Below are 110199 nucleotides of genomic sequence, written 5' to 3'. Positions count from 1 at the left end.
GCCATCCTGCATCGCGAGAAGCTGCTTGGCCATGCCGGCGCGCGAGACCGGCCAGAGCCGCGTCCCGGTTCCGCCGCAGAGCACGACCGGGATGATCGTCTCGCGCCGGGCGGCGAACCCCTCGAACCCGCCGTCCATCATCGCGCCGCACCGCCGCCGATGCCGCGATCCGCCTGTCCGCACGTTCCTCTCGTGGCCATTTCCCGCGTCCTCCCCGCAACCGCAGGCACCAAGCGCCTTTCCCTAGAGTTGCGGCGAATTTCTTAATTTTTCCTTTACCTTGACGTGAGATCGCTTTCGGAGGACGCTAGGGTAGATGGCGAGGTGGGAAGGCTATGACCATCGGTTTTGGCACCAGCGGGCTCCGCGGGCCGGTGGCGGACCTGACAGACGCGATCTGTGCCGCCAATGCGCGCGCCTTTCTCCAGGCGGTGCCGCATAGCGGCCTTCTGATGCTCGCGCGCGACCTGCGCCCCTCCTCGCCGCGCATCTCCGCGGCAGTCGCGGCCGGCGCGGCGAGCCTCGGTGTCGCGGTCCGCGACTGCGGCACGCTGCCGACACCGGCGCTGGCACTCGCCGCGATGGCCGCGGGCGTGCCGGCGATCATGGTCACCGGCAGCCATATCCCCGCCGACCGCAACGGGCTCAAGTTCTTCACCGCGCGGGGAGAGATCACCAAGGCCGACGAGACCGCGATCCGCGCCGCCCTGCGCCCGCCGCCGCCGATGCGGCCCGTCTGTCCCGAGACCGACGCCGCCGCCGGCGCCGGCTATCTCGCCCGCTACGGATCCGCCTTCGCGCGCGACACGCTCGCCGGGATGCGCCTCGGCCTCTATGAGCACAGCTCGGTTGCCCGCGACCTCCTCGCCGGACTTCTCGCCGCGCTCGGCGCCGAGGTCGTGCCGCTCGGCCGCAGCACGACCTTCGTGCCGCTCGACACCGAGGCGATCGACACTTGCACCGCGGCGCGCCTCGCCGGCTGGGCCGCCACGCTCGGACTCGACGCGATCGTCTCCACCGACGGCGACGGCGACCGCCCGCTCGTCGCCGACGCGGCCGGGCACGTCATAGCCGGCGACATTCTCGGCACGCTCACCGCCGCGGCGCTCGGCGCCGACATCGTCGTGACGCCGGTCACCTCGAACTCGCTGATCGAGACCTCGGGCCGCTTCGCGCGCACCCGCCGCACCCGCATCGGCTCGCCCCATGTCATCGCCGCGATGGCCGAGGCGATGGCGCGGCCCGGCCCCCGGGTCGCGGGCTTCGAGGCCAACGGCGGCTTCCTCCTCGGCTACACCGCCGAAACCCCGGCGGGGCGGATCGCGCCGCTGATGACCCGCGACGCGGTGCTGCCGATCCTCGTGCCGCTGGCCGAGGCGGCGCGGCGCCGGCTCCCGCTCTCCGCCCTCGTCGCCGAACTGCCCGGCCGCCGCACCGCGAGCGACCGGCTCGCCGGCATCGCCCCGGCGCAGGGAGAGGCGCTCATCCAGCGCCTCGTGGACGACCCCGCAGCCCGCGCCCGGTTCTTCGCCGCCGCCGGACCGGAGGCCGCGATCGACCTCACCGACGGGCTGCGCCTGCGCTTCACGAGCGGCGCCGTCGCGCATCTGCGCCCCTCCGGCAACGCCCCGGAGTTCCGCTGCTACGCCGAGGCCGAGGACCAGGAGGCCGCCGACCACCTGCTCGGCACCACCCTCGACGCCACGCGCCGCGCCCTTGGTTGAGCGCGAATGAACGCCCCCCGGCGCGATCCCCGCGCCGCCGCCCCCATCCGCGACCAGATCAAGGCGGGCACCTTCCCGGTGCGCCTCAAGCCCGGGGACTGGCAGCCGGGCGGCGTCAACCGGCTTCTCGACATCATCGCGCGGAACCGCGAAACGACGGGCCGGGTCATCGCCAATGCCAAGCAGATGGCGAAGAAGGGGAACCTGAGGCTCCATCCGAACGTGACGCGCCTCGTGGACGCCGAGGTGCTGAAGAAGATGGGGTCCGAGAAGGCGGGCGGGCCGGAGCAATGATATGACCGGGCTGATGACCCGCAGGGCGGTGGCGGTCGGGGCGACGGCCGCGATGTTGGGCGGCGGCGTCCAGGCAGAGGGCGCGGAAGAGCGAAAGGTTGAAGGAATGGTCTATCACATCTCGGGCGGCAAATACGTCACCGACTATCTCGGCTCGCAGACCTACTACGATGCGCTGGACGGGGACTTCGACAAGGTCGAGATCGTCGATCCGACGCCGGATGGGGGGGGCTGATCACCCGGCGTGGCCTGAAAAGCGGCCGCCCGATGAAGCCCGACCACAGGCCGACCAAACTGCAGCGGATCGGCCGCGGCCTCGATATCTCCCCGCTGCTCGATGTGGACAGCTATACGAGCTGCCTGCTCGTCAACCAGACCTTCAAGGACATCCTCGAGGAGCTGGAGCCCGGCGTGCATCAGTTCTTTCCGATGGAGATCTTCATCAAGGACGAGAAGGTCGGCGACCGCTACTGGCTGAACATCTGCAACCGGCTGGATACCTATCACCCCACGCTGACCTACCCGCGCAACGAGCGAGGGTTCTTCGAACCAGTGAAAGGTGAGCCGTTCTCCGTCGTTTTCTCCGTTGATGCGATCGGGAACCATCACGCCTGGCACGACAAGTTTGGGCAGGGCACGTACATCTCCGACACCTTCGCCGAGAGACTGCAGGCGGCCGTGTTAAGTGGGCTGCATTTCAGCGAACCGAAGCCGCAGCAGTAGCGCGCACATGCCGCAGTAACGATTTCACAAAGGGTATTGGATCAGATGGCATTTGACAGCGGTGACAACCGGATCGTGCGCCCCGACATGGGGGCTCTGCCCGGTTTCGTGGGCCAGAAGGGATTTCAGGGCGCGCATGTGCTGGGCGAAGTCACGCTCGGCGGGCGGTCGGTTCCCCAGAAGATGGGGGCGACCAGCGGAGGAGTTGCCACACAATGACCTGCTATTTGGGAGACCAAGCGCTCGGGCACACGAACCTCTGTTTCGACGTTCTCGATGGCGGCATGAAGAAGGTCGAGAACGAGGACCGCAGCATCAAAGGAGAGTTGAAATGGCCTGGTGTGTGATCGATCCGCTCAGGGATGGCCTGTGCTGCCCGACCGCGTCCTTCTGGGGCTTCGAGGAGAGCCTGACCAAGTACACCGCGAGGAAATGACCGAGGAGGAGCGCGCGCGCATCTTCCCCCAGCACGCTGGTGCGTACATTTCGACCGTATCGCGAAAGTTCCGTCATGAAATCGGCACCACATTCGACCACCGGGTGATCGAACCGCTGGCGCCGCACGAATTCCCGACCGAGTTGAGGCTGGAAAGAACCTACGGCGGTCTCGGCGACTGGCTGCTTCTGGATTACGGGGTGATGGCGGTCGAGGAGGGCCTGAAGGCGCTGATCGAGGAACTGGATCCCGGCGCGCACCGGTTCTGGCCCCTGCGGATCACGACGCGCAAGGGGCAGGACGTCCCCGGCCGCTATCACGGCATGGTCATCGACCGGTTCCTGGAGGCGTTCCGGCCGGAGGAAACGAGCACGAAGGCATTTGAAGGCGAAGACTACTACTCCATTCGCGGCGTCTGGAGCAAAGCCAAATACACCTCTCTGGTCATGTCGAAAGCCGCGATCGGCGATGCGCATGTCTGGCGCGAGCGCAAGCTGACCGATCCCAACATCTTCATCTCGGACGCGCTCATGGCCGCGATCGACGCGGCGGGGATGAAGATCCTGCCCCATTACCAGACGAAAACCGTCTGATGCCTAGATCACCCGGTAGCCGTGATCCGGCGTGTAGATCGCGCGCGCGTCCTCGACGAAATCGTTTATGTCGAAGGCCCATGACGCCTGCGGCCAGCGCAGCTCCATCTGGCCGAGCCGCGGCCGGTAGACCGCCGTGTAGAGCGTGCCGAAGCCGAGCGAATAGGCGGTCGAGTAGAGCGGCGGGCGCAGGAATGCCGAGATGAACTTCTCCTGCGGCTCGACATGGAGCGTGAGCCGCTGCAGGAGGAACCGCTCGCGCTGCACGGTCGCGGTCATCCGCGCGTGGCTCATCCATTCCACCGTCTTCTGGTGGTTGGTGGCCACCGCCGCATGGGTGAGCTGCGCCGGCCGGTCGGGCGCCATCAGCGCGGTGAGGAAGCGGCGCTTGGCGTCGAGCACGGTGACGTTGTAGCTCATGTGCGTCGGCACGCGGGCGAGCACCCTACCCGCCTCCTCGGCGGTTTCGCAGGTCTGCAGCACATAGCGCAGGATCAGCGGCACGCCGAAGCCTTCGCCGACGATCCGCCGTCCGCCGAAGGTGAGCGAGACCGCGAGCCCGGCATCGTTCATGCCGTCGACGAGCCCCCAGAGCCCGTCGCTGGTGCCGAGCACCGTACGGCCAAGCCAACCGGTCCGAAGCATGAGCCGGTCGAAGGCACGCGGGCTGTAGTCGTAATTCCGGACCAGGACCGGTTCACGTCCCGGCCAGATCGCCTGCGAACAGCCCGAAAGGTAGGGCGGCGGCCTCCAGAACGACAGGAATCGCGCCGCTTGGTCGCCGCCGCCGGCAAGCTCGCAGAGCCGCTCGTAGAGCGGCACCAGCTCGGGCATGTGGTCCTTCAGCGCCCTCTTGCTCTCCCAGTAGGGCGGGCGCGGCTCCTCGCCCTCCCGCAGCCACCAGCGGTGGTAGTCGGGCCAATACTCGTGAAAGAGCGCGGCCCATTTCGGGCCGGGCTCGGTCTCGTCGATGGCGCGCCAGAGAAAGTCCATACCGGGAGGACCGGCCCATCCGGGCCGGCGCTACATGATCTTGAAGGCCGGGTCGGCGAAGGCCGGCCCTGCCTGCACCGCCTCGAACGGCTTGGCGGCGAAGCCCTGCTTGATGCCGTGGATCCACTTCTTCGCCCGTTCGTTGAGCTTGAACCCATTGGTCATCGAGCGGCCGCGCGTGACGAGGATGCCAAGGTCCGCGCCCTCGTAGCGGAAATCGCCGGGGCGCAGGATCCTGAGGAAGAAAGCCTCGTTCTCGCTCTCGACCGCGCGGCGGTGATAGTCGAAGCGGTCATAGACGACGCGGCCGTCCTCCAGCATCCGGTAGATCCCGGTCTGCGGCGCATGAGTGACGATGTCGACGCTGTCGTCGGTATGCTTGATCACCATCTGGCTCCACGAGTCGATCATCTCGGCATCGGCCCAACGAGCATTCAGCGCCTCGACGTCGAGGTGGAACTTCTTCTTCGAGAACTCCAGCAGGTGGAACAGGAACAAGGGCGCGTCGGCATGGGCGAAGGCCGCGTGGTTGGTCATCGACGAGGCGCCGGTGATGCGCGGGTTGAGTTCGCCGAGCCAGATCTCGCCGGTCTTCTTGTCGATGAGGAAATCGAGCTCGAAATAGCCGCGATAGCCCTCCTTCCGAAGCTGCTCGCCGAACTGGAAGGTCAGCTCCCGCGCCCGCTGCCGGGTCTTCGGCGGGAAGGCGGTGGAGAAGATCTCGTTGCCGCACCAGCCGCCGCGATAGGGGGTCAGCTCCTTGAAGCCGACAAGCTCGGTCATCAGGGGTCCGACGATCGTGCCCTCCTTCGTCGCACAGGCCTCGATCGCCGAGCCGCGGCAGTCGATCCGCTTCATGATCTTGATCTCGCCCTCGCCGACGATCTCGTGCTCGTGGCGGCGGAAATCGGCCTCGGACTTGATGAAGAAGGTGGTGTGGCCGCTATCGCCGAAGGCCGATTGCAGCACAAGGTCATGGCCGAGCCCGGCCTTGTCGCAGATCTTCTTCAGATGCTCGTAGCTTTTCACCTCGGAAAGCGTGTTCGGCACCGAGGGCACCCCGGCCTTGTTGCCGATCCTCACCGTCTCGATCTTGTTGTCGCACTTCGTGCGCAGCTTCGCCTTCGGGAACCAGACCTCGGCGCCAAGCTCCTTCGATAACCGCTCGGTCTCCTCGTCGAACATCAGGAAGACGAACTTCGGCTTGCCGCCGCGCCGCTTGATGAGGTCGATCACCTCCTTGTGCTGCAGAAGGTAGTTGTTGATCTCCTCGATCGACTGGAACTCGGCATGCGGCTGCTCGGAGGGGCAGAAGACGTTCGGGTGGCGGCCATCATAGCAGTCGATATAACATATGTATTTGAAATTCTTGCACCATTCGTCGATGCCCAGCAGGTTGAAATTGGTTGCCGAGATGAAATAGACCGGATCCTCGTTGCGGTGAAAATGCCGGCGGATCTCGGAAATGTTCTGCAGTTCTCTGGTCGCCATCTGTCTCTCCCCTGTTTATTCCGCCGCTTTCGGCAGCTTGTTTTTCACCAGATTGTCGAGCGCCTCTTCGGTGAAGACGCGAAGCCCGAGGTCGGGCCGGTAGCCGTGGATCTCGTTGACGTCGAGCGCACGCATGAAGGCGAGGATCTCCTCGCTGACCACCTGCCCCGGCACCAGGATCGGAAAGCCCGGCGGATAGGGGATGATAAACGAGGCCGAAACCACCTCGCGCCCCGATTTCATCGCCTGCCGGATCGAGCCGTCGAGCGCGAGGTAGTCGCAGTTGTTCTCGTCGTAACTGAGGAAGAAGGCGGTGCGGATGTCGCCCTCGGTGGTGCTCTGGTCGCTGCGGAAGGCGTCGTGGAAACGCGAGAAGTCCGGCAGGGGCGGCAGGTCAACCATCAGCGCCTTGACCCGGTGCTCGAAGGCCAGCCGCTCCATCTTCGAGGCATCGTCGAGCCGCTCGTCAAGCTCGTTGGCGATCTCGACCAGCACCTCGATGAGATAGGCGACCGAGGACCGCGTCGTGCCGATATTGGTCATGAAGAGGACCGTGTTGCGCGAGGTCTTGTTGATCTGGATCCCGTACTTGTCCATCAGGATCTTGGTCTTGAACGTGTCGCCGTCCCAGCCGGTCCCGCCGACCGCGAGCGTCACCCGCGTCGCGTCGAGAACGAACTCGTCGCGCTCCCAGCATTCCCAGATATCGGTCCATCCCTGATGGGGATCGTAGTAGCTCTCGACGCCGCTCTCGCGATACTCGGCCGGGATCATGTCGCCCGCAGCCAGCACCTTGAAGTACTTCTGCAACAGTGGATGGGTCGCGATCGCCTTGCGCATCGACATCGCCGCCTCGACCTGGCGCTGGACGAACTCGAACCCTTCAAGCTCGACCTGCCGCCGCCCGACATCGAGCGAGGCAATGATCTGGTAGTTCGGGCTCGTGGAGGTATGGGTCATGTAGGCTTCGCGGAAGCTCTGCTCGACCTCGCCCTTGAAGTCCTGGTCGTTGACATGGATCATTGAGCCCTGCCGGAGCGAGGTCAGCGTCTTGTGGGTCGACTGGGTCGCATAGACACGCACCCGCGCCTCCGGCGGCGCCACGAGCCGGGTCTTGAGGAGCGTCGCCTCGTCGGCGTCCTTCAGCTTCTCCTGTTGCTTTTCCCAGGCCTTGGCCTGTTCGGGGCTCCTGAGCTTCTCGCGCAGGTTGTTCGCGGCGTTCATCGCGGTGCGCTGGCGGTAGGTCGGGCCGAAACGGGCGAAGGCGAACCACGCCTCGTCCCAGAGGAAGATCAGGTCGGGCTTGATGGCGAGGCATTCCTCCATCACCCGCTCGACATTGTAGACGATGCCGTCGAAGGTGCAGTTCGTGAGCAGGAGCATCCGAACCTGGTCGAGCTTGCCCGCGGCCTTCAGCTTCAGGAGCTGGTGCTTGACCTCCTTCAGCGGCACCGCGCCGTACATCGAGTAGTCGTTCAAGGGATAGCTGTCGAGGTAGACGACCTGCGCGCCCGCGAGCACCATGCCGTAATGGTGCGACTTGTGGCAGTCGCGGTCGATCAGCACGATGTCGCCCGGCCGCATCAGCGCCTGCACCACGATCTTGTTGCAGGTCGAGGTGCCGTTCGTGGCAAAGAAGGTCTGCTTCGCGCCGAATGCCCGCGCCGCGAGTTCCTGCGCCTTCTTGATCGGCCCGTGCGGCTCAAGAAGGCTGTCGAGCCCCCCGCTCGTCGCCGATGTCTCGGCGAGGAAGATGTTCGGCCCGTAGAACGCCCCCATGTCCTGGATCCAGTGCGAGCGCGAGATCGACTTGCCGCGGCTGATCGGCATGGCGTGGAAGACGCCCGTCGGCTGCTTGGAATACTCCACCAGCGCGGTGAAGAACGGCGTCTTGTAGCGCGACTGCACGCCCCGGAGGATGTTGAGATGCAGTTCGAGGAAGTCCTCCTGATTGTAGAACACCCGCCGGCAGATACCGAGATCGAGCCCGGCGATCTCCTCGACCGAGCGCTCTGTGACGAGATACGCGTCGAGCTCGGGCCGCACTTTCGCGATGAGCCGACAGAGCTCGGGCCCGTAATCCTCTGCCTTCAGCGACTCGATCCCCTCCGCGCCGCCGGCGCGGTTCAGGTAGCGTTTCAGGATCGGCAGATCGGTCTTCGACTTCAGGGTCAGCCCCGGCCGCACCACGACCGCCTGGACGTTGTGGTTGAAGAGGATGCCGATCAGCGCGTCCTCCAGGCTCGGCACGACCACGGTCTCGTAGACGAACGGGTCCTCCGGCCGCCGCATCCGCTGGACGTTGTTCCTAAGCCAGCGTTCCTGATGCTCGTTCAGGTCGTCGACGATCATCACCTCGAAATAGTGCCGCGCCAGAGCCCGCGCCTCGGGCGAGAGCATCGCCTCGTCCTCGTGATCCTCGGCATCGGCACTGTCGCGGTCGAGTGGGATGTGGCGGCGGCGATAGGCGCCGGTGGCCAGCGCCCGCGCCGCTCGGTGGGTGCCGAAGGCAAGATCGTCGAGATTGCCGTGCTCGAACTGCCGCCGGAGATGGTCGAAGGCCTGTACGCCCGGAAAGGCCCAGTAGGTCTCGACCAGCGCCAGCGCGTCGAAGAGCCGTTCGATCTCCTTGCGCAGGGCGTCCGCCTTGCGGCCCGAGGGGTCGCGCGCCAGCGCGGCGGTGGCCGCGCGCAACGCGCTCCACCGGTCCGAGCGGAGCTGGATCGCCGAATAGTAGTCGTTGACCGATTGCATGGCCTCGTCCCCGTTTTATACGGCGACCGAGGATTTGCGGGTCAGCGCGCGCTCGGCAGACCCGAGCGCTCAGCCGCTCGCTGATTTGTCCGCCAGTGGTGGCGGAAGGTCCTCCGCATCCGATCTCGCCGAATGGAAGGCCAGATTGTGAACAGCATGCGACATTGTGTGAGCGCTCACAACCGGTATTTCCAGCCCGAGCCGCGAGCCCTGACGCGGCATCTCCAGAGGCCCGAGGGTCTTGAGATAGGCATCCGCTCCGCTCGTCCGGTCGTAGACGCTGAACTCCGCCGAGCGGTCGCGGAAGCTCTTCAGCACCTGGCCCAGGCCCTTGATCCCGGTCTCGCGCTGACGCCGGACCTGATCGAGATCGACCTCGATCGGGAACATGTCCTCCTGTCCGCCCGACTGGTGCAGCACCGTCGCCGCCGGATCGACGACGAGCGAACGCCCGACGCCGCCGGCGCTCAAGCCGTTCACGTCGATGACGTAGCACTGGAACTGCGCCGCCGTCGCCCGCGCGATCGCCAGTTCCGCGTCGCGGTCGGTGGTGCCGGTCAGCACCGGGTGCAACAGCACCTCGACCCCGGCCGAGGTGAGCTGGCGCGTCGTCTCCGGGAACCAGATGTCGTAGCAGATCGAGAGCCCGAAGCGGCCGACCTCGGGCACGTCGAAGACGCAGAACTCGGTTCCGGCCTCGACTTCCGATTCATAAGGTCTGAACGGGAACATCTTGCGGTAGCGGCTGACCACATGGCCCGTCGGGTCGATGACAGCGGAAGTGTTGTAGATCCGCCCGTCTTCGGCCTTCTCGAACATCGAGCCGGGGATCAGCCAGACCTTGTAGCGCCGTGCCGCGGCGCGGAACTGGTCGAGCGCCTCGTTCTCGAAGGGCTGCGCGAAGCGCGGCAGCGGGCCGTAGGGCGCCAGCTCCGAGAAGAGCACCATCTGGGTCCAGGGGAAGCGCGCCATCAGGATATCGAGGCGATGGATCATGCCTTCAACGTTGGAGTTGAGCGCGCTGACATGCATCTGCACGCCGGCAATGGCGAAAGGGGTCATATCCGTATCTCCGTCGGCCGTCCGCCCCGCGAGGCAGGACAGGCCTTAGTCCGTTCGTCGCTCTCCATAGCGGCAAATCGACGGCACGGAAACCAGATCGCGCAAAAGTGTGGCGCGGCCGCCGCACCGGCCGGGCGGGACCGCGCGGCGGCGGCCGTTTCCACAGCGTCAATTATCGGTGGCAAAATGTCGCTTTCGACGCTCCACCTCTGTCGTTTTCGGCTCATAAGCGCCCGGCATTCCACCCACGGCCGCCGGCCGCCTCAAGGACCCCGCCCATGCTTCGCGATTCCGACATCCTCTCGCAGCTACTCTCGCGCCGCTCGAAGACCTCGCTTGGCCGTGACTTCTACACCGCCCCCGAGGTCTACGACGCCGACATGCGGCTGATCTGGACCCGCGACTGGGTCTACGTCGCCTCCGCGCCCGAGATTGCCAAGCCAGGCAACTTCGTCACCGTCCAGATCGGCGACTATTCGGTGATCGTGGTGCGCGGCAACGACAATGTCGTCCGCGCCTTCCACAATTCCTGCCGCCACCGTGGCAGCCGGATCTGCCAGACCGCCAAGGGCTCGAACCCGAAGCTCGTCTGCCCCTACCACCAGTGGACCTACGAGCTTGACGGCCGCCTCCTCTGGGCGCGCGACATGGGCAAGGACTTCGACGCGTCCAAGCACGGGCTGAAGCCGGTCCATTGCGACATGGCCGCCGGCATGATCTTCATCTGCCTCGCCGAGACCGCGCCCGACTTCGCGCCCGTGAAGGCCGAAGCCGACCGCTACACCGCCAAGCACACGCTCGCGGACCTGAAAGTGGCGCACCAGTCGACGATCATCGAGAAGGGCAACTGGAAGCTCGTGCTGGAGAACAACCGCGAGTGCTACCATTGCTCGGGCTCGCATCCGTCGCTCTGCCGCACCTTCAACGACGACCCGAACCTCGTCGGCGCCGACGACAGCGTCTCCTCGCCCGCCGGCGCGGCCCATGTCGCGCGCTGCGAGGCCGCGGGCCTGCCCTCGAAATACATCATCGACCCCAACGAACAGTGGCGCCTCGTCCGCATCCCCTTCGTAGGCGACGCGGTCAGCTACACGATGGACGGCAAGGCGGCGGTGAAGAAGATGCTGCCCGAGATGCCCTTCGCCAACGCGGGCTCGCTTCTCTTCTTCCACTACCCCAACACCTGGAACCACTTCCTGTCGGATCACGTCCTGAACTTCCGCGTCCTCCCGGTCAGCCCGACCGAGACGCAGGTGACCACCACCTGGCTCGTCCACAAGGACGCGGTCGAGGGCGAGGATTACGACATCCAGCGCCTGACCGAGGTCTGGGAAGCGACCAACGACGAGGACCGCCACGTCGTCGAGCAGAACCAGCTCGGCATCAACTCGCCCGCCTACGAACCCGGCCCCTATTCGGACCTGCAGGAAAGCGGCGTGATCCAGTTCATCGACTGGTATGTCGCGACGCTGCAGAACCGGATGGTCGGCCGCAAAGTCATCGCTGCGGAGTAACGCCCATGATCCCGATGCCGCGCGAAAACACGCCGCTCTGGAATGACAGCGAACCCCTGGAATGCGTGATGGTCATTCCCGAGGCGCCGAACGTGAAGACATTCTCGTTCCGGCCGCCCTCGGGGGGCACGTTCCTGTTCCGGGCCGGCCAGTTCCTTACGCTGGAACTGCCGGCGCCGGGCGGCACGGTGTGGCGGACCTTCACCATCTCTTCGAGCCCGACCTCGAACGCCTATGTGACGATCACCGCCAAAATGCAGCCCGACAGCGTCGGCGTGCGCTGGATGTTCGAACACCTTCAGCCGGGCATGCGGATCAACGTCAAGGGGCCGGGCGGCGTCTTCCACCTGCCGCGCCAGCCGGACGGCAAGTACCTCTTCATCTCGGCCGGTACCGGCGTGACGCCGATGATGTCGATGGCCTCGTTCCTCTTCGAACGCGGCGAGGATCCCGACATCAGCTTCGTCACCTGCGCCAAGCGCCCGTCGGACATCGTGTTCCGCAAGCGGCTGGAATACATGGCGAGCCGGGTGCAGGGCCTCAGGCTCAACTTCGTCGTGGAGCACGAGGAACCCTACGAGGTCTGGACCGGCTATCGCGGCTACTTCAACCAGCTCATGCTCGGCCTTATGGCGCCCGATTACCTCGAGCGCGACGTCTATTGCTGCGGCCCCGAGGGCTTCATGCAGTCGGTGCGCGACATGCTCCACGCGCTCGGCTACGACATGTCGCGCTACCACCAGGAGACGTTCCAGGCCCCGGTGCTCCGGGTCGAGGACATCGAGATCCCCGACGACGTGGTGCCGCAGGAAACCGCGAAGGCCGAGATCGCCTTCGTCAATTCCGAGGTCGTCTCCACCTGCGCCGAAACCGACACGATCCTCGCGGTCGCGAAATCCTCGGGGCTCAACATCCCCTCGGGCTGCAATATCGGCGTCTGCGGCACCTGCAAGGTCAAGACCCGCTCGGGCCAGGTCCACATGGTCCACAACGGCGGCATCAGCGAGGAGGACGTCGAGGCGGGCTATGTGCTGGCCTGCTGCTCGCACGCGATCGGCCGCGTCGAGGTCGAGATCTGACCCCCGGCCCCGGGCGCGGCTTGACCGCGCCCGGCGGCTTTGCGACGGTGCGTCCTGCCCCCCGCATGAAGGACCGCCATGACCCGCCTCGCCACCACCCTCGCCGCCATCGACGCCGCCAATAGTGCGGACCCCGACCGTCACGAGGGCGCGCCGGCCGCGCGGCTCTACGGCGAGCGCATGACGGCGGAACTGGAGCGACTCTTTCCCGAGGCCTCGGATGCGCTCCGCATCGCCGCACGCGGCCAGCACATCGAACGCTGGACCTCGCCGCGTTCCGACTATCCCGAGGGCCGCGAGGGCTATCTCACCTGGCGCCGCGACCTCGCTGCCTTCCATGCCCGCCGCGTCGGCGAGATCATGGCCGAAGCGGGCTATGACGACGCCACGATCGCCCATGTCGGCACGATGCTGCGCAAGGAGGGCATCAAGCGCGATGCCGATGTGCAGGCGCTCGAGGACGTGATCTGCTTCACCTTCCTGCGCTGGTACTTCTCCCCCTTCGCCGAGGGCCGCGATGCGGGCGAGCTTGAACGCATCGTCGCCAAGACCGCGCGCAAGATGTCCGCAGAGGCCCGCGCCCGGGCGCTCGCGGAGTTCGACCTGCCGGAGCCCTTCGCCGCCGCCTTCCGAGCGTAACCGCCTGACTTCCCTGACGAGTCCGGGCCGCCGATCCGCCCGATCCCGGACGAGACTCACCCCGCAATCGACGGTTGCGGCCTCCCCCCGATACCCGCCTGAAGCCGTTTCCGTATCGGCAATCGTGACCTATCGCGCACAGCGACTGTTGCCGAATTGACCCGCATTCCGGCGGCTTTCCGCGCTGCGGCTAGGCGTGGAAGCCGAAGAGGCGCAGAATCGACTTGACGGTGCCGGATCACGACCATATCTGCGCCGCGCCAAAGCCACCGTCACGTGTTGGCATGGCATGAGGACAGGCTACCGAATGCGGCCCGTGGGCCGCGCTGCAAGGAACGAAGAGATGGAATACCCAAGGCAGATGGACGCGGGCCAGGAACGGTCCGAACAGACTTCCGTCGGCACCCCCCGGCCCCGCCAGCAGAGCGCGGAACAGCCGGTCTCGCGGCAGCAGCAGTCGGAAGGCGAGCGCGTCTCCGGCCAGATGGGCGCGACGATCTTCACCGACTGGGCCTCGATCTGAGCCCTTGCGGGCGGCGCGCCCGCGCCGCTAGTCTCGGGGCTCCGACCGAGGAGTCCCGATGCCCCGCTCCGTATCCGCGATCCCCAATCTGGGCCCCGCCTCCGAGGCCGCCTTCGCCCGCGCCGGCATCGGCTCGGCCGAGGAGATCGAGGCGATGGGCGCCGACGCCGCCTATCTGAGGCTGCTGCAATCGGGAACGCGCCCCCATTTCATCGGATATTACGTTCTGGTCATGGGCCTTCAGGGAAGGCCCTGGAACGATTGCGCGGGGGCCGAGAAACAGGCGCTCCGTGCCCGCTTCGACGCGCTCAAGGCCGAGGCGATGCCCTCCAAGGGAAAGGACCGCTCCCGGCTGGAAGCGGTCCTCGATGAGATCGGGCTTCTCCGCCCGCGCTGAGACGATTTTTAAGGAAAAATCGTCCGAAAATTCTTAAAGAATTTTCGTCAGCCGACGAGTTCGAGACCCGAGAAGAAGAAGGCGATTTCCTGCGCCGCGGTTTCGGCCGCATCCGAGCCGTGGACCGAGTTCTCGCCCACGGAGAGCGCGAATTCCTTGCGGATCGTACCGGCGTCGGCATTGGCGGGGTTGGTGGCGCCCATCACTTCGCGGTTCTTCGCGATCGCGTTCTCGCCCTCGAGCACCTGCACCACGACCGGGGCAGAAGCCATGAACTCGCACAGTTCGCCGTAGAAGGGGCGTTCCTTGTGGACTTCGTAGAACTTGCCGGCCTGCTCCATCGAGAGCTTGATGCGCTTCTGCGCGACGATGCGGAGGCCCGCGTCCTCGAACTTTGCGTTGATCTTGCCGGTCAGGTTGCGGTTGGTCGCGTCGGGTTTGATGATGGACAGCGTGCGTTCGATCGCCATGTGATGTGCCTTCTGATTGGGGGACGCCGGGCGTCGTGCCGCGCGTCGGATGATCCGCGCGCCTGCTAGCATGGGTCTTCACGAATGAAAAGGTGGCGCGGGCGTCGGGTGCGGATGCCTCCGGCGGGGATATTTGCAGCAAGATGAAGGCAGGGCGCTTCCAGCGGCAGGGCGGCTCTGCTATGGCGGCGCCCATGCTCAGGATCGCCGACATCACCTATTCCGTCGAAGGCCGCCCCCTGTTCGAGGGCGCCTCGGCGACGATTCCGGCCGGCCACAAGGTCGGTCTCGTGGGCGCCAACGGCGCCGGCAAGACCACGCTCTTCCGGCTGATCCGCGGCGAGCTCGCGCTCGAGGGCGGCGAGATCGCGCTGCCGACCCGCGCCAGGATCGGCGGCGTGGCGCAGGAGGTGCCCTCGTCGGCGACCTCGCTCCTCGACACCGTGCTCGGGGCCGATACCGAGCGTGCCGAGCTGATGGCCGAGGCCGAGACCGCGACCGACGCGCACCGCATCGCCGAGATCCAGCACCGGCTCGCCGATATCGACGCCTGGTCGGCCGAGGCGCGGGCAAGCGCGATCCTCAAGGGGCTCGGCTTCGACAATGACGACCAGCGCCGGCCCTGTTCGGACTTCTCCGGCGGCTGGCGGATGCGGGTGGCGCTCGCGGGCGTGCTCTTCGCCCAGCCCGACCTTCTGCTGCTCGACGAGCCCACCAACTACCTCGACCTCGAAGGTGCCCTCTGGCTCGAGAGCTATCTCGCCAGGTACCCCCATACCGTCATCATCATCAGCCACGACCGCGGGCTTCTGAACCGCGCGGTGGGCGCGATCCTGCACCTGGAGAACCGCAAGCTCACGCTCTGGTCCGGCCCCTACGACCAGTTCGCCCGCCAGCGCGCGGTCCTGCGCGCGGTGCAGGCGGCCGAGGCGAAGAAGCAGGACGCGCGCCGCGCGCATCTGCAAAGCTTCGTCGACCGCTTCAAGGCCAAGGCCTCGAAGGCGGTGCAGGCCCAGAGCCGGGTCAAGATGCTGGAGAAGATGACGCCGATCCTCGCCCCCGAGGAGGCGAAGAAGGTGGTCTTCACCTTCCCCGAGCCCGAACAGCTCTCGCCGCCGATCGTCACCATGGAGGGCACCTCCGTCGGTTATGACGGCCCGCCGGTGCTGCGCCGCCTGTCCCTGCGCATCGACCAGGACGACCGGATCGCGCTTCTGGGCCGCAACGGCGAGGGAAAATCCACGCTTTCCAAGCTTTTGGCGGGCAAGCTTCAACCGTGTGACGGCAAGGTCGTACGCTCATCGAAGCTCCGAATCGGCTATTTCGCCCAGCACCAGGTCGACGAGCTGCATCTCGACGAGACGCCCCTGCAGCACATCCAGCGGCTCCGCCCCGAGGAGGGCCAGCCGCGCCTGCGCGCGCGGCTCGCGGGTTTCGGCCTCGGCGCCGACCAGGCCGAGACCGTGGTCGGCCGGCTCTCTGGTGGCCAGAAGGCGCGGCTCTCGCTCCTTCTGGCGACGCTCGACGCGCCGCATCTCCTGATCCTCGACGAGCCCACCAACCACCTCGACATCGAGAGCCGCGAGGCGCTCGTCGAGGCGCTGACCGAATATTCCGGCGCGGTGATCCTCGTCTCCCACGACATGCATCTGCTCGGCCTCGTCGCCGACCGGCTCTGGCTCGTGAAGGGCGGCGCGGTCGCGTCCTATGACGGCGATCTCGACAGCTACCGGCGCGAGCTCCTGGCCGGCGACGAGGCGGCGAAGCCCGCCGAGAAGGCGAAGCCGAAACCGGCGCGCGCGGTGTCGCGCGACGCGGTCCTGGCGCTCAAGGCCGAGGTCCGCAAATGCGAGGAGCGGCTCGAAAAGCTCGCCGAGATGCGCGAGCGGCTGTCGGCCAAGCTCGCCGATCCCGCGCTTTACGAGGACGCCCGCATCCAGGAGCTCGAGGGCTGGAACCGCAAGTTCGCCGAGATCGAGGAGGCAACTGCCCGCGCCGAGGCGCTGTGGATGGCCGCGGCCGAGCGGCTGGACGCCGTGGAGGCGGTCTGAGCGCTCTTGCCGAAACCGGCCCCCGGCCCTAAGGCTTGTGCATGGATACCGCGTTCCTGATCACGGCCTTCGCCACGCTCTTCGTCGTCATCGACCCGCCGGGGCTGGTGCCGATGTTCATCGCGCTCACGCAGGGCATGGATGCCGACCATCGCCGCCGGCTCGGGCTCCGCGCCTGCCTGATCGCGGGCGGCCTCCTGACGCTCTTCGGCCTCTTCGGCGAGTCGATCCTCGGCTTCATCGGCATCTCGATGTCGGCCTTCCGCATCGCCGGGGGAATCCTGCTCTTTCTCACCGCGCTCGACATGCTGTTCGAACGCCGCACCCAGCGGCGCGAGGGCCAGCACCCCGACCCGCATCACGACCCCTCGGTCTTCCCGCTCGCGACGCCGCTGATCGCCGGGCCCGGCGCGATCGCCACGATGATCCTCCTGATGGGGCAGTCGGGCGGCGGCTGGCAGGGCACGCTGACGGTGCTCGGCCTGATGTTCGCGATGCTCACGGTCACCTTCCTCTTCTTCCTCGCCTCGCCGCCGCTCGAGCGGCTGCTCGGGCGCACCGGGACCGTGGTGATCACCCGGCTCCTCGGCATGCTCCTCGCCGCGCTTTCGGTCCAGTTCGTCATCGACGGCGTGCGGGAAACCGGGATGGTTTGACCCGTGGAGAGCGGCGACTTTCCGCGGCTCGTCTACCTCGGGCTCCTGCTCGCCGTGATCGCCGGCTATTTCCTGTTGGCCAACCGCCGGCACCTCGGCAAGGTCGCGCAGCAGGCCGCGATCTGGGGGCTGATCTTCCTCGGCGCGATCGCCGTCGCCGGGCTCTGGGACGACATCCGCCGCTCGGCCCGCCCAGCCGAGGCGGTGATCCGCGGCGACAGTATCGAGGTTCCGGCGTCTGCGGACGGGCATTTCTACCTCATGGCGGAGGTGAACGGCGTGACGGTCCGCTTCGTCGTCGACACCGGCGCCACCGACATCGTGCTCACCCAGCGCGACGCCGCGCGGGCGGGGCTCGATCCCGAAGGCCTGAACTACTTCGGCACCGCGATGACCGCGAACGGCCGCGTCGCGACCGCGCCGGTGCGGCTCGACACGCTGGCGCTCGGCGGCGTGAGCGATGCCAACGTGCCCGCCGTCGTCAATGGCGGCGAACTTGACACATCACTACTCGGAATGAGCTATCTCGGCCGCCACGAGGTAACATTCTCGCGCGACAGGATGATCCTGAGGCGCTGACCGGATCGCGGCGCGCCAGGCTTGAATGCCGCTGCCGCGGATCCTGCAGCGCCCCCCAAACAGGAGGCGCCGCCCATGACCGTCGAGGCGCTCGTCATCAGCCTTCGGTCCGCCGCGGCCCGGCGGGCGATGCAGGAGGCGCAGCTTGGCCGGCTCGGGCTTCCGCACCGGCTCCTCGATGCCGTGAACGCTGCCGGGATTCAGGCCGCCGATCTCGCGCGGTGGCAAAGAGCGTGGTGCCGGCCGCTCAGGGCCAGCGAGATCGCCTGCGCCCTGAGCCACCGGCAGGCCTGGTCCGAGGTGGCCGCCGGTACCCAACCGCGGCTCATCCTCGAGGACGACGCGGTGCTTGGCCCCGCCACTGCCGCCGTGCTTGACGTGCTGCAGCACAGATCCGGTCTCGACTGCGTGACGCTCGAGACCTTCACCCTCCCCAAGCTCCTCGGCCGGCGCATTGCCATCGGCGCGACGGGTCACATGCTGGCGGAGGTGTTCCGCGACAGCGCCGGGGCCGCGGCGTACCTGCTCTGGCCCGACGGCGCGCGGCGGCTGCTCGCGAGTCTGCCCGGTCTCCTGCCGCCGGCGGATGCCGCCATCAATCTGACCGTCGGACTGCGCATGTACCAGGTCGAGCCGGCCTGCGCGATGCAGGCGATATTCCTGCCGCGGGGCGAAGGTATCACGCCCGAGGTTGCCGAGACCACGATTTCGAACGCGCCGCGGCCGAAGGTGGACTCGGCCGGCGACTGGCTCCGCTACAAGCTCCGCCGCCTTCGCGTCTCGGCCATCCTGCTCAGAAAACGCCTGCGAGGGCTTGGTCGGTCGCAAAAACGGATCGTCGAGTTTCGCATCGCGTAACCGCCGGCTTCAGCCGCTCTCCGCCTTCTTCTGCCAGCGGCCGCTCTCCTCGCTCCAGTACTGCGCCGGTACGCCGGCGCCGGTCAGCGCCTTCCACTGGCCGCGCGCGCGTTCGACCGCCGCCGGGTCGTTGCCGTCGAAGATCACGCAGACCCGCTCCAGCGCGCGGCATTCCTCCGGAGCGATCTCGGCGCCATCGACCGCCATCAGGCACTGCGCGCCGTTCGGCGCCTCCGCCCCGAGGGTCAGCAGAACCGGCTGCAGCGCGTCATGCGGCCCCCCGGCGATGCCGTGCGGCAGGAAGCTCTCCTCGCCCCCGAGCCAGAGCTTCTGGTCGAGCCAGTCGAGACGCTCCGCCCCGCGCCCCCGCACCACCACATGCCAGCCCGCCTGCAGCGACTTCGCCAAGAGCATCGGCAAGGTCGCCTCCAAGGGCGACCGCGTCAGGTGGTAGAAGAGCGCGTTGCCCATCAGCCCTCCAGCATGTCGCGTACCAGCCGGTCGAGCGCCATCACCCCCCAGCCCGACGCCCCCTTGGGCGCGAGCACGGTCTCCTTCGGCGGTAGCGCCACCCCGGCGATGTCGAGATGGCACCACGGCGTCTCGTCCTTGACGAAGCGGCGCAGGAACTGCGCCGCGGTGATCGAGCCCGCGGGCCGCCCGCCGGTGTTCTTGATATCGGCGAGCCGCGACTTGATCAGCTCGTCATAGGCCGGCCCCATCGGCATCCGCCAGGCGCCCTCGCCCTCGGCCTCCGCCGCCTTCAGGAACGCCGCGCAGAGCTTGTCGTCGTTCGAGAACACGCCCGCGTTCTCGTGGCCGAGCCCGATGATGATCGCGCCCGTGAGCGTCGCGAGGTTGATCATGCCGGTCGGCTTGAACCGCTCCTGCGCGTACCAGAGCACGTCGGCCAGCACCAGCCGCCCCTCGGCATCGGTGTTGATCACCTCGATTGTGTCGCCCTTCATCGATTTGACGATGTCACCCGGCCGCTGCGCCTTGCCGTCCGGCATGTTCTCGACGAGCCCGACGAGGCCGACGACATTGGCCTTGGCCTTCCTCAGCGCGAGCGTCCGCATCACCCCGGCGACGACGCCGGCGCCGCCCATGTCCATCGTCATCTCCTCCATGCCCAGGGCGGGCTTGATCGAGATGCCACCGGTGTCGAACACCACGCCCTTGCCGACGAGCGCGAAGGGCGCCTCGCCCTTCCTGCCGCCGTTCCACTGCATGACGACGACCTTGGAGGGGCTTTCCGACCCCTGCCCCACGCCCAGAAGCGCCCGCATCCCAAGCTTTTCGAGTTCCTTCTCCTCCAGCACCTCGACCGCGAGGCCGAGCTTGTTCATCGCCGCCAGCCGGTCGGCGAAGTCGCTGGTGGTCAGCACGTTGGCGGGCTCATTGACGAGATCGCGGGTGAAGCAGACGCCCTCGGCCACCGACGCCATCGGCGCGAAGGCCGCCCCGGCATCCTCGGGCTTGTCGACCATGACCACCGCCGCGCCCTTCGCGGGCTTCTCGGCGGTGCGGTACTCGGCGAACTCGTAGCCCCGAAGCGCGAGGCCGAGCGCGATCTCGGCGGCGCGCGGATGGTTCGCGGCAAGGACCGTTACGCCACCCTCGCCCAAAGCCTTGCCGATCGCGGCACCGGCCTTGCGCGCCTCCGCGACCGAAGCGCGGCGGGCGAGCTTCACGAGCTGCACCGCCTCGGCCTGAAGCCCCGCCGGGTAACCCAGGTCCATCGCCTCGCCGGGCTTGAGCTTGCCCCAGGCCTTGCCTTCCATCGCGCGGGTGATCGCCCCCTTCATCTGCCGGTCGAGCCGGCGCGCGACCGTTCCGGGCCGCGTATCGGGCGCGAGGATCACGGCGATCCGGCCTGTGGCAGCGGTCAGGGCATCGAAATCGGTGGCGGTGAAGGTCACGGCGACGGGTGCGCTCATCTGGGATCTCCGGCGTGGTTTTGCCGGACCCTACAGGCGGCTCCGGTGCTTGGCCAGATAGGAGTTTTCCCGCCCGGAGCTTTCGGCTAGGGATGGGCGCGCAGGAAACAGGAGAAGACGAAGTGTCCAGATTCGACAGGTATATGCTGTCGCAGCTGATGATGCTTTTCGGCTTCTTCGCGCTCGTCCTCGTGGCGGTCTACTGGGTCAACCGGGCGGTTCTGCTCTTCGACCAGCTGATCGCCGACGGTCAGTCGGCCTGGGTCTTCCTCGAATTCACCGCGCTCACGCTGCCCAACGTGATCCGCCTCGTCCTGCCGGTCGCGGCCTTCATCGCCTCGGTCTACGTCACCAACAGGCTCTCCTCGGAGAGCGAGCTCGTGGTGATGCAGGCGACCGGCTTCTCGCCCTTCCGGCTGGCGCGGCCGGTGCTCTATTTCGGCCTCGTCGTCGGCCTGATGATGGCAATCCTCGTCCATGCGCTGGTCCCGGCGAGCCGGGCCAAGCTCTCCGAACGGCGCGCCGAGATCGCCGAGAATGTCGCCGCGCGGTTCCTCGGCGACGGCGACTTCCTGCATCCGGCGCCGCAGATCACCTCCTATATCCGCGAGATCACCCCGAGTGGCGAGCTGCTTGACCTTTACCTCTCCGACATGCGTTCCCCGGGCGAGCGCACCGCCTATACCGCCGAACGGGCGCTCCTGGTCCGGACCGAGTCGGGGCCGAAACTGGTGATGTTCGACGGGATGATCCAGACGCTCGACACCAAGACCAAGACGCTCGCACTGACGCGGTTCGAGAACTATTCCTACGACATCGGCGCGCTGATCGGCCGGCCGGGCGAAGGCAAGCCCACGGTGGACGAGGCTTCGACCGCGACCCTGCTCTGGCCCGATCCCGCGATGGCCGCGCAGATCGGCGCGAGCCGGAACGAAATGCTCTTCGCCGGCCACGAGCGGCTCTCGCAGCCGTTCCTCGCCGTCGTCGCCGCGCTGATCGGGTTTTCGACGCTCCTGACCGGTGGCTACAGCCGCTTCGGGCTCTGGCGCCAGATCGTGGTCGCGGTCTTCCTGCTGATCGGCGTGCAGTTCCTCGTCAACGGCGCCACCAACATGGCCACCCGCGACCCCGAGCTCTGGCCGGTCGTCTACCTGCCGATCCTTGCCGGTCTTGCGGCCGCCGTCGCGCTCCTGTCGATCTCGGGGCGGAGCCGGCGGGTGCGGCACGACCTCGTCGGGGCGGTGGCGTCATGATCCTGTCGCTCTACATCGCCCGGCGCTTCTTCACCATGTTCCTCATGGTCTTCGCCGGCTTCTTCGCGGTGCTCTACCTGATCGACATGGTCGAGGAGATCCGCCGCTTCGCGGACCAGGGCCTCAGCCTCGCCGCCACCGCCGAGCTGGCGCTCCTCAACACGCCGCAATCGGCCTACCGGATCCTGCCGATGACGGTGATCCTCGCCGCGATCGCTCTCTTCCTCGCGCTCGCGCGCTCCTCCGAACTGGTGGTGATCCGCGCCGCCGGCCGCTCGGCGTTGAGCATGCTCATGGCGCCGCTCGCCGCCGCCCTCGTCATCGGCGCGATCGCGATCACGATCCTCAACCCGATCGTCGCGGGCACCGCCAAGCGGTACGAGGAACTGTCGAGCCGCTACAAGCTCGGCGACGGCAACGTGCTGTCGGTGTCCCGCGAAGGCCTCTGGCTCCGCCAGGGCGGCCCCGACGGCCAGACCGTGATCCGCGCCGCGCGCGCCAATTCCGACGGCACCACGCTCTACGGCGTCTCGTTCACCACCTTCGCGCCGGAAAGTGGCCCGGTTTCGCGGGTCGACGCGGCGGAGGCGACGCTGGGCGAAGGTGCCTGGATCCTGAGGGATGCCAAGCGCTGGCCTTTCGTGCTCGGCGCCAATCCCGAACGCGACGCGACCCGCTTCGATGTCTTTCGCCTCGCCTCCGACCTCACCGCTGACCAGATCCGCGAGAGCTTCGGCGCGCCCTCGACGATCCCGATCTGGGAACTGCCGGCCTTCATCGACAGCCTCGAACGCGCCGGTTTCTCGGCGCGCAAACACAATGTCTGGCTACAGATGGAGCTCGCGCTGCCGCTCTTGCTCGTCGCGATGGTGCTGGTCGGCGCCGGCTTCACGATGCGCCACGCCCGCTCGGGCCGCACCGGGATGATGGTGCTCCTGGCGATCGTCTCGGGCTTCGCGATCTTTCTCCTGCGCAACTTCGCCCAGGTCCTCGGCGAGAATGGCCAGATCCCGGTCGCGCTCGCCGCCTGGAGCCCGCCGCTCGCGGCGGCCCTCCTGTCGCTGAGCCTCGTGCTGCATCTGGAGGACGGCTGATGCGCCTGATTGCCGCCGTGATCGCGGCCCTTCTGCTCGCAAGCCCCGCCGTCGCGCAGGATGATGCCGCGCAGGCCACGGCAACGCTCGTCGCCGACCGGGTCTACCTCACGGGCGACGACACGCTCACCGCCGAGGGCGCGGTCGAGGTGCTCTACAAGGGCGCCCGGCTCACCGCCGAGAAGATCGTCTACGACAGCACCGGCGACCGGATCCTCATCACCGGCCCGATCAAGCTGATCGACGGCCAGGGCGCGGTCGCGCTCGCCGATTCCGGCGAAATGTCACGCGACCTGACCGAGGGGGTGCTCCGAAGCGCGCGGATGATGCTCGACCAGCAGCTCCAGCTCGCCGCCGTCGAACTGCGGCGCACGGGCGGCGGCCGCTACACCGCCTTCGACAAGGTCGTCGCCTCCTCCTGCCAGGTCTGCCCGAGCAACCCCGTTCCGCTCTGGGAGATCCGCGCCCGCCGGGTGATCCACGATCGCGAGAAGCGCATGCTCTACTACCAGCACGCGCAGTTCCGCGTCTCCGGCGTGCCGATCTTCTACACGCCGCGCCTCCGGATGCCCGACCCGACGCTCGACCGCGCGCCGGGCTTCCTGATTCCGCGCTTCCGCACGACCTCGGCGCTCGGCTTCGGCGTCAAGCTGCCCTATTTCCTGCCGCTCGGCGACAGCCGCGACGTCACGTTCACGCCTTATCTCTCGTTAAGCCGGACCCAAACGCTGGAGTTCCGCTACCGCGAGGCGTTCCGCACCGGGACGGTCGAGTTCAACGGCGCCCTGAGCGACGACGACATCGTTCCCGGCAAGACCCGCGGCTATCTCTTCGCCGAAGGCAGCTTCCGACTGCCGCGCGACTTCCGGCTCGACTTCACGCTGCAAGGCGTGACCGATGACGCCTACCTGCTCGACTACGACATCAGCGAGACGGACCGGCTCAGGAGCGGCGTCTCGGTGACCCGGACGCGGCGCAACGAACATATCGACGCGCGGCTCTTCCGCTACTGGTCGATCCGCTCCGGCGACGACAATTCGGTACTGCCGACCTGGGTCGGCGATGTGACGTTCAAGCGCCGCTTCGCGCCCAGCCAGCTCGGCGGCGAGGGCCAGATCACGGTGCAGTCCCATTCCCTGCGCCGCAGTTCCGAGATCGACACCGACGCCAACGGCGACGGCATCACCGACGGCCGCGACGTCGCGCGCGCGACGCTCCGGGGCGACTGGCGCCGCAACTGGGTTCTCGCCAATGGCATGGTCGTCTCGACCGAGCTCCAGGCCACCGCCGATGTCTACGCGATCAGCCAGGACGCGAGCTATCCCGGCACCGTGACCCGGTTCACACCGGCCGGCGCGGTCGAGCTCCGCTGGCCCTGGGTCCGCTACGAGGATCGCGGCGCAAGCCAGGTGCTCGAACCGGTGGTCCAGCTGGTCTGGAGCCCCGACACGGCCGACGACGTACCCAACGAGGACAGTCAGGTGGTCGCCTTCGACGAGGGCAACCTCTTCGGCTTCAATCGCTTCCCGGGCGCCGACCGGCACGAACTCGGCACGCGGCTCAACGTCGGGTTCGGCTGGACCCGCCACGCGCCCGGCGGCTGGTCGATGGGCGTGACGGCCGGCCGGATCTTCCGGGCCGAGGACCTCGGCCAGTTCACGCCGGGCAGCGGGCTCGACGGGACGGCGTCGGACTGGCTCGTCTCGGCGCGGGTAGATTCCGGCCAGGGCCTGACCGTGGTCAACCGCGCGCTCTTCGACGACGGGTTGGATTTCAGCCTCGACGAGCTCGGCATCGCCTATGCGCGCGACCGCTACGCCGTCGCGGCGAGCTATCTCTGGCTCGTCGAGGACCCGATCGAGGGCCGGCCGTCGCCAAGCTCGGAACTGCTGATGAACGCCCGCTGGGACGTCAGCCGCAACTGGCGCGGCCGGATCTCGGGGCGCTACGACTTCGAGGCCGCGAGCGCGGTCCGCGCCGGGCTCGGCCTGACCTATCTCAGCGAATGCGCGACGATCGATCTTTCGCTCTCGCGTCGGTTCACGTCCTCGACTAGTGTGAACCCCAGCACGGATTTCAACGTCTCGGTGGTCATGAACGGGTTCGGGACCGGCAACGACGGGCGACGCTACCGCCGCAGTTGCTCTTACTGACGACGACGGGACGGAAATCGAAACGAAGAACAGAGCAGACGGACGACAGACGATGCGCTTCCCCTTCCTCCTCTCTCTCGCCCTCGCGGCGGCCACGACCACCGCGCTGCCGGCAATGGCGCAGGGCAGCCGGTTCTCGACGGCGGTGATCGTCAACGACTCCGCGGTCACCCAGTACGAGCTCGAGCAGCGAATCCGCTTCCTGCAGCTCCTGCGCGCGCCCGGCGATCCGGCGGTCGAGGCCGAGAAGGGCCTGATCGACGACCGGCTGCGCAGCCAGGCCGCCGAGGCCGCCGAAATCACCCTGACTGAGGAACAGATCGCCGCCGGCATGACCGAATTCGCCGCCCGCGCCAATCTCAGCGCCGAGGAGTTCGTCACGGCGATCGGCCAGGGCGGGGTCGCGCCCGAGACGTTCCGCGACTTCGTCAGCTCCGGCCTCGCGTGGCGCGAGGCGGTGCGCGCACGCTACGCAAAGCAGATCGTCATCTCCGACGCCGAGATCGACCGCGCGCTCTCGGTCGAAGCCGGCCGCGGCGCGGGCCCGCGCGTGCTCCTCTCCGAGATCCTGCTGCCGGTCCGCCCCGACACCTCCTTCGAGATCCGCCGCCTCGCGACCGAGCTCTCCGAGACGATCCGCTCCGAGGGTGATTTCGCCCGCGCCGCCCGCGCCCATTCCGCCGCGCCCTCGCGCGACCGCGGCGGCCAGATCGGCTGGATCCCCCTGACCAACCTGCCCGCGCAGATCCGCCCGGCCGTGGCGGGCCTCGCCCAGGGCCAGGTGAGCCCGCCGATCCCGCTCGGCGACGCCATGGCGATCTTCCGCATGCGCGGCACGAGCGAAGGGGGCGAGATCAAGCCGGCCAACATCACGGTCGATTACGCGCAGTACCTGATCCCCGGCGCCGGCACCGCCGATGCCCAGGCCGAGGCCGCGCGGATACGCGCCAAGGCCGACACCTGCGACGACCTCTACCGCGTGCTCCGCGGCGCCCCTGCCACCCAGCTGATCCGCGAGACGCGGCCCCTCGGCCAGGTGCCCGCCGACATCGCCTCCGTCCTCGCCGGGCTCGACGAGAACGAGGTCTCAACCGCCCTCACCCGCGGCAACGCGCAGGTCTTCCTGATGCTCTGCGACCGCGACGCGACCCTCGCCGAAGGCGGCGCCCCGGTCGTCGACCCGGCCGCGATCGCCCCCGAGGGCGCCCCGGCCATCGATCCCGAGCTCGGCTTCGGCGCCGGCCCGAGCCGCGCCCAGATCCGCGAGGAGCTGACCAACCAGCGGCTCGGCAACCTCGCCGACGGCTATCTCGCCGAACTGCGCTCGGCCGCGATCATCCACCGGCCGTGACGCGGACCCGATGCAGGATCTGCCCATCGCGCTGAGCTGCGGCGAGCCTTCCGGCATCGGCCCCGAGATCGCCGTCAAGGCGCGGGCCGCGCTCGGCGCCTCGCTGCCCTTCTTCTGGATCGGTGACCCGGCGCACCTGCCGCCGGGCACCGGGCTTCAGGAGATCGCACATCCCGCCGAGGCACTCGCGGTGCCCGCCGGCCGGCTGCCGGTCCTCACCCACGCCTTCCCCGAGGCGGCGCCGCCGGGCGCGCCCCGTCCCGCCAATGCCCGCGCCGTGATCGAGGTGATCGCGCGCGCGGTAAGGCTGGTCACGCGCGGCGAGGCGGCGGCGCTCTGCACCGCGCCGATCCACAAGAAGTCGCTGAAGGACGGCGCGGGCTTCGCCTTTCCAGGCCATACCGAATATCTCGCCGACCTGGCCGGCGGCGCGCGCGTCGTGATGATGCTCGCCTGCCCCGACCTGCGGGTCGTGCCCACGACGATCCACATCCCGCTCTCCGAGGTTCCCGCCCGGCTCACGCCGGCGCTTCTCGAGGAGACGATCCGCATCACCCATGCCGGCCTGATCCGCGATTTCGGCCTCGCCGCGCCGCGCCTCGCGGTGGCCGGCCTCAACCCCCATGCGGGCGAGGGCGGCGCGATGGGCGACGAGGAGACGCGCGTGATCGCGCCGGTGCTCGAGCGCCTCCGCGCCGAGGGCATCGCGGTTGCCGGTCCACTTCCCGCCGACACGATGTTCCACCCCGCCGCGCGGGCACGCTATGACGCGGCGATCTGCATGTATCACGACCAGGCGCTGATCCCGATCAAGACGCTCGATTTCGCCGGCGGCGTCAACGTGACGCTCGGCCTGCCCTTCATCCGCACCTCGCCCGATCACGGCACCGCCTTCGACATCGCCGGCCAGGGCGTCGCCGACCCGGCAAGCCTGATCGCCGCGCTGAAACTTGCGCGGGAGATGACCTGCGCCCGTCAGGCAGACCGCGCATGAGACCGTTCCAGCAGCCCCCGAATTTTCCGCGGAAGTTCGCCGATTTTTCGCAGAAAAATCGCATCCCGAAAGCCGGAGGGAACGACACATGGCGGCACTAGACGGCCTGCCGCCGCTGCGCGAGGTGATCGCCACGCACGGGATCGCGGCCAAGAAGAACCTCGGCCAGAACTTCCTTCTGGACCTCAACCTGACTGCCAAGATCGCCCGCTGTGCCGGCGACCTGACGAAGTGCGACGTGCTCGAGGTCGGGCCCGGTCCCGGCGGTCTTACCCGGGGGCTCCTCGCCGAGGGCGCACGCCGCGTGCTTGCCGTCGAGAAGGATGCCCGCTGCCTGCCCGCGCTGGCCGAGATCGCCACCGCCTATCCCGGCCGGCTCGAGGTCATCAATGCCGACGCGCTCGAGATCGATCCGCTCACCCATCTCACACCGCCGATCCGCATCGTCGCCAACCTGCCTTACAACGTCGGCACCGAGCTTCTGACCCGCTGGCTCACGCCGCCCGCCTGGCCGCCGGTCTGGGACAGCCTGACGCTGATGTTCCAGAAGGAGGTGGCCGAACGGATCGTCGCCCAGCCCGGCTCCAAGGCCTATGGCCGGCTCGCGCTCCTCGCCCAGTGGCTCACCGACGCCCGCATCGTGATGACCCTGCCGCCCGAGGCCTTCACCCCGCCGCCGAAGATCCACTCCGCCGTCGTCCACCTCACCGCGCTGCCCGCGCCGCGCTTTCCGGCCGACCCGAAGATCCTCAACCGGATCGTCGCGGCCGGCTTCAACCAGCGCCGAAAGATGCTCCGGGCCAGCCTGAAATCGGTGGCGCCGGGAATCGAGGCAAAGCTCGAGGCCGCCGGGATCGCGCCCACGGCGCGGGCCGAAGAGATATCGCTCGAAGCCTTCTGCCGCCTCGCGCGGCTGCTCGCGGAAGGCTGAACGCAAACGGCCCGAACCTTGAGGTCGGGCCGTTCGGGGTATTCCTTGAAAACCGAGGTTATTCGGCCACGTCGACCGGGTTCCCGTCGCCCGGCGTGTCGTCCTTCGCCTTGGGCTCGGCGGCGCGCTTCTCGCGCGGCTTGCGGGGCCCGCGTGACCCGCGGCCGGTCTTCTTCTCGGCCGCCGGAGCGGGTTCCTCGGTCGGCTGCGGCAGTTCGGGCATCATCGTCGCCGACGGCATGGCACGCGGGCTCGATTCCGGCGTCTCGACCAGACCCGGACCGTCATCCTCAGCCTCGTCGCGCGCCGTGGGCATCGGCCCCGAGCGGAACTCGCCCGCGTCGCGGCCGTTACGCTCCTCGTAGCGGGGCCGTTGGTTCTGGCGCTCGCCGCCATTGCCGCCCTGCCCCTGCCCGGGCTGGGCCGGACCGTTGCCGCCCTCGCCCTGCTGCTGGCGCTGCTCCTGCTCGCGGCTCATCTCGCGCTGCGCCTCGCCCAGCATGCGCGTGTAGTGCTCGGCATGCTGGAGGAAGTTCTGCTCGGCCACCCGGTCGTTCGAGAGCTGAGCGTCGCGCGCCAGCGTCAGGTACTTGTCGATGATCTGCTGCGGGGTGCCGCGGACCTTGCCCTCCGGGCCGGAGGAATCGAAGACCCGGTTGACGATGTTACCGAGCGAGCGTTGACGGTTCGATTTCGAACGCGAACGGGATTTGGATGATCTCATGTGCTTTCGTCTGTCCGAGCCAAAGGGCTTGTGAGCGGGCTTGCCCGGTTCCGCGTCCTGTGCCGGGACTGTCCGGCGTCGGCCTGCGGTTCCTGATCGTGCTGGGCGAAGCGGTCCGGGCGGCGCCAAACGCTCCACCCGTCACGGCTCCCTTAATGCATGATGTGCGGGCCTCGGCAAGCGGAATCTCGCGGCGCCGGCGGATTTCCACTATCGCTGCGGTAATCTTAGCGCAAAAAGCACCCCGATGTCACCTTTCGGCCACCACGACCCGGTCGCGGCCGTCGAGATCGGGCCGGACCGTCACCCGTGCGAACCCCGCCGCGCGGAACAGTTCCGCGACCGCCGGGCCCTGGCTCGCGCCGATCTCGACGATGACCGTCCCCCCGGGCACAAGATGCGCCGCCGCGCCGCCCGCGATCGCGCGGTAAGCGTCGATCCCGTCTCCGCCGGGCGTGAGTGCGAGGTGCGGCTCCCAGTCACGCACCTCGGGCGCAAGCCCGGCCATCTCGTCTGCGGCGATATAGGGCGGGTTCGAGACGATGAGGTCGAAGCGCCCCGTGACGCTCGCGAACCAGTCCGAGCGCAGGAACCGGGCGCGCTCCGCGAGCCCGAGCGCCGCGGCATTGCCGCGCGCGACATCGAGCGCGGCCGGGCTCAGATCGGCGCCGAGCCCCTCGGCCTCCGGCCTTTCCGCCAGAAGCGTCAGGAGGATGCAGCCGGTTCCGGTGCCGAGGTCGAGGACAGTGCCGAAGCGCCGCTCCAGCGCCGCGGCGATCAGCGCCTCGGTTTCGGGGCGCGGATCGAGCGTGTCGCACGTCACCCGGAAGCGCCGTCCGTAGAAATCGCGCCCGCCGGTGATCTGGCTCACCGGCTCGCGGGCGATCCGCCGCGCGACGGCCGCCTCGAACGCGGTGAGCGCGGCCGGGCCGACAGGGTCTGGCAGGATGAGGCTCACCCGCTCCGGTGCGATGCCGAGCGCATGGGCGAGGAGCCGGCGGGCATCGCGCGGCGCGCCCTCGATCCCCGCCGCGCCGAGCCGCCGCACGGCGGCGGCGAGCAGTTCCGACCCGGTCACCGGCGCGCCCTGCCGCCGATGGTCAGGGCCGCAGGCCCGAGAACGAGGCGTCTCACGCCTCCATCTCCGCAAGCTTCGCCGCCTGGTCCTCGGCGGTGAGCGCGTCGATGATCTCGGTCAGGTCGCCCTGCATCACCTGGTCGAGCCGGTAGAGCGTGAGGTTTATGCGGTGATCGGTCAACCGGCCTTGCGGGAAGTTGTAGGTGCGGATCCGCTCGGAGCGGTCGCCGGAGCCGACTTGCGCCTTGCGCTCGGCGGCGCGGGCATCGTCCGCGCGGCTCCGTTCGAGGTCGTAGAGCCGGGCGCGCAGCACCGCCATCGCGTTGGCGCGGTTCTGGTGCTGGGACTTTTCCGATGAGGTGACGACGATGCCGGTCGGAAGGTGGGTGATCCTGACCGCGGAATCGGTGGTGTTGACGTGCTGGCCGCCCGCGCCGGAGGAGCGCATCGTGTCGATGCGGATGTCGGAGGCCGGGATCTCGATATCGACCTCCTCGGCCTCGGGCAGGACCGCGACGGTCGCGGCCGAGGTATGGATGCGGCCGCCCGATTCCGTTTCCGGCACGCGCTGGACCCGGTGGACGCCGGATTCGTACTTGAGCCGGGCGAAGACCCCCTCGCCCTCGATCCGCGCCATCGCCTCCTTGACGCCGCCGAGCTCGGTCTCGCTGAGTTCGAGCAGTTCGAAGCGCCAGCCCTGTGCCTCGGCGTGTTTCTGATACATCCGGAGGAGATCGCTGGCGAAGAGAGCGGCCTCCTCGCCGCCCGTCCCGGGCCGGATCTCGAGGATCGCGGGGCGGGCATCGGCGGCATCCTTGGGCAGGAGCGCGATCCGGAGCCTTGCCTCCATCTCGGGGATCCGCGCCTTGAGGGCCGGGATCTCGTCCTCGGCGAGCGCGCGCATCTCGGGGTCGGCGAGCATCACCTCGGCCTCGTCGAGATCGTCGAGCGCCTGGCGGTAGGCGGCGATCTCGGCCGCGACCGGCTTCAGCTCGGAATATTCGCGGCTGAGCTGGGCGATCTCGGCGGGCGCGGTGCCGGCCGAGAGCTTGGCCTCGAGGAACTCGAAGCGGCGGGTGATCTGGGCGAGCTTGTCCAAGGGTACCATCGGTGCGGTTTCGCTCTTGTCCGGGCGTCGGTCAAGGGGGGAGCGGCCGGGGGTTTCACACCCCCGGGCCCCCGTGGGGTATTTCGGCAATGAAGAAGGCAGGCGGAAGGTGCCGGTCATGCCGTCGCTCCGCTGTGTACGCATGTCGCATGGGATGGGTACGCGGGGCCGACGGGGCGTCGGGTAATGGAATGCGGGGGGCCGGAAGATCTGATCACGACCCTAAGGCGTCGTTAACGCGGCGGTCCAGTCCCGGAGCCGGGCGGCATTGACGCCGAAGTCGTCGCGGCCGAAGCGTTGACGGGCGTGCAGCGTGAGCTCGACTTCAGATCCGTTTTGAACCGCCTGCGCCGTTGTGTAGTCGGGGAAGCCAAAGGCGGCGGACCGGGTGAGCCAGGTGATGCGGCCCTCCTCCGGGCTGCCGGCAAGGCGTGTCGTGCGCCTCGTGGCGCGCGCGATGGCATCGAGCCGGGCGAGGACCTCGGCGGGGCTCCGGCCAGGCAAGGTCAGGGCTCCGCGCGCGCCGCCCGGCTCTCCGGTCAGGGTGTCGGCGCCGGGCACGGCAGGATCGACATGCCAGCGCGCCGGGTCGGAGGGGGCGAGGCGAATCCACGCCAGGCCCGCTCCGACGAGAAGCGCAAGGAGGAGGAGCGCCAGCCTCACCCTTTGCGCTTCTGCCAGCAGTAGAGGCAGATCAGCTCATGCGCGACATGGGCGCCGGCGATCGCGGTGGCGCCCGTGGTGTCGTAGGCCGGCGAGACCTCGACGACATCGCCGCCGACGAGATTGATGCCGGCAAGGTCGCGCAGGATCGCCGCGACCTGCCACGAGGCGAGCCCGCCCCAGACCGGGGTGCCGGTGCCGGGCGCGAAGGCGGGGTCGAGGCAATCGATGTCGAAGGTGAGGTAGGTTGGGCGGTCGCCGATCACCGCCTTGATTTTCCTTGCGACTTCAGCCGCACCGGTCTCGTGCACCTCACGCGCGTCGATCACGTTCACGCCCATGAAGTCGTCGTTATGGGTGCGGATGCCGACCTGCACGCTGGTTCTGGGGTCGACGATGCCGGACTTGATCGCCTTGTAGAACATCGTGCCGTGGTCGATCCGCTCGAAATCCTCGTCGACCCAGGTGTCGGAATGGGCGTCGAAATGGAGAAGCGAGATCGGCCCGTACTTCTCGGCATAGGCCTTCAGGATCGGGAAGGTGATGTAGTGGTCGCCGCCGAGCGTTACACTGCCCGCACCGGCCGCGAGGATGCCGCGGATGTGCTCGGTGAGCGTGTCGGGGAAGGCCGAGACCTTGGCATAATCGAAGGCGAGGTCGCCGTAATCGACGATGTCGAACTCGTCGAGCGGCGAGTAGCCCCAGCCATAGGGCGGATCGCAGGGCTGAAGCGCGGAGGCCTCGCGGACCGCGCGCGGCCCGAACCTCGTGCCGGTGCGGTTGGTCACCGCCTGATCGAACGGCACCCCGGTGATCGCGAGGTCGACGCCGGTCAGGTCCTTGCTGTAGCGCCGCCTGAGGAAGCTCGTCGCGCCGCCGAACACGTTCTCGTAGGCGAGCCCGCGCCGCGTCTCGCTGGTGAAGGCCAGATCGACCTGGGTCTTTGCATCTGCCAATGCCATGGAACCATCTCCGTGAAGTTTCGGACATCGTTCGGGGCCGGAGATGTCGCCGATCCGGGTGCCCCATAACGCGCCGCGACCGGTCGATTTGTCAAGATAATTTGATCAAATCACGGACATGTCGAAACCCGAAGGTGCGGCGCCGCTGTCTTGGTGTCAGGTATTTCATATAATTTTCATATCGTTACGGCGCGATATGAAAGCCGGAAGATCTACCCGAGCGGCTGGGCGCGCTCCACCAGCCGGGCGAAGAAGCTCGCGCCATAGGGGGCGGCTTCGTCGTTGAACTCGTAGGCCGGGTGGTGCAGCCCCGCCCCCTTGCCCTGGCCGAGGAAGAGGTAGCAGCCGGGGCGCTTTTCGAGGAGGTAGGAGAAATCCTCCGCCCCCATCTCGCGTCCGCCCTCGGCCTCGACCGCCGCGGCGCCCGACACGTCGCGGGCGGTCTCGACCGCGAAGGCGGTCTGGTCGGGGGCGTTCACGGTCGCGGGGTAGCCGAGTTCGTAGTCGATCTCGGCCTGCACGCCATAGGCGGCGGCATGGCCGGCGACGATCTCCTCGAACCGCGTCTGGATCCGGGCCCGCACCTCGGGGCGGAAGCTGCGGATCGTCGCGCCGAACCAGGCGGTCTCGGGGATGATGTTCGAGGCGGTGCCGGCGTGGATCTCGGTCACCGAGACCACGACCTCGTCCAGGGGATCGATGTTGCGGCTGGCGATCGTCTGCAGCGCGCCGACCATGCCGACCAGCGCCGGGATCGGGTCGACGCATTCGTGCGGATAGGCGCCGTGGCCGCCCCTTCCGGTCAGTGTCACGCGGGCGGTATCGACCGAGGCCATGATCGGGCCCGGCGTGGTCACGAAATGGCCGAGTGGAACGGTCGGCGAGTTGTGGAGCGCATAGACCTCGCCGATGCCGAAGCGTTCGAGGATGCCCTCCTTCACCATGACCTCGCCGCCGCCGCCATCCTCCTCGGCGGGCTGGAAGATCAGCGCGACGCGGCCGCGGAAGCGGCGGGTCTCGGCAAGGTACTTGGCCGCGCCGAGGAGCATCGCGGTATGGCCGTCATGGCCGCAGGCATGCATGACGCCGGGCACTTCCGAGGCGTGTTCGACGCCAGTCGCCTCGGTGATCGGCAGCGCGTCCATGTCGGCCCTGAGACCGATCACCGGCCCCTCGCCCTCGCCGTCGATCAGCGCGACGATCCCGGTCTCGGCGATCCCCTCGTGGATCTCGTCGACGCCGAACTCGCGCAGCTTCGCGGCGACGAAGGCCGCGGTCTTGTGGCAGGCGAAGCGCAGCTCCGGGTGGCGGTGCAGTTGGCGGCGCCATTCCGCCATCTCGGGGGCGTAGGCGGCGATGCGGTTGAGGACGGCCATGTGGACTCTCGGGCGCTATTGCGAATACTGCGCCCCAGATGACCGCAAAATCCCGGAGCACGCAATGACCCTCGACCGCCACGCCTCGGACCGCCTGATCCACGATCCCGAGGGCGGGCTGCCGCGGCTTCTGGAGATCATGGCGCGGCTCAGGGATCCCGCGACCGGCTGTCCCTGGGACATCGAGCAGGATTTTACGACCATCGCGCCCTACACGATCGAGGAGGCCTACGAGGTCGCCGACGCGATCGAGCGCGAGGCCTGGGGCGAGTTGCGAGGCGAGCTGGGCGACCTGCTGCTGCAGACGGTCTATCACGCGCAGATGGCCTCCGAGGCCGGTCATTTCGGGTTCGCCGAGGTAATCCGCGCGATCTCCGACAAGATGGTCGCGCGCCACCCCCATGTCTTCGGCGACGAAAGCCGCGACAAGAGTGCCGAGGACCAGACCCGCGACTGGGAGCGGATGAAGGCGGCCGAACGCGCGGGCGCGGCGGCGCGCGGCACGCTGGATGGTATCGCGATGGGGCTGCCGGCGCTGACGCGGGCGGTGAAGCTGCAGAACCGCGCCGCGCGCGTCGGCTTCGACTGGCCCTCGACCGCCGAGGTCGTCGACAAGATTACCGAGGAGGCGCGCGAGCTGCAGGAGGCCCGCGCCACGATGACGGAGACCGAGATATTCGAGGAGTTCGGCGATCTTCTCTTCGTGATCGCCAATCTCGCGCGGCATCTCAGGATCGACCCGGAGGCGGCGCTCCGGGCCGCCAACGCCAAGTTCACCCGGCGCTTTGCCTCGATCGAATCCGCGCTCGCCCACCGGGGCAAGCGCCCTGAAGAGTCCGACCTCGCCGAGATGGACGCGCTCTGGGACGAGGCGAAACGGCTGGAGAAGGCGGCGAAATAGCCGGCTGCCCGACGGCTCTCGGTCTCCGCACCCAGCCGGCCTCGGCAATCGCTTGCGGCACGCAGGGCTGAGCCGGTATCGTTGATCCCGGCACGGGGCGGTGCCGGCGCTTCCGGTCCCCGAGCCAGCGCTCGCTAAACGGGGATCGCACATGCCAACCGCCAAGACCACGATCTGCCTCTGGTACGACAGGGACGCGGAGGAAGCGGCCCGCTTCTATGCGGCGACGTTCCCCGAGAGTTCGGTCGGCGCGGTCTTCCGCGCGCCCTCCGACTATCCGTCGGGCAAGGCGGGCGACGTGCTGACGGTCGAATTCACGGTCCTCGGCCTCCCCTGCTTCGGCCTCAACGGCGGTCCGGCCTTCTGCCACTCCGAAGCCTTCTCGTTCCAGATCACCACCGACGACCAGGCGGAAACCGACCGCTATTGGAACGCGATCATCGGCAACGGCGGGCAGGAAAGCGCCTGCGGCTGGTGCAAGGACCGCTGGGGGATCTCGTGGCAGATCACGCCGCGCGTCCTGACCGGAGCGCTGGCGGCCGGCGGCGAGGCCGCGAAACGCGCCTTCGACGCGATGATGACGATGACCCGGATCGACGTCGCCGCGATCGAGGCCGCCGTTCGCGGCTGAAATTGCCGGGGATGACGCCTGCGGCCAAATAGGCGACCAGTTTAATCAGGTATTGACGCGCCCCTGCAGGTCGGGAATAAGGACGCCAGAATATCTGACCAAAGGAGTCGACTATGTCCCTGCGGACACCGCTTTTCGCCCTTTCGCTCGCCGCTCTCGCCGGACCTGCGCTCGCCGAAGAAGTCAACGTCTACTCGTCGCGCCAGCCGGAACTGGTGCAACCGCTCTTCGACGCCTTCACCGCCGAGACCGGCATCGCCGTCAATGTCGCCCATGTCGACAAGGGCCTGGTCGAGCGGCTATCGAGCGAGGGCGACCGCAGCCCGGCCGACCTCGTGATGACCGTCGACATCGCCAAGCTCTCGCAGGTGGTCGAGGCGGGCGTGACCCAGCCGGTCTCCTCCGAAGTGCTCGCCGCCAACATCCCGGCGGAGTTCCGCGACCCCGGCAACCAGTGGTTCGGGCTCACGACCCGCGCCCGCATCGTCTATGCCTCGAAGGAGCGCGTGGCCGATGGCGAGGTGACGACCTACGAGGATCTCGCGGACCCGAAATGGCAGGGCCGGATCTGCACCCGTCCGGGGACGCATGACTACAACCTCGCGCTGATGGCGGCGATGATCGAGCATCACGGCGCCGAATATGCGAAGGAATGGGCCACCGGCCTGCGCGCCAACCTCGCCCGCAAGCCCGAGGGCAACGATCGGGCGCAGGTGAAGTCGATCTGGGCCGGCGAATGCGACATCTCGCTTGGCAATACCTATTACATGGGCGCGATGCTGAGCGATCCCGAGCAGGTCGAATGGGCCAACTCGGTGCGCATCGTCTACCCGGTGTTCGAAGGCGACGGCACCCATATGAACGTCTCGGGCGTGGCGATGACCAAGTCGGCGCCGAACCATGACGCGGCGCTGAAACTGATGGAGTTCCTGTCGTCCGACGAGGCGCAGAAGATCTATGCCGGGCTCAACCACGAATTCCCGGTCAAGCCGGGCGTGGCGCGGTCGGAAGTGGTCGCAAGCTGGGGCGAGTTCACCCCGGACAGCCTCAACCTCATGGATGTCGCGAAGTCGCGGCCCGAGGCGCTGAAGTTGATGGAAGAAGTGAACTTCGACGGCTAATCCGCTGTTCAAGAAACGAAATGCGCCGGGCCCTTCCCGGCGCATTTTGCATTTTTGGCTGCCGTCAATCGAGCCGAACCGACGGCCCGCTCGTCACCTCGCGCGCGGAAAAGCCCGCGCGGTCGAGCGCAAAGTCAGCCAGGACCGCGATTGCGGCGGCCGACAGGAACGCGAGCAGCATTACCTTCATCGCCTCTCCTTCCCGCTCACTCGGCCGGGGCGCCCGGCGGGTGGTCCGGCGCGGCGCCGGTCACCTCCTCGTACCACAGCGAATGGTGCTCCTTGGCCCATTGCACGTCGACCTCGCCCGATCCGACCGCGTCGAAGGCGCCTTCCATGCCGATCGAGCCGAGGTAGATATGGGCGATGATGATGGCGATGAAGGCGAAGGCGACGATGCCGTGCCAGGCCTGCGCCAGTTGCATTTCCTGATGCGGCCCAAGCACCTCGGGCAATGGCCCGAGGCCGACAAGCTGCGGAAGGCCGGTCGCGTTCAGCACCTCGAAGGTCTTGGCGAACATCGGCAATTCGAACGGAAAAAGGAGCGAGAGCCCCGAGAGCGAGATCGACAGGCCGAGCACCACAACCGCCCAGAAGACGATCTTCTGACCCGCGTTGAACTTGCGCGCCGGCGGGTGCACACCCTTGCTGAAGAGGCCGCCCCCCTTGGCGAGCCACACCAGATCGTGCCGGTTCGGGAGGTTGTGGCCGATCCAGACCACGATGACCAGCGCGAGCCCGGCCATGAAGGCCCAGGAGAAGTTGTTGTGCGCCCATTTCCCGGCCGCGGCGAGGGGCGCATAGGCCTCCTTGCCGAGGAGCGGGATCAGCGCGATCCGGCCGAAGAGAATCATCAGCCCGGTCAGCGCCAGCACGATGAACGAACCCGCCATCAGCCAGTGGCCGAAGCGTTCGACCGCGCCGAAGCGGCGCACGGTTTGCCCGGTGCGCCCGCCCTCGATGCGGATCCGGCCCCGGAGAAGGAAGAAGGGCAGGATCACCGCGATCATGGCGATGAGCCCGTAGCCGCCGTAGATCAGCAGCGGCCCCTCGCGGAACTTCAGCCAGCGCATGCCGCCGTCCTGGATCACCACGCCCGCCGCGGGCGCCGAGGTCGAGACCGTCACCGAAGCCTCGCCATAGCGTAAGGCGCGCCAAAGCTCGGGGTCGGAGACGCCGCCGAGCGTGCCAAGCTGCTCGGAGGGGTCGGCGGCCGACGCGGGATCACCGGTTTCCCCGCGCCGGAAGCTGTCGTCGATCTTTTCGCCCCGCTGCCGCGCGAGGATGTCCTCGAGCGTCTGCGCCCCACCGGTGGCAGCGCGCGGATCCTCCGCGCCGCCCTCCACGGTCTGGGCCAGCGGCGCGGTGGCCGCGAGGCCCAGCGCCAGGATCGCCGCCGAGAGGATGCGAATGCCGCGAACGCTCATGCTCTCCCCCGATCGCAGGTGCCGGTCAGTTGCCCGCCTTCTGTTCATAGGCCGTGCCCCAGCCCCAGGCGCCCGAGCCGAAGCCGCGCGCCACGACCCGCTCGCGGTAGATCGCCGAGACCACGTCGCCGTCGCCGGCGAGAAGCGCCTTGGTCGAGCACATCTCGGCGCAGATCGGCAGCTTGCCTTCCGCGATGCGGTTGCGGCCGTACTTGGCGAACTCGGCGGTGGAATTGTCCGCCTCCGGGCCGCCGGCACAGAAGGTGCATTTGTCCATCTTGCCGCGCGAACCGAAATTGCCGGCCTGCGGATACTGCGGCGCCCCGAAGGGGCAGGCGTAGAAGCAATAGCCGCAGCCGATGCAGAGGTCCTTGGAATGCAGGACGATGCCGTCCTCGGTCTGGTAGAAGCAGTCGACGGGGCAGACCGCCATGCAGGGCGCGTCCGAACAGTGCATGCAGGCGACCGAGATCGACCTTTCGCCGGGCTTGCCGTCGTTGATGGTCACGACCCGGCGGCGGTTGATGCCCCAAGGCACCTCATGTTCGTTCTTGCAGGCGGTGACGCAGGCGTTGCACTCGATGCAGCGTTCGGCGTCACAGAGGAATTTCACGCGTGCCATATCCGTTCCTCCCTATGCTGCGCTGATCTTGCAAAGCGTGCACTTGGTCTCCTGCATCAGGGTGACCGAGTCGTAGCCGTAGGTCTGCGCGGTGTTGGAACTTTCGCCGAGGACGTATGGGTCGGCGCCCGGTGGATACTTGTCGCGCAGGTCGTTGCCCTGGAAATGCCCGCCGAAATGGAAGGGCATGAAGGCGACGCCCTCACCCACCCTTTCGGTCACCATCGCCATGACCTTGACGGCCGATCCCTCGGCGCCCTCGACCCAGACCTGTTGCCGGTCGCGGATGCCGAGGTTGTTGGCGTCGCGCGGGTTGATCTCCACGAACATGTCCTGCTGAAGCTCCGCGAGCCACGGGTTAGACCGGCTCTCGTCGCCGCCGCCCTCGTATTCGACGAGCCGCCCGGAGGTCAGGATCATCGGATAGTCCGCCGTGAAGTCCTTCTCCTGGATCGAGGCATACATCGTCGGCAGTCGGTAGAGCTTGCGGTCGTCATAGGTCGGGTAATCGGCCACGAGGTCGCGCCGCGGCGTGTAGAGCGGTTCGCGGTGCAGTGGCACCGGGTCGGGGAAGGTCCAGACCACGGCGCGGGCCTTGGCATTGCCGAAGGGCGCGCATTCGTGCTTGATCGCGACCCGCTGGATACCGCCCGAAAGATCGAGCTTCCAGTTGGCCGTGGGCCCGCCCACCGCCTCGATCGCGGCACGCTCCTCGTCGGTGAGATCCCCGTCCCAGCCGAGGTCCATCAGCATCTGCATGGTGAACTCGGGGTAGCCGTCCTGGATCTCGGACCCCGCCGAATAGACGCCCTCGGCCAGAAGGTTCTCTCCGTCGCGCTCCACCCCGAAGCGGGCGCGGAAGGTGAGGCCGCCCTGGCTGACCGGCATCGACATGTCGTAGAGGTTCGCGGTGCCGGGGTGACCCATCTCTGGCGTGCCCCAGCAGGGCCAGGGAAGCCCGTAAAACTCGCCGTCCGCCGGTCCGCCCACTGCTCGCAGCGTCGTCTTGTCGAAGGTGTGCTGGTTGGCCATGTGCAGCTTCAGCCGCTCGGGGCTCTGGCCGGTGTAGCCGATGGTCCACATGCCGCGGTTGAACTCGCGGGTGATGTCCTCGATCACCGGCTCGCCGTCCTTGACCTCGATATTGCGGAAGAGCCGGTCTGAGAAGCCGAACTTGTCGGCGAACATGCGGATGATCGTGTGGTCCGGGAGCGATTCAAAGACCGGCTCCACCACCTTCTCGCGCCATTGCAACGAGCGGTTCGAGGCGGTCACCGATCCGCTCGTCTCGAACTGGGTCGAGGCCGGCAGGAGCCAGACGCCGTCGGTGCGGTCATGCAGCACCGCCGAGACGGTCGGATAGGGGTCGATCACGACGAGCATGTCGAGCTTTTCCATCGCCGTCTTCATCTCGGCGCCGCGGGTCTGCGAGTTCGGCGCATGCCCCCAGAGCACCATGGCCCGGACATTGTCGTTCTGGTCCATGTTGGCCTTGTCTTCCAGGACCCCGTCGATCCAGCGCGAGACCGGGATGCCGCTCGTGTTCATCAGGCTGATGTCGTTGCCGTCGCCGTCCTTGGCGACATTGCCGTCGGCATCCTTGAGCATGTCGAACCGGCCCTTGAGCCAGTCGAGATCCTCGCCCCAGACCCGGCTCCAGTGCGCCCAGGCGCCGCCCGAAAGGCCGTAATAGCCCGGCAGGTCGTGGGAAAGGACACCGAGGTCGGTGGCGCCTTGAACGTTGTCATGGCCGCGGAAGATGTTGGTGCCGCCGCCGGCAGTGCCCATGTTGCCGAGCGCGAGCTGCAGCACGCAGTAGGCGCGGGTGTTGTTGTTGCCGTTGGTGTGCTGGGTGCCGCCCATGCACCAGATCACGGTGCCGGGCCGGTTGTTGGCGAGCGTCATCGCCACCCGGCGAAGCTGCGAGCCCGGCACGCCGGTCACCCGCTCGGTCTCCTCGGGCGTCCACTTCTTCACCTCGTCGCGGATCTGGTCCATGCCCCAGACACGGGTGCGGATGAACTCCTTGTCCTCCCAGCCGTTCTCGAAGATGTGCCAGAGGAGGCCCCAGATCAGCCCAACGTCTGTGCCGGGCCGCAGCCGCACATATTCGTCGGCATGGGCAGCGGTGCGGGTGAAGCGCGGATCGCAGACGATCAGGGCCGCGTTGTTCTCCTCCTTGGCCTTCAGGAGATGCATGAGCGAGACAGGGTGCGCCTCGGCCGGGTTGCCGCCGATGAGGAAGATCGCCCTCGAGTTATGGATGTCGTTGTAGCTGTTGGTCATGGCGCCGTAGCCCCATGTGTTGGCCACTCCGGCGACCGTCGTCGAATGGCAGATCCGCGCCTGGTGGTCGACGTTGTTCGATCCCCAATAGGCCGCGAACTTGCGGAAGAGATAGGCGCCCTCGTTGGAATGCTTGGCCGAACCCAGCCAGTAGACGCTGTCAGGCCCGCTTTCCTCGCGGATCTTGAGCATGCCGTCGCCGATCTCGTTGATCGCGTCCTCCCAGCTCATCCGCTTCCACTCGCCGCCTTCCTTCTTCATCGGGTACTTGAGGCGGCGCTCGCCATGCGCATGCTCGCGGACGCTGGCGCCCTTGGCGCAATGGGCGCCGAGGTTGAACGGGCTGTCCCAGCCCGGTTCCTGGCCGATCCAGACGCCGTTCTCGACCTCGGCGATGACGGTGCAGCCGACCGAGCAATGGGTGCAGACCGTCTTGACCGTCTTGACCGCCGTCGCGGCGGCCTCCTGTGCCTTTGCGCGGCGCACCGTGCCGCCAGTGGCGCCGATCGCGGCAAGCCCGCCGATGGCGAGCCCCGATCCGCGCAGGAAGGCGCGGCGGTCGACCGTGGTTTCACCTGTAGCGGACAGGGCCGTCATTCGCTGCGTTCCGGTCGCAGCCCTGCTCGTCTTTTTCCTGAGCATCCTCATCTCCCTTGCTGGTCCGGCCGCGAAGGCCGGTGGCTGGGTCAGTCCCCTCGCGCCGGGGCCAATCTTCCGCCGGCCCGGGGGGGCGCGTCCCGGTCTCAGAACCGGGCGCTGGCGTAGTAGGCGCGGGTATGGGCGGTGTCCTGCAGCCCCTTGGTCTTCGGCTGCTCCTCGGCCGCCGCCTCGTCGGGGCCGAGTGCGGCCGCCGCCGCCGCCGCCGGCGCGGCGGTCGATGCCAGTTTCAGGAAATCGCGGCGAGTGGTCCGGTCCGCATCCCTGGTCTTGCCCATCGGTCAATCCTCCCTTGCAACCTTGCGGCGGGTCCTTCCCGCCTTCCTTGTTCACTCCCCCAGAAGGCGGAACGCCTCCTTCTCGATCACCATGAACTCGCGCCCGATCGTGCCGACCGGGGCATAGAGAACCGATCCTTTCGCGGTTTCGAGATCGGCAAAGAAATGCCCCGCCCAGGGCGCGACATGGCGGTTGAAGAACTCTTTCTGGCGGTCGAGCGGGCGGACCATGCCGAAACGGCCGTCGATCAGCCCCGCCATCATCTCCATCAGACTCGCGATGTTGTCCTCGGGCTCGTAGACGCTCTCGGACCGCGCCAGCCCGAGCGTCGCCATGTCGCGGCGCAGGAGCATGAGCGGCTTTTCGTTGAGGAACCCGGTCAGGTAGTAGCTCGCATAGGGCAGCAATTCGCCCCGCCCGAGGCCGATGAAGAGCCGGGTGAACTCGCGCTTGGCCGAGACCGGCGTCGCGGCGGCGGCGAGCTTTGCCAGCGCCGCGATCGCCCGGCCGAGCGGGCTCGCGTCGCCGGTCAGCGCCGCGGTCTTGTCCAGAAGCGCCCGGTCGGGCGGCGCGGCGAATAGCGCCGAGAGGAAGCCGTAGAGATCGGCGCGGAGCCGGTCCTCCTCGGTGATCGCGGCGTGAGGCATGGCGGTGCCGGTCATGTCCGCAGCTCCGTGCATGCGTCATCGAACGTGAAGCGCATGTGGCGGCGCGTCGGCGCCCTTTCTTCCTCCACTACCTGCGGCGCCGTCTCGATCGGATCGACCGAAGCGACCATGTCTTCCGGGGCAGGCTCCGGGATCTCGTCCGGCACGGCGGCCTCGACCACGGTCTGTTCCGGCGCCGCCAGCGCCGTCAGATGGCGCAGCATGCCGCGCCCGACCTGGTAGGCGGTGCGCAGGTCCGGCCTGACCGTGGCGGCGTCGGTATAATCCTCGCCGTGATCGACGAGCCCGTCGAGATTGGAGAGCACCGGATTGCTCCGCCACAGCCGCCTGAGCGCGCGGCGGCGCAGATGCTCCGGCACGGCCTCCTTCAGGAAGGCCGCGAAATCGTCGCCGCGCTCCAGCGTGTCGGGATCGGCGAGGCCCAGCGCGTCGAGGATTTCCGCGTCGCTCTTGCCCGCCAGTGCCGCCTCGCGCGCGGCGCGCTCCGCCGTGGCTTCTGCGGCGCGGGCGTCTTCGGCCTCCGCCTCGGCTTCGGCGACCACCGCGGCGCGGCGTCGGCTCCAGAAATCGCTGTCGGGGCGCGCGGGGCTCATCCCGTCCCCTCCCGCGTCGAAAGGCCCGGCGCCCGGTAGACGTCAGCCTCCTGCCGGATCCGCGGATCGCCCCGCCCCTCTTCGGCCGTGTCGACCCGCGCGCGGTCGCGGCGGCGCTTCACGAAGGGCGTCTCGACGTGGTGGGCCGCGACGAAATCGCCGATCCAGGCGATCAGCCCTGCGGGCATCGGAACGCATTCGATGAGCCCGTCGCCGCTGTCCATGTAGTCCTGGCCCTCATAGGCCGAGGCGGTGACGAGGACCGGCGTCCAGGGCATCGGTGCGGCGGGATCCTCGGCGCTGCGCAGCACGACGACGAGGCCCGGCTCGCGCGCCGAGAGCGTCGCCCTGTAGCCTTCGGTATCGCTGGACCAGAGGTCCAGCGGCAGCGTCGCAGCGTGGTACTCGACCGTCTCGCCCTCGCGGCGGATCACGCGCCAGCGTGCAGGCCCCGCCCCCGGCAGAAGCGCCGTCACCTTCCACGCCCAGGCGGCCCAGCGGGTCACACCCGGCGATTTCCGGACGACGATGCCAACAGGCAAAGATGCACGCGCAAGCGCCATCGCGCTCTACGATCCTCCCCCCTTTTCTGCCCGCATTCTCACGGTCGGTGCTGAACCCAAGCCTGCACCACACCGCCCGCATCACAAAGAGGAATCACGCCGAATCGCGAAAACGTGCACAGTCAAGGGATTGAACCGGTGGTATTTTCACACGACGCAACGGAATGTTCGCACAGCCAGCCCCGATTTTCGGGAATATTTTCCCAAAGTTTCGCAGAAACCGCGAACGAATCGATTTCGACTCGCGATCACGGCCTTTACGCGGCGGGCTCTTTCATGCTCGCATTCACGCCAGACGGTCGGCGCCGCCGCACACCGGGGAAACACATGCCCAAGCGCCTCTTGCTCTGCGATTGCCTCGGAAGCCAGAAGATCGACGCCAAGGCACTCGCCAATGCGACCGAACTTGACGCGTCACGCGTCCATTCGGCGCTCTGCACGCGCGAGATCGCCGTGGCCGCCAAGGCGATCGGCGAGGAGGAGGTGGTGATCGCCTGCGCCCAGGAGGCCGCGCGCTTTGCCGAGCTTGCCGCGGACCTCGACCGCCCTGCCCCCGCCTGCATCGACATCCGCGACCGCGCCGGCTGGTCAGACGGCAGCGACACCGCGCCGAAGATGGCCGCCCTTCTCGCCCAGGCGCTGCTGCCCGTGCCGCCGACGAAGACGGTCGATGTCGTCTCGGAGGGGACGTGCCTCGTCATCGGCCGCGCCGAAGTCGCCCTGCCGGCGGCAGAGCGGCTGGCCGAGGCGCTCGCCGTCACGGTCCTTCTCGATGCGGGCGGAGAGCTGCCGGTGACGCGCGGCTTCGAGGTGGTCACCGGCCGGATCGTGAGCGTGACCGGGACACTCGGCCGCTTCACGCTTAGGCTCGACACGCTCCGGCAGTTGGAGCCCGGCGGGCGCGGCGCCTTCGCGCTGGGTCCCGCGCGCGATGGGGCCGAGACGCGCTGCGACGTGATCCTCGATCTTTCGGGCGGAGCACCGCTCTTTCCCGCGCCCGAGAAGCGCGACGGCTACCTGCGTGCGGACCCCGGCGATCCGAACCGGGTGGCGGCGGCGGTGTTCGAAGCCGCCCAACATGTCGGCACGTTCGAAAAGCCGCTCCATGTCGCACTTGCCCCCGAACTTTGCGCCCATTCTCGGGCCGGTCAGACCGGCTGCACCCGCTGTCTCGACGCCTGCCCGACCGGCGCCATAACGCCGGACGGCGACCATGTCGCGGTGGATCCGATGGTCTGCGCCGGTTGCGGCGCCTGTTCCGCGCTCTGCCCCTCGGCCGCGATCGCCTATGACGTGCCTCCGGTGGCGTATCTCTTGCGCCGCATCGCGGTTCTGGCAGACACCTATCGCGCTGCAGGTGGCCGCGCGGCCCGGCTACTGGTCCACGACGCCCCGCATGGCCGCGAGATGATCGCGCTTGCCGCCCGCTTCGGCCGCGGTCTGCCGGCAGAGGTGATTCCGCTCGAGGTCGCGGCGCTGGCGGGCTTCGGCCATGCCGAGATGCTGGCCGCACTCGCGGTCGGGTTCGATGGCGTCGACGTGCTGACGGCGCCGCGCACCGACCGCGACACGCTTGCACGCGAAGCGTCGCTCGCGGCGGCGATGGGCGCAGGCGGGCGGGTCCGGCTCCTCGATCTTGCCGATCCCGAGGCGCTGTCCGACGCGCTCTATGGCACGGCGCCGGAGCCTCTGGACATCGCGCCGGTCTTGCCGCTCGGCAGCCGCCGGCAGGTGGCGCGGCTGGCCGCAAAGGCGCTGGTGGGCGACGCGGGGCCGCTGCCGCTGCCAGCGGGCGCGCCCTATGGCGCGGTCCGCGTCGATACGGATGCCTGCACGCTTTGCCTCTCCTGCGCCTCGCTTTGCCCCTCGGGAGCGCTTCTCGCCAATCCGGACAAGCCGCAGCTTCGCTTCCAGGAGGATGCCTGCCTGCAATGCGGGCTCTGCGCGACGGTCTGCCCCGAGGACGCGATCACGCTCGAACCGCGCTTCGATCCCACCGACGCGGCCCTTGGCCAGAGCGTCCTCAAGGAGGAGGAGCCCTTCGCCTGCATCGAATGCGGCAAGCCCTTCGGCGTGCGCTCCACGGTCGAGCGGATCGTTGAGAAGCTCGCCGGCAAGCACCCGATGTTCGCCGACAGCGCCGCCGGGCGGCTGATCCAGATGTGCGACGACTGCCGCATCCGCGCCCAGTATCACGGCGAGGCCAATCCGCTGGCCGCGGGCGAGCGCCCGGCGGTGCGGACGACCGACGACTACCTTTCCAAGCGGCGGGATCACTGAGGATGGCGTTAACGGCTCTGGATATCCGCCCCGAGATCGGCCGCCGGGATGCCGGCGACATAGGCGCGGAGTGCGGCGGCCTCGGCCGCGGTGATCTCGACCGGCACGATCGGCGGCGGGCGCGCGGGGTCGAAGGGCGGGCTGATGCCCTCGACCCGAAGGAAGGCGGGATGGGGGTTGAGCGCGTAGAAGGCCGCGAAGCGGTCGGCCCAGTCCGAGAGCGTCTTCAGGGCCGCGAAGGAGGGCGTCGAGCCGAGCGTCATCGCGGTCAGGCCCGGCGCCACGCGGTGGCAGCGGGCGCAATGCTCATGGGCCACCTCGCGGCCGAGTGCCGCGTCGCCCTCGACGGGCGCGGGCGCCTCCTGCACCACCTCGGGCGGCGCGGAGAACGGCGACCCATCGGTCGGCGCGAAGGAAGCGAGCGTGTTCCGCCCGACCTCGGAGCCGAGCCAGTCGGCGAAGCGATGCGCCGCGTCGTTGTCTCCGGCAAGGTCGAGCGCGTAGAGCGCCTGCCCCCGCGCCATCACCGGTGCCGCGCCGGGTCCGGCCGGGCCGAGCCTCGCATCGGCCGCGCCCTCGACCAGCCGCGCGCGACGGCCGGTTTTCAACGCGAAGCGCGGCAGGATATAGTCGAGCAAACCGCTGGCCACGATCTCCGGCGGAGCCGAGAGCGTGAACTCGCGCGCCTCCTCCGTCCGCGCCGGCAGCGCGGTGAGGGCGAGGAACAGGATGGCAAGCCGGATCCGCATGGCGCGGCCCTCCCGGCACCAAGGCTAGGGGCGCGCCGGCGGCCCGGTCAACCGTTGCGGAAAGGACGGGATCATGGATGACGATTTCAACATGTCGATGCGCAAGTTCCTCAAACAGGTCGGCGTGACCTCGCAGCAGGCGATCGAGAAGGCCGTGCGCGAGGCCGGGCCGGCCGCGGCGGGCAGGACCCTCTCGGCCAAGGTGGTGCTGACGATCGAGGGGCTCGACGTCGAGCATGTGGTGACCGGCAAGATCACCGGACCGTCTGCATGAGCATCACGCGGGACGCCGTTCTTGACGTCCTGAAGTCGGTTGCCGACCCGGTCGGCGGCAAAGACATCGTTTCGGCCGGCATCGTCCGGGCGCTGACGGTCGAGGGCGGCACGGTGCGCTTCGTCCTCGAGATCGACCCGGCGCGGGCGCAGCGGATGGAGCCCGCGCGTGCCGAAGCCGAGGCGCGGCTCCGCGCCCTGCCGGGCGTCGACACCGTCTCGGTGGTGATGACCGCGCACAGCGCCGCACCTCAGCCGCCCGACCTCAAGGGCGGCGCGCGGCCGAAGCCGCAGGGGCCGGAGAAGGTGCCGGGCGTCGAGCGCATCGTCGCCATCGCCTCCGGAAAGGGCGGTGTCGGCAAGTCGACCGTGGCCGCCAACCTCGCCGTGGCGCTGGCCGCCGAGGGGCGCCGGGTGGGCCTCCTCGATGCCGATGTCTACGGGCCGTCGCAGCCCCGAATGCTCGGCGTTTCCGGCCGTCCCGCCTCGCCCGACGGCAAGACGATCCTGCCGCTGAGGAATCACGGCGTCACGCTGATGTCGCTCGGCCTGCTCACGCAGGAGGACGAGGCGGTGGTCTGGCGCGGGCCGATGCTGATGGGCGCGCTGCAGCAGATGCTGTTTCAGGTCCAGTGGGGCGCTCTCGACATTCTCCTCGTCGACCTGCCGCCCGGCACCGGCGACGTGCAGATGACGCTCGCGCAGAAGGCCGAGGTCACGGGCGCGATCATCGTCTCGACGCCGCAGGACATAGCCCTTCTCGACGCCCGCAAGGGCATCGACATGTTCCGCAAGATGGGCACACCGATCCTCGGCATGATCGAGAACATGGCGGTTCACATCTGTTCGAACTGCGGCCACGAGGAGCATATCTTCGGCCACGGCGGCGTGCGCGCCGAAGCCGCGCGGCTCGGCGTGCCGCTCCTGGCCGAGATCCCACTCCATCTCGACATCCGCACCGCCTCGGACGGCGGCGCGCCGGTTGTGGCGTCGAAAGCAGCCTCGCCCCAGGCCCGCGCCTTCCGCGAGCTGGCTCGGCGGCTCGTCGCCGAGGGGCTGGCATGAGCGCGGCGCCGGTCTTCCCGCCCCTGATGACGGGGCGCGCGGCCGAAGCCGAGGATCCCTTCCTGCTGGCCTGCAAAGAGGCCGAGTCCGATGGCGATCCCGGCCTGCTCGTCTGGCGCGTCACCTCCGAAACCCTGAGCGCGGCGCTGGTGCTGGTCCCGGAATCCCTGCTCGAACCGGCGATGGCGGGCTTCATCGCCTGCGCGGTCGGATTGCAGAACGCGCTCGGCGCGCTGGCGCCTCCGGAAACGGCGGTGCATCTCGACTGGTCCGGCGGGATCATCCTCAACGGCGCGGAGGCGGGACGGCTGCGGGTCGCCGCACCAAGTCGCGATCCGGCGGAGGAGCCCGACTGGCTCGTCGTCGGCTTCGACCTCGCCCTATCACTGCCGCCCGGCGCCGAACCTGGAGAGAACCCCGGGCGCACCGCGCTCGATCAGGAGGGCTGCGGCGGGCTCGATCCGCTGCGGCTCCTCGAAGCCTGGTCGCGCCACACGCTCCTGTGGCTCAACGCGCTTGACGATGCCGAGGGGCGCGCAGACCTGCACCGCGAATGGCAGGGGCTCGCCTGGAAGCTCGGGGAAACCGTCGCGGTGACCGTGGCGGGCCTGCAGGAGGCGGGCCGCTTCCTCGGCGCCGACGAGAATTTCGGCATGCTGATCGAGACCGGCGGCACCACCCGGTTGATCCGGCTGTCGGCCCTGATCGAGGAGGTCTGACGTGCAGCTCGCCCGCGCGATCCATTTCGACGAAAGCGACAGGAACGTCTTTGCCAGCCCGGCACGGACCGGGGAATGGGCGATTTCCGGCGGCTTCGAGTTTTCGAACTGGGGCGAGGCGGACCTCGTCGGCAAGCAGCGCCAGGCCTTCACCAACGGCTGGCTCGGGATCGAGACCTTCGGGCGCGTGACCTTCGTCGCCGTGACCCGGATCGAGGCGGCCGAACTGGCGGCGCTCACCGAGCGGCTGGCGCGGCATTTCGTCGAGGTCTACGGCGCGCCCTCCATCGAGGCGGCGCGCCCCGTGGCGGCGGAGGAGCTTGCGCAGATGGCCGATCTCTGCGCCGAGCATGCGCCGAACACGGTTCTGACCGTCTGGCGCGACCTGACCGATGCCGGTGTGCGCGAGCAGTACCGCTTCATCGAGGCGACCGAGGCCGGGATCGACCAGTTCGCGATCCACGGGCAGCTCGAGGATTAGCGGCCGGCACGATTCCGACGCACGAACCGACATATTTCCGTTGCCCCGAATCGCTATTGCCGCCTTCGTCAGGGACAACTGCCAAGGGGGGCCGGAATGGCTGCGACCGACAACATCCTGTTCGTGGTGATCGACCAGCTCCGGGCCGACTGCCTGTCCGGCGCCCTGGCCGGGCATGCCCGCCTGCCGAACCTCCGCGCGCTGATGGCGGATGCCGCGAGCTTCACGCGGCACTTCTCGGTGGCCAATCCCTGCGGCCCGTCGCGCGCCTCGCTGCTCACCGGCCAGTACGCGATGAACCACCGCTCGGTCCGGAACGGCACGCCCCTGCCGCATGACACGCCAAACCTCGCCACCGAGATGCGCAAGGCCGGCTGGCTGCCGCTTCTCTTCGGCTATACCGACGCGACGCCGGATCCGCGCGTCCACACGCCGGGCGATCCCGTGCTCAAGAGCTACGAGCAGGTGTTGCCGGGGTTTCAGGAGGCGGTCGAGATGCGGCTGGAGGAAAGCCTGCCCTGGCGCGCCGACCTGATGGCGAAGGGCTATGACGTGCCGCCCTACCCCGAGATCTTCCGCCCGACCGGTCCCAACCCCGACGATCCTGCGCTCTACCGTGCCGAGGACAGCGACACCGCCTTTCTCACCGACGAGACAATCCGCGCGCTCCGGGCCCGCGCGCCCGGCTGGTTCGCGCATCTGACCTATATCCGCCCGCACAATCCGCTGGTCGCGCCCGAGCCCTACAACCGGATGTACGATCCCGCGACGATCCCGCTGCCCGAGCGGATCGGCACGATCGAGGAGGAACAGGCGGTCCACCCGTTCATCGCCCCCTGCCACGCGAAGAACCCGATCTCAGGCATGGTCGAGGGCTTCCCGGACATGGAGCCGAGCGACGCCAACATCCGCAAGCTGCGCGCGATCTACCTCGGGCTGGCGACCGAGGTCGACTACCATCTCGGACGCATCATCGACTTCCTGAAGGCGACCGGCCAGTACGACCGGACGCTGATCGTCGTCACCGCCGATCACGGCGAGATGCTGGGCGACCGCTACATCTGGGCGAAATCGACCTATCACGACGCGGCCTATCACACGCCGCTGATCATCCGCGACCCGGCCCTGCCCGGCTCGTTCGGCACGAGCCACGACCACCCGACGGAATCCGTCGACGTTGCGCCGACGATCCTCGACCGGTTCGGCCTCGACGTGCCGCAGACGATGAACGGCCGGAGCCTGATGCCGTTCCTGCGCGGCGAGGAACCGGCCGGCTGGCGGCGCTTCACCTGGTCGGAACTCGATTTCGGCAACCCGGTCGAGCCGACGCCCGCGCAGACCACGCTCGGCCTAGACCCGGAGACGACGAACCTCGCCGTCTTGCGCGGCAAGGACCACACGCTGGTGCATTTCAACGGCGGCCTGCCGCCCCTGCTCTTCGATCATCGGGCGGACGGCGAGCGGCGCGACCTTGCTGGTGATCCGGCGATGCGCGAGACGCTCCTGAGCCTCTACCGGGAGATGACGGACCATCGGATGCGCCACGCGGCGAGCCGCTTCACGCGCACCATGATCACCGCCGACGGCGCAGTCACGGTGCCGCGTGAATGAAAGCCCTGAGATAGAATCGCCCGGCAGAAATGCAAACGGTGCAATTACTTGACGGCGTCTCTGTGGCGCGGACATACTCGTTCCGAGACGGAAGAACGACTGGATCGCGCACCCCGGGACCGTCCGCCGGTCACCGCGCGGTTTGAACATCAGAGGGAGGGAACTGGAGACACGCACCACTGCCGGCCGATCTCGGCATTCGGACTGAGGGCCGGATTCCAGGAAGAATAATAATTCATAAATAAGCCAAGCAACGGGAGAAATCATGAAACGACTACTTTTCGGCAGCGTCGCGCTGCTGGCATTTCCGATGGCCGCGGCGGCGAGCTGCCCCGGCATCACGGTCGCCGACATGGGCGGCATCGCCCCCGGCGCCTTCCCCCAGCAATACGACCTCGCGGACTTCCAGACGGCCGCCGGCTGCACGATGGAATTCACCGAGAACCCCGCGATCGCCGAGCTGAACGGCAAGATCCGCGGCAACCCCGAGATGCCGGCGCTCGCCGATCGCCTGCCCGAGGAACCGCTGGTCGTCGTGCCCTATGACGCGGTGGGCAAGTATGGCGGCACGCTCGATGCCCTGTCGAATGCCACCGAGGCCGGCACGTCGGACTTCCTCTCGGTTCGCCACGTCAACCTCGTGCGCTATTCCGACGACCTCGAGACCATTGTCCCGAACGTCGCCAAAAGCTGGGAATGGAACGAGGACTACACCCAGCTCACCTTCCATCTCCGCAAGGGCCACAAGTGGTCGGACGGCCAGCCCTTCACCTCGGCCGACGTGAAGTTCTGGTACGACAACCTCGCACTCGATCCGAATGTCAACGAGAAGCCGAAGGACTATGTCACCGTTGCGGGCGAACGGATGGAGGTCGAGACGCCCGACGATCTGACCGTCATCTTCAAGTTGCCGGCGCCGAAGCCGGGGCTTCTGGCCCATTTCGCCACGCATTTCGCGCAAGGGTTCCAGCCGAAACACTTCCTCGGTCAATTCCACCCCGACATCAACCCGGACGCCGACAAGCTGGCGCAGGAGATGGGCTTCGAGAACGGCTATGCCGTGATCATGGCCTATTTCGGCAATTCGGACTGGACCGACACGCCGACGCCGCAGCTGAACTCGCCCGACAAGATCGCGAAGATGCCGGCCGACACGATGCCCACGCTCGAAAGCCACATCGTCATCCGCGACACGACCGAGGGGCGGCACTTCGTGGCTAACCCCTATTTCTTCCAGGTCGACACGATGGGCCAGCAGCTGCCCTATATCAACGAACTGGACGAGGTCTATGCCAACGACCAGGAGGTCCGTCTGCTGAAACTCGTCAACGGCGAGGCCGACTACAAGACACAGTCGCTGCAACTCGCCGACGCGCCGATCCTCCTGGAAAACCAGGAGAAGGGCGGCTATTCGGTGCAGCTGAAGCCGAAGATCACCATACATGCGGTGTCCTTCAACGTCACATCGGCGGATGAAGAGAAGCGGAAGGTCTTCGGCGACCTGCGCTTCCGTCAGGCGATGTCGATCGCGATCAACCGCGAAGAGATCAACGAGACCGCCTATTTCGGCGAGGGCGTGATCCAGCAATATACCGGCTTCTCGCCGCTGCCGGATTACGTCGACCCGAAATGGAAGACCTTCGCGACCGAGTATGACCCAGACGGCGCCAAGGCGCTTCTCGACGAGGTCGGCGTCGTCGACAAGGACGGCGACGGGTTCCGCGACCTGCCGAACGGCGCGCCGCTGGTCTTGAACCTGCAGTTCGCGACGCAAGGTATCGCCGGCCAGGTCGTCGAACTGATCGGCCAGCACTGGGCCAATGTCGGCATCAAGACCACGGTGAAGGAGATCACGCCGGACGAGTACCGCTCGGCCCAATCCTCCAACCAGCTTGACGTGGGGCTTTGGGAAAAGGGCCAGCCGGTGGGCATCGTCCTTGGCAACAACGAGCTCTGGGTGCCGCCCTTCAACAACTACTTCGACCACCGAACCGGCATGCTCTGGGCCGAATGGGTCGACACCAACGGCGCGAGCGGCGTCGAGCCGCCCGATTACGTCAAGCAGATGATGGACGACATCAACACGCTGCAATCGGCGCCGTCGGGCACCGACGAGTTCAAGGCGACCGCGAACCGGCTGGTGGAGAACATGGTCTCGAACCTCCTCTTCATCGGCACGGCGCTGACACCGGACCCCATCTACCACCGCAACGCGCTGAAGAACTTCCCGGAGTTCAAGACGGCGTCCTACGAATACTACCGGACGTATCCGTATCGGCCGAGCCAGTGGTACTTCGACGAGTGATGTCGTGACTACCTGAAACCCGGCCGGGGCGGACCTGACTGTCCGCCCCGGCCGCAGAGGCCCGCTCTCGGACTGACAGGACGCGCATCCACATGGCCCAATTCGCCCAATTCGCGCTGACCCGCGCCTTTCTGGCGCTGATCACGCTTCTGACCGTCTCGCTGATCGTCTTCACGCTGATGGAACTTGTACCCGGCACCTGCGCGGAGCGTTACCTCGCCTTCAAGAACACCCAAGGCTCGCAGATCACCATCGCCGACATCGAGGCGGAGGAGAAACGCCTCGGCCTCGACCGGCCGTTCCCGGAGCGCTGGGGGAAATGGGTCTACAACGTCTTCGTCCACGGCGAGTTCGGCGACAGCTGCATCCTCAGGCTCAACATCAACCAGCTTCTGGCGGACAAGTTCTGGATCTCGCTCGGCATCTGCATGGCGGCGCTGATCCTGTCCTATGCGATCGCGGTGCCCATCGGCATCATATCCGCAAGCTCGACGAACCCCGTCACCAACAACTCTTTGAGGTTCGTGAGCTATCTCGGCCTCGCGCTGCCGAATTTCCTTCTGGCGCTCATCATCATGCTGATCTCGACGGTCCTCTTCGGCGACAGCCTGACCGGGCTCTTCTCCAAGGCATACCGCGACGCGGCCTGGAGCTGGGCGAAGTTCGGCGACTTCCTCTCGCGCGCCTGGCTGCCGGTCTTCATCCTCGGCTGGTCGGCCACTGCCTTCGCGCTGCAGACCGTTCGGGCGCTGATGCTCGACGAGATCGGTAAGCTCTATGTTACCGCCGCCTCGGCGCGCGGCGTCTCGGGCGCGAAGCTCCTCTGGCGCTACCCGGCCAAGCATTCGCTCGGGCCGGTGATCAACTCGCTCGGTTTCGACCTCAACCGGATCTTCAACGAACTGCCGATCGTGGCGCTGATCCTGACGCTGACCGAATCCGGCGCCCTTCTCTTTGAAAGCCTCGCGCGCTCCAACGACCAGCAGTTGGCCGGCGCGATCATCTTCCTTCTCACGGCGAGCATCGTGGCGCTGAACTTCGTCACCGACATCCTGCTCGCCCTGATCGACCCGCGCGTCCGCCGCGGCATGATGGGGTAAGCGCATGTTTGGACGCAGGAAAACCGCCGCCGGAATCGACCAGAGGGCCAAGGAGGCCTATTTCACCGCCTCGCAGGGGCAGCTCATCTGGGCACGCCTCAGGGGCAACCGCACCGCGATGATCGCCGCCTGGGCGCTTGTGATCATGATCCTGATGGGGCTCTTCGCGCCGTTCCTCTCGCCCTACGACCCGACCATCGCGGGCCGGGACGAGAACTACGAGAACGGCGCACCGCAGTTCCCGAAATTCTGGGACGAGAACGGCTTTTCCGCCCGCCCCTTCGTCTACGCGACCGAGCGAGAACGCTCGATCAAGACGAACTTTCGCTGGGTGGTGACGGAAAACCGCGACCACCGGCTCTACATGCGGTTCTTCGTTCGCGGATGGGACTACAAGCTCCTCGGCGTCATCCCCTCGAACATCCATCTCTTCGGTCTCGACGAGGGCGGCAAGATCCACCTCTTCGGCACCGATGCGAGCGGCAAGGACATCTTCGGGCGAACCCTGCACGCGATCTGGACCTCGCTCGCGGTGGGGACCCTCGGCGTCCTCATCTCCTTCGTGCTCGCTCTGGTGATTGGAGGGGTGGCCGGCTATTTCGGCGGCTGGATCGACTCGGTCCTGCAGATGATCACCGACGCGATCCGGACGGTGCCGTCGATCCCCCTCTTCATGGCGCTCGCGGCCTTCATGCCTGACCACTGGTCATCCGAGACGCGGTTCTTCTTCATCTCAATCATCCTCGGCCTCATCGGATGGCCGACGCTGGCGCGACGGATACGAACGCATCTTTTGACCGAGCGGACGCAGGAATATGTGCTGGCGGCCGAACTGTGCGGCGCCCCGCCGGGCCATATCATCCGCCGCCACCTGCTGCCCTCGTTCACAAGCTACATCATCGTCGACCTGATGATCTCGTTTCCCTACATGGTCCGGTCCGAGACCGCGCTCTCGTTCATCGGGCTCGGGCTCAAGGACCCGGTGAACTCGCTCGGCGCGCTGATGCAGAACGTCTCCAAGGCCGACGTGCTCCTGAACTACCAGTGGTATTTCATCCCCGTCATCTTCTTCGTGGCGCTGGTTCTCGCCTTCGTCTTCGTCGGCGACGGATTGCGCGACGCGGCTGACCCCTATTCGGATACCAAGAAATGACGGCACTGATCGAAGTCAAGAACCTGACCATCCAGTTCCGGACCGATGAGGGCCTGGTGACGGCGGTCGACGATGTGAGCTTTTCCATCGACAAGGGACAGGTGATGGGGCTCGTCGGCGAAAGCGGATCGGGCAAGTCGGTGACGGCCAAGGCGCTGATGAATCTGAACGCAAGGAACGCCGTTTACGGCCCCGAAAGCCGGATCACGCTGCACACCGAGGCCGGCCCGGTCGAGGTCCTGAAGCTGAAGACCGCGCGGGATCTGAAGATCGTGCGGGGCGGCGCGATCTCGATGATCTTCCAGGAGCCGATGGCGAGTTTCGCGCCCGCCATCACCATCGGCGACCAGATGGTCGAGCAGCTCCGGCTCCATGCGGAAATGTCGAAGGCCAAGGCGAAGGAAGTATCGGTCGAGATGCTCGACCGCGTCGGCATCTCCGACCCGTCCCGCCGCTTCGGGCAGTACGCGTTCGAACTGTCGGGCGGCATGCGCCAGCGGGCGATGATCGCGATGGCCTTGTCGACCAAGCCGAAGCTTCTGATCGCGGACGAGCCGACGACCGCCTTGGACGTGACGATCCAGGCGCAGGTGATCGACCTGATGAAAGACCTCGTGAACGAGTTCCACATGGGCATCATCTTCATCACCCACGACCTCGGCGTCATTGCCCAGACCGCCGACAAGGTCGCGGTCAAGTATCTCGGCCGGATCGTCGAGGAAGGCCCGGTGCGCGAGGTGATCCGCAACCCCAAGCACCCCTATACCCAAGGCCTGCTGGCCGCGTTGCCGAAGCTCGACGATCTCGACGCGCCGCTGACGCCGGTCGCGGGGGATATCCCCTCGCCGCTGGAGCGGCCGACGGGATGCGTCTTTCACACACGCTGCCCGAAGATCGTCGGCGATGTCTGCAAGACCGCCCTGCCCCATGACAGCCGCGTCGACGCCTCGCACCGGGTCGCCTGCCACATCCATGCGGAGGTCCCGGCATGAGCGAGACCCTGATCAAGGCCCGCGACCTCTCGGTCGGCTTCAAGATCGGCTCGGGATTCTTCGGCCGCTCGATCCTGAAGGCGGTGGACCATGTCGATCTCGACATCGAGAAGGGCTCGTTTTTCGGCCTCGTGGGCGAAAGTGGTTCGGGAAAGACGACGTTGGGCCGGGCGCTCCTGAAGGCGGTGCCGATCACCGGCGGGTCCGCGAGCTACGCCGACGGCGAGGTCGACTACGACCTCACGATACTCGCCGGGCCGGAGTTGAAGGATTACCGCAAGCGCGCGCAACTGATCTTCCAGGACCCCTACGCCGCGCTCTCGCCACGCATGACGGTCCGAGACATCATCGCGGAACCGCTGGAGGTCATGGGGCTGACCAAGACCCGCGAGGAGACCGACGCGAGGGTACGCCAGATCGCGGCCAAGTGCCGGCTGAACCTCGAGCATCTCCGGCGCTTCCCGCATGCCTTCTCGGGTGGCCAGCGCCAGCGCATCTCAATCGCCCGGGCGCTCGTCTCGGGACCAAAATTCGTGGTTGCCGACGAAAGCGTCGCTGCCCTCGACGTGTCGATCCAAGCCGATGTTCTCAATCTTCTGAAAGAGTTGCAGCGCGATCTTAAGATTACGTTCCTGTTCATCAGCCACGATCTCTCGGTCGTCGCCCATACCTGTGACCATGTCGCGGTGATGTATCTCGGACGGCTCGTCGAATCCGCGCCGACCCGCGAGCTCTTCAAGGCGCCGCGCCACCCCTACACCAAGGCGCTCTTCTCGGCGATCCCCTCGCTCGATCCCGACGACCGGGGCCGCGCCCAGAAACTGATCGGCGAGATCCCCTCGCCCACCAACCAGCCCTCGGGCTGCAAGTTCCACACCCGCTGCCCCCATGCGGTCGACCGCTGCAAGAAGGACGAGCCGATGCTGGAGCATCCCGGCGACGGGCACGAGGTCGCCTGCCACCGCTGGCGCGAGCTTCTGGAGAGCGCGGCGGCCTAGCCGACGGCGATAAAGACCTCGCCGTTCTCGATCCGCACCGGATAGGTCGCGAGATCGGTGCAGACCGGGGCCGACAGGGCCTTGCCGGAGGGGATGTCGAAGCGTCCGCCATGCAGCGGGCATTCGATGACGCAGCCGATCACCAGCCCCTCATCGAGGCTCTGATGCTCGTGCGTGCAGATGCCGTCGGTGGCGAAGAAGCCCTTCTCGGTGTTATAGATCGCGTAGCTGTGGCCGCCGTGATCCCAGCGGATCAGGTCCTCTTCGTCGATCTCGTCCGCCGCGCAGGCGCGAATCCATTGGGTCATGACGCTCGCCTCACATCGTCCGCTGTGCGACCCGCTCGACGCGGCCGCCCTCTGTGATCATGTGCGGCGCCTGCCGGATCGACGGCGCCCTGGTCGAAAGCCCCAGAGACCGCCTCAGCACGACCCCGAACACCTCGGCATTGGTGCGCCAGAAGCCGGGGTCGGGTTCGGGCACCTGCGCCTCGATCGCCTTGGCGAGTGTCGGCAGCGCATGGAACGGCACTTGAGGATAAAGGTGGTGCTCCACATGGTTGTTCATGTTCATGTAGAGGAACCGGCCGAGCCAGGAGGTGCGGAACGACCGCGTGCTGTCGAGGATCGAGGGCGAGTTTTCCTGCAGCTCGACATGCTGGGTGAGCGTGAAGAGCAGCATCACCGGCGCGCCGAGCATGCGCGGCAGGACGAGGAACCACAGGGGCCAGAGCTGGCCCGCCGCGATCAGGACGGCGATGGCGGCGTAGATCAAGAGAAATATCCGCGCGTTCCGCGTCATCTTCGGGAACTCGCCCGCCGGCGTCACGTCGCGCATCACGTCGGAGTAGCGTCCGAAGGCGAGCCGCACCATCACCGCCATGTGGAACCGCAGGAGCCCGAACCCGGTCACCTCGGCCAGCCAGCCCGAGAACCCCATCGGCGTGTCGAAGGGCATCTGGCTGTCCATGCCGACATGCCAGGTGAAGGTGTGGTGGTTGGTATGGGTGTAGCGGCGGTGGAGAGGCTCCTCCATGTAGATCAGCGAGGTGAGCCACAGCACCGCCTCGTTGAGCCAGCGGCTGCGGAAGGCGGTGCCATGCGCGGTTTCGTGGCTGAACGCATAGGCCGGTACGGTCAGGACCGTGCCGTAGACGAACATCGCCGGCCAGAGCCATGAAGTGCCGAGCGTCACCCAGACCAGCGCGCCGGTGGCGATCAGCGCGGCCGCCCACCGGGCGAGGTAGACGAGCCCCGGCCGGTCGCTCCGCGCCGCGATCTGCTTCAATAGCTTCTTGTCGAGCGTCACGCCGGACGAGGCGGCGTTGGTCGGCACGTAATCCGGCATGGCGCGCTCCTCAGCTCGCGTAGTCGTCGCCTTCGGTATCGAGGATGCGCCGGAGCTCGGCGAGGTGCTGGGTCGCGTAGCCCGGATAATCGTCGAGCTGGGCCGCGGTCGTCGAGGCGATCTCGTGGCTCAGCACCCTAAGCGGCCGGCCGGTCTGCAGCGCGCGGATATAGGTCTCGGCCGCGCGTTCGAAATAGTAGAGCCGGTTGAAGGCCTCGGCCGGCGTGGCACCGATCACCAGGACGCCGTGGTTGCCCATGATCATCACGGTGGTCTTCGGATCCTTGAGCAGCCCGGCGCAGCGTTCACCCTCGTCCCCGAGCGCGAGGCCGCCGAAATCCCCGTCGATGACGTGGCGCTCGTAGAACATCGCGGTGTTCTGGTCGATCGGCGGCAGCGTGCTGTCGGCAAGGCAGGCGAGCACGGTCGCGTGGATCGAATGGACATGCATGACACAGCGCGCATGCGGGACCAGCCGGTGAATCCCGCCATGCAGCCCCCAGGCGGTCGGATCGGGCGCGTCGGGCCGGTCCAGCGTCTTCGGGTCGTTGGCATCCAGAAGCAAGAGATCCGAGGCGCGGATCCGGCTGAAATGCATCTGGTTCGGGTTCATCAGGAACTGCGTGCCGTCCTCGTTGACGGCGAGGCTGAAGTGGTTCGCCACCGCCTCGTGCAGGTTCATGCGATAGGTCCAGCGGAAGGCCGCCGCCATGTCGCAGCGTTCCTGCCAGTGCGCGATATTCGCCCGCGCGGTTCCCGTCATCTCGTTCATTCCGTCCTCCCACGGCTGATGTGCAAGTCCTAGGCCAATCGGATCCGTTTACCAGCGATGAATTCGAGGCTATGCCATTAGAAAAGTTAATGCACGGGTTGCGCGCCCCCGATGTCCGGCCTGAACCTGCCCCCGTTGACCTGGCTGCGTGCCTTCGAGGCGGCCGCGCGGCACCTCTCGTTCACCCTCGCCGCGCAGGAATTGAACCTGACGCAATCGGCGATCAGCCAGCATGTCCGCAGCCTCGAATCCTGGCTCGGGCAGGATCTCTTCCACCGCCAGAGCCGGACACTTGCACTCACGGAGGCGGGGTCGAACTACCTGCCGATGGTGCGCGAGGCCTTCGCGACGCTCGCCCGCGGCACCCGCGCCTTCACCGGCGGCGAGCGCGGGCGGACGCTCCGGATCCTGTGCAACATGACCTTCGCCACCTGGTGGCTCGCGCCCCGGCTCGGCCAGCTTGCCGAGGCGCTGCCCTGGCTTACCCTGAACATCCAGACCGCCGTCTGGGGGGCCGAGAACGCGCCTGGAAACAGCGACATCGAGATCCGTTTCGGCCGGCGCGAGGACATGTCGGCAAGCGCCCGGCTGATCCTTGAGGAGACCATCACCCCGGTCTGCGCGCCCGGCTTCGCGGACGGCGCCCCGGACTGGCGGCGCGATCCCCTGTTCGACTGCGCAGGCGTCATGTCGAACTGGGAGACATGGCTGCAGGCCCAGGGTCACGACCTGCCGGCGGGGCGCAAGATCCACCTCGCCTCGACCTATGTCATCAGCCTTACCGCCGCGATCACCGGCCAGGGCCTCGCCCTTGCGCAGGGCTTCATGATCGACGGCATCCGCCGCACGACACCGCTCGCCGAGCCCTGGCCGCACCGACTGAAGCTCGTCGAGGCCTATTACCTGCTGCCGCCCGCTGGCCATGCCGAGACCCCGGCGACCCGTGCCTTCGCCGACTGGATCGAGGCGGAGATGCAGCGCGGCGTCTGACAGGGCGGCTCAGAGATCGAAGCCGTCGGCCTCGATCAGCTCGGGCCCGTCATCGGCGATACCGAAGGGCCGGACCCTGCGAGTCACGTAGCGCCCCGACCAGCCGGTCCCGAGCGTCGCCACCGCGTCTTCATCCGGTGTCGCGGCGTCGAGCCACGGCAGCAGTTCCTCCGAACTCAGGACCACCGGCATCCGCGGATGCAGGTGCCGGATCGACGGGTCGGCAGCGCGGGTGAGGATCGCGCAGGTCAGGCTGCCATCGGGACGCGCCGCCTTCAGGCCCGCGAAGAAAAAGACCGGCAGGTTCTGCTCGACCGTGATGAGCCAGGGCTGCTTGCGCCCCTTCTCGCCGGTCCACTCGTAATAGCCCGAGGCGGGCAGGATGCAGCGCCCCGCCGCCCAGGCGGCCCGGAACACCGGCTTTTCATGCGCGCTCTCGATCCGCGCGTTGAAGGTCGTGGCCTTCCACTCCTTCACCTCGCCCCTGTGCCAGTGCGGCACGAACCACCAGCGCGCCGCACCGGCCTCGAGCCCGCCCGCGCCGTTGAAGGCGAGGCTGACGGTCTCGGTCGGCTTGATGTTGTAGCTCACCCGGCCGGCCGCGCCGCGAATGACCGAGAGCGCGTCGTGATATTCGGCCCAGCTGCCGTCACCGAGGATGAATCGTCCGCACATGGCGACAGGGTAGCACCGGTGGCGGCCGGATCCATCCGTCGCAAGGGACGCCGCGCCGGATGGTGATAAGCACCTCTGCGCGCACGGTTCGGCCCGGTTTTCGCAAGAATACGCCGGCTTTCGCCTCCCCGGCGGTGGATTTCTCTTGCCTCACGCCGGAACGGTCCTACCTTCTTTTGCATGTCGCGCGTCAAGCTCTCGGGATTTCTGGTCTGCCGGTCTCTGGAAGAGGCCGACCGCATCTCAGGCCTCCTGGCTGATCACATCCGGCTCACTCGGGCCGAGCCCGGCTGCCTGCGCTTCGAGGTGCTGCGCTCCCACGCCGATCCCTGCCGCTTCGCGGTGGCCGAGACGTTCCGCGACCGGGCCGCGTTCGATGCTCACCAGAGCCGTGCCGCGGCGACGATCTGGGCGCGCGCGACGAAGGGGATCCCGCGCGACTACGTCATCGAGGAAGAGCCGGCCGCCACTGAGCGCCGCTGACGCCGGCCGCGGCACCGACGGGTCGGTTCAGATGCCGAGGATCGCCCGGACGTAACCCTTGGTCTCGGCATAGGGCGGCACGCCGCCATACTTGGCGACCGCCTCAGGCCCCGCATTGTAGGCCGCGAGCGCGAGTTTCCAGTTGCCGAAGCGGTCATACATCATGCGCAGGTAGCGCGCGCCGCCGTCGAGATTGTCGTGCGGATCGGTGGCGTTCACGCCAAGCCGCCGGGCCGTCGCCGGCATCAGCTGGGCAAGCCCCGTCGCCCCCTTGTTGGACACCGCCTTCGGGTTCCAGCCCGATTCCTGTTGCACGAGTCTCAGGAACAGGTCCTCCGGCACGCCATGCCTGCGCGCTGCCGTCTTGGCCGCGTCGAGGTAGAGCCCGCGATAGCGCCCGGAATAGGACGGGATTGACATTGACGACACCGGGCTCTTGCCGTTCGGCGTCAAGCGCGTCGAGGCGGCGTACTGGGTCGACGCGCGGCTGTCGAGCACCGCGGTCTGCTTGTGAAACTGCGCCAGCCGCGATCCCGGCAGGCTGCCTGACCTTGACAAGACCAGACCTTCGGCCTGCGCCGCCCCAACCGACGACACCACGGTCGCGGCCACGAATGCTGCCTTGGAAATACGCATCGGTCCCTCGTCCGGCACTTTTACCGCGCCGGACTATACCGAAATTTTCGCCGCCGAACAGGACTTTGCGCGGATCGCCACCTCAGGTTGCTCGTTTGCCATCTTAACTCTCCCTTTGCGCGATCCGGCCGCCGAGCAGCTCCTCGATCAGCAGGTTGACGAGCTGGGCGCGGCCACGGAGCCCGGCCTTGCGGTAGATCGCGTTCAGGTGGGTCTTGACCGTCGCCTCGGCGGAGCCTCGCAACTCGGCGATCTCGGCGATCGAGCAGCCCTTGATGGTGAACTGCGCGACGTCCGCCTCGGCCGGGGTCAGCTGCCACTGTTCGAAATAGCTCTCCATCACGTCATGCAGCGCGCCCGAGGCGACCGAGAGCGCGCGCTCGACATGGGCCTGCCGCCGCAGGAGCCGCACGAGATAAGCGCCCTCGAAGGCGATCCCGGCGATCAGGCCGAGCGTGGCGACAAGCTCGAGCACCATGTGCGGCCCCTGAAACAGCGAGTCGGGGTTGGTAAGGAGATCGGTGGTGGCGTCGAAGAGAAAGAAGGCGGCGCAGAAGCCCTGCACTGCCATGAGCACAAGGATCGCCGCCTGCCTGTCTTTGCCTGGGGCCGTGCCGTCGGTCATTCCTGCGTCCCGGTTGCCGGTAGGGTCTTGTAACCGGTCACCATGGATTTCGGAAGGTTGATCCCGAGCCTGCGGCTCTCGAACACGACCGCCGCGACATGGGCGAGGACCGAGATCTCTGCCCAGCGCACCGCGATCTCGTGCACCTCCTCGACCCATCTGCTGCCGAAGAAGCTGTAGGTCGTCATCACGTAGCCCGAAACGCCGATCACGAGGAGGACCGCGATCAGGTTGTAGATCATCAGCGCCCCGAGTGGCGAATGGCCGGCATGGATCCGGCGCCGTCCCGTCGCCATCTCCCCGAGCTGGCCGAGTGCCGCCCCGAGTGACGGCCGGAAGTCGGAAAAGCGCGCATGGAGCGATCCGACGAAGCCCCAGACGATCCGCAGCGCGACGAGCGCGAAAAGCGCGAGGCCGATCACCTCGTGGGGCTTGCCCTCGGGATCGGTCACGAGCGCGTTCGCCGTGAAGCCGGCGACGAGCGACCAGTGAAAGATCCGAACGAGGGGATCCCAGACCTTGATGATGTGCATGTTCTGCCTCCCTCCGCGGCCGGGCGGCGAGAAGGCTTCGCCGCCCGGAACCGGCTCAGCTGCCTTCCTTGCTGCGCACGATCTTCAGGTTGGCGTCGAGGTAGAGTTCGTAGGTCTTGCCGTCCTTCACGGCGTAGACCTCGATCATGCCGTCCTCGGAGTCGATCTTGCGGACCTCGTAGCCCTGGGCCTTGAGGTCGGCGGTGATCTTCGCCTGGGTCGCGGCATCGGGCATCGAACTCGCGACGGCGGGGAAGGCACAAGCGAGCGCGAGGGCTGCGGCGAGGGGGATCTTGCGGATCATGTCGGTCTCCCTGGTTGCCGGGGCGGTATGTCCCGGCTTTGGTGGTACGGATCTGGAGCCAAAACCCGCACCACGCCATTGAACCGCAGGACCAGAGGTCAGATGAGCGGGCGTCTGCACCCAAAGTTGCAGACCCGCCGGAGGCGCGGGCGGGCCGGAATTAGGGAAATCGCAACCATGTTGGCCTTCCATCGGCAGCGGCCGGATGGTCTAACGGGGCGAATGGAATCGCGAGGAGGATGTCCGCATGGCGGGATCGGTGAACAAGGTCATTCTGATCGGCAATCTCGGGCGCGACCCCGAGGTGCGGTCGTTCCAGAACGGCGGCAAGGTCTGCAACCTGCGCATCGCCACCTCGGAAAACTGGCGCGACCGCAACACGGGCGAACGGCGGGAACGGACCGAGTGGCACTCGGTCGCGATCTTCAACGAGAACCTCGTCAAGATCGCCGAGCAGTATCTGAAGAAGGGCTCCAAGGTCTATATCGAGGGCCAGCTCGAGACCCGGAAATGGCAAGATCAGTCCGGCCAGGACCGTTACACGACCGAAATCGTGCTGCGCCAGTTCCGGGGCGAGCTGACGCTCCTTGACGGCCGCGGCGAGGGCGGCGGCGCTGGCGGCGGCTACGAGGACGACCGCTCCGGCGGCTATGGCGGCGGTTCGGGCGGATACGGTGGCGGTTCGGGCGGCTACGGCGGCGGCAGCCAGGGCGGCGGCGGCGGTGGCGGCGGCCGCTCCGATCTCGACGACGAGATTCCGTTCTGATTGGCTGCTGACGACCACGGCGCGTGGGGGCGCTGCCCCCACACCCCCGGGGTATTTCGGCAATGAAGAAGAGGAGGCGTTCGCTCCGGGCGGGCGTCCTCAGCGGCGGGCGAGTGCTTCGCCCAGAACCTTGCGCACTGCCTCGCCCGGCACGTCGGAGGTCACGAAGGCCTCGCCGATGCCGCGGGCGAGGATGAAGCGCAGCCTGCCGTCGACGATCTTCTTGTCCTGCGCCATGAGCGCGAGGAGCGCCTCCGCATCGGGCAGGTCGCCGGGAATGTCGGCGAGATCGGTCTTCATCCCCATCGCCTTCAGATGCGCGCGGACCCGGCTCGGGGCTTCCTGCGAACAGAGACCGAGCCGCTGGCTGAGTTCGAAGGCGAGCGCGCAGCCGATCGCGACGCCCTCGCCGTGGAGGAGCCGGTCGGAATAGCCGGTTGCGGTCTCGAGCGCGTGGCAGAAGGTATGGCCGAGGTTGAGGAGCGCGCGATCGCCCTCCTCGGTCTCGTCGCGCTCGACGATGCGGGCCTTCATCTCGACCGAGCGGCGCACCGCGTATTGCCGCGCGGCCATGTCGCCGGCGGCGAGCGCGGGACCGTTCGCCTCGAGCCAGTCGAAGAAGGCCGCGTCGCCGAGAAGCCCGTATTTCACCACCTCGCCGTAACCCGAGAGGAAATCGCGCGCCGGCAGCGTGCCGAGCACGCCGATGTCGGCGAGCACCAGCGCGGGCTGATGGAAGGCGCCGATCAGGTTCTTGCCGTGGACCGAGTTGATCCCGGTCTTGCCGCCGACCGAACTGTCGACCTGCGCGAGAAGCGAGGTCGGGATCTGGACGAAGCGCACGCCGCGGCGCAGTACCGCGGCGGCGAAGCCCGCGAGATCGCCGATCACGCCGCCGCCGAACGCGACCACGATGTCGCGCCGCTCGACCTTCTCGGCCAGGAGCCAGTCGACCGCGCGCGAGAATTGCGGCCATCCCTTGGTCGCCTCGCCTGCCGGCAGCGCCAGCGCGGTCATCGCGATATCGTCGAGACCCTCGCGCAGGGCGTCGAGATGGAGCTCTCCCACCGTCTCGTCGGTCAGCACCGCGACCCGGCGCCGCTTGAGGAACGGTGCGATCTCCGCCCCCGCGCGGGCGAGAAGCCCGGCGCCGATGCGCACGTCGTAGCTGCGGCTGCCAAGATCCACGTGGACGGTTTCGGTCGTGTCGGTCATGCGGTCTCCAGAATGTCGGGGCGTTCGGCCAGCGCGGCGATCACCTGACGGGCCATGTCCTCGATCGAGTATTCGGCCCGCGCGTCGACGATCACGCCTGCCTCGGCATAGAGCGGCGCGCGCTTGTCCAGAAGTGCCGCCAGCGTCCCCTTCGGGTCGGCGGTGCGCAGGAGCGGCCTTGTGTTCTTGTGGCGCACCCGCTGCCAGAGAAGCTCCAGATCCGCCCGGAGCCAAACCGAGACGCCCTTCGCAGCGATCAGCTTGCGGTTCTCGGCCGACAGGAAGGCGCCGCCGCCGGTCGACAGGATGCAGGGCGGTCCGGCGAGAAGGCGCGCCAGCACCTCCGATTCGCGGGCGCGGAAGAAGGGTTCGCCGTCGCGTTCGAAGATCTCGGCCACGGTCCGGTTCGCGGCGCGCACGATCTCCTCGTCGGAATCGAGAAACCCGACGCCGAGCAGCCGCGCAAGCGCCGTGCCGACCGCGGTCTTGCCCGCCCCCATCATGCCCACCAGCACGACCGTCTTTTTCAGCCTTTGCCGCACTCGGTGCCTCTCACCCCCGGCCCGGCAGCCGGTCCGCCGGCGCGGCGACCTCCTGCCCATGACGAAACTTTCTGCCGTGAATGGCGTGAATTCGCCGGAATTGCCATATATAATCGGTGCATTCGCGCCGTATCATCGCGGATCGGACCCTCGGGTCAAATACAGGCAACGGGCAAGACCCGACAAACGACAAGAAAACGGCAGGAAAGAATGCTGCGACTTCTCAAGGCGATTTTCATTCTCGCGCTTCTCGGCTTCATCGGGTTGGCGGGCTACGCCTATCTCGGCGACATGACGCCGAAGCGGACCGAGGTCAACGAACCGGTCGAACTGAATGTGGAAAACTAGGGGCGGCGTTCTCGCTGCCGCGATCCTGACGGCAACCCCGCTGCACGCGGAGTCGCATGGAGCGCCGCCGCTGTCGGCGATCGACTGGTTGTCGAAATCGGTGGCGGGTTCGTCGGCGCGACCGTTGCCGCCCGCGACGAGGATCGAACCGCCGGTGGCGGCAGGGGTTTCCCGCTCGCCGATCGCCATCTCGCCGATCGACGGGCCGACGCTCGACGGCCTCGGGCTTCTGCCCCAATCCAGGACCGGCTTGCCGCGCGGATTGTGGGGAACCACCGCTTCCGATGACCTCGCAAGGCTGATCCGGGCCGAGCGCGTCGATACGCTGCCCGCGATCCAGTCGCTTCTCTACACGCTGCTTCTGGCCGAACTCGCGCCGCCGGTCGATTCCGATGGCAGCGGCGCGCTGTTCCTCGCGCGGGTGGACAAGCTTCTCGATCTCGGCGCGCTCGATCCCGCGCTCTCGCTTCTGGAACTGGTCGAGGATCCGAAGGCCGAGGCGTTCCGCCGCTGGTTCGACGTCGCGCTTCTCATCGGCCAGGAGGACCGGGCCTGCGTGAAGATGCGCGAGACCCCGGAGATCGCGCCGACCTTCCCGGCGCGGGTCTTCTGCCTCGCGCGGGGCGGCGACTGGAACGCGGCGGCGCTGTCGCTCAGGACCGGCGAGACGCTCGGCTATGTCGATGCCGAGACCGCAGCACTCCTCGAGCGGTTCCTCGACCCCGAGCTTTTCGAGGGTGAGCCGCCCCTGCCGGTGCCGCAGCGCCCCTCGCCGCTCGTGCTTCGGCTGATGGAGGCGATCGGACAACCGCTGGCGACGACGACGCTGCCGGTGGCCTTCGCGCAGGCCGACCTGCGCTCCAACGCCGGCTGGAAGACGCGGCTGGAAGCCGGCGAGCGGCTAGCCCGGACTGGCGCGATCGAGCCGAACCGGCTCCTCGGGCTTTACACCGAACGCAAGGCCGCGGCGTCGGGCGGGGTCTGGGAGCGGGTCGACCTGATCCAGGCGCTCGATACCGCGATTTCGGCCCATGACGCGGCGCGGATCGCGAAGATCCTGCCCGAAGCCTGGGAACAGATGTCGGCGATCGAGCTCGAGGTCCCCTTCGCCGCGCTCTACGGCCGCGCGCTGTCCGGCGCGCGTCTCGAGGGCGAGGCGGGCATGCTCGCGTTCCGGGTCGGCCTTCTGTCCGAAGACTCCGAGCGCATCGCCGCGACGCGGGCTCCCACGGATGACACCGAGGCGTTCCTGATCGGTCTCGCGATCGGACGGACCGCCGATGCGCGCCCGCCCGACCAGATGGGCGCGGCGGTTCAGGCCGCCTTCGGGCCCGGCAAGGCGCCGGCTGCGAAATACGCGACGCTCCTCGACGAGAACCGGGCCGGCGAGGCACTGCTCGCGGCGGTCGATGACATCACCGAGGGCGCGCGCGGGGAGTTGCGCGACGTGACAGAGGGGCTCGTCCTGCTGCGCCACCTCGGGCACGAGAGGGTCGCGCGGCGCGCGGCGCTCGAACTGATGCTGCTGGAGCGGCGGGGCTGAGAATGAAGGACGCGGACCGCTGGATCTCGGCCTTCCTCGATGCCCAGGCGGCGGAGCTCGGGGCGGCGCGCAACACGCTTCTCGCTTATGGGCGCGACCTGAAGGACTTCGCCGGCTGGCTCGCACACCGCGGGCTCGGCTTCGATCGCGCGGCGCGGACCGACGTGGAGGCCTATCTCGTCGGCTGCGAAGCCGAGGGTCTGTCGCGCGCCACCCGCGCGCGGCGGTTGTCGTCGATCCGCCAGATCTACCGTTTCGCCTATGAGGAAGGCTGGCGCGGCGACAACCCGGCGATCCAGATCACCGGGCCGGGCCGGGCCAAGCGCCTGCCGAAAGTGCTGAGCGTCGAGGAGGTGGAGACGCTGCTCGACGCCGCCCGCAAAAGCGGCCGCGGCGACTTCGACCGCCTGCGCAACATCTGCCTGATGGAGCTTCTTTACGCCACCGGCATGCGGGTCAGCGAGCTTGTCGGCCTGCCGGTCGCGGCGGCGCGCGGCGATCCGCGGATGCTGATGGTGCGCGGCAAGGGCGACAAGGAGCGGATGGTGCCGCTTTCGCCCCCGGCCCGCACGGCGCTCGCAGACTGGCTCGCGGCGCGAGACGCTGCCGAGGAGGCCGCGCGGCTCAAGGCGCAGATCCCGCCGGGACGCCACCTCTTTCCCGCCCGCGGGCAGGCTGGCCACATGACCCGCCAGGCGTTCCATGCGCTTCTCAAGGAGCTCGCCCTGGCCGCCGGGATCGCGCCGGCGAAGGTGACGCCGCATGTGCTGCGCCATGCCTTCGCCACGCACCTCCTCGCCGGTGGCGCCGATCTCCGGGCGATCCAGACGCTGCTCGGCCATGCCGATGTCTCGACCACCGAGATCTACACCCATGTGCTCGACGCGCGGCTCAGGGAACTGGTGCTGGAGCACCATCCCCTCGCCCGCGACACGGAGTGACCGCCGGCGGCGCTTGAAGGCGGGCCGGAGACTCCCCATAAACATCCGAGACTGAAAGGAAGGATCCGATGGAGACGAGCACGGTCTATGACACCGCCTTCTGGCTGACGGCCGCGGCGATCCTGGGGCTTTTGCTGCTCTCGGCCTTCTTCTCGGGCTCCGAGACGGCGCTGACGGCGTCCTCGCGCGGCAAGCTCCGGGCGCAGGCCGACAAGGGCAACCCCGGCGCGCAGGCGGCACTCCGGGTCACCGAAGACGGCGAGAAGCTGATCGGCGCGATCCTTCTGGGCAACAACGTCGCCAACATCCTGTCGGCCGCACTCGCAACCGCGCTCTTCTCGCGACTCTTCGGCGCGAACGGCGTCGCGGTGGCAACGCTGGTGATGACGACGCTGGTGCTGATCTTCGCCGAGGTCCTGCCCAAGACCTATGCGATCACCGCGCCCGAAAGTGCCGCCTCGCGCGTGGCGCGGCCGATCCGGCTCCTGATCCTCGTGCTGTCGCCCATCGTGACATTGGTCCGGCTGATCGTTCGCGGCCTGCTGTTCCTCTTCGGCGTCCGTACCGACCCCGACAGCCACATCCTGTCGTTCCGCGACGAGATCGTCGGCGCGCTCGCGCTCGGCCATTCCGAGGGGGCGGTGCTGAAGGAGGACCGCGACCGTCTCCTCGGCGCGCTCGACCTCAACGAGCGCACGGTCGAGGAGATCATGCGCCACCGCAGCCAGATCGAGATGATCGACGCCGATGCCGGGCCGGACCGGATCCTCTCGACGGTGCTCGCCTCGCCGCACACGCGTCTGCCGATCTATCGCGGCGAGCGCGAGAACATCATCGGCGTGATCCATGCCAAGGACCTTTTGCGCGCGGTCGAGAAGGTCGTGCGCGGCGAGGACGGCAATCTCGCCTCGATCCGCGACCTCGACGTGATGAGCGTCGCGAAGGCGCCCTATTTCGTGCCCGAGACCACGCCGCTCGACGAGCAGATGCGCGAGTTCCTCAAGCGGCGCACCCATTTCGCGCTGGTGGTGGACGAATATGGCGACCTGCGCGGCCTTCTCACGCTTGAGGACATCATCGAGGAGATCGTCGGCGAGATCACCGACGAGTTCGACATCGACTCCGAGCATCCCCTGAAGCGCACCGAGGCGGGCGACTGCGTCGTCGACGGCGCGATGACGATCCGCGACCTCAACCGCGCGACCGACTGGTCGCTGCCCGACGACGAGGCCAACACCATCGCCGGCCTCGTCATCCATGAGGCGCAGATGATCCCGGCGGAGGGCCAGGTCTTCTCGTTCCACGGCTTCCGTTTCGAGGTGCTGAGCCGCAAGGAGAACCGCATCACCCGGTTGAAGATCCGGCCGCTCTGAGCGCCTCGCGCGGCCGGGTGGTCGCAGGTACGTGGTCTACGTCAGCGATAGAGACCGGGATTCTTCGACCGCTCCTTCTCCCTCTCCCTGACGAGGCGGCGAAGCGTATGCTCCATATCCTCCGCCCATTCCGGCACCTTGGCGTCCGGCCGCTCTTTCTTCGTCTCCTTCGGCCCCCGATCTTCGTCCGATTTCGTCGGTTTTTTCATTCTTCTTAATCCTCCTGCGCATGCGTCGAATACGCGGAAATCGTGGGAATCGCGCGCCGTCGGCATTGATAATACTACAGGATCCGGCGAATCGTGCAGCCTGCCGAGCGCGACCGGCTGTCTAGCGCGACTTGAAGAGCGAGCCGAGGATGCCGCGCACGATCGCCTGGCCGGTCTTCGTACCAAGCTGCCGCGCGAGGCTCTTGCCGAAGGCCGTGGCGATGCTGTCCGAGCGCGACGAGCCGCGCCGGCTGCGTCCCTCGTAGCGGCGCGACTCCTTCCGGGCACGTTCGTCGGCGGCGAGCCTTTCCTCCGCGGCCTCGGCTTCCGCAGCGGCCTGCGCCGCGGCCTCGGCGCGGGCCTGGAGCCGCTCGAAGGCCGAGTCGCGGTCGATGGTCTGGTCGTACTTGTAACCGAGTCCCGTCGCCGCAATCACGGCGCGGCGCTCTTCGGGCGTGATCGGGCCAAGCTGGCTCGCCGGCGGTCGCACAAGCGTGCGTTCGACGATGCCGGGCACGCCCTTGTTTTGCAGAAACGAGGTAACCGCCTCGCCGGTCCCGACCTCCTTGATCGCGGTCTCGGTGTCGAAGGCGGGGTTCGGCCGGTAGTTCTGCGCCGCGCGGGCGAGGTCCTTCTGGTCCTTCGCGGTGAAGGCGCGGAGCGCGTGCTGCACCCGGTTGCCGAGCTGGCCGAGAATGTCGTCGGGCACGTCGGCGGGGTTCTGGGTGATGAAGAACACCCCCACCCCCTTCGAGCGGATCAGCCGCGCCACCTGCTCCACCTTGTCCACGAGCGCCTTCGGCGCGTCGTCGAAGAGCAGATGCGCCTCGTCGAAGAAGAAGACGAATTTCGGCTTGTCCGGGTCGCCGACCTCGGGCAGCTCCTCGAAAAGCTCCGACAGGAGCCAGAGGAGGAAGGTCGCGTAGAGCCGTGGCGAGGCCATCAGCTTGTCGGCGGCGAGGATGTTGACCTGGCCGCGGCCGTCCGGGGCCAGGCGCATCATGTCGGCAAGATCGAGCGCTGGCTCGCCGAAAAGCCGCGTGCCGCCCTGGTTCTCCAGCACCAGCAGCTGTCGCTGGATCGCGCCCACCGTCGCGCTGGCGACGTTGCCGTAGCGCAGGCCGATCTCGGCCGCGTTCTGGCCGATCCAGACCAGCATCGCCTGCAGGTCCTTGAGATCCAGAAGCGGCAGCCCCTCCTGGTCTGCGAGCCGGAAGGCGATGTTCAGGACCCCCTCCTGCGCCTCGCTGAGATCCATCAGCCGCGACAGGAGGAGCGGCCCCATCTCCGTCACCGTGGTGCGGATCGGGTGGCCCTGCTCGCCGAAGAGATCCCAGAACGCCACAGGGAAGGCCTGGTAGGTCAACTCGTAGCCGATCGTCGCGCAGCGCTTCATGAAGGCGTCGTGTAGCTTCGCCTCGGCGGAACCCGCGACGGCGAGCCCGGCAAGGTCACTCTTGACGTCGGCGAGGAAGACCGGGACGCCTGCGGCCGAAAACCCCTCAGCAAGGATCTGCAGCGTGACGGTCTTGCCGGTCCCTGTCGCGCCGGCGACGAGCCCGTGGCGGTTGCCGTATTTCAGGAGAAGCTCCTGCGGAGCCCCGTACCCTTCGCCGCCGCCACCAACGAATATCCCCGCTTCTGTCAGCACGTCGCCCCTCCGTCTCACCGGTCCCGCTTCCCTGAACAATACAGCCTTGCCCCCGCCATGCCAGAGTGATCGCGTCCGGGCACGCATCCTTGGCGCCCGTGTGTTCCCTCCTCCCGGTTGGACTGGCCGCGCCGCAGGGCGCGGCTCTTTTTTCCAACAAAATCAGATTTGTGGATCATGTGTATTTTCTTGTTGACGCAACGGGGCGAACTGAATAGCGTTCGGGCCAATGACTAAGTCGGCCTGTCCGACAGGGAGCGAAAGATTGAAAAAGGGCCCTTTCGGGGCCCTTTTTTGCTGCTGCTCTCAAATCCTACCGCGACGCGCCGCAGCGACCGAAAATGCTTAAGCGAAAAGCCGCTATCACCGTCGGCGCAGCTTTTCGCCGCTGACACAGAAGAGCGCGCATGCTAAACGCAGCGCAACCATTCCCCCCGATCAACGGAAGCACAAATGTCCTCAATCACCAAATACCTGACGCTGGCGCTTGCTCTCGCGGCCACGCCGCTCTGGGCGCAGGAAGCAGCGGCACCGGAGGCACCCGCCGACGAGGCTGCCCAGACCGAGGCCCCGGCGGCCGACGCGGCTCCGGCAGCTGCCGCCGAAGGCGCCGGCGAGCCCTATGTTGCCGAGAAATTCGATTCCTGGGAACTGCGCTGCCTGCATGCCAAGGAGGGCGCCGATCCCTGCCAGCTCTACCAGCTCCTGAAGGACAAGGGCACCGACAAGCCGATCGCCGAGATCAGCATGCTCGCCCTGCCCGAGGGCTCCGAGGCCGCGGCCGGCGCGACCGTGATCATGCCGCTCGAGACTCTCCTGACCCAGCAACTAAACATCTCGATCGATGGCGGCCAGGCCAAGCGCTATCCGTTCACCTTCTGCACCGAGGTCGGCTGCATCGCGCGGGTCGGCTTCACGAAGGAAGACCTCGACGCCTTCCGCAAGGGCAAGATTGCGGTGCTCTCGGTGGTTCCGGTGGCCGACCCGTCGCGCACCGTCGACATCGAGCTTTCGCTCAGCGGCTTCACCGCCGGCTTCGAGGCCGTCACGAAGGCCAACGCGCCGCAGTAACCGGACCAGCCCTCACCACTCTCACCGGACGTCGCCCCTCGGGGCGGCGTTTCGCTTTCCGATGCCGGAGAAGGTCGCTCAAGCGCGCTTGAGCGCGATCACCGCGTTCAGCCCGCCGAAGGCGAAGGCGTTCGACAGGACCGCTGTGACCTTCGCCTCGCGCGCGACATTCGGCACCACGTCGAGCGCGCATTCCGGATCGGGTTCCTGATAGCCGATCGTCGGCGCGATCACGCCCTCGCGCAGCGCCATGATGCAGGCCAGAAGCTCGACCGCGCCGGTGCCGCCGATCAGGTGGCCGTGCATCGACTTCGTCGACGAGATCATCAGCCGGTCGGCATGATGGCCGAAGGCATGGGCCACGGCGGCGCACTCGGTCTTGTCGTTGGCCGCGGTTCCGGTCCCGTGCGCGTTGACATAGCCGACATCGCTTGGCTGGAGCCTTGCGTCCCTGAGCGCCCCGGAGATCGCGCGTTCCGCGCCGGCCTGGCTCGGCATCACGATGTCGGCAGCATCCGACGTCATCGAGAATCCCGCGACCTCGGCGAGAATGTCGGCGCCGCGGGCGGCCGCGTGGTCCCAGTCCTCGAAGACGAAGATCCCGGCCCCCTCGCCCTGCACCATGCCGTTGCGGTTGGCGCTGAACGGCCGGCAGGCGTCCTTCGACATCACTCGGAGCCCCTCCCAGGCCTTGATGCCGCCGAAGCAGAGCATCGCCTCGGACCCGCCGGTGATCATCGCCCGCGCCACCCCCGAGCGCACCATCTGGAACGCGAGCCCCATCGCGTGGTTCGACGAGGCGCAGGCGGTCGCCACCGTGAACGACGGTCCGCGCAGGCTCCATTCCATGCTGACATGCGAGGCCGCGGCATTGTTCATCAGCTTCGGCACGACGAAGGGATGGACGCGGTTCTTGCCCTCCTCATAGACGGTCCGGTAGTTCTCGTCCCAGGTGTTGACCCCGCCCCCGGCGGTGCCGAGCACGACGCCGCAGTCGAGGCCCAGCTTGCCGCGAAAATCGAGGCCCGACTGCGTCACGGCCTGCCGCGCGGCGAGCATGGTGAACTGCGTGAAGCGATCGTAGAGCGCGATTTCCTGACGGTTGAACTGTGCCTCGGCCTCCCAGCCGCGGACCTGGCCGCCGATGCGGATCGACAGCCTTTCGACATCGCGGAAGTCGAGCGGCCCGATGCCGCAGCGCCCCTCGCGCATCGCCTCCCAGGTCGAGGCCACGTCGTGGCCGAGCGCGTTGATCGTGCCCGCGCCCGTGATCGCCACGCGCCTCATTTCGATCGCGCCACCAGGCCTTCGACGGCACCGATGATCGCGGCGACCGAGGAGATGTCGAACTCGTTCTTGTCGGGCTCGTTGGCGTTGAACGGCACCGAGATGTCGAACGCCTCCTCGATCGCGAAAATCGACTCGACCAGCCCGAGGCTGTCGATGCCAAGCTCCTCGAGGCTCATCTCGGGACGGACCTCGGAGATGTCGAGCACCGCCTGTTCGGCGATGATCGCGATCACCCGGTCCCTAATCGTCAGTTCTGTTGTCAGCATCGGATCCCCCTTTTGCCGCTCCATCGCCGATCCGTGTAACAGCATCACGAAGCTCGGCGACCTGGGCGAAAAGACGCCCGAGCCGGCGAATGTTCTTCCACGCCTCGACATGGGTCTCCATCTTCAGCGCGGGCGCGCCGAGGAGCACGCGGCCGGCCGGTGCGTTGGTGTAGATCTTGGTGCCGCCGCCTGCGATCACGTCATCACCGATGAAGATGTTGTCGGAGACGCCGCATTGTCCACCGAGCACGACGCGGTCGCCGACCCGCGTCGACCCGGCGACACCGGTCTGCGAGGCGAAGAGGCAGTCGCGGCCGATTGTGACGTTGTGGGCGACCATACAGAGATTGTCGATCTTGGTGCCCGAACCGACCCGCGTCGGGCGGATCGTGCCGGCGTCGACGGTGACGTTGGCCCCGAACTCGACGTCATCGCCGATCACCACGCCGCCGAGCGAATGGATTCGGGTCCAGCGCTGCGCACGGATTGCCGCGCGTTCGCCGAGCGATTCCCGGATCTCCTCGACCCCGGATTTCTCGGGCGTCACGAAAGAAAAGCCGTCGGCCCCGATCACGGTGTTCGGCTGGCAGATGAAGCGATCGCCGATCGTCACCCCGGCGCCGATCCGGACCCCGGAATGGATCAGCGCATCTGCGCCGATGGCGGTCCGGGGGCCGATCGTGACATGATCTGCGATCCGTGCCCCGGCGCCGATCCGCACTCCGGCGCCGATCACCGCGAAGGCACCGACCGCCGCGCCCGCGCCGATCTCGGCCGTCGGGTCCACGACCGCCGTCGGGTGGATCCCCGGCGCGATCGCCGGTCCGGGGTCAAGGACGCGGGTCACGCCCGCCATCGCGAGCCGGGGCCGCGCCACGAAGATTGCCGCATCGAGGCCGAGCGCGGCGCGGTCGGCCCCCTCCCAGAGCATGGCCGCACGCGCCCTGCCCCCGGCGAGACCAGCGGCATATTTCGGATCCATCGCGAGCGCGAGATCCTCGGGGCCAGCCATGCCCGGCTCGGCGGCGCCAGTGATCCGCACCGTCACGTCACCTTCGGTCCGTGCCCCCAGGGCTTCGGCAATCTCGGCAATCGAAAAGGATCTTGGCATCTCGGAACTTCCCGTCTTCGGCGCCGATCCGGCCCCGTGGCAGGCTTATCCCCGAACCTCGCGCAAGACCAGCCCGGCCGCCTGCATCGCGTCGAAAACCCGCGCATCGCGGCCATAGACGTCGCGCCGGTACTCGATCTCGCCGCGCGCCGAGGGCCAGGCGGTGAAGTAGACAAGATGCACCGGCACCGGCTTCTGCAGGTGGATCGTCGTCTCGGAGCGGGTCTTCAGATGCCGCTCGAACAGGCCTACGGGATCGTCGGTCTGCCGCGCGAGCAGCGCATAGGCGAAGTCGAAGGGCTTGCCGAGCCGGATGCAGCCGTGGCTGAAGGCCCGCGCCTCCTTCTGGAACAGCGACTTCGAGGGCGTGTCATGCAGGTAGATGTTCCAGGGATTGGGGAACATGAACTTCACCAAGCCAAGCGCATTGTCGTCCGCCGGCGGCTGCGACATCCGGAACGGGAAGTTGCTCGCGGTGAACTGGCTGAAGTCGGTCGCGTCGCGGTTCACGACCCGTCCGTGCCGGTCGGTGATCCTGAGATGCCCCACCGAGCGTGGGTTCTTTTGCAGCATCGGCAGGTATTCCTTGACCGTGATCGAGTGCGGCACGTTCCACGTCGGGTTGACGACCATGAATTCCATCTGGTCGGAAAACTCCGGGCTGCGACGGCCATCCTCGTTCATGCCAACGACGGTCACGGATTCGAAGGTCACCTTGCCGTCATCGACGATCTTCGCGGTGAAATCCGGTAGGTTCACCCAGATGTGGCGCTTGCCGAGCTCGATGCCGTTCATCCAGCGCAGCCGCTCCATCGCGACGAGGACCGCGTGCAGCCGCGCCTCGGCGCCGACATTGACCTCGGCGAGCGTGCCGGGACCGGCGACGCCGTCCGGCGCGAGTCCATGTTCAAGCTGAAATCCCTGGACCGCCTTCTGGAGGGTGCCGTCGAACGTTTGCGTCGCCGTGCGCCCCAGATAGCCCATGCTGATCAGACGGTCGCGCAATGCGACGACCGATGGCCCGCTGTCGCCGGGTCGAAGAGTCTTATCGGACGCGACAGTCGCGCCCCAGCCACCGCGGCCGATCACCGCCTCGAGATCGAGGCGGGCGCGGCGCAGCTCGCCGTATTGCCGCATCTGCGGCGGCAATCCCTTGATGAAAGCGGCCGGATCGGCGGCCGCGAAGGATCGCAATGTCTGCAGCGGGTCGCGCCTCGGCACCTCGCGCACGATTCCCGCGTCGACGCTGACCGGATCGACGAAACCGGTCTGCACGTCGCGCGCGTAACGCAGGAATGCGGCGGACACCCTGACTTCGAGCCGTCCGCGCTGCCGTTCGGAGCGCAGCTCCGCAAATGCGGCGCGCAGCTCGTCGGATTCGTAGCGCCCGACCGGCAGACCGTGTTCCCCGGCCATGTCGAGCGCGCCGAAGAGTGCCGCCCTGCGTCCGGAATCGGCACCGGAGGTCCAGAGCGGAAGATAGTCCCGCTCGCGGTAGAACTCGGCCAGCGCACGATCCGACGCGGCAGCCTCCGCCACGGCCTGGCGATAGGCGAGCGAATTCGCCATCGCCGGATCGGGTACGCCGAGGAGCAGCACGAAAAGTGAAAGGAGCAGGAAATGGACAAGACCGAGAATCCCCGGGCGAAAGGCCGTCGCCGTCATGTAAACCTCTGCGTCCTGTTCCATTGTCGTTCCCCGAATGTCCGGGATTTCGACCATCAAGTCCATTCACGTTGCGGACAGGACGCATGGCGTCCGTCGCGACCTGTCGCATTTCGGCAACGTCGGGATGGCGATCTTCGCTTGGCGCCCGCTATCTCCTCGCTCAGCAAGTTTTCGCCGATCGAGGCCATTTCGCGGCTGCGGTCGATTTGTCCGGTTGGCGCGGGAATCATCCTGTGCCATAAGATTGCAGCACTTGGGGATAACTTGAGACAACAAGCCGCTGAAAAAGCGGTGACACGTTACGGGACAGGCGATTGTCATGACAGATCACTCTGTATCGGGTTTCACTCGGCGTGGAATTCTTGCAGCCTTTGCGGCGACAGCCGTGGTGGCTGCTCCGACTTGCTCCAATGCTTTCGGTTTTCTCCGCGGGGCCGGCGATGTCCGCCGCATCCGCATGTATTCTGGTCGCACCGGCGAAAGCATCGACACGGTCTACTGGATCGAGGGCGAGTACATTCCCGAGGCGCTCAACGAGATCACCTATTTCATGCGTGACTGGCGCTCGAACGAGACCAAGGAGATCGATCCGCGCACCGTCGACATCGCTGCGGCCGCGCATGCGCTTCTCGACGTGAGCGAGCCCTACATGCTGCTGTCGGGCTACCGGACCGCGAAGACCAATGCGCTGTTGCGTTCGTCCTCGCGCGGGGTCGCCCGCAATTCCTTGCACATGAAGGCTCAGGCGGCGGACCTGCGGTTGCGGTCGCGCTCGGTGTCGCAGATGTACCGCGCCGCAGCGGCCTGCGAGGCGGGCGGCGTCGGCAGGTATTCGCGGTCCAATTTCGTGCACATGGACTGCGGGCCGATCCGCACCTGGGGCAGCTGAGACCGCGGCCACCCCGCTCGAAGGCTCTTGGGGCCCTCGATACCTCGCAACGGAATTGAGATAGTTTGGGTCTGCCGGCAGCGATGCCGGCATTTTCTGTATCGAAGCACCGGATACTGCCGGATTGCCCCCGACCCGTCGCTGGAGGGAGCCCGGTTCCGCTGCCATTCGCGGCGCGTGGAGCGTTCTTCATGCGAAACGCCCTCCAGAATCGCCGAGCAAACAAGGCGCACGCGATGCCCCGATCAGGGGACGACGTCGGCACGGAAGCGGTCATTGACCGACCAGAATCGCCGCGACGGCAGCCGTCGGAAGCCGCAATGCGCTTTGCACAAAACGGGTGACGTAGCGTAAAAACACTACTCAACTCAGTGTTTCCCGAGGGGGAACGGTGAATTTTGTCAGAAATGTCACATTCTACACCTGTCTAAATAGACTAGTCCCCCATTTGCGCGAGTGAACAATCTCCGATGGAACCCGGCGCCGACCGAGGCGAACGAAACGTGCGGAGCGCGATTGTCGTGCCAGCGAAGACAACCCCGCCCCAAAGCCGGCACCCTCCACGGATCCACGCCCGGCCTTGCCCGTGTTTCCGGGACAATTGCGCCACAGACTGGCCCGATTCAGGGGGCTTTAACTGAGTTACGCCACGGCTTGGCATCACCTGGCGGCGTAACGAGTGAACCGAGTACCCTGTGACGAGTAGATCCGGCGAAAGCCGGGCCATGTAGGTTCGGTGCCGGCATGCCGGGGCGGGCGGCTTCGCCCCGGCATGTTCCGCCAACAGCGGCGGAGGAAGTGTGAGTAGGAACGGTCCGAGTGAACCATGGATAACGACGGAAAGACCAATAGCGCCTCCGGCAAGTCCGGAACGCCCGGCGCGGTCAGGCGGGGGGCGGGCCGACACGCCCCTCGCGAGCCGATTCTGTGGACGCTGCCGGGCTTTTGCCGCAACGCCCGCGTCGCTACGGACTTCGGCGACCTGCCAATCGAGGCCTTGCGGCGGCGCGATCCGTTGCGCACGGTCCAGGGATCGCTTGCGCATGTCGCGTGGGTCGACCGAATTCACCTCGACGAGGAGTTCCTGCGCGCCAATCCAGACGCGTTACCGGTATTGATACCTGCGGGCGCTCTCGGGCCGGGACGACCGCGATCCGACCTGCGTGTCTCACCCCACCAGAAGATCAATGCCGGCACCGGCGAGTTCCGGCCGGACTTCCGGATGGCACGCGACCTGACAGACCGTCCGGGCATCATGCGCAGCCCCGAAACGCTGGTGACCTACCACGTCTTTCACTGCGGCGCGCCGGTGTCGGTCCTGATCGAGGGAATCGGCGTCAGCACGAGCCCCTGAGCCGCGCTCAATCGTCCTGATCGGACTCAGCCGGAAGGCCGCGATAACCGGTCGCGACGACGAACTTCTCGGAACTGTCCGCGCGGCTCGCCGGTGGCTTGACGTTCGCGACCTTGGCAAATGCCCGCTTCAAGAGCGCCTGCAGCTCATTCTCCGCGCCGCCGGCAAGCACCTTGGCAACGAAAGTGCCGCCCTCCTCCAGCACATCGAAGGCGAAATAGGCGGCCGCCTCGCACAGCGCCACGATGCGCAGGTGATCTGTCCCCTTGTGGCCCGAGGCCGCGGCCGCCATGTCCGACATCACGACGTCGGCGCGCCCGCCAAGCCATTCCTTGACCTTCGCGTCGGCCCCGTCGGACAGGAAGTCGAGTTGGTGGATCTCGGCCCCGGCGATCGGCTCGACCTCCTGCAGGTCGACGCCCAGCACCGTGCCCACCTTCTTGCCCGACTTCTGGCCGAGCGCGTTCACCCGCTCGACCGCGATCTGGCACCATCCGCCCGGTGCGCAGCCGAGATCGACGACCCGAGCGCCGGGCACGAGGAAGCGGAACCTGTCGTCAAGCTCGAGGATCTTGTAGGCCGCGCGGCCGCGATAGCCTTCCTTCTTGGCACGCTGGACGTAGGGATCATTGAGCTGCCGCTCGAGCCAGAGCGTCGACGACAGCTTCCGCCCTTTGGCGGTCTTCACCCGCACCCTGAGGTCGCGTTGCCCGCGCCCCGATGTCTTGCCCGAAGGTGTCTTCGCCATATCCGCCGCCCCCGAACGGGCCCTCTTCATCTGTTCCCGGCTCAAATACTCACGACGCGCCGCCAAGGCAATCGCGGGCGGCCCGATGGTTCAGAACGGCCCGTCCTCAAGGACACCGTCGGCCGACATCTGGGCATAAAGGAGCCCCTCGCGCAGCCCCCTATCGGCGACCGAGAGCCGGTCGGTCGGCCAGATCCGCATCAGCGCCTGAAGGATCGCCGCGCCTGACATGATCAGCGAATGCCGGTCGCGACCAATCCGCGGATCATTGCGACGGCCCTCCGGCCCAAGGTGCAGGTAGTCGCGGATCACCCGGTCGATCTGGTCCGAGGTCATCCGCAGCCCATCGACCTTGTTGCGGTCGTAGCGCTTCAGGCCGAGATGGCTCGCCGCCACCGTTGTCACCGTTCCCGAGGTGCCGATGATCTGGAACCGCTCGCGCGGCTGCGACGCGTTGTAGGGCGAGAAATCGGCGAGATTCTCCTCGAAGAACCAGCTCATCAGCGCGAAGCGCGCGGCGTCGTCCTCGACGTCGTGGAACTGATCCTTGAGCGTCGCGACCCCGAGCGGCACCGAGATCCAGTCGACGACCTTCGCCGCCGGGAACGGGCTTTCCGGCGGATGGAAACCGGCATGGAGCCGCATGATCGCCCGTGGCCGGTCGTGGCGCGGCACGGCGGACAGGTCGATCCAGACGAGCTCGGTCGAACCCCCGCCAATATCGACGACGAGAAGCTGCTCGGTCTTGGTCGAGACCAGGGGCGCGCAGGAGACCACGGCGAGCCGCGCTTCCTCCTCGGGCTGGATGATCTCCAGCGGCAGGCCGGTTTCGTGCTGTACCATGCGCAGGAACTCGGCCGCATTTTTCGCACGCCGGCAGGCTTCTGTCGCGACGAGCCGCATGCGCTTGACCTCGTGCTGCTCGATCTTGCGGCGGCAGATCTGCAAGGCCTGCACCGTGCGCGCCATCGACCCGCGCGACAAACGCCCGAAAGCTTCCAGCCCCTGTCCGAGCTGGACCGATTTCGAGAAACTGTCGACCACATGAAACTGACTGCCCTTCGGCTGGGCAATCAGCATGCGGCAGCTGTTGGTTCCCAGATCCAGCGCCGCATAGAGCTGCGCAGGGTCTGGCCTTGGGGTGCCGGGCGGCTCGACCGATTTCGGGAACGCGCCCGCACCACCGGGACGCCTGGGCGCCATGATCGCGCCCTCCGATATGCTGTTGGTTTCAATCTAGACGGCACCGCAGCGCAGCGCAAGCGACGCCCCCGCCCGCCTGCGACATTTTGTTCCCTGACGCTCCCGCCCCGCCCGTCGACGCATCGGCCGCGCGCTGTCTGCATGCCGCTTTCGCAGTGACCGCCGCCCCGTGGCGACCTCGCGTTCCGGGCACAGGTCGCTCCGGCCCCGCACAATGTCGAAAAACGTCATCGGCCAGCGTCTGCCGAAGGGTATTGAGTGCGCGAACGAGAGGATTCGTCATGGCTGAAGTCACTATCGTCTACTGGCGCGACATCCCGGCCCAGGTCATCGTCGGCAAGGGCCGTCGCGGCGTGAAAAAGCCGCTGCCGGAACGCTTCGAACAGGCGATCGACCGCTGCGCGATGAAGATCGGCGCCGCCGGAACCGACGCCTATCTCGCTGAATGGCGCAAGGCCGATCCGGTCACGATCGAGGGCGAGGACGAGGCCGTTGCCGCCGCCGAGGCGGCGCGGATCGACGCCGAATACGACAAGGAGCGCATCAAGGCGCTCATCGAGAATAATGGCTGGGCATAACGCCCGTTTAACCGCCGGAGGGTAGCGATGGCACTTCTGAATTTCCGCCGCAAGGAAACCGCCGCGCCCTCGGGCGCCAATGCCGCCGTGGAGGCTTTCCTCGACGGCTACTCGATCGAGGTGATGCCGCGCACCGCCGAGAAGGTCGAGGATTTCCGTGACCTTCTGCCGAACGGCACGCGCGTCTACATCGCCCATATCGACGGCACGCCGATCGAGGAGATGGTCGCGACCGCCAAGCGCATCGCCGCCGAGGGCTTCCCGGTGATGCCGCACTTCCCGGCGCGGATCATCAAGGACAAGGCGACGCTCGCCGACTGGATCGCCCGCTACCAGGGCGAGGCCGACGTCAGGCAGGCGCTTCTCCTCGGCGGCGGCATCTCCAAGCCGCATGGCGACTTCCACTGCTCGATGCAGCTGATGGAAACCGGCCTCTTCGACGGCTTCGACCGCCTCCATGTCGCCGGCCACCCGGAAGGCAACAAGGACATCGACCCGGACGGGTCGGACAAGAACGTGATGGAGGCGCTGCGCTGGAAGCAGGCCTTCAAGGAGCGCACCGACGCCAAGCTGGCGATGGCCACCCAGTTCTGCTTCGAGGCGAAGCCGGTCATCAAATGGGTCAACCGCCTGCAGGCCGAAGGCATCGACATTCCGGTCCACATCGGCGTCGCGGGCCCCGCGAAGCTGCAGACCATGATCAAGTTCGCCATCGCCTGCGGCGTCGGCCCCTCGCTCAAGGTGCTGCAGAAGCGCGCGATGGACGTGACCAAGCTCCTGCTGCCCTACGAGCCGAACGAGTTCATCTCCGAGCTCGCCGCCCACAAGGCCGCGAACCCGGAGTTCGGAATCGAATCCGTGCACTTCTTCCCGCTGGGCGGTATCAAGACCAACGCCACCTGGGCCATCGAGAACGGCGGCAAATCCGCCGTCCCGGCTGCGCAGGCCTGAACGGATAACAAAGAGACAAGGTGAACCATGACCCGCACCGTCATTGAATCGAAAACGAAAACCGTCGTCATCGGCTTTGACGAGCCGTTCTGCGTGATCGGCGAGCGGATCAACCCCACCGGGCGCAAGAAGCTCGCGGCCGAGCTCGAGGCCGGCAACTTCTCGACCGTCGAGAAGGACGCGCTCGAGCAGGTCGCCTGCGGCGCGATGGTTCTCGATGTGAACGCGGGCGTGGTCTACAACTCGAACCCCAACCCGAACGAGACAGAACCGCCGCTGATGACGAAGATGATCGAGATCGTCCAGGGTCTCGTTGACGTGCCGCTCTGCATCGACTCGTCGGTTCCCGGCGCGCTCGAGGCCGGTCTGGCGGCGGCACAGGGCCGTCCGCTCCTGAACTCGGTGACGGGCGAAGAAGATCGACTGGAGCTCGTGCTGCCGCTCGTGAAGAAGTACAACGTGCCGGTCGTGGCGATCTCGAACGACGACACCGGCATCTCGGAGGACCCGAACGTCCGCTTCGAAGTGGCCAAGAAGATCGTACAGCGCGCCGCCGATTACGGCATCCCGGCGCATGACATCGTTGTCGACCCGCTGGTGATGCCCGTGGGCGCGATGGCGACCGCCGGCCGCCAGGTCTTCGCACTGGTCCAGCGCCTGCGCGACGAACTTGGCGTGAACACCACCTGCGGCGCCTCGAACATCTCGTTCGGCCTGCCCAACCGGCACGGCATCAACGCCGCCTTCCTGCCGATGGCGATCGGCGCCGGCATGACCTCGGCGATCATGAACCCGGTCCGCCAGGTCGAGATGGAGGCGATCCGCGCCGCTAACTTCCTGATGAACCACGACGCCAACGGCGGCGAGTGGATCCGCTTCTCGAAGGTTCTCGAGGCCGTCGAAGGCGGCATGAGCTTCGCCGAAGCCTCGGCGGCGCAGTCCTCGGCCGCGTCGGGCCGCCGTGGCGGCCGCCGCGCCCGCGGCTGAACCGGATCCGGCTTCATCAAATCTCAACCATGCCCCGGCATCGTCCGGGGCATGGACGTTGCACGAACCAGAGCTCCCGACGACTGGATCGCCACGATCGTTGCCGCCCAGGCTGTAGCCAAGGGAGGCGTCGTCCGGCGCGATGTCCGCTGGATTGACCGGGAAGTCGGCCGGAGCCGGTTCGAAGTCGAGGTCCGCCGCCGCGGCTTTCACCTCGTGGAATGTGGCGGTCAGCTCATCGTCATCTGCAATCAAGGCGGCATGCGCGTGATCTGCAGATTCAATTTTTTTGGCGAACAATCGTTACTCGGCATTCAGCCGGAGCGCGCGCACGCGAGCCGCAGGAACCCGCGCAACCTCGAGTCCGATGAAGACATGCAGTGTACCAAGATCGCGGTCGGCGACGGCGTGATCGCTTACCCGACCTCCCATCGCCAGATAGCTTCGGAGCAAGGGAGGCATCGACAGCAGCGCCCGCCGTGTGTCGGGTTCCGGCGTCGCTGCCTCCGGCGCGATCGAAATCACTTCTGCGGCCCTGGTTCCGGGACGCCAGCGTCGAGGCGCGAGATGCCGCGCACCTAGATAGGCCAAGGCGTCGAGATAAGCGTTGGCATCGGTTCCGGGAAAGGAGGCGCAACCGAACAGCATCGTGACTCCGTGCCGATCGACAAACGCTGTCATCGCTCCCCAGGCGATGCGCAAGATATCCGGATCGTGACGGTCCGGCGCGAGACAGAACCGCCCCATTTCGACCATAGGTCCCGCGAAGCGAGATAGCGGAGCAAGGTCGTAGAACTGGGCCGTGTAGCTCCGCTCGATCTGGCCACTGTCGGCGCACGGCAGCAGGCGCCAGGTCGCTACCGGCACGCCCGTGGCGGCCTCCTCGACAAGGACGTGCAGGCAAGTGAAGTCAAAACGGTCGCGATCGCGCCCACCCTCCTCGCTGCCCGCCTGCGCAGCGCGGAAGGCCCGCCAGCGCAGTTCCTGCGCCCGAGCGACGTCCTCCGGCGTCTCCGCGAGCCGCGCCCTGTAGCGGCCCCTGTGCAATGTCAGCATGCGCCCCGTCTCCGGCTTGGCGCGGCGGTCCGCGCGCCCTACATCTATCGCTACTGGTTTAGCCGAGAACCCCGAAGGAAAGATAACGGAAAGGGAGGCGCCGATGGTCGAAAAGATTCGCAAACCCGACGAGGAGTGGCGGACCGCTCTCTCGGATCTCGCCTATCGCGTGACCCGCAAGAAGGCGACCGAACGCGCTTTCACCCATGACGATTTCCCGAAGGGTTCCGCGCATTTTCACTGCGTCTGCTGCGACCGTCCGCTGTTCGACGCCGAGGCGAAGTTCGACTCGGGAACCGGCTGGCCCAGCTTCTACAAGCCGATCAGCGCCGACGCGGTGGGCGAGTCCGAGGACCGGAGCTGGTTCATGAGCCGGACCGAGGTCCATTGCGCGGCCTGCGAAGCCCATCTCGGTCATGTCTTTCCCGACGGCCCGGAACCGACCGGCCTGCGCTACTGCATCAACGGCGTCGCCCTGAGCCATCGGCCCAGATGAGGTCGCGGCGGCTCAGTTCTCGCCGAGAACCTGGCTCGCGTCGATATTGCCGACGTTGCCGAGCAGCTGGCGCAGGAAGCTCAGGCCCTTGACGTTGCTGTCCGTCACGCGGCGCGAAATCACCACGGCGCGGCCGTTCTCGAGCCCGAAACGCTCGACGTTCTCGACCAGCCCAGCCTCGTCGAAGCTGATGGCCACGACCTCGCGCTCGATCTCCTCGGGCGCACGGACGCCGTACTGGCGGAAGCGGCTGCCGACATAGTACCAGGCTGCACCGGTCAGAAGCCCGGTCGAGGTGGGTCGCCCCACGGTTTCGGCCACCGCCTCGCGCGTCGATTCGCCGACGACGACTTTCGCGAGCTCGTCGTCGCGCGGCACATAGCCGTGATTTTGGTAAATCGACGTACAGGCCGATAGCGTCACGACCGACAGCACGAACACGCCGCGTCGCATCCCGGAACCGAGCCAAGCCATACCGCCCTCTTGCCTTGTCGCCTCAAGCCTTCTATCCGCCTTACAACATGCCGGGGCGGTCCTACAAGGACCAAGCCGCCCCCATCGCGCACCCGGACCAGGCCGAGGACCCGCCCCATGAGTTCGCACCCGACCGTCGCTCCCCATCCACTCCGCGTCGCCGATCTCGCGGCCCGCAAACCGACACGGTTCGACCTGAAGCCGGAATCGGAGATGCTCGAGCGCATTGCCGCCGAAATCGGTGTCGTCGCGGTCGCCAAGCTCCGGTTTCGCGGCGAGCTTCTGCCGCAGGGACGGCGCGACTGGCTGCTCAGGGCAGAGCTTGGCGCGACGGTCACGCAAGCCTGCGTGGTCAGCCTCGCCCCCGTCGTGACGCGGATCGAGGAGACGGTCGAGCGGCGCTACCTCGCCGACATGCCCGAACCCGACGGCGAGGAAATCGAGATGCCCGAGGACGAGACCGCCGAACCGTTGCCCACGGTGATCGATGCGGGGGCCGTGATGGTCGAGGCGCTGACTCTCGCGCTGCCGCTCTACCCGCGCGCCGAGGGCGCCGAGATCGGCACCACGAGCGTCACTCCGCCGGGCTCCGAACCGCTTGCCGACGAAGAGCGGCGCCCCTTCGCCGGACTTGCCGATCTGATGAAAAAAAACGGCGGCGGGGAATAAGCCGAAAACTGCCGCACCTGGCGCGGAAAACATGCCAGAAAACACTTGCGCCCGGACAGAATCCCAGTATGTTCCCGGCCTCGCTTGTACGTTGGGTTCGCACCCGGTAGCGCTAGGCAACCAGTGACGAAACCGCAGGAAAACCGGGGCCTTGCCCCACGAATAGCCCGAGGTTGAGACATGGCTGTCCCTCAGAACCGAGTTACGCGGTCCCGCCGCAACATGCGCCGCGCCCACGATGCCCTGGTCGCTGCGAATCCGAACGAATGCCCGAACTGTGGCGAACTGAAGCGCCCGCACCACGTCTGCGGCGCCTGCGGTCACTATGACGACCGCGAAGTCATCGCCCAGGCCGCCGAGGTCGATCTGGACGACGACGCGGCCTGAGGCCGTGTCCCGGCAGCACGAGCGACATGCTGTCAGAGCGCGATCCGCAGCCTGAAAGCCCGCAGTCCGGTTCCACGGGGCGGATCGTCATTTCCGTCGACGCCATGGGCGGCGACAGGGGGCCGGCGGCCGTGGTCGCCGGCATGGCCGACTCTGCGTCGAAGAACCCGGCAATCGAGTTCATCGTCCACGGCCCCGAGCCCGAACTCGCACAACTCGTCGCCAAGCGGTCCGAACTCTCGGGCCGCTGCGCTATTCGTCATGCCGAAGGCGTCGTCACGATGGACGACAAGCCCGGACAGGTCATGCGCAACGGCTCCGGCACCTCGATGTGGTCGGCAATCGAGAGCGTGCGCAATCACGAGGCCACCGTCGCGGTGAGTTGCGGCAATACCGGCGCGCTGATGGCGCTGTCGGTGATCCGGCTGAGGAAGCTGCCCGGCGTCAACCGCCCGGCGATCGCCTGTCTCTGGCCCTCGCGCAATCCCGGCGGCTTCAACCTGATGCTCGACGTCGGAGCCGACATCAAGGCGGATGCCCCTGATCTCCTTCAATACGCGCTGATGGGCGCATCCTATGCCCGCAACGGGCTCGGCATCGAGCGGCCACGGATCGGCCTACTCAATGTCGGCACCGAGGAGCACAAGGGCCGGGCCGAGCTCAAGGCGGCGCAGGACCTGATCGCGGCCGCGACCGAGACGGGCAATTTCGACTATGTCGGCTTCGTCGAGGGAAGCGATCTGCCATCGACGCGGGTCGACGTGATCGTCACCGACGGCTTCACCGGCAACATCGCGCTGAAGACCGGCGAGGGCACCGCGCGGCTTGTCGGCGAATTCCTGCGCGAGGAATTCAACGCAACGCTCCTGTCGCGCTTCGCGGCACTCCTCGCACTCGGTCCGCTGAAGCGGCTCAGGAAGCGCATCGACCCACGCCGCCAAAACGGCGGCGTTTTCCTCGGGTTGAACGGGACGATCGTGAAATCCCACGGCTCGGCAGACGCCACGGGTGTCTCGGCGGCGATCAAGCTCGCCTTCCGGCTGGCCGAATCCGGCTTCCAGGACCGGCTCGCGGCGCGGGTTGCCTCTGCCGCTCTGGCGGGGCAGGATGCCGCGCAACCGCTCGAACAGAACAGGGCTTCCGAATGACTCTCCGTGCCGTGGTCCGTGGTGTCGGGCATTATCTGCCTGCGCGCGTCGTTCCGAACTCCGAATTCGAAACCCGGATCGACACGTCGGACGAGTGGATCAAGACCCGGACTGGAATCGAACGACGCCATTTCGCCGCAGAGGGCGAAACCACGTCGGATCTCGGCGCCCATGCCGCCCGCGCGGCGCTGGCAGATGCCGGACTGACTGCCGACGACCTCGACGCGGTGATCCTCGCCACCTCGACCGCCGACCTCACCTTTCCCTCGGCCGCGACGATGATCCAGCAGAAGATCGGCATGAAGAAGGGCTTCGCCTTCGACGTGCAGGCGGTCTGCGCGGGCTTCGTCTTTGCGCTGGCCAATGCCAACGCGCTGATTCTGTCGGGTCAGGCCAGGCGGGTGCTCGTCGTCGGTGCCGAGACCTTCAGCCGGATCCTCGATTTCGAGGACCGCTCCACCTGCGTGCTCTTCGGCGACGGCGCCGGGGCGGTCGTGCTCGAAGCCGCGACCGGCACGGGCACCTCGGCGGATCGCGGCATCCTCGCGACCGACCTCAACAGCGACGGCACGCATCGCGAACTTCTCTACGTCGATGGCGGCGTCTCGACGACCGGCACCGCCGGGCATCTCAGGATGCAGGGCAACCAGGTCTTCCGCCACGCAGTCGAGAAGCTGGCGCAGACCGCGCATACCGCGCTCGACAAGGCAGGGCTCTCGTCGGCCGATGTCGACTGGATCGTGCCGCACCAGGCGAATCTCAGAATCATCTCGGCGACGGCAAGCCGGATGCAGGTGCCGATGGAGCGAGTCGTCGTGACCGTCCAGGACCACGGCAACACCTCGGCCGCGTCGATTCCGCTCGCGCTTTCGGTCGGCAAGGCACGCGGCCAGATCAAGGAGGGCGACCTTCTTGTCACCGAAGCGATCGGTGGCGGCCTTTCCTGGGGCTCGGTCGTCCTGCGCTGGTAGATTTCCGCTTGAATTGGCGCACCCAAGCCATTGATATTGACTTGGGTTTTCAAACCACTCATCCTCCTCCCCAAACAACCGGGGAACCGTCATGAGTGAAAAGACCCTGACTCGCATGGATCTGAGTGAAGCCGTCTTCCGCGAGGTCGGCCTGTCGCGCAACGAATCCGCCCAGCTTGTCGAAGGCGTGCTGCAGCACATGTCCGACGCGCTTGTCGCCGGCGAGACGGTGAAGATCTCGTCCTTCGGCACGTTCTCGGTCCGCGACAAGGCCGCCCGCGTCGGCCGCAACCCCAAAACCGGGGACGAGGTGCCGATCCATCCGCGCCGTGTTCTCACCTTCCGTCCCTCGCATCTGATGAAGGACCGCGTCGCGGCGGGCAACAAAGGCTGAGGCTGCGGGCATGGAGAAATCGGCCGAGGCCTTTCGCACGATCAGCGAAGTCTCCGAGATTCTGGACACGCCGGCCCATGTCCTGCGCTTCTGGGAAAGCCGCTTTTCCCAGGTGAAGCCGGTCAAGCGCGCCGGCGGGCGGCGCTATTACCGGCCGAACGACGTCGCGCTGCTCGGCGGGATCAAGAAACTCCTGCACGAGGACGGGCTGACGATTCGCGGCGTCCAGAAGATCCTGAGGGAATCGGGCATACGCCATGTCGCGGCGCTGTCACTCGGCGAGAGCGCGCCCGCTGAAGCCGAGGCGGAACCGGAGGCCGCGGCCCCGCCGCTCGAGCCCGCTCCGCCCCCTGCGACGCGCCCGGCTCCGGCGCCGCGCCGGTTGGACGTTGCCGCGCGTCACGACCCGGCGCAGGGCAACCTGTTTCCGCTTGCTCCGGACCCGGCAGGATTGGCATCCGAAGCGCCGATGCACGCGGATGTCCCGACCCTGCCCGTGGGATCACCGGGCAATGTCCTGGCTCTCGAACGCCAGTCCGCGTTACCCGCCGCGGCCACGCGTGAGAACGGCGGCGGGCGCCCGACTACAGCGGCGCTGCTGCGGACCGTCGACGACGCGCAAGCGCGCGCCATGCGCACCGAGCTGCGCTCGCTCTACCACCGTCTCCTGACATTGCACGACCGGCTGGCCGCGCTGGATCCGCAACAGCCGGGCTGAGCGGGCGGTGCGAACGATTTCGGCTCCGGTTCCGACATGCGTTTTGGCGCTTGCCCCCGCCCCCGCAATCGGCCTATACCCCGCTTCGTCGGGCCGTGGCGCAGCCTGGTTAGCGCGTCCGTCTGGGGGGCGGAAGGTCGCGAGTTCGAATCTCGCCGGCCCGACCATCACCGAAACGCCCACCCCTTCGCCGGGGTGGGCGTTCGCATATCGGGAGACGGCAGATGAGCGTTGAGACAGGCGGAACCGGCGTCCTGGCCGATGCGGCGCTGCGCGGGATGATCCGGGAAGGCCAGATCGCCGCCGATCCCGCCGTCGAGGAAATCCAGGTCCAGCCCGCGAGCCTCGATCTCCGCCTCGGCACCGTCGCCTACCGCGTCCGCGCCTCGTTCCTCGCCGGCAAGGGCCGCACCGTCGCCGAGCGCCTCGCCGAGTTCGAGATGCACCGCGTCGACCTGAGCCAGGGCGCGGTGCTGGAAAAGGGCTGCGTCTATGTCGTGCCTCTGGCCGAAAGCCTGGCGCTGCCCAGCGGTCTCACCGCGGTCGCCAATGCCAAGAGCTCGACCGGCCGGCTTGACCTCCTGACCCGCACGATCACCGATGGCGGCGAGGAATTCGACCGCATCCCCGAGGGCTATCACGGCCCGCTCTACGCCGAGATCTGCCCGCGCTCCTTTTCCGTGCTGGTCCGGCCCGGCATGCGGCTCAACCAGATCCGGTTCCGGCATGGCCAGGCGCTTTTGACCGACGCCGAACTGCGGGAGCTGCACGCCGCCGAGAGCCTCGTCTCTGGAACCGCAGTGATCTCCGAGGGGCTCGGGTTCTCGGTCGATCTCAAGCCCGCGGCAGGCGACCTCGTCGGCTATCGCGCGAAACCCCATACCGGGGTGATCGACCTAGACCTCATCGGTCACTACGCGCCCCTCGACTTCTGGGAGGAGGTCCGCACCACCGAGGGCCGGATCATCCTCGATCCCGGCGCGTTCTACATCCTCGTCAGCCGCGAGGCGGTGACGATCCCGCCCGACTACGCCGCCGAGATGGCGCCCTACCTTGCGATGGTGGGCGAGTTCCGGGTCCATTACGCGGGCTTCTTCGACCCCGGATTCGGTTGGGCCGAGGCCGGCGGCACGGGCTCGCGCGGGGTGCTGGAGGTGCGTTGCCACGAGGCCCCCTTCGTCCTCGAACACGGGCAGGTCGTGGGCCGGCTCGTCTACGAGCGCATGGCCGCGCGGCCGGCGCGGCTCTATGGCAGCGGCATCGCCTCGAATTATCAGGGCCAGGGGCTGAAACTCTCCAAGCATTTCCGCGCGGCGTGACCGCCAGGCACCGATTTTTCGGCGAAAAATCGAGGTCCGGCGGCCGGGCCGGGCTCAATCCTCGAAAAGCTCGCTTTGGCCGGCCTGGTCCTCGGCTTCCTCGTCGGAGAGGCTGACCGTGCCCGGCAGGGGCCGGCTGTCGAGAAGGCCGGCGGCGCGGAGTTCCTTCAGCCCCGGCAGGTCGCGCGCCGATTCCAGCCCGAAATGGTCGAGGAATTGTTGCGTGACCACATAGGTCACCGGCCGGCCCGGGGTCATCCGCCGGCGGCCGAAACGGACCCACTCCATCTCGAGAAGCTGGTCGACCGTGCCGCGGCTCACCGCGACGCCGCGGATCTCCTCGATCTCGGCGCGGGTGGCGGGCTGGTGATAGGCTATGATCGCCAGCGTCTCGATCGCCGCGCGCGAGAGCTTGCGGGTCTCGACCGTCTCCTTCTGCATCAGGAAGCCGAGATCGGGCGCGGTGCGCATCGCCCAGGCATCGCCGACCTTCACCACACGGACACCCCTGCCCTCGTAGCGCTTGCGCAGGTAGACGAGCGCCTCCGCCGGGTCCGATCCATGCGGCATCCGCGCGGCGAGATCGGCGACCGTCACCGGGTCCGTCGATGCGAAGAGGATCGCCTCCACCATCCGCTCCTGCTCGGCGATGGGTGGGGCCTCGAAGAGGCTCTTCTCGGGCGCGCTGGTCTCGGTCACGTCTCTTTCCGTCTGATGGCGATGGGCGCGAAGGTCTCGGCCTGTCTCAACTCGATCTGTCCCTGCTTGGCAAGCTCCAGCGAGGCCGCGAAGGTCGCCGCCGTGGCCGAGCGGCGGCGCGCGGGATCGGCGGTCCAGCCCTCGGGCAGGTAGACGGCGAGGTCGGTCCAGTCACCGGCGTAGCCGATCAGGCCGCGCATCCGGTCGAGCGCCTGTTCCATGGTGAAGACATGGTGGCGGTCCATCGCATAGGGGCGAAATTCATCGCGGGTGCGGATCCGGGCATATGCCTGCATCAGGTCGAGGAGCGTCGCGGTATAGGTGACCTTGCGCACCCGCATCACGTCCTCGGGCACGCCGCGCACGAAGAAGTCGCGTCCCTTCTGGTCGCGCGCCATGAGGCGGGCGGCGGATTCGCGCATCGCCTGCAGCCGTTCGAGTTGGAAGGCGAGATGGGCGGCCAGTTCCTCGCCCGAGGGACCCTCGTCCTCGGGATCGGGCGGCAGCAGCAGGCGCGATTTCAGGAAGGCGAGCCAGGCCGCCATCACAAGGTAATCGGCCGCGAGTTCAAGCCGGAGCACCTTGGCCTTGTCGACGAAGGAAAGGTACTGTTCGGCGAGCCGCAGCACCGAAATCTTGCGCAGGTCGACCTTCTGGGTGCGCGACAGCGTCAGGAGGAGGTCGAGCGGCCCCTCGAAGCCGTCGACATCAACGATCAGCGCCTCGGCGGCGAGGCGCTCGCTGACCGAGGTCCGGTCTTCCTCGAACGCTGTCGGTTCAGCCATGGACCCGCCCCATCAGAAGGGCCTCAAGTTCGGCTTCCAGAAGGGCCGTGTCAATGGCATCGGGGGGCCGGCGGCAGGCCAGCGCCTGCTCGGCGCGCGCCGCGGCTGCGCCGGAGAGGTGACCGGAGGCGACGACGACGGCCTCGGCCTCCGCGCGGATGCCCTTGCAGTAGAGCGCGATGTCGCAGCCCGCCGCGATCCCAGCCGCCGCGCGTTCGCCAAGCGTACCCGAAAGCGCCTCCATCGACAGATCGTCAGTCATCAGGAGCCCGCCGAAGCCGATCCTGTCGCGGATGAGTGCGATGGCCGCCGCCGAGGCGGTGGCCGGCCGCTCCGCGTCAACCGCGTCGAAGACGATATGGGCGGTCATCGCCATCGGCAGATCGGCGAGCGCCCGGAACGGGGCGAAGTCGGTGGCGTCGAGATCGCCCAACGCCGCGCCCACGCGCGGCAGCTGCAGGTGGCTGTCCACCACCGCGCGACCGTGGCCGGGGAGGTGCTTCATCACCGGCAGGACCCCGCCCTGAAGCAGGCCCTCGGCCGAGGCGCGTGCCGCCCGCGTCACAGTCGCGGCGTCGGCTCCGAAGCAGCGGTTCTTCAGGAACGGATGGGTGTCTTGCCCGGCGATGTCCGCCGTCGGCGCGCAGTTCGCGTCGATGCCGACCGCCCGCAGCTCCGCCGCGATCAGCCGGTAGCGGAGGTAGAGGCCGCGCTCCATCGCCTCCGGCGCCGTCCGGGCGACCTGATCGAGTGGCGGCAGCCATTCGCGCCAGTGCGGCGCGCCGAGCCGCTGGACCCGGCCGCCCTCCTGGTCGACGAGGATCGGCGCCTCGCGGCCGACCGCGGCACGCAGATCGCCTGTCAGGCGACGGAGCTGGTCCGGTGTCTCGACATTTCGGGCAAAGAGGATGAAGCCCCAGGGATCGGCCTCGCGGAAAAACGCAGCCTCGTCGGTGCCGAGCCGGCTGCCCTCGCAGCCGAGGATCGTCGCGGACTGGGTCATCAGCGCACCTCGGCGGGCACGCATTCGGCGTTCTCGGCCTTGAGCGCGGCACAGAAGCGCCGGGCGTCGTCGAGATCGGAGAAGCCTTCCACGCGCAGCCGGTAGAAGGTCTGGCCGCCGCTTTCCGCGGGCTCGATCACCCGGCGCTTGCCGTCCATGAGCGCGCCGAACCGCGCCGACGCCTTGTCCCATTCGAGCCGCGCCTCGGACTCTCCGGGGTAGGAGCCGATCTGCACGAGTTGCGTGCCCGTGGCCAGCGATCCGGGCGCCACATCGGCCGCGAGCTGCGGCGCGAGCGCCAGCGCCACAGCGGCGGCAGCAGCTTCGGCCATCGGGTCGATCGCCGCGTCGGAGCCCGGATCGGCAATTGCGGCGCTTCCGGGCCGTGCAGCGGGGCGGCGCGAGACCGCGACGCCGGGAATGTCGGAGGCGATCACGTCCGGGGCCACGAACGGTGCCCCGGCCGCCGCGAGTTCGGTCTCGAGCCCGACGACCGGCTCGACCGGCCCATCGGGCAGCGGCTCCAGCAGCGCCGGGGCTTCCTCGCCGGATAGAGCGGGATCGAGCGGCGCGGGTTCCACCGTGCCGGCATGGTCGCCGGGTGCAGTTTGGCCGCCGGCCTCGGCGATCGCGCCCATCGGCTGGTCCTCCTCGGCCAGCCCCTCGGGCCGTGGGGCGAGGGTCAGCGTCTCGGCTGGGTCGCCCGCAGCGCCGTCGGCGGCGATCTCGTTGACCGCCATGCCCTGGTGCAACGCAAGCTCGCCGCCGGGGTTTTCCGGGGCGATCCGCGCCGGCCCCTCCAGCGCGCGCACGACGGGGACGCCGTGCACGTCACGCACCGCGAGATTGTATCCCCAGATACCCAACCCGACGATCAGCGCGAGCGACGTGACCGCCCCGGCGCCGTTGATCCATTTCTGAACCGCCCCACCGCGCCGGGCGCGCGCCAACGCCGCCTCGGCGTAGCCGTCATAGGCGTCGTAGTCGTCATAATCCGCTTCCGCCATGCTCTGCCTCGCTCGCGCGCCGCGCCCGTATTCGGCGGCGCCGGGTCCGTCTTGCCTGCGTCGTCCCGGCTGGCGTCTTGTGTCAGCGCATCTCTTCGGCCGGGGTCACGCCAAGGATACCAAGACCCGCCGAAATGACAACGCCCGTGGCCCGCGCGAGCGCGATTTTGGCCTGGCTCGTGGCCGCGTCGCCCTCCTGCAGGAAGCGCAAGGAGGCATCGTCGTTGCCGCGGTTCCAGAGCGCGTGGAGATCGGAGGCAAGCTCGTAGAGGTAGAACGCGATCCGGTGCGGCTCCTGCCCGCGCGCGGCGATCTCGACGAGACGCGGCCATTCGGCGATCTTCTTCGCGAGTCCGATCTCGGCCTCGTGGCCGAGTTTCGCGAGGTCGGCCGCCGCGAGGGTGGCGTCATCCGCCGCGATCCCGGCCGCGGTCGCCTTGCGGATCACCGAAGAGACGCGGGCATGGGCGTACTGCACATACCAGACCGGGTTGTCCTTAGACTGTTCCAGCACCTTGTCGAAATCGAAGTCCAGGGCCGCGTCGTTCTTGCGGGTAAGCATCACGAAGCGGGTCACGTCCGCGCCGGCCTGCTCGACCACGTCGCGGAGCGTCACGAAGGTTCCCGCGCGCTTCGACATCTTGAAGGGCGCGCCGTTCTTCCAGAGCTTGACGAGCTGGATGAGCTTGACCTCCAGGGGCACCTTGCCGCCCGACAGCGCCGAGACCACCGCCTTCAGCCGCTTCACATAGCCGCCGTGATCGGCGCCGAGGATGTCGATCAGGAGATCGTAGCCTCGCGTCACCTTGTCGTAGTGGTAGGCGATGTCGGGCGCGAAATAGGTCCAGGATCCGTCCGACTTCTTCACCGGCCGGTCGACGTCGTCGCCATGCGCGGTGGAACGGAACAGCGTCTGCTCGCGCTCCTCCCAGTCCTCGGGCAGCTTGCCCTTCGGCGGCTCCAGCGTACCCTCGTAGATCAGCCCAATGCCGCGCAAAGTGTCGATCGCGCCCTCGATCTTGCCGGTGCCGTAGAGCGCCTTCTCCGATGAGTAGACATCCATCCTGACGCCGAGGAGCGCCAGATCCTCGCGGATCATCGCCATCATCTCGGCGGTGGCGAATTCGCGCACCTCGGCGAGCCAGTCGGCCTCGGGCCGGTCGAGCAGCGTGTCGCCGTACTTGGCCTTCAGCGCCTCGCCCACGGGAATGAGGTAATCGCCGGGATAGAGCCCCTCGGCGATCTCGGGATCGAGGCCGTTGGCCTCGCGGTAGCGCTCATAGGCCGAGCGGGCGAGCACGTCGACCTGCGCCCCGCCATCGTTGATGTAGTATTCGCGGGTGACGTCGAAGCCGGCAAAGTCGAGCAGCGCCGCCAGCGCGTCGCCGAAGACCGCACCGCGGGTATGGCCGACATGCATCGGCCCGGTCGGGTTTGCGGAGACGAACTCGACGTTGACGCGGGTCCCCTGCCCCAAAGCCGAACGGCCGAAATCGCGGCCTTCGGCCAGCGCGGCGCCGACGACCCCCTGCCATACGGCGGGCGCGAGGCGGAGATTGAGGAAACCCGGACCCGCCACCTCGGCGGTGGTGATGCGCGGATCGGCCGCGAGGCGCGCGGCCAGCGTCTCCGCGATCACGCGCGGCGCGAGGCCGGCGGGCTTGGCGAGCACCATCGCGGCATTGGTCGCCATGTCGCCATGCGCGGCGTCACGCGGCGGTTCCACCGCGACATTGGCCATGTCGAGCCCCGCGGGCAGCTCACCCCTGGCGGCCATGTCGGCGAGGCTTTCGACGACAAGCGCCCGGATTTCGGCAAAGAGGTTCATCTGCATATCCTTCCGTCCCGGTTGCCATGCCAGAGGCGGTTTGCGGCGTCAATGCTCAGGCTGCGCGGGCGGGGTATCGGCCGGCCGACCCGGCAGGGGCGCCGCCCCCCGCACCCCCGGGGATGTTCGGACAAGATGAAGGGGCGGTTGCCGGTCTGCCTCACCACTCGCCGCGCAGCGCCTCGGCGATGAACTCCTCGGGATCGGCCGCGAAGCTGCGGTAGAGCCGGAAGTGCCGCGTGTTGCGGTAGTCGGTCTCGGCGATGCCGAGCCGGGTGAGTTCCAGCAAGCGGGCGCCGGGCAGCGCCATCAGGATCGGTGAATGGGTCGCCATGATCACCTGCGCCCCGGCGCCGGTCTGGATCTCGTTCAGGAGCCGCAGGAGCTCGAGCTGGCGGCGCGGCGACAGCGCGCTTTCAGGTTCGTCGAGGAAGTAGATGCCCTGTCGCCGGCAGCGTTCGGCGAAGACGCGCAGGAAGCCTTCGCCATGCGACCAGGACAGGAAGTCGGGCGGCGCTTCTCCCGCGTCGAGCGCAGCCTCGTCGAGATGGCGGGCCACCGTATAGAAGCTCTCGGCACGGAAGAACCAGCCATCGGTGACCTTCGGCAGCCAACCGCCGCGAAATGTTCCGCCGAGCGCGGCGCCGCTTTTCTCGAGCGCCCGCGAGTGGTCCAACGGACGGTAACCCTTGCCGCCCCCCGCCTCGTCGTAACCGGCCATCGCTGCAAGCGCCTCGATCAGGGTCGACTTCCCGGTGCCGTTCTCGCCGACGAGCACGGTGACGGGCGTGGTGAAGTCGAGCGCGAAATCCGCGTCGAGCCAGGGCAGGTCGAAGGGATAGCCCTGCCCCGGATCGTACTTCTCGGCGATGACCGTCACCCGTTTCAGATAAGGCGCGGGGAGGCTGGTGGTGAATTTCCTCCGCGCCACCGCTCAGGCCGCCCCGGCCCGGCAGAGCCGCTCGTGCTCCTGGATCGCGAAGCGGTCGGTCATGCCCGCGACATAGTCGAGGACGACGCGGGCCAGTTCGGTCCGGTCCTGCGCCCGTGCGATGTCGGCGTGCCACTCGTCCGGCAGGAGCGACGGCTCTTCGAGAAAGAGCGGAAAGAGATCCTTGACCATCGCCGTCACCCGCTGGCGCTCGCGCACCACCGAGGGCGCGCGGTACATGCGGGTGAAGAGGAACGACTTGATCGCCTTGAGGTTCTGGTAGAGCGGTTTCGAGAACCGGATGATCGGCCCTTCCATCTCGCGGATCTCCTGCGCCGACTGGGGCTGGCTCGCCTCCAGCCGGTTGCGGGCGACGGCGATGACATCCTCGACCATCACCCCGAAGACCCGGCGCAGCGCCTCGTGGCGGCGGCGCGAGGGGTCGAGGCCGGGATAGAGCCGGTCGACCTCCTCGAAGGCGGGGCCGGTCACCGGCAACTCCATCAGGTCCGCCTCGGAGAAGAGCCCGGCGCGGAGCCCGTCGTGGAGGTCGTGGTGGTTGTAGGCGACGTCGTCGGCCACCGCCGCCACCTGCGCCTCGGCCGAGGCATGGGTGTGAAGCTCCAGATCGTATTGGGCGTTCACCTCGGCCAGCGCATAGGGCATGTCGGCCGGGTCGGCCACGGAATGCGAGCCCTGCGCGTTCGGACCGATCACCGGACCGTTGTGCTTGGCGATGCCCTCGAGCGTCTCCCAGGTCAGGTTCAGCCCGTCGAAATCGGCATAGTGCCTCTCAAGCCGCGTGACGATGCGGATCGCCTGCGCGTTGTGGTCGAAGCCGCCGTAGGGTGCCATCAGCTCGTGAAGCGCGTCCTCGCCGGTATGGCCGAAGGGCGGATGGCCGAGGTCATGGGCCAGCGCCACCGCCTCCGCCAGCTCGACATTGAGGCCGAGCGTCCCGGCGATGGTGCGCGCGACCTGCGCCACCTCGATCGTATGGGTGAGCCGGGTACGGTAATAATCGCCCTCATGCTCGACGAACACTTGTGTCTTGTGCTTGAGGCGCCGGAAGGCGGAGGAATGGATGATCCGGTCGCGGTCACGCTGGAAGGGCGAGCGGAAGGTGGACATGGTTTCCGGGAAGAGCCGGCCACGCGAGGTCTCCGGGTGGCAGGCATAGGGTGCAAGCGTCATGACGGCCTGTTCTTGTCGCGTCTTTCGCGCGATCATATATGGGCATTGCCCGCGAATTGACATGGGATTCCGTCATGGACCTGACATTGCCGCCGAAAGTCACGCCCCGCGCCTTCGCGCGCCTGGCCGAGATCAACGCGGCCAGCGGCGAGGCAAAGGCCTTGCGGGTGGCTGTCGAGGGCGGCGGCTGCTCGGGCTTCCAGTACGACATCCGGCTCGACGATCCCGCGCCGGACGACCTGGTGCTCGAGGGCGAGGGCCAGAAGGTTCTGGTGGACAGCGTGTCGCTGCCCTTCCTGCAGAACGCGGTGATCGACTATGCCGACGAGCTGATCGGCGCGCGATTCGTGGTGGAGAACCCGAACGCGACATCGAGTTGCGGCTGCGGCACAAGTTTCGCGATCTGATCAATGGGCCGCGAGCATTCGCAGCTATCCAGCGCGGCATCCTTACTCTAGTCTCGCCGCCGAACTGGTACAGCAGTCAGAGGAAGGGTGATCTTGGACGATCTTTCGCGGTTCGCGGTGCGTCATGGCACGGACAAGTTTGGGCTTCATCACTATACGCCGGTGTACCACAGGCTCTTTGGCCATCTACGAAACAGACCCGTGCGGCTTCTCGAGATCGGTGTCGGCGGCTTCCAAGACGAAGATCGCGGCGGACATTCACTCGCCATGTGGCGAGACTATTTCCCGAACGGCGAGATCACATCGCTCGACATTCACAAGAAGACGATCGACCTAGGTCCACGTGTCAAGATCTTTCAAGGCAGCCAGATTGATGAGGCGTTCCTGCGTGAGATCCAAGATGAACGCGGACCGTTTGACATCATCATCGATGATGGCAGCCACAGAAACGACCATGTGCTCGAGAGCTATCGAATCCTGTGGACCGGCCTGACGCCTGGCGGCTACTACGCGATCGAGGATCTGCAGACAGCATTTTTTCCACAGTCCGGCGGCTCAATCGATCTGACGCCGCCCAATTCGGTTGGCTATTTCGCAGACGTCTTTGAGAAGCTCGGGTCGGATCGCGCGCCTGCCGAGATCAGATCCATGGTGCGGGTCCACAACATCGTCGTGCTGCAAAAGGTCGGCGGCGCGGACGAATGTATGAGCATAACGGAGGCCGAGTATCCGCTTCAACGTGTGGATCCGAACGGCGACTGGCGCGAAGCCTTTGCGCGCATACCGAGTCCGGGCGCCCTGATGATAGATGGTTCCTTGGACGGTCAAGACCTCGTTCGCCGATTCATCGAAGTCGATCACCGCGAGATAGCGGTGCATTTTCCAGAAACAAAGATCGATCCGGCCGCCACGGAGATCTTTGCCATTCAGCGCGACAATGACGGGATTCTCGTCTTGAAAGCTCCGAACGACTATCCATCGAACTTCAAGTTCGATGCGAAGCACCACGACGTATCCACCGTGCTCGATGCCATGCTCGAGGCGGTCCGCCAGGATCCGGAGGTGACGAACGAAGGCATTTCGAACCTTGCCGAGTTGGTTGCGTCGTATCGGAGCTTGGAGGAAGTGGAAGATCTGATAGATCAACTCGAGGCGAAGGATGTTCGAACTCGCGCTGCTTTGCGTATGCGGGTAGAACTGGCCCGGCGGCGCGACGACAGCGACAAGCTCTCTTGTCTTCTGGCGATTTCGCTCGAGCAGTTTCCGGCCGAGCCGCGATTTCACCAGTTGCTTGCAGACCATCACTTCCGACTTGGAAAGCTTGAGGCAGCGCTCGAAGCCATCGAAACCAGCCGGAAGGCTTTTCCACGTGTACGGCAGCTCGGAATCCTGCACGGCCGTATCCTAAGCGCGATGAGCCGTGACGGCGAGGCCATCGCGGTTCTGAGAGAACTTGAGTTAACCGCGCCCGATTCAGCCCGGATCGCGATTGGCATGGCGAAGGCCAAGGTCCTGCAGAAAGCCCAACGTTTTGACGAGGCAGAGACTTGCCTCATGAACATGGTCGACGGCAACCGGGCCGCGAACCATCTGGCTTACCGCCTATTGTGCGACATCCGCTTGGACCTCGGCCGCCCGCAGGACGCCCTATCAGCGATCGACCAAGCATTGGAACTGGCCCCGGAGGTGGTTGGCTATCAACGGATTCGCGCTCGCATCAGCGAATCCCTTAAATCTGCATGAAGATTGCCAAGCTTAACATTGACAGTACTTATGCGCGGAAGGAGGTTCTCCCCGTCTGGCGTAACGAGGCTTCGCCCGAACTGGTGTTCCTGTAGGAGATCAGATCGGGCGATGAAGCCTTCCCTGGCGATATCTTCAAGGTTCGTGCCAATATCGTAGGAATCCAAGGCCCGAAGAACTCCGGTGGCGTGGCGATCCTGTCAAGATTGCCGCTCGAGGACGTGACTCGCGGCCTTGCGTGCGACTACGCTTTAAACCAGGCGCGCTGGATTGCGGCGACTGCGGTCGACCGGCTGGCGATCCGGCTCTACGGCCTTTTCCTGCCGAAAAGTAACGCGTTGCCTTGGCCAAATTACGGCTACAAGCTGGCGTTGTTAAGTGGCACCCCGCGCCTTCGCGCGCCTGGCCGAGATCAACGCGGCGAGCGGCGAGGCGAAGGCCTTGCGGGTGGCTGTCGAGGGCGGCGGCTGCTCGGGCTTCCAGTACGACATCCGGCTCGACGATCCCGCGCCGGACGACCTGGTGCTCGAGGGCGAGGGCCAGAAGGTTCTGGTGGACAGCGTGTCGCTGCCCTTCCTGCAGAACGCGGTGATCGACTATGCCGACGAGCTGATCGGCGCGCGATTCGTGGTGGAGAACCCGAACGCGACATCGAGTTGCGGCTGCGGCACAAGTTTCGCGATCTGACCCCAACCGTAAGGTGCCACGCCGGCTCGCGCCCGGACCACAACCGGGCCGCAAGTAAACGCGCCAGAACCGGGCACCTCCCCTCCCCCTCGTGGGGAGGGGATGGGGGTGGGGGGGCCTTGAGCCTTCGGGATCTCTGGGCGTCCAGCCCTCTCCCTCCACCGCTACGGGCGTGGAAAGCACCCTACCTCGTCCGGACGCCCCGGATCGGGCTCCGCTCTAACGCCCCTTCCAGACCGGATCGCGCTTCTCGGCGAAGGCGCGCTGGCCTTCGAGCACGTCCTCGGAACCATAGAGCCGGTCCACGGTCGGCATCTGCCGCTTGGTGATCCGGTTCAGCGCGTCCTGGAAACGCATCGCCTCGGCCTCGCGCACGACCTCCTTGATCGCGGCATAAACGAGCGGCGGCCCGCTTTCGAGAAGTCGCGCAAGTTCCCAGGTCTTGGCGAGAAGCTCATCCGGCGACGTGATCTCCTTCACGAGCCCCCATCGCAATGCCTCCTCGGCGTCGAACCAGCGCCCGGTCAGCAACAGGTCCATCGCGACATGGTAGGGAATGCGCTTCGGCAGCTTGATCGAGGCGGCGTCGGCCACCGTACCGGAGCGGATCTCAGGGAGCGCGAAGGTGGCGTTGTCGGACGCGAGGATCAGGTCGGCCGACAAGGCCAGTTCCAGCCCGCCGCCGCAGCAGATGCCGTTCACCGCCGCGATCACCGGCTTGTTGAGATTGGGCAGTTCCTGAAGGCCGCCGAAGCCCCCCACGCCGTAATCGCCGTCAACCGCGTCGCCACCTGCAGCGGCCTTGAGATCCCAGCCGGGGCAGAAGAACCTGTCGCCCTCGGCGCGCAGGATCGCGACGCGCAAGGTCTCGTCGTCGCGGAAGTCGCGGAACACCAACCCCATGACCCGGCTCGTCGCGAGGTCGATCGCATTGGCCTTGGGCCGGTCGAGCGTCACCTCGAGAATGCCGCCCTCGCGCCTGGTCCGGACCGGCCCCTCGGTCCGCATCTGCATCTCCGCCATCACACAGCCTCCCGTATCAGTGCGTCCACCGCCACCGCGCCCGATTGCCGGACGAGGATCGGGTTGATCTCGATTTCCTCCAGTTCCGGCCGGTCGAGCATCGCCCGCCCGAGCCTCACCGCGATCACCGCCACCGCCACCATGTCGGCGCGCGACCGGCCGCGATAGCCGTCGAGCAGCGGCCAGAGCCGAAGCCGCTGCATGGAAGCGAGCACTTCGTCCTCGCCGACCGGCAGCACCAGTGTCACCGTGTCGGCGAGAAGCTCCGCCGCCACGCCGCCGAGGCCGAGCGTCAGCGTCACCCCGTAGACCGGATCGCGCCGGAGCCCGAGCAGGATCTCGGCCACCGCCCCGGTCACCATCTCCTCGACGAGATACCCCGTGGCCCCCTCGATCCCGGTCTCGCCATCGAGCGTGTCGAGCCCGAGCCGTACCGCGCCCGCCTCGGTCTTGTGGGCGAAGCCCAGCCCCTTCAGCACGAGGGGCGCCGCGAGGCCCGCCGCCTTCTCTCGCGCTTCGGCCAAGGTCGCGCCGATCACCCCGCGCGGGATCGCCACGCCCGCGGCATCGAGGAGCCGCTTGCCCTCTGCCTCGTCGAGAAGCCGTGTCGCGCGGGGCTCGAGCGCCGGCGCGGGCCGCCAGCCGGGCTGCCCCGGTTGGGTCTGTGCCGCCTTCAGCGCCCCGAGCGCGGTTTCGAGCCCCATAAGGGGCGCGATGCCGCGCGCGACCAGCGCCTCGGCCCGCGTCTCGTCGAAGTTTTCCGGCAGCGAGGCGACCGGGAAGGCCGGCTTGCCGGTCACCCTTCCGGCAGCCTCGATCGCGTCGAGCGCGGGCTGGAACGAGGACGGATCGCAGCGGTCGGGGCGCGGCGGGTCGATGACGAAAAGGCCCGCGTCGTAACCCTCGAGCATCGTCGTGAAGACATCCGTGGTGCGCGGCCCGTCACCCCAGATGAACGTATGGTAGTCGAGCGGATTGGCGATCGCGACGATCGGCCCGAGAATCTCGCCGAGCCGCCGGCGCTGGCCGGGGCTCGGCGTCGGGAAGTCGAGCCCGAACGGCGCGGCGAGGTCCGACACCAGCCCCGCCTCACCGCCCGAGCAGGAGAGCGAGCAAAGCCTGGTGCCGATCTGCGGCCCATGAACGTGGAATATCTTCAGCGTCTCAATGAGTTCCGCGAGCGTGTTCACCTCCGCGACACCGGACTGTCGCAGGAAGGCGGAGGAGGCCGCACCGCCCCCGGCGAGGGCCGCTGTATGCGAGGCCGCCGCGCTCTGCGCCGCCTCGGTCTTGCCGGACTTCACGCAGACCACGCCCTTGCCGGCGGCCCGTGCCGCCTCGGCCAGCGCTACGAAGGCCGGGGCATCGTCGATCCCCTCGACATACATGCCGATCGCGCTGACCCGGTCGTCGGCCAGAAGAGCGCCGGCCAGCTCAGCAAGCCCGATCTGCGCGGCATTGCCGAGGCAGGCGACATAGGCGATCGGCAGACCGCGCGCCTGCATCGTGAGGTTGATGACGATGTTCGAGGACTGGGAGAGTAGCGCCACCCCCTTGTCCACCCGTTTCCCGCCGTGCTGGTCGGGCCAGAGAAGCGCGCCGTCGAGATAGTTGATCACACCGTAACAGTTCGGCCCGAGCACCGGCATCCCGCCCGCCGCCGCGACCAGACTATCCTGCAAGCCCTTCTCACCAGCCTCGGTCCAGCCGCTCGCGAAGCAAATCGCGCCGCCGGCTCCCGTTCGGGCGAGTTCGCCCACGACCTCGATCGTGGCATGGCGGTTGACACCGATGAAGCTCGCATCCGGCGCCTCAGGCAGCGCCGCAAGCGACGGAAAGGCCGGTAGCCCGCCTATCTCGACCTTGGTCGGGTGGACCGGCCAGATCGGTCCTGCAAAGCCCATCTTGCGGCACTGGGCAATGACGTTCTCGGCCCAGACCGACCCCATGACGGCGATCGAACGCGGGCGCAGCAGGCGGGACAGGTCACGTGTCATGCCTGACCTCCGCGCCCGTGGAGGGCGCCGGGGCGCTGCCCCGGACCCCGGGATATTTTTGGAAAGAAGAATGAAGAATCGCTCCGCCCCAGACGGGGCAGAGCGCCTTCTCCTTTTACGGTCATCGGCGTCCCCGCCTGTACCGTGACATCACTCTGTCTGCGGAGGGTTAACATTTCGTTGCTTCTTCTTTTCGGAAATATCCTCGGGGGGTCCGGGGGGCAGACAGCCCCCCGGCTTCGCGGGCTCAGGCGCCCAGGGGACGGAGAAGCTCGCGACTGATGATGTGACGCTGGATCTCGCTCGTTCCTTCCCAGATCCGCTCGACGCGGGCGTCGCGCCAGATGCGTTCGAGGGGTAGTTCGTCCATCAGTCCCATGCCGCCGTGGATCTGGATCGCCTCGTCGGCGATGAAGGCCAGCGTCTCGGTCGCCTTCAGCTTGGCCATCGACATGTCGGTCTCGGTGACCGTGCCCTCATCGAACTTCCAGGCGGCCTCGCGGGTAAGCAGTTCCGCAGCTTTAAGTTCCGTCGCCATGTCTGCAAGTTTGAACGAGATTCCCTGGAACTTGCCGATCTTCTGGCCGAACTGCTCGCGCTCGGCTGCATAGGCGACCGCATGTCCGAGCGCGCGTTCGGCGCGGCCGAGGCAGGTCGCGGCGACCTGGAGCCGCGTGGCGCCGAGCCAGGTGTTTGCGACCTCGAAGCCCTTGTGGACCTCGCCGAGCACCGCCGATTTCGGCAGCCGGCAGTCGTCGAACTCGAGGACCGCGTTGGTATAGCCGCGGTGGCTGACATTGCGATAGCCCTCGCGCACGGTGAAGCCTTTGGTGCCCTTGTCGACGAAGAAGGCGGTGATCTTCTTCTTGACCCCGCGCGGAGTCTGTTCCTCGCCCGTGGCCATGAATGTGATGGCGAAATCGGCGATGTCGGCGTGGGAGATGAAGTGCTTGGTGCCGTTCAGGACGAAGTCGTCGCCATCCTCCCGCGCCGAGGCCTTCATGCCGCGCAGGTCCGACCCCGCTCCGGGCTCGGTCATCGCGAGACAGTCCCATTTCTCGCCGCGGATGCAGGGGAAGAGGTAGCGCTCCTTTTGTTCGTCGGTACCGGCGAGAAGGATGTTCGAGGGTCGCGCGACGCAGGTCCAGTGGAGCGCGTAGTTGGCCTTGCCGAGTTCCTTCTCGTAGAGGAGCCAGGTCTGGGTATCGAGACCGGCGCCACCCACCTCTTCGGGCATGTTGGCCGCATAAAGACCGGCCTCTATCGCCTTGGCCTGTATTTCTTTTATCAGCTCCATGCGCAGCTCGCCGGTGCGTTCGACCTCGGCCTCGTGTGGGTAGAGTTCATTTTCAACGAAGGCCCGCGTCGTGTCGACGATCATGCGCTGTTCTTCGGTCACTCCGAAATCCATTTCTCACACCTTGGGGTCGGGGTTGATCGTGAAGCCGTCCACGGTCAGGACCTGGCCGGAGACCATGCGGGCGGCGTCGGAAGCGAGGAACACCGCCATGTTGGCGATGTCTTCGGGGTCGGAAAGCTTGCCAAGGGCGGTGCCCGCGGCATAGCCGTCGCGGACTGCCTCGTAGGTCATGCCCTTGGCGTCGGCCTCGGCATGGAATACCCGGTCGATGCGGGGGCCGGTGACGGATCCGGGCGCGATCGCGTTGGCGCGGATGCCGTGCGGACCGAGTTCCATCGCGACGGTCTTCATCAACCCGATCACCGCCCATTTCGCCGCCGCATAGGGCGCGCGGTAGGGAAAGCCGTAGAGCCCGGCGGTGGAGGATGTGAAGAGGATCACGCCCTTGCCCTGGGCCTTCATCAGAGGGCTTGCATGTTTCGCGGCCAGCATCGCGCCGTCGAGATTGACGGCGATGCAGTCGCGCCATTCTTCGAGCGGCATTTCCTCGACCGAGGCCGTCGGGCCCTTGATCCCGGCATTGGCGCAGAGGACATCAACGCCGCCCCATATCTCCTTCACTTCCTTGAAGAAAGCGGCCATCTCGGCCTCGTCCGAGGCATTGACGCGGGAGGCGCGGATGCCGGCTGGCACCGTCTTGAGCACGGCCTCGTCGACATCGGTGACCCAGACCTCGGCTCCGGCCGCGGCGAAGGTCCGGGCCATGACGAGGCCGATGCCGGCGGCTCCAGCGGTGATGAGGACCCGCTGGTTCACTTGCGCTGCCCGACGAAACGGCCGGCCGCTGCGGGGCGCGGCAAGGAGCCGTGGGCCTCGGCGATGGGCAGGAGTTTTGCCAGCACCTCGGGCGCGGCCGGGCAGGTTCTGCCGGCCTTCATGTCGACATGGAGCAGCATCTGTTCGAGGCTCGCCACCACCTCGTCGCCGCGCAGGATGCGGATGAATACATGGAGTCGCTTTTCGTCGGCATGGAGAACCTGGAGCGTGCCGGTCAGGCGGTCGCCAAGCTTCGCCTCGCCGAGATGCATGATGTGGGTCTCGGCCGTGTAGTAGCTGTGCCCCTTCGCGACATAGTCCATGTCGGCGCCGATGAGCCTCAGGAACGCGTCCGAAGTCTCTGAGGAGGCAAACAAATACCGGCTTTCCGTCATGTGGCCGTTGTAGTCGATCCAACCCGGCAGGACCTGCATCTCGGCCATTGCCAGCGGCGCGCCCGCGCCGGTCTTTCCAGCCTCGTGGAACGCCGCGCTGCGGCGCTTGTCGTGGTCGAGGAGCACCTTGCCCGCGCCCCAGTTCCGGTCCTTCAGCGCGCGCAGAAAGCCGATGAGGTTCTGGTCGCGGATGCGTTCCAGTTCGCGGATCGTGTATTTGCCGGATTGCTCGTCGGACTGGCCGGCGATCAGGTCGACCAGTTCTTCCGTGAATTCGGGCACATCGGTGAGCTTGGTCCAGGGCCACTGCAGGCAGGGTCCGAACTGGGCCATGAAGTGCTTCATCCCCGCCTCGCCGCCCGCGACGCGGTAGGTCTCGAAGAGCCCCATCTGGCCCCAGCGGAGGCCGAAGCCCATGCGGATCGCCTCGTCGATCTCCTCGGTCGTGGCGATGCCGTCCTTCACCAGCCAGAGCGCCTCGCGCCAGACCGCCTCGAGGAAACGGTCGGCGATATGGGCGTCGATCTCCTTGCGGACATGGAGCGGGAACATGCCGATCTCGCGCAAGATTTCCTTCGCATTTTCAATGATCTGCAGATCGGACTTCGGGCTCGGCACGATCTCGGACAGGGGCAGGAGATAGACCGGGTTGAACGGGTGCGAGACGAAGATCGTCGAGGGGTCCGCAGCGCCCTCCTGCAGTTCCGAGGGCTTGAAACCGCTGGTCGAGGACCCGATCGGGACGCCCTTGGCGACGGCCTGGATCTCGGCGAAGACGCGATGCTTGAGAGGAAGTCGCTCGGAGACGGATTCCTGAATGTAATCAGCGCCTTCCACCGACTCGGCGATGCTCGCAGCGAAGCTGAGGCGGCCCTCGGCCGGTATCGGCACGTCCGAAAGAGCGGGCAACGACCGCCGCGCGTTCGCGAGCACTTCGCCGATCTTGCGCTCGGCCTGCGGATCGGGATCGAACACCGAAACGTCCCAGCCGTTGAGCAGGAAGCGGGCGGCCCAGCCGCCGCCGATCACGCCCCCGCCGATGATGCTTGCCTTGCGCGTCATAGGGTGTTCATTCCTTCATTCGGGCCGGTCTGCCTTGCGTCGGCAAAACGTCGGCAAAGTGTATGGCAAAGTGTCGAGCAGCAGCGATCGCGGTGCAGGACTTCATCCCCCATCATGTTCCGCGTGCGACGACGGGAAGTACCACTTCCGTCAGCGCCATCGCGATGAGACCTCGACTTGTTACGCGCCACTCCTCAAAGAACTCAAGGAGTAGACCATTTCTTCTTCCGTGTATGATGATGCCGCGAGTTACGGTCCCAAACAGGGCACCGAACGCAATGAACAGCATCGGCATACCGAAGAGAAACCCGTAATCTCCCCTCGGCAGAATCCAGAGCACATAGAACGTGACGACCGCCGCGCCGATCAGGGCGGCGATCAGTGCGAGTTGCCACCAAGTACTCGCGAGGTAGGGAATGAAGAATCCCGGTGCCGAAAGCATCAAAAACAACGCAAGGAACATGACGACGGCCATCGGTTTACCGTTTTCTCGGCGCCCGCTTGGTCAGCCCGAGCTTGGCCCGCACCTCCTCGGGCCCGATCACCCGCGCGCCCATGTTCGTCACCACGGTCGCGGCGCGCTCGACGAGCTGGGCGTTGGTCGCCAGCACCCCCTTGTCGAGC

117 protein-coding genes and 1 tRNA gene (1 of these 118 only partly in view) are annotated in these 110199 nt (G+C 67.3%); 61 read left to right on the top strand and 57 right to left on the bottom strand.

From position 1 onward, the window contains the following. Positions 1-141, bottom strand: partial view of a mannose-1-phosphate guanylyltransferase/mannose-6-phosphate isomerase gene (locus OEZ60_RS00595; RefSeq protein ID WP_263332148.1) — the beginning only. It extends 1299 nt beyond the left edge of the window; 141 of the gene's 1440 nt are visible here — the first part of the coding sequence; the start codon lies at positions 139-141; its stop codon lies off the left edge, out of view. Positions 142-335: 194 nt separating this feature from the next. Between OEZ60_RS00595 and OEZ60_RS00590 the strand changes: the two genes are divergently transcribed. From OEZ60_RS00590 to OEZ60_RS00560, 7 genes are all read left to right on the top strand, one after another. After that, positions 336-1724: a phosphohexomutase domain-containing protein gene (locus OEZ60_RS00590; protein ID WP_263332146.1), complete on the top strand. Its 1389-nt coding sequence runs from the start codon at positions 336-338 to the stop codon at positions 1722-1724. 6 nt (positions 1725-1730) lie between these two features. Next, positions 1731-2018: a hypothetical protein gene (locus OEZ60_RS00585; RefSeq protein ID WP_263332144.1), complete on the top strand. Its 288-nt coding sequence runs from the start codon at positions 1731-1733 to the stop codon at positions 2016-2018. A gap of 1 nt (position 2019) precedes the next feature. Next, positions 2020-2253 carry a hypothetical protein gene (locus OEZ60_RS00580; protein WP_263332143.1) on the top strand — a complete coding sequence of 78 codons (234 nt, stop codon included), beginning with the start codon at positions 2020-2022 and terminating at the stop codon, positions 2251-2253. A 32-nt stretch (positions 2254-2285) separates the two neighbouring features. After that, entirely contained in the window at positions 2286-2741 is a 456-nt protein-coding gene (locus tag OEZ60_RS00575) for an imm11 family protein (protein WP_263332141.1), read from the top strand. A gap of 45 nt (positions 2742-2786) precedes the next feature. Then, positions 2787-2960: a hypothetical protein gene (locus OEZ60_RS00570; protein WP_263332139.1), complete on the top strand. Its 174-nt coding sequence runs from the start codon at positions 2787-2789 to the stop codon at positions 2958-2960. Then, positions 2957-3088: a hypothetical protein gene (locus tag OEZ60_RS00565; RefSeq protein ID WP_263332137.1), complete on the top strand. Its 132-nt coding sequence runs from the start codon at positions 2957-2959 to the stop codon at positions 3086-3088. Before OEZ60_RS00570 ends, OEZ60_RS00565 begins: the two co-directional genes overlap by 4 nt. Positions 3089-3173: 85 nt before the next feature. Continuing rightward, positions 3174-3770, top strand: a complete 597-nt coding sequence (locus tag OEZ60_RS00560; protein WP_263332135.1) for an imm11 family protein — start codon at positions 3174-3176, stop codon at positions 3768-3770. 3 nt (positions 3771-3773) lie between these two features. On the opposite strand, the gene OEZ60_RS00555 is transcribed toward OEZ60_RS00560, so the two are convergent. From OEZ60_RS00555 to OEZ60_RS00540, 4 genes are all read right to left on the bottom strand, one after another. Beyond that, entirely contained in the window at positions 3774-4763 is a 990-nt protein-coding gene (locus OEZ60_RS00555) for a C45 family autoproteolytic acyltransferase/hydolase (protein ID WP_263332133.1), read from the bottom strand. A gap of 30 nt (positions 4764-4793) precedes the next feature. Beyond that, a complete protein-coding gene (locus OEZ60_RS00550; protein ID WP_263332131.1) occupies positions 4794-6254 on the bottom strand; it encodes a biotin carboxylase in 1461 nt (486 codons plus the stop codon). Between the two features lie 15 nt (positions 6255-6269). After that, positions 6270-9008, bottom strand: coding sequence for an aminotransferase class I/II-fold pyridoxal phosphate-dependent enzyme (locus tag OEZ60_RS00545; protein WP_263332129.1), 2739 nt, complete (start codon positions 9006-9008; stop codon positions 6270-6272). Positions 9009-9077: 69 nt separating this feature from the next. Then, positions 9078-10070 carry a carbon-nitrogen hydrolase family protein gene (locus OEZ60_RS00540; RefSeq protein WP_263332127.1) on the bottom strand — a complete coding sequence of 331 codons (993 nt, stop codon included), beginning with the start codon at positions 10068-10070 and terminating at the stop codon, positions 9078-9080. A gap of 278 nt (positions 10071-10348) precedes the next feature. Here OEZ60_RS00540 and OEZ60_RS00535 point away from each other — a divergent pair, with 278 nt between their 5' ends. The 5 genes from OEZ60_RS00535 to OEZ60_RS00515 all read left to right on the top strand — a co-directional run bounded on the left by OEZ60_RS00535 (position 10349) and on the right by OEZ60_RS00515 (position 14222). Continuing rightward, positions 10349-11584: an aromatic ring-hydroxylating oxygenase subunit alpha gene (locus tag OEZ60_RS00535; protein ID WP_263332125.1), complete on the top strand. Its 1236-nt coding sequence runs from the start codon at positions 10349-10351 to the stop codon at positions 11582-11584. Positions 11585-11589: 5 nt separating this feature from the next. Further along, positions 11590-12663 carry an FAD-binding oxidoreductase gene (locus OEZ60_RS00530; RefSeq protein ID WP_290428493.1) on the top strand — a complete coding sequence of 358 codons (1074 nt, stop codon included), beginning with the start codon at positions 11590-11592 and terminating at the stop codon, positions 12661-12663. Positions 12664-12741: 78 nt separating this feature from the next. Next, positions 12742-13302, top strand: a complete 561-nt coding sequence (locus OEZ60_RS00525; RefSeq protein ID WP_263332123.1) for a DUF4202 domain-containing protein — start codon at positions 12742-12744, stop codon at positions 13300-13302. A 343-nt stretch (positions 13303-13645) separates the two neighbouring features. Next, positions 13646-13825: a hypothetical protein gene (locus OEZ60_RS00520; RefSeq protein ID WP_263332121.1), complete on the top strand. Its 180-nt coding sequence runs from the start codon at positions 13646-13648 to the stop codon at positions 13823-13825. 58 nt (positions 13826-13883) lie between these two features. Further along, the gene (locus OEZ60_RS00515; protein WP_263332119.1) at positions 13884-14222 is read left to right on the top strand and encodes a TfoX/Sxy family protein; all 339 of its coding nucleotides are present in this window, start codon (positions 13884-13886) and stop codon (positions 14220-14222) included. 47 nt (positions 14223-14269) lie between these two features. On the opposite strand, the gene ndk is transcribed toward OEZ60_RS00515, so the two are convergent. Then, positions 14270-14692, bottom strand: a complete 423-nt coding sequence (gene ndk, locus OEZ60_RS00510) for a nucleoside-diphosphate kinase (protein WP_263332117.1) — start codon at positions 14690-14692, stop codon at positions 14270-14272. Positions 14693-14886: 194 nt separating this feature from the next. Between ndk and OEZ60_RS00505 the strand changes: the two genes are divergently transcribed. The 4 genes from OEZ60_RS00505 (at position 14887) to OEZ60_RS00490 (ending at position 18836) form a co-directional block, all read left to right on the top strand. Then, positions 14887-16743, top strand: coding sequence for an ABC-F family ATP-binding cassette domain-containing protein (locus OEZ60_RS00505; RefSeq protein WP_263332709.1), 1857 nt, complete (start codon positions 14887-14889; stop codon positions 16741-16743). A gap of 41 nt (positions 16744-16784) precedes the next feature. Next, entirely contained in the window at positions 16785-17399 is a 615-nt protein-coding gene (locus OEZ60_RS00500) for a MarC family protein (protein WP_263332115.1), read from the top strand. A gap of 3 nt (positions 17400-17402) precedes the next feature. After that, positions 17403-17978, top strand: a complete 576-nt coding sequence (locus tag OEZ60_RS00495) for a retropepsin-like aspartic protease family protein (RefSeq protein ID WP_263332113.1) — start codon at positions 17403-17405, stop codon at positions 17976-17978. A gap of 75 nt (positions 17979-18053) precedes the next feature. Further along, positions 18054-18836, top strand: a complete 783-nt coding sequence (locus OEZ60_RS00490) for a glycosyltransferase family 25 protein (protein ID WP_263332111.1) — start codon at positions 18054-18056, stop codon at positions 18834-18836. Positions 18837-18845: 9 nt separating this feature from the next. Here the strand turns inward: OEZ60_RS00490 and OEZ60_RS00485 are convergent, their stop codons facing one another. Both OEZ60_RS00485 and OEZ60_RS00480 read right to left on the bottom strand, forming a co-directional pair. Further along, positions 18846-19307: a DNA polymerase III subunit chi gene (locus OEZ60_RS00485; protein WP_263332109.1), complete on the bottom strand. Its 462-nt coding sequence runs from the start codon at positions 19305-19307 to the stop codon at positions 18846-18848. Further along, positions 19307-20776: a leucyl aminopeptidase gene (locus OEZ60_RS00480; RefSeq protein ID WP_263332106.1), complete on the bottom strand. Its 1470-nt coding sequence runs from the start codon at positions 20774-20776 to the stop codon at positions 19307-19309. Before OEZ60_RS00480 ends, OEZ60_RS00485 begins: the two co-directional genes overlap by 1 nt. A gap of 122 nt (positions 20777-20898) precedes the next feature. Here OEZ60_RS00480 and lptF point away from each other — a divergent pair, with 122 nt between their 5' ends. The 6 genes from lptF (at position 20899) to rsmA (ending at position 28552) form a co-directional block, all read left to right on the top strand. After that, positions 20899-22029, top strand: a complete 1131-nt coding sequence (gene lptF / locus OEZ60_RS00475; RefSeq protein WP_263332104.1) for an LPS export ABC transporter permease LptF — start codon at positions 20899-20901, stop codon at positions 22027-22029. Beyond that, positions 22026-23123 carry an LPS export ABC transporter permease LptG gene (gene lptG, locus OEZ60_RS00470; protein ID WP_263332101.1) on the top strand — a complete coding sequence of 366 codons (1098 nt, stop codon included), beginning with the start codon at positions 22026-22028 and terminating at the stop codon, positions 23121-23123. The genes lptF and lptG overlap by 4 nt, the downstream gene beginning before the upstream one ends. Beyond that, a complete protein-coding gene (locus OEZ60_RS00465) occupies positions 23123-25276 on the top strand; it encodes an LPS-assembly protein LptD (protein WP_263332099.1) in 2154 nt (717 codons plus the stop codon). Before lptG ends, OEZ60_RS00465 begins: the two co-directional genes overlap by 1 nt. Before the next feature lie 52 nt (positions 25277-25328). Continuing rightward, positions 25329-26627, top strand: coding sequence for a peptidylprolyl isomerase (locus OEZ60_RS00460; protein ID WP_263332098.1), 1299 nt, complete (start codon positions 25329-25331; stop codon positions 26625-26627). Positions 26628-26637: 10 nt separating this feature from the next. Beyond that, positions 26638-27621, top strand: coding sequence for a 4-hydroxythreonine-4-phosphate dehydrogenase PdxA (gene pdxA, locus OEZ60_RS00455; RefSeq protein WP_263332096.1), 984 nt, complete (start codon positions 26638-26640; stop codon positions 27619-27621). 88 nt (positions 27622-27709) lie between these two features. Beyond that, complete coding sequence (gene rsmA, locus OEZ60_RS00450; RefSeq protein ID WP_263332095.1) at positions 27710-28552, top strand: 16S rRNA (adenine(1518)-N(6)/adenine(1519)-N(6))-dimethyltransferase RsmA; 843 nt, start codon at positions 27710-27712, stop codon at positions 28550-28552. Positions 28553-28610: 58 nt separating this feature from the next. On the opposite strand, the gene OEZ60_RS00445 is transcribed toward rsmA, so the two are convergent. The 6 genes from OEZ60_RS00445 to OEZ60_RS00420 form a co-directional block, all read right to left on the bottom strand. After that, positions 28611-29276: a DUF4167 domain-containing protein gene (locus OEZ60_RS00445; protein ID WP_263332094.1), complete on the bottom strand. Its 666-nt coding sequence runs from the start codon at positions 29274-29276 to the stop codon at positions 28611-28613. A 250-nt stretch (positions 29277-29526) separates the two neighbouring features. Then, on the bottom strand, positions 29527-30354 hold the full coding sequence (prmC, locus tag OEZ60_RS00440) for a peptide chain release factor N(5)-glutamine methyltransferase (protein WP_263332092.1): 828 nt from the start codon (positions 30352-30354) through the stop codon (positions 29527-29529). Positions 30355-30406: 52 nt separating this feature from the next. Beyond that, complete coding sequence (prfA, locus tag OEZ60_RS00435) at positions 30407-31462, bottom strand: peptide chain release factor 1 (protein ID WP_263332090.1); 1056 nt, start codon at positions 31460-31462, stop codon at positions 30407-30409. 222 nt (positions 31463-31684) lie between these two features. Further along, on the bottom strand, positions 31685-32125 hold the full coding sequence (locus OEZ60_RS00430) for a DUF1499 domain-containing protein (protein ID WP_263332088.1): 441 nt from the start codon (positions 32123-32125) through the stop codon (positions 31685-31687). After that, positions 32122-33087 (bottom strand): agmatinase, encoded by a 966-nt coding sequence (speB, locus tag OEZ60_RS00425; protein WP_263332086.1) that lies wholly within the window; start codon positions 33085-33087, stop codon positions 32122-32124. The genes OEZ60_RS00430 and speB overlap by 4 nt, the downstream gene beginning before the upstream one ends. A gap of 212 nt (positions 33088-33299) precedes the next feature. Next, positions 33300-34463 (bottom strand): M20 aminoacylase family protein, encoded by a 1164-nt coding sequence (locus tag OEZ60_RS00420; protein WP_263332084.1) that lies wholly within the window; start codon positions 34461-34463, stop codon positions 33300-33302. A gap of 64 nt (positions 34464-34527) precedes the next feature. On the opposite strand from OEZ60_RS00420, the gene mazG reads away from it, so the two are divergent. The 3 genes from mazG (at position 34528) to OEZ60_RS00405 (ending at position 37116) form a co-directional block, all read left to right on the top strand. Beyond that, entirely contained in the window at positions 34528-35364 is an 837-nt protein-coding gene (mazG, locus tag OEZ60_RS00415; RefSeq protein ID WP_263332082.1) for a nucleoside triphosphate pyrophosphohydrolase, read from the top strand. A gap of 151 nt (positions 35365-35515) precedes the next feature. Next, complete coding sequence (locus OEZ60_RS00410; RefSeq protein WP_263332080.1) at positions 35516-35995, top strand: VOC family protein; 480 nt, start codon at positions 35516-35518, stop codon at positions 35993-35995. 113 nt (positions 35996-36108) lie between these two features. Beyond that, positions 36109-37116, top strand: coding sequence for a Fe(3+) ABC transporter substrate-binding protein (locus OEZ60_RS00405; protein WP_263332078.1), 1008 nt, complete (start codon positions 36109-36111; stop codon positions 37114-37116). A 64-nt stretch (positions 37117-37180) separates the two neighbouring features. Here OEZ60_RS00405 and OEZ60_RS00400 read toward each other — a convergent pair whose 3' ends face one another. The 8 genes from OEZ60_RS00400 to OEZ60_RS00365 all read right to left on the bottom strand — a co-directional run bounded on the left by OEZ60_RS00400 (position 37181) and on the right by OEZ60_RS00365 (position 44211). Beyond that, positions 37181-37306 (bottom strand): hypothetical protein, encoded by a 126-nt coding sequence (locus OEZ60_RS00400; RefSeq protein ID WP_263332076.1) that lies wholly within the window; start codon positions 37304-37306, stop codon positions 37181-37183. A 16-nt stretch (positions 37307-37322) separates the two neighbouring features. Then, positions 37323-38543 (bottom strand): formate dehydrogenase subunit gamma, encoded by a 1221-nt coding sequence (locus tag OEZ60_RS00395; protein ID WP_263332075.1) that lies wholly within the window; start codon positions 38541-38543, stop codon positions 37323-37325. Positions 38544-38568: 25 nt separating this feature from the next. Beyond that, the gene (gene fdh3B / locus OEZ60_RS00390) at positions 38569-39165 is read right to left on the bottom strand and encodes a formate dehydrogenase FDH3 subunit beta (protein WP_263332073.1); all 597 of its coding nucleotides are present in this window, start codon (positions 39163-39165) and stop codon (positions 38569-38571) included. A gap of 12 nt (positions 39166-39177) precedes the next feature. After that, positions 39178-42093, bottom strand: a complete 2916-nt coding sequence (locus tag OEZ60_RS00385; RefSeq protein WP_263332071.1) for a formate dehydrogenase subunit alpha — start codon at positions 42091-42093, stop codon at positions 39178-39180. A gap of 101 nt (positions 42094-42194) precedes the next feature. After that, positions 42195-42386 carry a twin-arginine translocation signal domain-containing protein gene (locus OEZ60_RS00380; protein ID WP_263332069.1) on the bottom strand — a complete coding sequence of 64 codons (192 nt, stop codon included), beginning with the start codon at positions 42384-42386 and terminating at the stop codon, positions 42195-42197. A 51-nt stretch (positions 42387-42437) separates the two neighbouring features. Beyond that, complete coding sequence (locus tag OEZ60_RS00375; RefSeq protein ID WP_263332066.1) at positions 42438-43049, bottom strand: TorD/DmsD family molecular chaperone; 612 nt, start codon at positions 43047-43049, stop codon at positions 42438-42440. Continuing rightward, positions 43046-43648, bottom strand: a complete 603-nt coding sequence (locus OEZ60_RS00370; protein ID WP_263332064.1) for a DUF3306 domain-containing protein — start codon at positions 43646-43648, stop codon at positions 43046-43048. Before OEZ60_RS00370 ends, OEZ60_RS00375 begins: the two co-directional genes overlap by 4 nt. After that, on the bottom strand, positions 43645-44211 hold the full coding sequence (locus OEZ60_RS00365) for a DUF3305 domain-containing protein (RefSeq protein ID WP_263332063.1): 567 nt from the start codon (positions 44209-44211) through the stop codon (positions 43645-43647). Before OEZ60_RS00365 ends, OEZ60_RS00370 begins: the two co-directional genes overlap by 4 nt. A 327-nt stretch (positions 44212-44538) precedes the next feature. Between OEZ60_RS00365 and OEZ60_RS00360 the strand changes: the two genes are divergently transcribed. Then, positions 44539-46491: a 4Fe-4S binding protein gene (locus OEZ60_RS00360; RefSeq protein ID WP_263332061.1), complete on the top strand. Its 1953-nt coding sequence runs from the start codon at positions 44539-44541 to the stop codon at positions 46489-46491. Between the two features lie 8 nt (positions 46492-46499). Here the strand turns inward: OEZ60_RS00360 and OEZ60_RS00355 are convergent, their stop codons facing one another. Further along, positions 46500-47240, bottom strand: a complete 741-nt coding sequence (locus OEZ60_RS00355; RefSeq protein ID WP_263332059.1) for a c-type cytochrome — start codon at positions 47238-47240, stop codon at positions 46500-46502. 73 nt (positions 47241-47313) lie between these two features. Here OEZ60_RS00355 and OEZ60_RS00350 point away from each other — a divergent pair, with 73 nt between their 5' ends. The 10 genes from OEZ60_RS00350 to OEZ60_RS00305 all read left to right on the top strand — a co-directional run bounded on the left by OEZ60_RS00350 (position 47314) and on the right by OEZ60_RS00305 (position 57937). Further along, positions 47314-47514, top strand: a complete 201-nt coding sequence (locus tag OEZ60_RS00350; protein WP_263332057.1) for a DUF6494 family protein — start codon at positions 47314-47316, stop codon at positions 47512-47514. Continuing rightward, complete coding sequence (locus OEZ60_RS00345) at positions 47511-48578, top strand: Mrp/NBP35 family ATP-binding protein (protein ID WP_263332055.1); 1068 nt, start codon at positions 47511-47513, stop codon at positions 48576-48578. Before OEZ60_RS00350 ends, OEZ60_RS00345 begins: the two co-directional genes overlap by 4 nt. Then, complete coding sequence (locus OEZ60_RS00340) at positions 48575-49297, top strand: biotin/lipoate--protein ligase family protein (RefSeq protein ID WP_263332053.1); 723 nt, start codon at positions 48575-48577, stop codon at positions 49295-49297. Before OEZ60_RS00345 ends, OEZ60_RS00340 begins: the two co-directional genes overlap by 4 nt. Position 49298: 1 nt before the next feature. Then, complete coding sequence (locus tag OEZ60_RS00335; RefSeq protein ID WP_263332051.1) at positions 49299-49778, top strand: DUF6505 family protein; 480 nt, start codon at positions 49299-49301, stop codon at positions 49776-49778. Between the two features lie 96 nt (positions 49779-49874). Then, entirely contained in the window at positions 49875-51389 is a 1515-nt protein-coding gene (locus tag OEZ60_RS00330; RefSeq protein WP_263332050.1) for a sulfatase-like hydrolase/transferase, read from the top strand. A 265-nt stretch (positions 51390-51654) separates the two neighbouring features. Further along, positions 51655-53694, top strand: coding sequence for an ABC transporter substrate-binding protein (locus OEZ60_RS00325; protein ID WP_263332048.1), 2040 nt, complete (start codon positions 51655-51657; stop codon positions 53692-53694). Between the two features lie 92 nt (positions 53695-53786). Continuing rightward, the gene (locus tag OEZ60_RS00320; protein WP_263332046.1) at positions 53787-54794 is read left to right on the top strand and encodes an ABC transporter permease; all 1008 of its coding nucleotides are present in this window, start codon (positions 53787-53789) and stop codon (positions 54792-54794) included. Positions 54795-54798: 4 nt separating this feature from the next. Further along, positions 54799-55947, top strand: a complete 1149-nt coding sequence (locus tag OEZ60_RS00315) for an ABC transporter permease (RefSeq protein ID WP_263332044.1) — start codon at positions 54799-54801, stop codon at positions 55945-55947. Beyond that, positions 55944-56939: an ABC transporter ATP-binding protein gene (locus OEZ60_RS00310; protein ID WP_263332042.1), complete on the top strand. Its 996-nt coding sequence runs from the start codon at positions 55944-55946 to the stop codon at positions 56937-56939. Before OEZ60_RS00315 ends, OEZ60_RS00310 begins: the two co-directional genes overlap by 4 nt. Further along, the gene (locus OEZ60_RS00305; RefSeq protein WP_263332040.1) at positions 56936-57937 is read left to right on the top strand and encodes an ABC transporter ATP-binding protein; all 1002 of its coding nucleotides are present in this window, start codon (positions 56936-56938) and stop codon (positions 57935-57937) included. Before OEZ60_RS00310 ends, OEZ60_RS00305 begins: the two co-directional genes overlap by 4 nt. Here OEZ60_RS00305 and OEZ60_RS00300 read toward each other — a convergent pair. From OEZ60_RS00300 to OEZ60_RS00290, 3 genes are read right to left on the bottom strand one after another with little or no spacing between them, the layout of a single operon-like run. After that, positions 57934-58245 carry a non-heme iron oxygenase ferredoxin subunit gene (locus OEZ60_RS00300; protein WP_263332037.1) on the bottom strand — a complete coding sequence of 104 codons (312 nt, stop codon included), beginning with the start codon at positions 58243-58245 and terminating at the stop codon, positions 57934-57936. The two genes, OEZ60_RS00305 and OEZ60_RS00300, sit on opposite strands and share 4 nt — an antisense overlap. 10 nt (positions 58246-58255) lie before the next feature. Beyond that, positions 58256-59284: a fatty acid desaturase gene (locus tag OEZ60_RS00295; RefSeq protein ID WP_263332036.1), complete on the bottom strand. Its 1029-nt coding sequence runs from the start codon at positions 59282-59284 to the stop codon at positions 58256-58258. Positions 59285-59294: 10 nt separating this feature from the next. Then, positions 59295-60056 carry a class II aldolase and adducin N-terminal domain-containing protein gene (locus OEZ60_RS00290; protein WP_411709770.1) on the bottom strand — a complete coding sequence of 254 codons (762 nt, stop codon included), beginning with the start codon at positions 60054-60056 and terminating at the stop codon, positions 59295-59297. A gap of 111 nt (positions 60057-60167) precedes the next feature. Between OEZ60_RS00290 and OEZ60_RS00280 the strand changes: the two genes are divergently transcribed. Continuing rightward, positions 60168-61046 (top strand): LysR family transcriptional regulator, encoded by an 879-nt coding sequence (locus OEZ60_RS00280; RefSeq protein ID WP_290428492.1) that lies wholly within the window; start codon positions 60168-60170, stop codon positions 61044-61046. A 9-nt stretch (positions 61047-61055) separates the two neighbouring features. On the opposite strand, the gene OEZ60_RS00275 is transcribed toward OEZ60_RS00280, so the two are convergent. Then, positions 61056-61721 (bottom strand): SOS response-associated peptidase, encoded by a 666-nt coding sequence (locus tag OEZ60_RS00275; RefSeq protein ID WP_263332034.1) that lies wholly within the window; start codon positions 61719-61721, stop codon positions 61056-61058. Positions 61722-61901: 180 nt separating this feature from the next. Here OEZ60_RS00275 and OEZ60_RS00270 point away from each other — a divergent pair, with 180 nt between their 5' ends. Next, on the top strand, positions 61902-62204 hold the full coding sequence (locus tag OEZ60_RS00270; protein ID WP_263332032.1) for a putative quinol monooxygenase: 303 nt from the start codon (positions 61902-61904) through the stop codon (positions 62202-62204). A 27-nt stretch (positions 62205-62231) separates the two neighbouring features. Here the strand turns inward: OEZ60_RS00270 and OEZ60_RS00265 are convergent, their stop codons facing one another. The 4 genes from OEZ60_RS00265 to OEZ60_RS00250 all read right to left on the bottom strand — a co-directional run bounded on the left by OEZ60_RS00265 (position 62232) and on the right by OEZ60_RS00250 (position 64302). Continuing rightward, positions 62232-62840, bottom strand: a complete 609-nt coding sequence (locus tag OEZ60_RS00265) for a lytic transglycosylase domain-containing protein (protein ID WP_263332030.1) — start codon at positions 62838-62840, stop codon at positions 62232-62234. Between the two features lie 103 nt (positions 62841-62943). After that, positions 62944-63465, bottom strand: a complete 522-nt coding sequence (locus tag OEZ60_RS00260; protein ID WP_263332028.1) for a helix-turn-helix transcriptional regulator — start codon at positions 63463-63465, stop codon at positions 62944-62946. Then, complete coding sequence (locus OEZ60_RS00255; RefSeq protein ID WP_263332026.1) at positions 63462-63998, bottom strand: cytochrome b/b6 domain-containing protein; 537 nt, start codon at positions 63996-63998, stop codon at positions 63462-63464. Before OEZ60_RS00255 ends, OEZ60_RS00260 begins: the two co-directional genes overlap by 4 nt. A gap of 55 nt (positions 63999-64053) precedes the next feature. After that, positions 64054-64302, bottom strand: coding sequence for a PepSY domain-containing protein (locus OEZ60_RS00250; protein ID WP_263332024.1), 249 nt, complete (start codon positions 64300-64302; stop codon positions 64054-64056). Positions 64303-64549: 247 nt separating this feature from the next. Here OEZ60_RS00250 and ssb point away from each other — a divergent pair, with 247 nt between their 5' ends. Then, positions 64550-65068 carry a single-stranded DNA-binding protein gene (gene ssb / locus OEZ60_RS00245; protein ID WP_263332022.1) on the top strand — a complete coding sequence of 173 codons (519 nt, stop codon included), beginning with the start codon at positions 64550-64552 and terminating at the stop codon, positions 65066-65068. 99 nt (positions 65069-65167) lie between these two features. Here the strand turns inward: ssb and aroB are convergent, their stop codons facing one another. After that, on the bottom strand, positions 65168-66283 hold the full coding sequence (gene aroB / locus OEZ60_RS00240; protein ID WP_263332020.1) for a 3-dehydroquinate synthase: 1116 nt from the start codon (positions 66281-66283) through the stop codon (positions 65168-65170). Continuing rightward, positions 66280-66825, bottom strand: a complete 546-nt coding sequence (locus OEZ60_RS00235) for a shikimate kinase (protein ID WP_263332017.1) — start codon at positions 66823-66825, stop codon at positions 66280-66282. Before OEZ60_RS00235 ends, aroB begins: the two co-directional genes overlap by 4 nt. A gap of 210 nt (positions 66826-67035) precedes the next feature. Here OEZ60_RS00235 and OEZ60_RS00230 point away from each other — a divergent pair, with 210 nt between their 5' ends. The 4 genes from OEZ60_RS00230 (at position 67036) to OEZ60_RS00215 (ending at position 71030) form a co-directional block, all read left to right on the top strand. Then, the gene (locus OEZ60_RS00230) at positions 67036-67173 is read left to right on the top strand and encodes a hypothetical protein (protein ID WP_263332015.1); all 138 of its coding nucleotides are present in this window, start codon (positions 67036-67038) and stop codon (positions 67171-67173) included. Beyond that, entirely contained in the window at positions 67160-68716 is a 1557-nt protein-coding gene (locus OEZ60_RS00225; RefSeq protein ID WP_263332013.1) for a hypothetical protein, read from the top strand. The genes OEZ60_RS00230 and OEZ60_RS00225 overlap by 14 nt, the downstream gene beginning before the upstream one ends. Next, on the top strand, positions 68713-69657 hold the full coding sequence (locus tag OEZ60_RS00220) for a site-specific tyrosine recombinase XerD (protein WP_411709773.1): 945 nt from the start codon (positions 68713-68715) through the stop codon (positions 69655-69657). Before OEZ60_RS00225 ends, OEZ60_RS00220 begins: the two co-directional genes overlap by 4 nt. A gap of 68 nt (positions 69658-69725) precedes the next feature. Beyond that, entirely contained in the window at positions 69726-71030 is a 1305-nt protein-coding gene (locus tag OEZ60_RS00215) for an HlyC/CorC family transporter (RefSeq protein ID WP_263332010.1), read from the top strand. Between the two features lie 41 nt (positions 71031-71071). Here the strand turns inward: OEZ60_RS00215 and OEZ60_RS00210 are convergent, their stop codons facing one another. Together OEZ60_RS00210 and OEZ60_RS00205 are read right to left on the bottom strand one after the other, a co-directional pair. Then, a complete protein-coding gene (locus OEZ60_RS00210) occupies positions 71072-71239 on the bottom strand; it encodes a hypothetical protein (RefSeq protein WP_263332008.1) in 168 nt (55 codons plus the stop codon). Positions 71240-71360: 121 nt separating this feature from the next. Then, a complete protein-coding gene (locus tag OEZ60_RS00205; protein ID WP_411709769.1) occupies positions 71361-72890 on the bottom strand; it encodes a helicase HerA-like domain-containing protein in 1530 nt (509 codons plus the stop codon). A 453-nt stretch (positions 72891-73343) separates the two neighbouring features. On the opposite strand from OEZ60_RS00205, the gene OEZ60_RS00200 reads away from it, so the two are divergent. Then, entirely contained in the window at positions 73344-73961 is a 618-nt protein-coding gene (locus OEZ60_RS00200; protein ID WP_263332006.1) for an invasion associated locus B family protein, read from the top strand. A gap of 78 nt (positions 73962-74039) precedes the next feature. Here OEZ60_RS00200 and OEZ60_RS00195 read toward each other — a convergent pair whose 3' ends face one another. From OEZ60_RS00195 to OEZ60_RS00180, 4 genes are read right to left on the bottom strand one after another with little or no spacing between them, the layout of a single operon-like run. Next, the gene (locus OEZ60_RS00195; RefSeq protein WP_263332004.1) at positions 74040-75248 is read right to left on the bottom strand and encodes a beta-ketoacyl-[acyl-carrier-protein] synthase family protein; all 1209 of its coding nucleotides are present in this window, start codon (positions 75246-75248) and stop codon (positions 74040-74042) included. Further along, positions 75245-75517 carry an acyl carrier protein gene (locus OEZ60_RS00190; protein WP_263332002.1) on the bottom strand — a complete coding sequence of 91 codons (273 nt, stop codon included), beginning with the start codon at positions 75515-75517 and terminating at the stop codon, positions 75245-75247. Before OEZ60_RS00190 ends, OEZ60_RS00195 begins: the two co-directional genes overlap by 4 nt. Beyond that, entirely contained in the window at positions 75492-76628 is a 1137-nt protein-coding gene (locus tag OEZ60_RS00185) for a UDP-3-O-(3-hydroxymyristoyl)glucosamine N-acyltransferase (protein ID WP_263332000.1), read from the bottom strand. The genes OEZ60_RS00190 and OEZ60_RS00185 overlap by 26 nt, the downstream gene beginning before the upstream one ends. A gap of 45 nt (positions 76629-76673) precedes the next feature. Then, positions 76674-78317: a L,D-transpeptidase family protein gene (locus OEZ60_RS00180; RefSeq protein ID WP_263331998.1), complete on the bottom strand. Its 1644-nt coding sequence runs from the start codon at positions 78315-78317 to the stop codon at positions 76674-76676. Between the two features lie 298 nt (positions 78318-78615). On the opposite strand from OEZ60_RS00180, the gene OEZ60_RS00175 reads away from it, so the two are divergent. Together OEZ60_RS00175 and OEZ60_RS00170 are read left to right on the top strand one after the other, a co-directional pair. After that, the gene (locus tag OEZ60_RS00175) at positions 78616-79185 is read left to right on the top strand and encodes a YcbK family protein (protein WP_263331996.1); all 570 of its coding nucleotides are present in this window, start codon (positions 78616-78618) and stop codon (positions 79183-79185) included. Positions 79186-80011: 826 nt separating this feature from the next. After that, entirely contained in the window at positions 80012-80539 is a 528-nt protein-coding gene (locus OEZ60_RS00170; RefSeq protein WP_263331994.1) for a Hint domain-containing protein, read from the top strand. Positions 80540-80546: 7 nt separating this feature from the next. Here OEZ60_RS00170 and OEZ60_RS00165 read toward each other — a convergent pair whose 3' ends face one another. Together OEZ60_RS00165 and OEZ60_RS00160 are read right to left on the bottom strand one after the other, a co-directional pair. Beyond that, entirely contained in the window at positions 80547-81287 is a 741-nt protein-coding gene (locus tag OEZ60_RS00165; protein WP_263331992.1) for an RlmE family RNA methyltransferase, read from the bottom strand. Between the two features lie 90 nt (positions 81288-81377). After that, complete coding sequence (locus OEZ60_RS00160; RefSeq protein ID WP_263331990.1) at positions 81378-82490, bottom strand: Ppx/GppA phosphatase family protein; 1113 nt, start codon at positions 82488-82490, stop codon at positions 81378-81380. Positions 82491-82771: 281 nt separating this feature from the next. On the opposite strand from OEZ60_RS00160, the gene OEZ60_RS00155 reads away from it, so the two are divergent. The 3 genes from OEZ60_RS00155 to OEZ60_RS00145 are packed head-to-tail and all read left to right on the top strand — an operon-like array spanning position 82772 to position 85006. After that, positions 82772-83068: a virulence factor gene (locus tag OEZ60_RS00155; protein ID WP_263331988.1), complete on the top strand. Its 297-nt coding sequence runs from the start codon at positions 82772-82774 to the stop codon at positions 83066-83068. A 27-nt stretch (positions 83069-83095) separates the two neighbouring features. After that, positions 83096-84019 carry a methylenetetrahydrofolate reductase gene (locus OEZ60_RS00150; RefSeq protein ID WP_263331987.1) on the top strand — a complete coding sequence of 308 codons (924 nt, stop codon included), beginning with the start codon at positions 83096-83098 and terminating at the stop codon, positions 84017-84019. 27 nt (positions 84020-84046) lie between these two features. Further along, positions 84047-85006 (top strand): methyltetrahydrofolate cobalamin methyltransferase, encoded by a 960-nt coding sequence (locus tag OEZ60_RS00145; protein WP_263331985.1) that lies wholly within the window; start codon positions 84047-84049, stop codon positions 85004-85006. A 303-nt stretch (positions 85007-85309) separates the two neighbouring features. On the opposite strand, the gene OEZ60_RS00140 is transcribed toward OEZ60_RS00145, so the two are convergent. Further along, positions 85310-86062, bottom strand: coding sequence for a GNAT family N-acetyltransferase (locus tag OEZ60_RS00140; protein ID WP_263331983.1), 753 nt, complete (start codon positions 86060-86062; stop codon positions 85310-85312). 103 nt (positions 86063-86165) lie between these two features. On the opposite strand from OEZ60_RS00140, the gene msrB reads away from it, so the two are divergent. Then, on the top strand, positions 86166-86558 hold the full coding sequence (gene msrB, locus OEZ60_RS00135) for a peptide-methionine (R)-S-oxide reductase MsrB (RefSeq protein WP_263331981.1): 393 nt from the start codon (positions 86166-86168) through the stop codon (positions 86556-86558). Between the two features lie 12 nt (positions 86559-86570). On the opposite strand, the gene OEZ60_RS00130 is transcribed toward msrB, so the two are convergent. Then, positions 86571-87032 (bottom strand): outer membrane protein assembly factor BamE, encoded by a 462-nt coding sequence (locus OEZ60_RS00130; protein ID WP_263331978.1) that lies wholly within the window; start codon positions 87030-87032, stop codon positions 86571-86573. A gap of 117 nt (positions 87033-87149) precedes the next feature. On the opposite strand from OEZ60_RS00130, the gene OEZ60_RS00125 reads away from it, so the two are divergent. The 8 genes from OEZ60_RS00125 to OEZ60_RS00090 all read left to right on the top strand — a co-directional run bounded on the left by OEZ60_RS00125 (position 87150) and on the right by OEZ60_RS00090 (position 92638). Beyond that, complete coding sequence (locus tag OEZ60_RS00125) at positions 87150-87701, top strand: YceD family protein (protein WP_263331975.1); 552 nt, start codon at positions 87150-87152, stop codon at positions 87699-87701. Positions 87702-87881: 180 nt separating this feature from the next. Further along, entirely contained in the window at positions 87882-88088 is a 207-nt protein-coding gene (gene rpmF / locus OEZ60_RS00120; protein WP_263331973.1) for a 50S ribosomal protein L32, read from the top strand. Positions 88089-88114: 26 nt separating this feature from the next. Beyond that, on the top strand, positions 88115-89236 hold the full coding sequence (gene plsX / locus OEZ60_RS00115) for a phosphate acyltransferase PlsX (RefSeq protein ID WP_263331970.1): 1122 nt from the start codon (positions 88115-88117) through the stop codon (positions 89234-89236). Next, a complete protein-coding gene (locus OEZ60_RS00110; RefSeq protein ID WP_263331967.1) occupies positions 89233-90207 on the top strand; it encodes a beta-ketoacyl-ACP synthase III in 975 nt (324 codons plus the stop codon). Before plsX ends, OEZ60_RS00110 begins: the two co-directional genes overlap by 4 nt. 91 nt (positions 90208-90298) lie before the next feature. Continuing rightward, complete coding sequence (ihfA, locus tag OEZ60_RS00105; protein WP_263331965.1) at positions 90299-90601, top strand: integration host factor subunit alpha; 303 nt, start codon at positions 90299-90301, stop codon at positions 90599-90601. 10 nt (positions 90602-90611) lie between these two features. Beyond that, entirely contained in the window at positions 90612-91319 is a 708-nt protein-coding gene (locus OEZ60_RS00100; RefSeq protein ID WP_263331961.1) for a MerR family transcriptional regulator, read from the top strand. 89 nt (positions 91320-91408) lie between these two features. Continuing rightward, a tRNA-Pro gene (locus OEZ60_RS00095) sits at positions 91409-91486 on the top strand. A gap of 57 nt (positions 91487-91543) precedes the next feature. After that, positions 91544-92638 (top strand): 2'-deoxycytidine 5'-triphosphate deaminase, encoded by a 1095-nt coding sequence (locus OEZ60_RS00090; protein WP_263331957.1) that lies wholly within the window; start codon positions 91544-91546, stop codon positions 92636-92638. 54 nt (positions 92639-92692) lie between these two features. Here OEZ60_RS00090 and scpB read toward each other — a convergent pair whose 3' ends face one another. The 7 genes from scpB to OEZ60_RS00055 form a co-directional block, all read right to left on the bottom strand. Beyond that, a complete protein-coding gene (gene scpB / locus OEZ60_RS00085) occupies positions 92693-93271 on the bottom strand; it encodes an SMC-Scp complex subunit ScpB (protein ID WP_263332701.1) in 579 nt (192 codons plus the stop codon). Between the two features lie 62 nt (positions 93272-93333). Further along, positions 93334-94122: a segregation and condensation protein A gene (locus OEZ60_RS00080; RefSeq protein ID WP_263331954.1), complete on the bottom strand. Its 789-nt coding sequence runs from the start codon at positions 94120-94122 to the stop codon at positions 93334-93336. Then, positions 94115-95125 carry a glycoside hydrolase family 3 N-terminal domain-containing protein gene (locus OEZ60_RS00075; RefSeq protein WP_263331952.1) on the bottom strand — a complete coding sequence of 337 codons (1011 nt, stop codon included), beginning with the start codon at positions 95123-95125 and terminating at the stop codon, positions 94115-94117. The genes OEZ60_RS00080 and OEZ60_RS00075 overlap by 8 nt, the downstream gene beginning before the upstream one ends. Continuing rightward, positions 95125-96132 (bottom strand): SPOR domain-containing protein, encoded by a 1008-nt coding sequence (locus OEZ60_RS00070; protein ID WP_263331949.1) that lies wholly within the window; start codon positions 96130-96132, stop codon positions 95125-95127. Before OEZ60_RS00070 ends, OEZ60_RS00075 begins: the two co-directional genes overlap by 1 nt. 82 nt (positions 96133-96214) lie before the next feature. Continuing rightward, positions 96215-97960, bottom strand: coding sequence for an arginine--tRNA ligase (argS, locus tag OEZ60_RS00065; RefSeq protein ID WP_263331947.1), 1746 nt, complete (start codon positions 97958-97960; stop codon positions 96215-96217). A 160-nt stretch (positions 97961-98120) separates the two neighbouring features. Then, a complete protein-coding gene (locus OEZ60_RS00060) occupies positions 98121-98840 on the bottom strand; it encodes an AAA family ATPase (RefSeq protein ID WP_263331944.1) in 720 nt (239 codons plus the stop codon). A 54-nt stretch (positions 98841-98894) separates the two neighbouring features. Beyond that, entirely contained in the window at positions 98895-100085 is a 1191-nt protein-coding gene (locus OEZ60_RS00055) for a deoxyguanosinetriphosphate triphosphohydrolase (RefSeq protein WP_263331941.1), read from the bottom strand. 80 nt (positions 100086-100165) lie between these two features. On the opposite strand from OEZ60_RS00055, the gene OEZ60_RS00050 reads away from it, so the two are divergent. The 3 genes from OEZ60_RS00050 (at position 100166) to OEZ60_RS00040 (ending at position 102922) form a co-directional block, all read left to right on the top strand. Continuing rightward, complete coding sequence (locus OEZ60_RS00050; protein ID WP_263332699.1) at positions 100166-100492, top strand: HesB/IscA family protein; 327 nt, start codon at positions 100166-100168, stop codon at positions 100490-100492. A gap of 93 nt (positions 100493-100585) precedes the next feature. Continuing rightward, the gene (locus tag OEZ60_RS00045) at positions 100586-102235 is read left to right on the top strand and encodes a hypothetical protein (RefSeq protein WP_263331938.1); all 1650 of its coding nucleotides are present in this window, start codon (positions 100586-100588) and stop codon (positions 102233-102235) included. A 378-nt stretch (positions 102236-102613) separates the two neighbouring features. Further along, positions 102614-102922: a HesB/IscA family protein gene (locus OEZ60_RS00040; RefSeq protein ID WP_263331935.1), complete on the top strand. Its 309-nt coding sequence runs from the start codon at positions 102614-102616 to the stop codon at positions 102920-102922. 219 nt (positions 102923-103141) lie between these two features. Here OEZ60_RS00040 and OEZ60_RS00035 read toward each other — a convergent pair whose 3' ends face one another. The 7 genes from OEZ60_RS00035 to OEZ60_RS00005 form a co-directional block, all read right to left on the bottom strand. Beyond that, positions 103142-103945 carry a carnitinyl-CoA dehydratase gene (locus OEZ60_RS00035; protein WP_263331933.1) on the bottom strand — a complete coding sequence of 268 codons (804 nt, stop codon included), beginning with the start codon at positions 103943-103945 and terminating at the stop codon, positions 103142-103144. Continuing rightward, complete coding sequence (locus OEZ60_RS00030; RefSeq protein WP_263331930.1) at positions 103945-105942, bottom strand: acetate--CoA ligase family protein; 1998 nt, start codon at positions 105940-105942, stop codon at positions 103945-103947. Before OEZ60_RS00030 ends, OEZ60_RS00035 begins: the two co-directional genes overlap by 1 nt. 247 nt (positions 105943-106189) lie before the next feature. Then, entirely contained in the window at positions 106190-107353 is a 1164-nt protein-coding gene (locus tag OEZ60_RS00025) for an acyl-CoA dehydrogenase family protein (protein ID WP_263331928.1), read from the bottom strand. Positions 107354-107356: 3 nt separating this feature from the next. Then, positions 107357-108118: an SDR family oxidoreductase gene (locus OEZ60_RS00020; RefSeq protein ID WP_263331925.1), complete on the bottom strand. Its 762-nt coding sequence runs from the start codon at positions 108116-108118 to the stop codon at positions 107357-107359. Continuing rightward, positions 108115-109575 carry a carnitine 3-dehydrogenase gene (locus OEZ60_RS00015; protein ID WP_263331923.1) on the bottom strand — a complete coding sequence of 487 codons (1461 nt, stop codon included), beginning with the start codon at positions 109573-109575 and terminating at the stop codon, positions 108115-108117. Before OEZ60_RS00015 ends, OEZ60_RS00020 begins: the two co-directional genes overlap by 4 nt. 112 nt (positions 109576-109687) lie before the next feature. Further along, positions 109688-110050, bottom strand: coding sequence for a hypothetical protein (locus OEZ60_RS00010; protein ID WP_263331920.1), 363 nt, complete (start codon positions 110048-110050; stop codon positions 109688-109690). 4 nt (positions 110051-110054) lie between these two features. Then, positions 110055-110199, bottom strand: a 145-nt coding sequence (locus OEZ60_RS00005; protein ID WP_263332696.1) for a 3-keto-5-aminohexanoate cleavage protein, incomplete at its 5' end; no start/stop codon positions are given.

It is taken from the genome of Albidovulum salinarum, assembly GCF_025673475.1.
Classification (GTDB): domain Bacteria; phylum Pseudomonadota; class Alphaproteobacteria; order Rhodobacterales; family Rhodobacteraceae; genus Albidovulum; species Albidovulum salinarum.
The sequence above is the reverse complement of the archived record's forward strand: the minus strand, read 5'-3'. Positions and strand labels throughout refer to the sequence as shown.

Coding starts and splice junctions, on each gene's coding strand:
- OEZ60_RS00030 (WP_263331930.1), bottom strand. CDS start 105,942: ATGACACGTGACCTGTCCCGCCTGCTGCGCCCGCGTTCGATCGCCGTC.
- OEZ60_RS00515 (WP_263332119.1), top strand. CDS start 13,884: ATGCCCCGCTCCGTATCCGCGATCCCCAATCTGGGCCCCGCCTCCGAG.
- OEZ60_RS00535 (WP_263332125.1), top strand. CDS start 10,349: ATGCTTCGCGATTCCGACATCCTCTCGCAGCTACTCTCGCGCCGCTCG.
- OEZ60_RS00330 (WP_263332050.1), top strand. CDS start 49,875: ATGGCTGCGACCGACAACATCCTGTTCGTGGTGATCGACCAGCTCCGG.
- OEZ60_RS00585 (WP_263332144.1), top strand. CDS start 1,731: ATGAACGCCCCCCGGCGCGATCCCCGCGCCGCCGCCCCCATCCGCGAC.
- OEZ60_RS00400 (WP_263332076.1), bottom strand. CDS start 37,306: ATGAAGGTAATGCTGCTCGCGTTCCTGTCGGCCGCCGCAATCGCGGTC.
- OEZ60_RS00545 (WP_263332129.1), bottom strand. CDS start 9,008: ATGCAATCGGTCAACGACTACTATTCGGCGATCCAGCTCCGCTCGGAC.
- OEZ60_RS00180 (WP_263331998.1), bottom strand. CDS start 78,317: ATGGAACAGGACGCAGAGGTTTACATGACGGCGACGGCCTTTCGCCCG.
- OEZ60_RS00385 (WP_263332071.1), bottom strand. CDS start 42,093: ATGCTCAGGAAAAAGACGAGCAGGGCTGCGACCGGAACGCAGCGAATG.
- OEZ60_RS00210 (WP_263332008.1), bottom strand. CDS start 71,239: ATGAAAAAACCGACGAAATCGGACGAAGATCGGGGGCCGAAGGAGACG.
- OEZ60_RS00155 (WP_263331988.1), top strand. CDS start 82,772: ATGGCTGAAGTCACTATCGTCTACTGGCGCGACATCCCGGCCCAGGTC.
- OEZ60_RS00195 (WP_263332004.1), bottom strand. CDS start 75,248: ATGAGGCGCGTGGCGATCACGGGCGCGGGCACGATCAACGCGCTCGGC.
- OEZ60_RS00525 (WP_263332123.1), top strand. CDS start 12,742: ATGACCCGCCTCGCCACCACCCTCGCCGCCATCGACGCCGCCAATAGT.
- rpmF (WP_263331973.1), top strand. CDS start 87,882: ATGGCTGTCCCTCAGAACCGAGTTACGCGGTCCCGCCGCAACATGCGC.
- OEZ60_RS00125 (WP_263331975.1), top strand. CDS start 87,150: ATGAGTTCGCACCCGACCGTCGCTCCCCATCCACTCCGCGTCGCCGAT.
- OEZ60_RS00485 (WP_263332109.1), bottom strand. CDS start 19,307: ATGGGCAACGCGCTCTTCTACCACCTGACGCGGTCGCCCTTGGAGGCG.
- OEZ60_RS00270 (WP_263332032.1), top strand. CDS start 61,902: ATGTCGCGCGTCAAGCTCTCGGGATTTCTGGTCTGCCGGTCTCTGGAA.
- OEZ60_RS00530 (WP_290428493.1), top strand. CDS start 11,590: ATGATCCCGATGCCGCGCGAAAACACGCCGCTCTGGAATGACAGCGAA.
- OEZ60_RS00365 (WP_263332063.1), bottom strand. CDS start 44,211: ATGGCGCTTGCGCGTGCATCTTTGCCTGTTGGCATCGTCGTCCGGAAA.
- OEZ60_RS00295 (WP_263332036.1), bottom strand. CDS start 59,284: ATGCCGGATTACGTGCCGACCAACGCCGCCTCGTCCGGCGTGACGCTC.
- OEZ60_RS00410 (WP_263332080.1), top strand. CDS start 35,516: ATGCCAACCGCCAAGACCACGATCTGCCTCTGGTACGACAGGGACGCG.
- OEZ60_RS00315 (WP_263332044.1), top strand. CDS start 54,799: ATGTTTGGACGCAGGAAAACCGCCGCCGGAATCGACCAGAGGGCCAAG.
- OEZ60_RS00075 (WP_263331952.1), bottom strand. CDS start 95,125: ATGACCCAGTCCGCGACGATCCTCGGCTGCGAGGGCAGCCGGCTCGGC.
- OEZ60_RS00225 (WP_263332013.1), top strand. CDS start 67,160: ATGTGGAAAACTAGGGGCGGCGTTCTCGCTGCCGCGATCCTGACGGCA.
- OEZ60_RS00090 (WP_263331957.1), top strand. CDS start 91,544: ATGAGCGTTGAGACAGGCGGAACCGGCGTCCTGGCCGATGCGGCGCTG.
- OEZ60_RS00140 (WP_263331983.1), bottom strand. CDS start 86,062: ATGCTGACATTGCACAGGGGCCGCTACAGGGCGCGGCTCGCGGAGACG.
- OEZ60_RS00575 (WP_263332141.1), top strand. CDS start 2,286: ATGAAGCCCGACCACAGGCCGACCAAACTGCAGCGGATCGGCCGCGGC.
- OEZ60_RS00015 (WP_263331923.1), bottom strand. CDS start 109,575: ATGACGCGCAAGGCAAGCATCATCGGCGGGGGCGTGATCGGCGGCGGC.
- OEZ60_RS00160 (WP_263331990.1), bottom strand. CDS start 82,490: ATGGCGCCCAGGCGTCCCGGTGGTGCGGGCGCGTTCCCGAAATCGGTC.
- OEZ60_RS00130 (WP_263331978.1), bottom strand. CDS start 87,032: ATGGCTTGGCTCGGTTCCGGGATGCGACGCGGCGTGTTCGTGCTGTCG.
- OEZ60_RS00325 (WP_263332048.1), top strand. CDS start 51,655: ATGAAACGACTACTTTTCGGCAGCGTCGCGCTGCTGGCATTTCCGATG.
- OEZ60_RS00570 (WP_263332139.1), top strand. CDS start 2,787: ATGGCATTTGACAGCGGTGACAACCGGATCGTGCGCCCCGACATGGGG.
- OEZ60_RS00340 (WP_263332053.1), top strand. CDS start 48,575: ATGAGCGCGGCGCCGGTCTTCCCGCCCCTGATGACGGGGCGCGCGGCC.
- OEZ60_RS00260 (WP_263332028.1), bottom strand. CDS start 63,465: ATGACCGACGGCACGGCCCCAGGCAAAGACAGGCAGGCGGCGATCCTT.
- OEZ60_RS00375 (WP_263332066.1), bottom strand. CDS start 43,049: ATGACCGGCACCGCCATGCCTCACGCCGCGATCACCGAGGAGGACCGG.
- OEZ60_RS00110 (WP_263331967.1), top strand. CDS start 89,233: ATGACTCTCCGTGCCGTGGTCCGTGGTGTCGGGCATTATCTGCCTGCG.
- OEZ60_RS00185 (WP_263332000.1), bottom strand. CDS start 76,628: ATGCCAAGATCCTTTTCGATTGCCGAGATTGCCGAAGCCCTGGGGGCA.
- OEZ60_RS00250 (WP_263332024.1), bottom strand. CDS start 64,302: ATGATCCGCAAGATCCCCCTCGCCGCAGCCCTCGCGCTCGCTTGTGCC.
- OEZ60_RS00300 (WP_263332037.1), bottom strand. CDS start 58,245: ATGACCCAATGGATTCGCGCCTGCGCGGCGGACGAGATCGACGAAGAG.
- rsmA (WP_263332095.1), top strand. CDS start 27,710: ATGGCGGCACTAGACGGCCTGCCGCCGCTGCGCGAGGTGATCGCCACG.
- OEZ60_RS00345 (WP_263332055.1), top strand. CDS start 47,511: ATGAGCATCACGCGGGACGCCGTTCTTGACGTCCTGAAGTCGGTTGCC.
- scpB (WP_263332701.1), bottom strand. CDS start 93,271: ATGGTGGAGGCGATCCTCTTCGCATCGACGGACCCGGTGACGGTCGCC.
- OEZ60_RS00355 (WP_263332059.1), bottom strand. CDS start 47,240: ATGCGGATCCGGCTTGCCATCCTGTTCCTCGCCCTCACCGCGCTGCCG.
- OEZ60_RS00080 (WP_263331954.1), bottom strand. CDS start 94,122: ATGGCTGAACCGACAGCGTTCGAGGAAGACCGGACCTCGGTCAGCGAG.
- OEZ60_RS00460 (WP_263332098.1), top strand. CDS start 25,329: ATGCGCTTCCCCTTCCTCCTCTCTCTCGCCCTCGCGGCGGCCACGACC.
- OEZ60_RS00445 (WP_263332094.1), bottom strand. CDS start 29,276: ATGAGATCATCCAAATCCCGTTCGCGTTCGAAATCGAACCGTCAACGC.
- OEZ60_RS00360 (WP_263332061.1), top strand. CDS start 44,539: ATGCCCAAGCGCCTCTTGCTCTGCGATTGCCTCGGAAGCCAGAAGATC.
- ssb (WP_263332022.1), top strand. CDS start 64,550: ATGGCGGGATCGGTGAACAAGGTCATTCTGATCGGCAATCTCGGGCGC.
- OEZ60_RS00555 (WP_263332133.1), bottom strand. CDS start 4,763: ATGGACTTTCTCTGGCGCGCCATCGACGAGACCGAGCCCGGCCCGAAA.
- ihfA (WP_263331965.1), top strand. CDS start 90,299: ATGAGTGAAAAGACCCTGACTCGCATGGATCTGAGTGAAGCCGTCTTC.
- aroB (WP_263332020.1), bottom strand. CDS start 66,283: ATGACCGACACGACCGAAACCGTCCACGTGGATCTTGGCAGCCGCAGC.
- OEZ60_RS00230 (WP_263332015.1), top strand. CDS start 67,036: ATGCTGCGACTTCTCAAGGCGATTTTCATTCTCGCGCTTCTCGGCTTC.
- pdxA (WP_263332096.1), top strand. CDS start 26,638: ATGCAGGATCTGCCCATCGCGCTGAGCTGCGGCGAGCCTTCCGGCATC.
- OEZ60_RS00265 (WP_263332030.1), bottom strand. CDS start 62,840: ATGCGTATTTCCAAGGCAGCATTCGTGGCCGCGACCGTGGTGTCGTCG.
- OEZ60_RS00480 (WP_263332106.1), bottom strand. CDS start 20,776: ATGAGCGCACCCGTCGCCGTGACCTTCACCGCCACCGATTTCGATGCC.
- OEZ60_RS00505 (WP_263332709.1), top strand. CDS start 14,887: ATGCTCAGGATCGCCGACATCACCTATTCCGTCGAAGGCCGCCCCCTG.
- OEZ60_RS00380 (WP_263332069.1), bottom strand. CDS start 42,386: ATGGGCAAGACCAGGGATGCGGACCGGACCACTCGCCGCGATTTCCTG.
- OEZ60_RS00280 (WP_290428492.1), top strand. CDS start 60,168: ATGTCCGGCCTGAACCTGCCCCCGTTGACCTGGCTGCGTGCCTTCGAG.
- OEZ60_RS00350 (WP_263332057.1), top strand. CDS start 47,314: ATGGATGACGATTTCAACATGTCGATGCGCAAGTTCCTCAAACAGGTC.
- OEZ60_RS00290 (WP_411709770.1), bottom strand. CDS start 60,056: ATGAACGAGATGACGGGAACCGCGCGGGCGAATATCGCGCACTGGCAG.
- OEZ60_RS00405 (WP_263332078.1), top strand. CDS start 36,109: ATGTCCCTGCGGACACCGCTTTTCGCCCTTTCGCTCGCCGCTCTCGCC.
- OEZ60_RS00150 (WP_263331987.1), top strand. CDS start 83,096: ATGGCACTTCTGAATTTCCGCCGCAAGGAAACCGCCGCGCCCTCGGGC.
- speB (WP_263332086.1), bottom strand. CDS start 33,087: ATGGCATTGGCAGATGCAAAGACCCAGGTCGATCTGGCCTTCACCAGC.
- OEZ60_RS00320 (WP_263332046.1), top strand. CDS start 53,787: ATGGCCCAATTCGCCCAATTCGCGCTGACCCGCGCCTTTCTGGCGCTG.
- OEZ60_RS00310 (WP_263332042.1), top strand. CDS start 55,944: ATGACGGCACTGATCGAAGTCAAGAACCTGACCATCCAGTTCCGGACC.
- OEZ60_RS00255 (WP_263332026.1), bottom strand. CDS start 63,998: ATGCACATCATCAAGGTCTGGGATCCCCTCGTTCGGATCTTTCACTGG.
- OEZ60_RS00275 (WP_263332034.1), bottom strand. CDS start 61,721: ATGTGCGGACGATTCATCCTCGGTGACGGCAGCTGGGCCGAATATCAC.
- OEZ60_RS00395 (WP_263332075.1), bottom strand. CDS start 38,543: ATGAGCGTTCGCGGCATTCGCATCCTCTCGGCGGCGATCCTGGCGCTG.
- mazG (WP_263332082.1), top strand. CDS start 34,528: ATGACCCTCGACCGCCACGCCTCGGACCGCCTGATCCACGATCCCGAG.
- OEZ60_RS00305 (WP_263332040.1), top strand. CDS start 56,936: ATGAGCGAGACCCTGATCAAGGCCCGCGACCTCTCGGTCGGCTTCAAG.
- OEZ60_RS00025 (WP_263331928.1), bottom strand. CDS start 107,353: ATGGATTTCGGAGTGACCGAAGAACAGCGCATGATCGTCGACACGACG.
- OEZ60_RS00590 (WP_263332146.1), top strand. CDS start 336: ATGACCATCGGTTTTGGCACCAGCGGGCTCCGCGGGCCGGTGGCGGAC.
- OEZ60_RS00465 (WP_263332099.1), top strand. CDS start 23,123: ATGCGCCTGATTGCCGCCGTGATCGCGGCCCTTCTGCTCGCAAGCCCC.
- lptG (WP_263332101.1), top strand. CDS start 22,026: ATGATCCTGTCGCTCTACATCGCCCGGCGCTTCTTCACCATGTTCCTC.
- argS (WP_263331947.1), bottom strand. CDS start 97,960: ATGAACCTCTTTGCCGAAATCCGGGCGCTTGTCGTCGAAAGCCTCGCC.
- OEZ60_RS00420 (WP_263332084.1), bottom strand. CDS start 34,463: ATGGCCGTCCTCAACCGCATCGCCGCCTACGCCCCCGAGATGGCGGAA.
- OEZ60_RS00190 (WP_263332002.1), bottom strand. CDS start 75,517: ATGCTGACAACAGAACTGACGATTAGGGACCGGGTGATCGCGATCATC.
- msrB (WP_263331981.1), top strand. CDS start 86,166: ATGGTCGAAAAGATTCGCAAACCCGACGAGGAGTGGCGGACCGCTCTC.
- OEZ60_RS00145 (WP_263331985.1), top strand. CDS start 84,047: ATGACCCGCACCGTCATTGAATCGAAAACGAAAACCGTCGTCATCGGC.
- OEZ60_RS00520 (WP_263332121.1), top strand. CDS start 13,646: ATGGAATACCCAAGGCAGATGGACGCGGGCCAGGAACGGTCCGAACAG.
- OEZ60_RS00035 (WP_263331933.1), bottom strand. CDS start 103,945: ATGGCGGAGATGCAGATGCGGACCGAGGGGCCGGTCCGGACCAGGCGC.
- OEZ60_RS00565 (WP_263332137.1), top strand. CDS start 2,957: ATGACCTGCTATTTGGGAGACCAAGCGCTCGGGCACACGAACCTCTGT.
- OEZ60_RS00070 (WP_263331949.1), bottom strand. CDS start 96,132: ATGGCGGAAGCGGATTATGACGACTACGACGCCTATGACGGCTACGCC.
- OEZ60_RS00200 (WP_263332006.1), top strand. CDS start 73,344: ATGTCCTCAATCACCAAATACCTGACGCTGGCGCTTGCTCTCGCGGCC.
- plsX (WP_263331970.1), top strand. CDS start 88,115: ATGCTGTCAGAGCGCGATCCGCAGCCTGAAAGCCCGCAGTCCGGTTCC.
- OEZ60_RS00010 (WP_263331920.1), bottom strand. CDS start 110,050: ATGGCCGTCGTCATGTTCCTTGCGTTGTTTTTGATGCTTTCGGCACCG.
- fdh3B (WP_263332073.1), bottom strand. CDS start 39,165: ATGGCACGCGTGAAATTCCTCTGTGACGCCGAACGCTGCATCGAGTGC.
- OEZ60_RS00165 (WP_263331992.1), bottom strand. CDS start 81,287: ATGGCGAAGACACCTTCGGGCAAGACATCGGGGCGCGGGCAACGCGAC.
- OEZ60_RS00100 (WP_263331961.1), top strand. CDS start 90,612: ATGGAGAAATCGGCCGAGGCCTTTCGCACGATCAGCGAAGTCTCCGAG.
- OEZ60_RS00370 (WP_263332064.1), bottom strand. CDS start 43,648: ATGAGCCCCGCGCGCCCCGACAGCGATTTCTGGAGCCGACGCCGCGCC.
- OEZ60_RS00580 (WP_263332143.1), top strand. CDS start 2,020: ATGACCGGGCTGATGACCCGCAGGGCGGTGGCGGTCGGGGCGACGGCC.
- OEZ60_RS00560 (WP_263332135.1), top strand. CDS start 3,174: ATGACCGAGGAGGAGCGCGCGCGCATCTTCCCCCAGCACGCTGGTGCG.
- OEZ60_RS00550 (WP_263332131.1), bottom strand. CDS start 6,254: ATGGCGACCAGAGAACTGCAGAACATTTCCGAGATCCGCCGGCATTTT.
- ndk (WP_263332117.1), bottom strand. CDS start 14,692: ATGGCGATCGAACGCACGCTGTCCATCATCAAACCCGACGCGACCAAC.
- OEZ60_RS00500 (WP_263332115.1), top strand. CDS start 16,785: ATGGATACCGCGTTCCTGATCACGGCCTTCGCCACGCTCTTCGTCGTC.
- OEZ60_RS00540 (WP_263332127.1), bottom strand. CDS start 10,070: ATGACCCCTTTCGCCATTGCCGGCGTGCAGATGCATGTCAGCGCGCTC.
- prfA (WP_263332090.1), bottom strand. CDS start 31,462: ATGGTACCCTTGGACAAGCTCGCCCAGATCACCCGCCGCTTCGAGTTC.
- OEZ60_RS00055 (WP_263331941.1), bottom strand. CDS start 100,085: ATGACGCTTGCACCCTATGCCTGCCACCCGGAGACCTCGCGTGGCCGG.
- OEZ60_RS00170 (WP_263331994.1), top strand. CDS start 80,012: ATGGATAACGACGGAAAGACCAATAGCGCCTCCGGCAAGTCCGGAACG.
- OEZ60_RS00215 (WP_263332010.1), top strand. CDS start 69,726: ATGGAGACGAGCACGGTCTATGACACCGCCTTCTGGCTGACGGCCGCG.
- OEZ60_RS00175 (WP_263331996.1), top strand. CDS start 78,616: ATGACAGATCACTCTGTATCGGGTTTCACTCGGCGTGGAATTCTTGCA.
- OEZ60_RS00490 (WP_263332111.1), top strand. CDS start 18,054: ATGACCGTCGAGGCGCTCGTCATCAGCCTTCGGTCCGCCGCGGCCCGG.